This window comes from Bradyrhizobium sp. CCBAU 53421 (assembly GCF_015291625.1).
Classification (GTDB): domain Bacteria; phylum Pseudomonadota; class Alphaproteobacteria; order Rhizobiales; family Xanthobacteraceae; genus Bradyrhizobium.
Window position 1 is genome coordinate 3,856,961 of sequence record NZ_CP030047.1, and the last position, 111,266, is coordinate 3,968,226.

Below are 111,266 nucleotides of genomic sequence, written 5' to 3' on the forward strand. Positions count from 1 at the left end.
CGGGTCCGTGCTCGCGCCGACCGGGCTCTGCGCCGGCGGTGTGGCGGCTTCGGCGTCGATCCGCAGCACGTTCGGATGGAACGAGCTGTTCGACACCAATGCGTTCTCCGTCGGTCCGTTGACAAACATCTCGTTCCTCGTCGGCGCGGACGCTTCGCTCTCGAATATCTTCACCGCATCCAGCAACTACGATGTGCTTGCCGGTCTGCAGTTCGGCTTCAGCCTGCCGTACAAGGGCTATTTCAACATCAGTCCGATGTACTTCCAGCGCATGCAGCACGGCGCTCAGCTCATGCCCCCGGCCTTCGGCGGCCCCGTGTCGATGCCGCCGCCTTATCCGGGCCTTCCCGACGGCGTGATGCATTTCACGCCGACCTGGGGATTGGATTTCAACTACTACATGGACCTCGGCTTCCTGCCCGAGACCCTGCAATATTTCTCGATCAGCGGGCGCGCGGCGATCCGCGGCGCGGACGGCAATGGCGGCTACGGTCCTTATCCGAGAAGCCCGTTCAGCAACCGGACTACCGCCTACGCGCTCGAGCCGGTCCGCCTGACGCTCGACGCCGGCAAGCTGTTCTGGGGCGCGAGCTATGCGCACCTCGTCGACGTCTGGGCCGCCTGGCGATATGAAAAGAACATCAGCGGCTATGCCGAGGCCTATGACACGTCCTGCATCACCAAGGGTGTCTACAATGGCAGTTGTTCGAGCAATGGCATCTACTACGGCATGACCGTGAAGCTGGGCGCGCCGGTGCCGGGAACGCCGGCCCTGTCGCCGTTCGGCACGCCGTTCTTCACCAGCGTCGACAACAGCTTCACCTATGGCGTGCTGCCGAGCGCGACCGCGCCCGGCGAAACCGCAAAGACCGTCAAGCAGGTCTACGCTTTCACCCACACCGACAGCTGGGCATACGGCACCAATCGTCTCTATGCCGAGCTGTTGAAGTCCGATCACCGCGATCCGGCGTCGCCCTGTTCGGCGATCTACAACCATCCGGCCTTTGGCGCCACCGCGCCTTGCTCGGGCAACATGGAGATCAACGCCGCGCTGCGCAGCACGATCGGGTTTAACGAGGTGTTCAACACCACGGCGTTCAGGGCAGGGGCGCTGCGCAACGTGTCCTTCGAAATCGGCGCCGACGGGCGGACGACGCTGGGCTATGCGGCGCCCGCCAAGGAGGCGATCGTCGCCGGTCTTCAGTTTGCGTTCGACTTGCCGTTCAAGAGCTACCTGACAATTGCGCCGCTGTATTATCAGGAGTGGAATCATTCGACCTATGCGGTTCCGAACAACGCGGGCAACAGTCCCTATGGCGTCGGATTATACGGCGTGCCGCCCTACAAGGGTCTGATGCCGGCCGGCTTCACCGGGACGGTCGACGGCAATCTGCATTACGATCCGACGTGGGCACTGGAGATCGATTACGGCAGTGCGCTGGACTTCCTGCCGGAAAGCCTGCGCTACTTCTCCTTGAGCGGACATGTCGGCATCTACGGACCGAAGGGCAACGGCGCCTATGGCGGCTACACGCTTCCGTCGAGCTGGAACACCAGGACGGAGATCAATGCCGAGCCGGTCCGGCTGAGCTTTGACGCCAGCAAGGCGCTTTGGGGCGAGAAATACGCACACTTCGTGGAAGCCTTCGTGGCGTACCGTTACTGGCACAACAAGTTCGGCCTGGACGGCAGCAACCCCGCCAACGGCATCTGCTTCTTCGCCAACGGCACGAGCAACAAGAGCTGCACCGAACAGACGGTCTACACGGGAGTAACGGTGAAGTTCTGAGGGCCCTCGTACAGCTTCCTTCGGCAACGGCGCGTGTTCGCACGTACGGACCGCCCGCTGCCCGGATCATATTTGCACCACCGGTGTGCGCAGTTCGGCACTGAGCCGGCAATGCAGGCGCGCCTACCTGCAAGGTGCCCCGACGATCCGGGCGTGCAAACCAGGGAACTGATATGTCGAGATTGGAAGGCAAGGTCGCCGTGATCAGCGGCGGCAACAGCGGCATCGGGCTCGCTATCGCGCAGCGCTTCGTGAAGGAAGGCGCGGATGTATTCATCTTCGGCCGGCGCCAGGACGCGCTCGACAAGGCGGTGAGGCTCATTGGCGGCGACGTCACTGCAATCCAGGCGGACGCGTCCAGACTTCAAGACCTCGACCGCGTCGCCGGGACCGTTCGAAAAGCCAAGGGCAGGGTGGATGTGGTCGTGTCCAACGCCGGCTTCACCGAGCAGGTACCACTGCGCGAGATCACGGAGGAACACTACGACCGCACGTTCAACCTGATGGCCAAGGGACCGCTGTTCCTGGTGCAGAAGATGCTGCCGATGATGGGCGGCGGAGGATCGATCATCCTGGTGTCGTCGGCGATGCACTATATGGGTCTGGCTAACCACTCGACCTATGCCGCGACCAAGGCGGCGGTGCGGTCGTTCGTCCGGACCTGGGCGGCCGAGTTCAAGGACAGCGGCATCCGCGCAAACCTGCTCAGCCCGGGGCCCGTCGACACGCCGATCATGGACTCCCAGGCGTCGACGCCCGAGGAAGCCGCGGCGATCCGCAAGATGTATTCCAACTACACGCCGATGCTGAGGATCGGGCGTCCCGAGGAGTTGGCGGCGGCAGCCGTCTTCCTCGCGTCGGACGAGAGCTCGTTCATGACCGGCTCGGACATGGTCGTCGACGGCGGCGTCAGCAACGTCTGACCACGACCCCAGACGGATTTTCCTGAAATGCCTTATGGCTTGGTGTTCCGTTGCGCTTCCACCGTGACGGAGCTCTCGACCGGTTCGTAGGTCTCGGTCACGCAATTGTCGTCGGCCTCGACCTGCCGGCGATCGAAGACCGCGCCTTCATTGATGAAGACGCGATAGGTCTGCGTCCCGAGCGGCTTGCCGATCACCGACGTCAGTTCGGCGCGCACGCAGGCGGTCCAGCCGGTGCCGCGCGGGTCGTGCAGCGGAGCGGAGACCCGCACATGGGCCGGCTGCGAGCCGGCGGTGAACACCGAGTCGAGCTTGCCGGCTACCAGCCGCTTGACATCCGGAGGCGTCTCGAGCGGCGCCGGCTCGGTGGCCTTGACCTTCAACGCCTCCGGCCATACCGCGTGGCTGTCCGCCAGCCCGCAGCCGCTCAACATGAAGGCGGCGCCGGCCAGCAGCGCCGCCACTTGTACGTGTCCCTGTCCCATTCGACTGATTTAATGTGCCGCCGCCCACATTGCGCCCCCCTGGGGGTGCTGAATTCGCATCGGGCGGCGCTTTGTCGATCAACAAATGTCGAGCGACAAGCTATCCTTGGGGTAGAGGTGTTGCCGGATGTTTCTACGGCTGCGGGGGAGAGAGACTGACATGAAAAGCTTCACGGTTGCTGCCGTTATTCTGGCGCTGATCGCGACACCGACCCTGGCCCAGGGCCGGCGCGGCGGCGGCGGAGACGACAGGAAAACGGAGAAGAAGCCCCAGATCGACGAGAAAGCCTACAAGGCCGCACTCGATCGGATCCCCGAGCCCAAGGAGAAATACGATCCCTGGGGCGTCACCAAGCCGGCCGCCGATCCGGCCAAGAAGCCGAAATAGCCGGTTCACCTGATCGCTGCGACAATTCGGCGTGAGGACCGGCGCCGGCGGCAGCAGATTGCCGCACGCCATGAACCTTCGGCTGACGGCTCTCGACCCACCTCCGATACCATTGCCGGAGGCCGCCATGCTTCGCCGTTCGCTCCTCAGCCTGATCGTTCCGGCTGCGATCCTGTTCGGTGCCGCACCGGCATTGGCGGAAAGCCGTCTGGCGCTGGTGATCGGGCAGTCCGCCTACAAGTCGGTGCCCGCACTGCCCAATCCGGCCAATGACGCCAGGGCCATGTCGCAGATGCTGACCGATGCCGGCTTTGCCGTGACGACGGCATCGGATCTGTCCCAGGATGAGATGCGCGCGAGGATCAGCGACTTTGCCGGCCAGGTGGCGGCGAAGGGCGCCGACAGCGTGGCGCTGGTGTTCTATGCCGGGCATGGCCTGCAGATCGATGGCGAGAACTATCTGGTGCCGGTCGATGTCGATCCGAAGCGCGAGGCCGACATCCCGATCCAGGCGGTGCGCCTCAACGACATCCTGAACACGTTGACCTCGGTGCCGAGCCGGATGCGCATCGTGCTGCTCGACGCATGCCGCAACAATCCCTTCCCGGAGCTCAGCAAGACCGCCGGGCATGGGCTTGCCATCGTCGATGCCAGGATCGGCGCGCCAGGCACCTTCGTCTCGTTCTCGACGTCACCGGGCGCCGAAGCCGAGGACGGCAGCGGCGCCAACAGCCCCTATACGACCGCGCTGCTGGCTTCGGCGAAGGAGCCGGGGATTCCGATCGAGGACACCTTCAAGCGCGTCCGCCTTGCGGTGAACAAGGCGACCGACGGTCGCCAGACGCCGTGGGACTCCTCGTCGCTCACCGACGACTTCCGCTTCATGGCAGGTCCGTCAGCGTCGTCCGCGGCGACGCCGGCGCCGGCCGCGGCCAAGCGCACCGTCGACGAATGGAAGCGCGAATTGCAGGGCAAGCCGATCGAGGCCGCCAACGAGCTGATGGTGGTCGACGGCACCGATGAAGCCTATGAAGCCTTCGCCGCGATCTTCGCCGGCACGCCGCGCGGCTTGCAGGCGCGCGACTGGCTCGACCGGCATCGCCGCATGGTGGCCTGGAACGACGCCATTCTCGCCAATACCGCGGCGGCCTATCGCGGCTTCCTCGTGCTGTACCCCGACAGCGATCTCACGGCTACCGCGCGCAAGATGATCGAGCGGTTGCGCTATCGTCTCGATCTGACACCGGCCGCAGCGCTCAGCGTGCCCGCGACCAACGTCGCGCTGGCGGCGCCGACCTGTCCCTGCAACGCCGCGCCGCCGCCGGACCAGCAGAAGGCGGCAATCGCGCCAGCGAAGAAACGCGCAGACCCCGATCCGCCGCCGCGCCGCGCCGGCAAGCGCCCGCCGCGCGTCGTGGTCGAGGACGACGTGGTGGTGGTGCGCCGGCCGCCTCCGGCGGTGGTCTACGAGCCGGTCGGGCCGCCGATCGGAATCGGGATTGGCATCGGCGGCGGTGGTTATCGCGGGCATTATGGCGGCGGTTATCGCAGGGGTGGATACTGACGCGCCAATCGCGTAAAGGCTTTCCCGCATGAGATGCGGCGTGTGATGATCGCATCTTGCGGGAGGACGCAATGCGGTCGCCGTTTCGCCTGCTTGCCGCGCTGCTGCTGTGTGTGCAGCCGGCGCTCGCCTGGGAGTATTGGGGCGGCGATCGCGGAGGCACGCGCTTCTCGCCGCTGACAGAGATCACAACAGACAATGTCGGCACGCTGGTGCGCGGTTGGGAATTCCGCACCGGCGATCTCGACGCGCGGCCGCCCGAGGTCATGAAGCGCACCAAGTTCGAGGTGACGCCGCTGTTCGTCGAGGACAGCCTGATCTTCTGCACGCCGTTCAACGAGGTGATCGCGCTCGATCCCGGCACCGGTGCGCAGAAATGGCGGTTCGATCCGAAGATCAGCATGGCGCAGCGGCCGGCCAATCGCTTTGTCTGCCGCGGCGTCGCGCACTGGACCGACGATCGCGCGGCCGAGGGCACAGCCTGCAAGTCACGCATCTTCACCGGCACCAATGACACGCGGCTGATCGCGCTCGACGCCAGGACCGGCAAGCCTTGCGCCGATTTCGGCAACAATGGCGAGATCAAGATCGACGCCGGGATGAAGCTGGAGTGGCCGGGCGAGTTTCAGATCACGTCGGCGCCGGTGACGGGCCGCGGCGTGGTCGTGGTCGGATCCGCGATGGGCGACAACCGGCGGGTCGATGCGCCGGTCGGCGCGGTGCGCGCTTTCGATGCGCGGACCGGTCAGCCGCGCTGGACCTTCGATCCGCTGGTGCATGACGGTGTCGAGGCCGGCCACAGCAATGTCTGGGCGCCGATGTCGGTGGACGAGGAGCGGGGTCTGGTGTTCCTGCCGACGACATCGCCCAGTCCCGATTTCTGGGGCGGCAAGCGTCCCGGCAATGACGAGCACGCCAATTCCGTCGTCGCGCTGCGGATCGAGAGCGGCGAGTTCGCCTGGGCGTTCCAGACCGTGCATCACGACGTCTGGGACTATGATCTGCCGGCACAGCCGACGTTGGCGCGGATCGATACCGGTTCGGGCATGCGCGACGTCGTGATCCAGCCGACCAAGCAGGGTTTTGTGTTCGTGCTCGATCGCGACACCGGCAAGCCGGTGTGGCCGGTCGAGGAGCGCGCAGTGCCGCAGAACGGCGCCGAGGGCGAGAAACTGTCGCCGACGCAGCCGTTCCCGACCCATGTGCCGCCGCTGCTGACGCAGCGGATGACGGCCGATGATGTCGGCGGCCTACTGCCAGGTATCGGGAGCGCGGCGTGCGAGAAGCTGCTCGCGCAATCCCGCAATGACGGACTCTACACGCCGCCATCGACGCAAGGCACGATCATCTATCCGATGACCGGCGGCGGCGTGAACTGGGGCAGCGCGGCGTTCGATCCGGTCAATCAGATCCTGTTCGCCAATGTCAGCCACGCGGCGCATGTCATCACACTGATTCCGCGCGACCAGGCCAAGAGCTTCAATCCGCCGCCCGGCCATGATTTCGGCCAGCAGCAGGGCGCGCCGTTTGCGATGTCGCGGGCGCTGGCGAGTACCGAGGTCGGCTCGCCCTGCAACAAGCCGCCGTGGGGCGAGACGGTGGCGGTCGATCTCAAGGCCGGCAAGATCCTCTGGCACGCGGCGGTCGGCACCAGCGAGGATCTCGCGCCGCTCGGCATCGCGCTCAACACCGGCACGCCGCTGCTCAGCGGCGTCGCGATCACCGCGGGCGGATTGGTGTTCACCGGCGCGATGGACGCCTATCTGCGCGCGTTCGATGTCAAGTCGGGCCGGCAATTGTGGCTCGGCCGGCTTCCGGTGCCGGGCGTCGCCAATCCGATGACCTATCTCTGGAAGGGCGAGCAGTATGTCGCGATCGGCGCCGGCGGCCATTCCGAGGGCGGCACATCGATCGGCGACAGCGTGGTGGCATTTCGCCTGCCGCACCAGGGCGAGGGCGTTTCGCTGTGGACGCGCTTGATCGATCGTCCTGGCGGACGGTTTGCCGCCAAGGCACTCGCGGCCGGCGCGGTGCTGATCGTGCTCGTCGCGCTGCTCTGGCGTTGGCGCAGGAGACGACGCGTCAAGGCGGCGTAGTTCGGCGGCGCGCGTCGCGCCGCTGCATGAAGATCACTGCCTCGATCATGCTTGCCGCCGCGCTCGCGCTGTCATCGGCGGCGGCCGACGCCACCGTGCTCGATCTCTCGACCATGACCTGCAAGCAGTTCGTCGAGGGCGGCGACGACACCATCAAGATGGTGCTGGTCTGGATGGACGGCTGGTACAAGGGCGATTCCGACGAGGCGATCATCGACACCGACGTGTTCACCGAGAACGCCAAGAAGTTCGGTACCTATTGCGGAAAGAATCCGACGATCAGCATCGTCAACGCCGCCGAGGCGGTACTCGGCAAGTAATTACCCGGGCAGCATCGCGAATGCGCTCGACACCATCGCCACCGGCTTGTTGTCGGTGGCGGAGGATAGCGTGACACGGCCGAAGCTCATGGTGCGGCCGAGCCGGACCACGCGGGCGTCGGCCAGCACGTCGGAGGCGGTCGCCGCGCGCATGAAATGCGTGGTCTGGTCGACCGTCGTCATCGGACGATAGCCCTTGTTGGCCGCAAGATTCGCCAGCACCATCGCGGTGTCGGCGAACGCCATCAGCGCCTGGCCGCAGACGATGCCGCCCTGGCGGCACAACCGCTCGGAGAACGGCATGCGCAGGATGGCGCCGGGCTGCCAGTCCGTAGCGCCACCCGGCGGCGGCGCGAAGTCGAACTGCTCCAGCGACAGATTGAGATCCTGCACCCACGGTGCAAAGACGTCGCCGAGCACGCGTTTCGCGTCGTCGATCCCGAATTCACCGGCCTGCTGCATGACGTTCCGTTTCCTTCCCTGATATTCTTGCTCGCTCTTATTGCCTTAGTTCCGCGTGACATGCACGGCCGGTGTCTTGCCGTCATTCCACTTGCCGCCGATCGCCCGTTCGATCTGGGCGGCGAGCTGCAGCAAGAGGCCGTCATCGGCTTGCTTGCCGATCGCCTGGATGCCGAGCGGCAGGCCGTGCTCGTTGGTCGCGAGCGGCAGCGAGATCGCCGGGATGCCGCAGAGATTGGCAAGCGGCGTGAAAGCGAAATTGCGCCAGAGATTGCCGAACCAGTCCAGCACCGACGGGTTGTCGCTGATGGTGAGATATTCGGTGGTGCCGACCTTGGGCGTCGGCAGCGCCGTGATCGGCGTCAGGATGATGTCCCAATCCTCGAAGAAGGCGCCAAAGCCGCGCGCCGTGGTGTTGAACACGGCCTGCATGCGGGCGCGGTCGGCGAAGCTGAAGTCGCGGCCGTGCTCCCAGATGCGGATATTGATCGGCTCGATCAGCTCCGCCGGCGGCCGCTCAAGTCCTCGCGCCGCAAGCATGTTGCCGATCACGACGGCGAAATTGCTGATGTAGCAGGTGGTCTGCGCCGCGAAGGCTTCCCGGTAGTCGATCGACGGCAAGGCGTAGTCGACCTGATGGCCGAGGCCCTCGAGGAAGCGTCCGACCCGCTCGAGCTCGGTTGCGATATGCGGCGTCGCGCGATAGTCGCCCCATGTGTGCGACAGCGCGATTTTCAGACGGCCGGGGTCGCGCGTGACCATCGCCGTATAGGGCTCCGGCGGTGTCCAGAACGGCATGAACTCGCCGGGCGCAGGTCCCCGGCAGCTGTCGACGAAGGCGGCTGTGTCGCGCACCGAGCGCGATTGGCAGCCCTGGATCGAGACGAGGCCAGTGAGATCGGACAGATGCGGTGCGAGCGAGAACACGCCGCGTGACACCTTCAGCCCGATATTGCCGTTGACGCCGGCGGGAATCCGGATCGAGCCGCCGCCGTCGGTGGCGTGCGCGATCGGGACGGCGCCGGCGGCGACCATCGCCGCGCTGCCGGCCGACGAGCCGCAGGTGGTGTAGTCGGTGTTCCAGGGATTGCGCGTGACATAGACCGCGGGGTTCTCGGCCGAGCTGCACACCCCGAACTCCGGCGTGGTGGTGCGGCCGATCAGATTGAGACCGGCCTTGCGCAGCTTTGTCGTCAGGAAGGTGTCGGCTGTGGCGCGGTTGCCGCGCATCATCAGCGAGCCCATCTCCTGCAGCCGGCCCTTCAAGGTGGGCCCGAGATCCTTCATCAGGAAGGGCAGGCCGGCGAACGGGCCGTTGAGATCGGCGCCGTCGCGCGCGGGATCGGCGATCACGTCGTCGAACAGCTCGACCACGGCGGAGAGCGCGGGATCGACCCTGGCTATGGCGGCGGCCGCCTGTGCCGCCAGCTCCCGGGGCGTCAGCTCGCCGTTCCGGACGCGCTCGGCGAGCGCCGTTCCGTCATGCCGCGTCCATTCGTCCCAACTCATCGCCAAAGTCATTTCGTCGATTCCTTTTCTGCTTTGTTGCGCAGTGTAGTTTGGGGGGCCGCCCGGTCAAACCATCGCGCGGGCGCTGCGCTCCGGTGCGCGCGCTGCTGTCCGACGCGCTTGCGCGGCGCTGCAAGCGCCGTGCCCGGCTTGAAAATGCCCCAGTTTCGGCGCCCAATTGCCCCTCGTCAGTGGCGGGGGCGTACATGTTCCGCAGTTTGGTATTGCTGGGCGGCGTGATCGCGATCGGACTTGCGCTCAGCGGTTGCACGCGCTGCGGTCCGATCTGGGACGACTGGATGCAGTCGCCGAAATCCTGCAAGTCAGACCATCTCTAGGGCCGGGGCAGGCGCGCTTGGCGGCGGCTTTCTTGCGGTGATATACCGCTGACGAAAATGCAGGGAGCGTTTCTGATGAGAGTTTTGGGCGCAGTTGCGGTTGCAGTGCTGCTGTCGGCACCGGCCTATGCGCAAATGCCGAACGTCAATCTGATGCCTGAGGTCAAGACCAAGACCCAGGAAGAGAAGGATCGGGATGCGGTCAACGACCGGGCCTACAAGGACTCGCTGAGCAAGATTCCGGACGCCAAGGGATCGGCCGATCCCTGGGGCGCGGTGCGCAGCGATGCGCCGAAGGCGGCGGCCCACCCGCCGGCCAAGCCGAAGACCAAGACCGGGAGCTCCGCACAGCCCGGAAGCTCAGCGCCGCGCAGCCAGTAAGCCCGTTCGGGCCGGTTTCCCGCAGACTCGGATTCTCCCGGCGCAGCCCCTATATTGGGGGCGTCGTCAGTTTGAGCGTTTCGAGCGAAGAGAGCGCTTCCGATTCAATCGAAACGGGGCTCTATTCCGGAGTTGCGGCAATGGTGTTTCGTCCGCGCGATCTCGCCAGCCGGATGGCCGAGCGGCGCAAGCCGGATGACGGCTATCTGCGCGAGACCTTCAGCCTGCCGCGCGATCAGGCCCGCCTGCGGGCGCGCGACTTTCTCAAGCGCTACCCGAAGGCCGCCTATATGAGCGCCGTCGAGAGCTGGCGCGAGCTGCCCGGCGGCGACATCGAGTTCACGATGCGGCGGCTGGCAAGCGCGGACTGAAGCTCGCCGCGGCTCAGTCCCGATCGTTGTGTCCGCGGCTCCGTCCCAGCCCGAGATTGTTCAGCTCGCGGTCGATCCGCAGCTGCACGCGGCGGATCGCCAACAGGTCGAGCTTTGCTTCGGTCTTGCCCGTGAAGACCCGATCGCCGATCTGGAAACGCCATTTCCAGACGCCGGCCATGAGCTGCGTGACGCTGAATTCGACGCCCTTGTGAATCATCTGGAGCGGTTCCGCGAATGAAAGGCGGTCGTCGATATTTAAATCAAAGGTTGTACTAATGATTAACACCCGTCAAAGGATGAATTGAACCGTCGCGCCCGTTCGGACGTCGTTGTGGATCCCAAAGTGGATCCGTTCGCCGGCGACGTCGCCTGATCCCGCGGCGCGCAATCGGTGCGCTGGCCGGACAAGCCAATGTTACGAACACTGGCGGAACCCGAGTCTTCCCGTAAACGCTACGTAGTTTTTTGAAACGTCAGGAGGGGTACCAAGGTAGTATGCAGATTGTGCCAGTCATGATCCGGCATCATCAAATCCTTCGGTAACCCATTGAATGTCCGACGCTGTCGGGACGAAGGCGGAACCTTTTGCGCGCGGAACTTTGTTCTGGCCCGGAGAACTACGGATCGCGCCGAGCGCACGGCTCAAACGCTGCGATGATGACCCCGTCATCCGCCCGGTTTCATTCGAGCCGGTGCCCGACAGCACAACGCCGCCCGCTTGAAATGCTTGCGGACGGCGTTGGCCCTAGCCCCAGGATGGTGTGCAAAATCCTGTAGATGGAAGCCTATACAATCTGTGCCACGGGACATGTCCCAAATTGGCTATCACGGCGATCAATCCGGACCGTGTTGCCGCCGTGCTTCACCGATGGCGCTAATTCGGACACTCGGTCTGCTGGATTAGGACATTTGCCGTTTCTCCGTTTGATGCCAGATGTGTCTGTGGGGCCAGCGCCAATGCGGAGTTCCGGCGACGGCGATTCAAATATGTCGGTTTTGTGGGCGAAGTGCCGACCAAGTGACGCACTGTCCAAGGTCCGGACCTGCTCATCTGCGACATTTGCGTGGACGCCTGCATCGACACGTTAGCAGTCAAGGACCACGGCTGGCGTGAATGCCAGATCGACTATCTTTTGAGGCTTCGGCAGCGAGCACCCACAGCCGGGAATTAGGACACCCCGCGCGTTAAGCATTCGGACGGTTTGTTTACCTTTGCTTAATCAAGTTAATTGACTGGCTCACGCTTTGATCCGATCATCGCCTCACTGGGCAGGGCGGTTTCATTAAGGACAATTTTTTAAGGCCCAGAGGGCCAGCCCGATTACCGATAGCGGCGGCTCGGTGACAGCAATGAGAGCGGCCCCAGCATTGCCCTCCAAGGGTGCTGGGGCCGTTTTTTCGGGAATGAGTGGCAATCCGCGCGGAGACGCACGCAGGTAGGAACGAGGCGTGTCCGCTGGCGGTTATCTCTACGTCTGGCGTTCCCGTCGGGTACGTCGGATGACGTATGTTGACTCGGCCCCGGCTTGTGCCCACTCGCTGGGGCCGTTTCTTTGGGGAAAGAAAAAAGCCCGGCTCGCGCCGGGGAACGCTCGACCTCACCACTCAAGAGCAGGCGGACGAGGTCATCAAGATGCTCAGCGCAATGAAGGTTTTTCTCGAGCCGAAGGATGAGGCCGCCAACTGAGGCGGCCTTACTTGCGCACTAGGTTTTCGTCGGCGCGGGCACGTTCCGCAGCTTGGTCAGCCAGTCGGTCATACTCAACGGCAATGCGCAGCATTCGTTGCCTTGACTCCTCATCCCACATTCGTTCGGCTTTGGTGCGGGTTTCTTCGGCCCGCTCTCGCCAGTGTCTCGGGTCGTTGAGATATGAGTCGCCCATCTTCCTCACTCCCGCTATCGCGTTGATAATCAGGAACGAGGGAGCACGGTTCCCGTCATCACATAGGATGGTTAGGCCAGCGCCGAAAATTCAAACTGAGGCATTACCTAAAAGACACAGGCACTCACCACCGTGACGAGTGCCATCGCGCTAAAGATTGCGACGCCAAGACAGATACGCGCGGCCGTCGAATAGGAATCGATTTGTGGCTGGTTGATCATGGCGCATAGCCTAGATCGGCACCCGCAAACCTGGAGATGTCAGCCATTCCGTGAGGCTGGCCGTTATCTCGTCTTGCCGGGCCTTCCTGAGCACAGCCTCTTTCTTGGCCGACGGGGGAAGTGTCTTGGCCTGCGAGCGCAGGCGCATGGCCTCGTCGGCCAGACGTTCTTCTAGTGATTGCGTGTGCTTGAAACGACGCCGCCGCTGCATGGCGTTGCTCCCTGCTAGTGTTTAGGCGGGAGCGCTTCGTTGCGATCTCACCGATAAATACCCAAGACCGTGCGGTGATGGTCCGTTAACGAATCGAAAGGTGCGCAGTTCCTAGCTCTCACCGGAACTCCGTTCACTCACGGAGAACCCCGGGATTGGATCTAAATCCTTTGATCTAGATCAGGGGCAAGAACAGATGGCGTCCAATGGAATTTGATGGGGCCAGAACATCCGATGATCCTCTCGGTAGTCTTACTGAGAACAGCGGCTGACCCTTGGTTGAGACGGGGTTAAGTTCAAACTAGGCCACTCGAATTTCCAAAGTAGGCCACTGGGGGATGGAAACAGGCCATTACCCCCACGTCGGAAAGAACATATTGCGAACATAGAACAAACGTGGTACGAGTTTCCTATCAACAACGCATTCCTTCCGACCTCATCGCGTTTGTCCCGCTAGCGAATCCCCTCCAAAAGGAGCACATCCCAAATGTCCGCCACTGCACTGCGTATCGTCGAAGGATCCTCCATGGACAAGTCCAAGGCCCTCTCAGCCGCGCTCTCCCAGATCGAGCGCCAGTTCGGCAAGGGCTCGGTGATGAAGCTCGGCAAGAACGACCGTTCGATGGATGTCGAGACGGTGTCGTCGGGGTCGCTCGGGCTCGACATCGCGCTCGGCGTCGGCGGCCTGCCGAAGGGACGCATCGTCGAGATCTACGGGCCGGAATCGTCGGGCAAGACCACGCTGGCGTTGCACACGGTGGCGGAGGGCCAGAAGAAGGGCGGCATCTGCGCCTTCATCGACGCCGAACATGCGCTCGATCCGGTCTATGCGCGCAAGCTCGGCGTCAACATCGACGAGCTCCTGATCTCGCAGCCGGACACCGGCGAGCAGGCGCTGGAAATCTGCGACACGCTGGTGCGCTCCGGTGCGGTCGACGTGCTGGTGGTCGACTCGGTCGCGGCGCTGGTGCCGAAGGCCGAGCTCGAGGGCGAGATGGGCGATGCGCTGCCGGGCCTGCAGGCGCGCCTGATGAGCCAGGCGCTGCGCAAGCTCACCGCCTCGATCAACAAGTCGAACACGATGGTGATCTTCATCAACCAGATCCGCATGAAGATCGGCGTGATGTACGGTTCGCCGGAAACCACCACCGGCGGCAATGCGCTGAAATTCTATGCCTCGGTCCGCCTCGACATCCGCCGTATCGGCGCGATCAAGGAGCGCGACGAGGTGGTCGGCAACACCACCCGCGTCAAGGTGGTGAAGAACAAGCTGGCGCCGCCCTTCAAGCAGGTCGAGTTCGACATCATGTACGGCGAGGGCGTCTCCAAGATGGGCGAGATCCTCGACCTCGGCGTCAAGGCCGGCCTCGTCGAGAAGTCCGGCGCCTGGTTCTCCTATGACAGCCAGCGGCTCGGCCAGGGCCGCGAGAACTCGAAGGCGTTCCTGCGCGCGAACCCGGACATCACCACCAAGATCGAAGCCGCGATCCGGCAGAACTCCGGCCTGATCTCCGAGCAGATCCTTGCCGGCACGCCCGAGCGCGACGCCGAGGGTGAGGAGCCGACGGAAGAGTAGGGCTCAATCATTTCGCTGCAAGCGGGCGCTGAGGACGTTGAGTTGCCGACGTCTTCGGCGCCCGTTTCGTTTTGTAGCCGGAGTTCAGTGAGTTGAAGCGGTGAAGCGCCTGATCTTGGGTAATCCATCCGGGCTCGACCTGAAACGCGCAGGTCTGGGCGACGCGGTGCTTCCGCTTTCATTTCGCTTCGCCTGGGGCGTGCTGCCTTTGCCACAGGAGCTGGCGGCCTATTTCAGCGTGCGAGCGGGCCAGAAGCCGGGCAATCATTGGTCGGATTGGATTTCCCCGTCCGCGAAGCGCGCGACTTGGAAGGACCTCGCGTTCAACGACTATTGCCAGTCGTTCGACATCATCGAATTGTGGTTTGACCCTGATCCAAACGATCAGCTGCAGTTGATCTGGGTGCTCGACCAGTTTCATGCTCAGCCGGACATGTTAGCGAAGCTGAAATTGCGTCTCGTCGGCTTCAGCCTGCTGACGATGGACCCGGCATGGCGCGGTTGGAACGAGGTCCCGCTGGCTAACATCCGACCAGTGGATATCGAGACGGCTAGCATGTGCTGGCAAGCCTACCGGGCAACAACTCCGGAGGCGTGCTTCGATGTGGTGCACCGCGATCTGAGTGCGTTTCCATTGCTGAGGCCGGCTCTGCTGGATCTGCTTCGTGAGCTGCCATGGAGCGAGTCGGGACTTGGTGCGACCGAGATGCGGCTGCTCGAGCTGGTCGCGGCAGGATTCCTAGGAACCAGCGCGCTGTTCTACCTCCGCGGCTTTCGCCAGGGTGGCGTCTTCAACGACATGGAAATCGGCAGGCTGCTCGAAGGGCTTGCGCATGGACCGCGGCCGGCGATCGCCGGGCTCGATGATGGCTTGCGTGTCATCGAACCCGAGAATGCACGGGCGCGTCTTGCGGCCTTCCAGCGAAGCCGGTTGTCGGTGACGGAGTTTGGCAAGACGGTGCTCGCCCACAGGGAGGATTTCACCGATCACAATCCCATCGATCGCTGGTGGGGCGGCACGCGCCTGACCAACGACAACCTCTGGCGCTGGAATCCGGCGCTGAGCAGGACGTAGCGTGTAGCCGGAGCTTCGGGCGCCATGACAAGTCTGATCCTCGCGACGAGCGACCTTGCCGGCACGATGCTCCAGCGGGCGGGACGAGCGGACGTCGTCATTGGACTCACGCCGCGCTTTGTTTGCGGAGCCTTGCCGTCTCAAGCCGAGCTCGTGAGCTTGCTGGAACAGCGTTCCGCCAAACGACGCAGCCGCGGCGCGCATTGGCTCGGTCACGTCCAATCGAAATACATTGCCCCAGTGGGCGACAATTCGCTCGGCTTGCTCGAATTCTGTGAGCGCTGCGACAGCATCGAGCTCTGGGCCGATCCTCGGCCGAACGACCAGCTGGTCCTGGCCTGGCTGCTCGACGTCTTGCGTCCACACCGGCATATCCTGTCGAAGCTCGTGGTGGTCCAGACGGACGCCGAGGCCGCCGCACACGGGAGTGCAAGCCTGGCACAATGGCGATTGCCGAAACTCACGGTGACGGATGAGCGTCTGACGCTGGCGAGCCGCGCTTGGCATGCCTACCGCGCGTCCACGCCCGAGTCTTGCTTCGACCTTCTCATGCAGGATCTGTCGGCCATACCGCAGCTCCGTGCGGCCCTCATCGCGCTGCTCGAGGAGCTTCCGGGGCGAGACACCGGTCTCGGCGCGACCGAGCTGCGGATGCTGGATCTCGTCGCCGAAGGCGAGACAAGGCCGAGGGTCCTTTCAAACGAGCTGGACAGGGAGCGCGGCGTGTTCGATTTTCAGGAAACAGAGTTGATCCTGGATGGGCTCGTCTATTGTCGATCGCCGGTTCTGGCCGGATTCCCCGCGGAGATCGAGGTGCCCGACGATCTGAAAGCCCGGGACAGCCGACACCGGGACAGTCGGCTGTCGCTCACCGATTTTGGCCAGGACGTGTCGGATCGCGAGCTCGACTTCAGCCAGTACAACCCGATCCATCGGTGGTGGGGCGGCACCGAATTGACCAATGACCGGCTGTGGCGCTGGGACGCTGAGAGCCGCGCCTTGGTCGCGCCATAGATTTATTCACCGAATTGAAGCCGGAGGCTCGCGAAGTCTCGTTCAGCAAGTTCGATCGATCAATTCCCGTGACCTCGGAATGACCTGTTATGACCCGGCTTATCCTCACATTCACTGATAGCGGCGCTGGCGGCCTGAAGGCCGCGCGGCTTGCTGATTGCGTGATCGGCGTCGAGCTGCGGTTCGCTTGCGGAAGATTGCCGGCGTCAAGCGAGCTCGATGCATTCCTCTCGCCGCGTTCGGTTTCGCACGGGACCGCGGGCCACTGGCTGGACAATCTCACCGGCAGATCGCTTGGGGATGCGCAGCGTCAGGGTCTTGGATTGATCGAATTTTGCGAGCGCTTCGACGCCATCGATCTTTGGGTCGATCCCGATGCGAACTCACAATTGCAATTGATCTGGCTGCTGGATCACTTGCGCCGGTACACGAACGTCACGTCCAGGCTTGCGATACTGCAGACGGATCGCTTGATCGGCGAGCAGCAGCCGGCCGAATTGGCCGCGTGGCAACTGCACCTTGCCCCTGTCCGTGACCATCATCTCCAGACCGCCGGCGACGCGTGGAGGGCTTGGGGCGCATCAACGCCGGAAGCATGGTTCAATCTGTTGAAGCAGGATCTCCGCGCGTTTCCGCAATTGCGGAATTCAGCTATCGCGCTGCTGGAAGAGCTCCCCTCGCGTGGCTCGGGGCTCGGCGCAACGGAAATGCGAATGCTGGAACTGCTGTCAGCGGGGCAGGTCCATCCGTACGATCTGTTTCCCGGGCACGAGAAACCTAACCGTCGACGGACGTTCGGTTATTGGGAGACGGGAGCCCTGCTGGACGGGCTGGCTCACTGTCCGGTGCCTGCCATATCCGGCCTCGAGGAGCGGCCGTTCGATCTCGACATGCACGAAGATCCCGACCGTCACCAACGCTACAGGCGAAGCCGGCTCGCGTTGACCGACCTCGGCCAGGCAATCGTCGCCGGCGCCGGTGACTTCCGCCAGTACAATCCGATCCATCGCTGGTGGGGCGGCACGGAGTTGACCAACGAGACGCTGTGGCGCTGGGACGCCGAGCACCGCGCCCTGGTCACCCCGTAAGGCGTATATCTACGCCAGCGCCTTTTCCCGGCTCGCAATCAGCGCGCGCAAATCTTCCGTCACCGCGACCGATTGATGCGTCTTCTGGTCGGTCGCGACCCAGATGATCTCGCCGGTGGCGCGCAGGTCGTCGGAGCCCTTGGCGAAGATTGCCAGCGCAAGCACGATCGAGGAGCGGCCGATCCGTGCGACCCGCACGCAGACCTCGATGTCCTCGTCGAACCGGATCGGCGCCTTGTATTCGACCACCGACTTCACGGTGTGAAAGTCGATGCCGGTCCGCGCCACCTCGCCGAGATAGTCGTAGCCGAGCGCGCGGAAATACTCTGTTATCGCGGTGTCGAAGTAGGTCAGATAGTGGGCGTTGAACACCACGGCCTGCGCGTCGACCTCGGAATAGCGAACGCGAAACGGGAAATGAAACCAGAATTCCTCGCGCATGAATCCTCCTGCCGCGGCCCTGCTGGCCGTCGCTCACCCGCGGCCAGTGCGGACCATATGATAGCCGGATCCTAGATCGTAGGATGGGTAGAGCGGAGCGAAACCCATCTTTCTCGCGCGTGAGTGGCAGTGATGGGTTTCGCTACGCTCTACCCATCTTACAACCACTCATCCTACGACAATGGTGCTACTCCGCCGCCTGCGCGTAATCCTCGATCGGCGGGCACGAGCACACCAGGTTGCGATCGCCATAGACGTTGTCGACGCGCCCGACCGGGCTCCAGTATTTGTCGGAGCGTGACACGCCCGCCGGGAAGCAGCCCTCGGCGCGGGTATAGGCCCGGTTCCAGGCATCGTCGGCGATGTCGTGCACGGTGTGCGGCGCGTGGCGCAGCGGCGAGGCCTCGATCTTCCAGCGGCCCTTCTCGACCTCGGCGATCTCGTTGCGGATTGCGATCATCGCGTCGCAGAAGCGGTCGATCTCGAACTTCGATTCCGATTCCGTCGGCTCGATCATCAGCGTGCCCGCCACCGGGAAGCTCATGGTCGGCGCGTGGAAGCCGTAGTCGATCAGCCGCTTGGCGATGTCGTCGACGGTAACGCCGCTGGTCGCCTTCAGCGCCCGCGGATCGACGATGCATTCATGCGCGACGCGGCCGCGCTCGTTGCGATACAGCACCGGGAAATGCGGCTGCAGCCGCGCGGCGATGTAGTTGGCATTGAGGATCGCAACTTCAGTGGCGCGCGTCAGCCCTTCGCCGCCCATCATCAGGATATAGATGTAGGAGATGGTCAGGATCGACGCCGAGCCGAACGGCGCGGCCGACACCGGGCCGATGGCGTGTGCCGTCGTCCCGTCGGTTGCGGGATGGCGATTCTCAGGATGACTTGGCAGATAGGGCGCAAGATGCGCTTTCACGCCGATCGGGCCCATGCCGGGGCCGCCGCCGCCATGCGGAATGCAGAAGGTCTTGTGCAGGTTGAGATGGCTGACATCGGCGCCGTAGTCGCCGGGCCGCGACAACCCGACCTGCGCGTTCATGTTGGCGCCGTCGAGATAGACCTGGCCGCCATGCGCATGCACGATGTCGCAGATCTCGCGGATGTGCTCCTCGAACACGCCGTGGGTCGACGGATAGGTGATCATGACCGCGGCGAGATTGGCGGAGTGCTTCTCGGCCTTGGCGCGCAGATCATTGACGTCGACGTCGCCGCGCGCATCGCACGCCACCACCACGACCTCCATGCCGACCATCGCGGCCGAGGCCGGATTGGTGCCGTGCGCGGAGGAGGGGATCAGGCAGACCTTGCGGTGCGGCTCGCCGCGCGCGAGGTGATAGCCGCGGATCGCAAGCAGCCCGGCATATTCGCCCTGCGCGCCCGAATTCGGCTGCAGCGACACCGCATCATAGCCGGTGATGTCGCACAGCCACTGCTCCAGCCGTTTGAACAGCAAGTGATAGCCCTTGGCCTGATCTGAGGGCGCGAACGGATGCAGATTGCCGAACGCCGGCCAGGTCAGCGGGATCATCTCGGTGGTGGCGTTGAGCTTCATCGTGCAGGAGCCGAGCGGGATCATCGCGCGGTCGAGCGCGAGGTCGCGGTCGCTGAGCTTGCGCATGTAGCGCAGCAGCTCGGTCTCCGAGCGATGGGTGTTGAACACCGGATGGGTGAGGAACGCGCTGGTGCGCCGCAGCTCCTTCGGCAGCGCCTCGCGCGCGGCCGCCTCGATCTCGGCAAAGCTGAGCTTGCCGCCGAACACGCGCCAGACCGCTTCGACGGTCTCCGGCGTCGTGGTCTCGTCGAGCGCGATGCCGAGCGTGCCGGCGCCGATGCGCAGATTGATCCGCTCCGCCTGCGCGCGGGAGACGATCTCGATCTGCTTTGCTCCGGCCTTGACAGTCACGGTGTCGAAGAACGCCTCACTGGTCGGCGCAAAACCGAGCTTGCGCAGGCCTGCCGCGAGCACGGTGGCGCGGCGATGCACGCCGCGTGCGATATGGGTCAGGCCCTCGGGTCCGTGATAGACCGCATACATCGAGGCGATCACGGCGAGCAGCACCTGCGCGGTGCAGATGTTGGAGGTCGCCTTCTCGCGGCGGATGTGTTGCTCGCGGGTCTGCAGCGCCAGCCGATAGGCCGGTGCCCCACGCGAATCCACCGACAGGCCGACGATGCGGCCGGGCAGCGAGCGCTTCAGCGTGTCGCGCACCGCCATGTAGGCGGCATGCGGTCCGCCATAGCCCATCGGCACACCGAACCGCTGCGCCGAGCCGATCGCGATGTCGGCGCCGAGCTCGCCGGGCGAGGTCAGCAGCGCAAGCGACAGCAGGTCCGCGGCGACGACCGCCAGCGCGCCCTTGGCGCGCAGCGCTGCGATCGCCGGCCGGAGGTCGCGCACCGCGCCCGACGTCCCGGGATATTGCAAGAGCGCGCCGAGCACGTCGGCGTTGTCGAGCTCGGTCAGGGGATCGCCGACCAGCAGCGCCCAGCCGAGCGGCGCGGCGCGCGTGCGCATCACCGCCAGCGTCTGCGGATGCACTTCCTTGTCGACGAAGAACACCTTCGCCTTCACCTGCGAGTGCCGCTCGGCGAGCGCCATCGCCTCGGCCGCCGCGGTCGCCTCGTCGAGCAGCGAGGCGTTGGCGATGTCGAGCCCGGTGAGGTCGCAGATCATGGTCTGGAAGTTGAACAGGGCTTCGAGCCGGCCCTGGCTGATCTCCGGCTGGTACGGCGTATAGGCGGTGTACCAGGCCGGGTTCTCCAGGATGTTGCGCTGGATCACCGCGGGCAGGATGGTGCCGGAATAGCCTTGGCCGATCAGCGAGGTGAAGGTCTGGTTCTGCGCGGCGAGCTCGCTCATATGCGCGAGCGCCTCGGTTTCGCTCAGCGCGCGGCCGAGATCGAGCGGCGCCTTCTGGTGGATCGACGCCGGCAGCGTCTCGTTCATCAGCGCCTGCAGGCTCGCGGCGCCGACCGTCTCCAGCATCGCGTTGATGTCGCGCGGCGACGGACCGATATGGCGGCGGACGAAATCGGTGGCGGCTTCGTTGATCGGCTTGAAGGGCGCGTTCATGACGTGGTCCTCGTTGTCAGCCGTCATACCCCGCGAAAGCGGGGTATCCAGTACGCCGGGACATCAGTGATTGAGCTGAAGAGCCGCGGCGTACTGGATCGCCCGGTCAGGCCGGGCGATGACAGTGAGTGTGTGGTCGCTATCTGCTTCATTCTCTCAGGCGGTGTGCGCGGTGTAGGCGGCCTCGTCCATCAGGCCGCCGAGTTCGCCCTTGTCGGCAATCTTCAGCTTGAAGAACCAGGCCTTGCCGCCGGCATCCGAATTGACCAGCGCGGGCTCGGCGGCGAGCGCCTCGTTGACCTCGATCACCTCGCCGGTGATCGGCGCGTAGACGTCGGAGGCGGCCTTGACGGATTCGACGACCGCGGCGGCCTCGGCCTTCTTCAGGCTGCGGCCGACCTTGGGCAGTTCGACGAACACGACGTCGCCGAGTTGGGACTGCGCGTAATCGGTGATGCCGATCGTGGCGACGTCGCCTTCGATGCGGAGCCATTCGTGGTCGGACGTGTACAGCGTCGTCATGGGATCGATCCTTCAGCGTTTAGCGTTTGTAGGTATTGGGGACGAAGGGCGTCGCGGCGACCTTGAGCGGCAGCCGCTGGCCGCGCACTTCGGCGAAAACGGTGGTGTCGAGCGCGGAAAGGGATGTCGGCAGATAGCCCATCGCAACCGGCGCATTGAGGCTCGGGCCGAAGCCGCCCGAGGTCACCTTGCCGATTGGCTCGGTCGAGGTCGGGTCGGCGAACAACAAGGCGCCTTCGCGCACCGGTGCGCGGCCCTCCGGCCTGAGGCCGACGCGGCGGCGCGACGCGCCTTGTGCGAATTGGGTGAGGATATTGTTCGCCCCCGGAAAACCGCCGGCGCGGGCGCCGCCGCTGCGGCGGACCTTCTGCACAGACCATTCCAGCGCGCCTTCGACCGGCGTCGTCGTGGTGTCGATATCGTGGCCATAGAGGCAAAGCCCGGCTTCGAGCCGCAGGCTGTCGCGCGCGCCGAGCCCGATCGGCAGGACATCTGGATTGTCCAGCAGCGCGGTGACCAGGGCTTCCGCCTTGTCCGCGGGCACTGAAATCTCGAAGCCGTCCTCGCCGGTATAGCCGGAGCGCGAGACGAAGCAGTCGATGTCGGCGACGCGGCGCGGGCCGGCGTCCATGAATTTCATCGAACCGACATCTGGACAAAGTTTCGCCAACGCCGATTCGGCCTTCGGCCCCTGCAGCGCGATTAGCGCGCGGTCGGCCAGCGACACGATCTCGCAGCTGTCGGAGAGATGCGCGCGCAGATGCGCCTCGTCCTCTTCCTTGCAGGCGGCGTTGGCCACCAGGAACAGGTGGTCGCCGAAATTCGCCACCATCAGGTCGTCGAGCAGGCCGCCCTCGTCGTTGGTGAATTGCGCGTAGCGCTGCCGTCCCGGCGCGATGCCGACGATGTCCTGCGGCACCAGTTTTTCCAGCGCGAGCGCTGCGTCGCCGACCTTGCCCGATTTGGCCTTCAGCACGAGCTGTCCCATGTGGGACACGTCGAACAGGCCGGCGTCCTTGCGGGTGTGCAGGTGCTCCTTCAGCACGCCGGCGGTGTATTGCACCGGCATGTCATAGCCGGCGAAGGGCACCATCTTGGCCCCGCGCGCCAGGTGCAGCGCGTGCAGCGGGGTCTGTTTCAGCGGGGAAGTTTCGTGCGCAAGCATCACAGGGCCCTCGCGGTTCCCGCCGGGGACCTATTTCCCCTTGAGAAACCTGCAGAAAGCCCCATCTGTCGCTGTGCCTGAGAGTATTATCCCGTCGGCGGACGCATCGGGGAGAACCCCAGCGCCTCTTTCCAGATGTCAGACGTCACGCGGTCCTTTTGCCTGAGAGTTTCCGGGGCGGTTGCTCCTTCGGCGCCGGCGATAAGGCCGGTCTCTCCCGACGTGACGGGGTAACAGGTAGGTAGAAAACACGGCGCCGCCAAGACTGTCAACGCAGCTCTCGCCGCTATCCAATGGGCATTGTGCTGCCGCGGCAAGCCCATGATCCGCCTGCACAGTTTCTGGACACCGCAGCTGGCAATGTCTAAAAGCGTTCGGCCGGAAAATGACGCCTTTTTGCGGCTGGCCGGCCCCTTTTTCCGATTGGATGAACATGAGCAGCGTCAACGACATCAGGTCGACATTTCTGAACTTCTTCAAGGAGAACGGCCACGAGATCGTGGCCTCGTCGCCGCTGGTCCCGCGCAACGACCCGACCCTGATGTTCACCAATGCCGGCATGGTGCAGTTCAAGAACGTCTTCACCGGCGTCGAGAAGCGCTCCTATCAGCGCGCCACGACGTCGCAGAAGTGCGTGCGGGCGGGCGGCAAGCATAACGACCTCGACAATGTCGGCTACACCGCGCGCCATCTCACCTTCTTCGAGATGCTCGGCAACTTCTCGTTCGGCGACTACTTCAAGGAGCGCGCGATCGAGCTCGCCTGGAATCTGATCACCAAGGATTTCGGGCTGAAGAAGGACAAGCTGCTCGTCACCGTCTACCACACCGACGACGAGGCGGCCGGTTACTGGAAGAAGATCGCGGGCTTCTCGGACGACCGCATCATCCGGATCCCGACCTCGGACAATTTCTGGGCGATGGGCGATACCGGCCCGTGCGGTCCGTGCTCCGAGATTTTCATCGACCGCGGCGAGCACATCTGGGGCGGACCTCCGGGCAGCCCGGAGGAAGACGGCGATCGCTTCCTCGAGTTCTGGAATCTGGTGTTCATGCAGTACGAGCAGGTGACGAAGGAGGAGCGCGTGGCGCTGCCGCGTCCCTCGATCGACACCGGCATGGGGCTGGAGCGCATGGCGGCCATCCTGCAGGGCGTCGAGAGCGTGTTCGAGACCGATCTGTTCCGCCATCTGATCGATGTGGCTTCGTCGGCGCTCGGTCATGGGCCGAATGCGCAGAACGTGGCGTCGTACCGGGTGATCGCCGACCATCTGCGCTCCTCGGCGTTCCTGATCGCCGACGGCGTGCTGCCCTCGAACGAGGGCCGCGGCTACGTGCTGCGCCGGATCATGCGCCGCGCGATGCGCCACGCGCAGCTGCTCGGCGCCAGCGAGCCGCTGATGCATCGGCTGGTCTGGGCGCTGGTCCGCGAGATGGGCCAGGCCTATCCGGACCTGGTGCGTGCGGAGAAGCTGATCGAGGAGACGCTGCAGCTGGAAGAGACCCGCTTCCGCAAGACGCTGGTGCGGGGACTATCGATCCTCGACGAGAAGAGCGCCGGCCTCAAGAAGGGCGATATGTTCGACGGCGACACTGCCTTCACGCTGTACGACACCTATGGCTTCCCGCTCGACCTGACGCAGGACGCGCTGAAGTCGCGTGGCATCAGCGTCGACCAGGCCGCGTTCACCGATGCGATGGAGCGGCAGCGCGAGAAGGCGCGCGCCTCCTGGGCCGGCTCCGGCGAGGCGGCGACCGAGACCATCTGGTTCCCGCTGCGCGAGAAGCTCGGCGCGACGGAGTTTTTGGGTTACGAGACCGAGAGCGCGGAAGGCGTGGTGACGGCACTGGTCAAGGACGGCGCCGAAGTCGGCGCACTCAAGGCCGGCGAGACCGGTTCGATCGTGCTGAACCAGACGCCGTTCTATGCCGAGTCCGGTGGTCAGGTCGGCGACGTCGGCGTCCTCACGGGCGAGGGCGTCAAGTTCCGCGTCACCGACATGCAGAAGAAGGCCGGCGACGTGTTCGTGCATGTCGGAACGGTGGAGCAGGGCACCTTGAGCGTCGGCACCGCGCTGCAGCTCGAGGTCGACCACGCAAGACGTTCGTCGATCCGCGCCAACCACTCGGCGACGCATCTGCTGCACGAGGCGCTGCGCCAGGTGCTCGGCGATCACATCGCGCAGCGCGGCTCGCTGGTCGCGCCCGACCGCCTGCGCTTCGATTTCGTGCATCCGAAGCCGATCACGCCGGAAGAGCTCGCCCGGGTCGAGGACATTGCCAACGACGTCGTGCTCGAGAATGACGAGGTGACGACCCGCATCATGGGTGTCGACGACGCCCGCGAGGCCGGTGCCCGCGCATTGTTCGGCGAGAAATACGGCGACGAGGTTCGCGTCGTCTCGATGGGCAAGAGCGCCCGCGAGTACGGACAGAACGCACTCGGCTGGTCGGTCGAGCTCTGCGGCGGCACCCATGTCCGCCGCACCGGCGACATCGGCCTGATTTCGGTGACCAGCGAGAGCGCGGTCGCCTCCGGCGTTCGCCGCATCGAGGCGCTGACCGGCAATCACGCGCGCAAGCACGCCAACGACACGATGGCACTGGCGAAGACCGCGGCGCTGGAGCTGCGCACCACGATCGAGGACGTCCCGGCGCGCATCGCAGCCCTGATGGAGGAGCGCAAGAAGCTCGAGCGTGACCTGTCGGATGCCAGGAAGAAGCTCGCGATGGGCGGTGGCGGAGCGTCGTCGAATGGCGCCGCCTCCGGCGTCCGCGAAGTCGGCAACGTCAAGCTGCTCGCGCGCGCGGTCGAGGGCGTCGAGACCAAGGATCTGAAGAGCCTGGTCGACGACGGCAAGAAGCAGATCGGCTCGGGCGTGGTTGCGATCGTCGGCGTCACCGAGGACGGCAAGGCCGGCATCGTGGTCGGCGTCACCGCCGACCTGACCTCGCGCTTCAACGCGGTCGAGCTGGTGCGCAAGGGCTCCGAGGTGCTCGGCGGCAAGGGCGGCGGCGGCCGGCCCGACATGGCGCAGGCCGGCGGCCCCGACGGCGCCAAGGCCGACGCCGCGCTGTCGGCGATCGAGCAGGCAATGGCCGGCGCCTGACGGAGAGGCTGATCGTGGCGACGGCTCCGCTCAAGCCCACGATCAGCGATCCCGGGCTGCGCGATCGTCTCTACGAGCTGCTCGAACGCGATGATCTGCCGCATTCGGGTGGCTCGCGGTTTGCTGCGGTCATCGTCGCCATCATCGCCGTCGACGTGCTGGCGGCGATCCTGGCCTCCGTGCCCGAGATCGACGCGCAGTTCGGCTGGCCGCTGACGGCGATCGAGATCGCGGCGGTGGCCGCCTTCGCACTGGAATACGCCGCGCGGCTCTGGAGCGTGGTCGGCCACTCCCTGCGCGACATGACGCCGCTGCAGGCGCGGCTGGAATATGCCTTTTCGGCGCTCGGCGTGATCGACCTGCTCGCGTTCCTGCCGTCGGCGATTGCGCTTGCGATCGGTGACAAGACCGCGCTGGTGCTGTTCGGCATGCTGCCGTTCCTGAAGCTGGTACGCTATTCGACCGCGATGCGCTCGCTGCTGGCGGCGCTGCATGCCGAGCGGCGTACGCTGTTCGGCTGCGTCGTGATCCTGACCGGCGCGGTGCTGCTGTTCGCGGCGCTGCTCTATGCCATCGAGCACAAGGTGCAGCCGGACAAGTTCGGCACCATGCCGCAGGCGATGTGGTGGGCGATCGTGACGCTCGGCACCGTCGGCTACGGCGACGTCGTCCCGGTGACGCCGCTCGGGCGGATCGTCACCGTGGTTGCGATCGTGGTCGGCTTTGCGATGATCGCGCTGCCGGTCGCGATCATCTCGACCGCGTTCGCCGACGAGGTCCGGCGCCGCGACTTCGTCGTGACCTGGGGCATGCTGGCGCGGGTGCCGCTGTTCTCGCATCTCAACGCTGCCGACATCGCCGACATCATGCGGCTGTTGCGGTCGCAGACCATCGAGGCCGGCGAGGTGCTGGTGCGGCGCGGCGATGCGGCGTCGTCGATGTATTTCATCACCGCCGGCGAGGTCGAGATCGACCTGCCGAGCCAGCGCGTGCGGCTTGCCGACGGCACATTCTTCGGCGAGATCGCGCTGCTCAGGCGGACCAGCCGCTCCGGCACGGTGACGGCGATGCGGAAGACCAAGCTCTTGCTGCTCGATGCGCAGGACTTCCATGCCCTGATCGAGCGGATGCCGGCGCTCGCCGCGCATGTCCGGGAGACCGCGGAGGCGCGGCTTGCCGATCCGCTCACGGCCGGCGGCGACCTTGCCGCCGCGGAGATCGCCCAGGCGCCGCACGAGACCGACGGCGGCATCCGCGATTAGTTCTTTTGACGCGTTTTCTTAGCGCGAACCGGGATCCACTTCGCTCGAAAACGCTCTAGTCGCGGCGCAGGAACACGTAGTCCGCCGAGTACGCCGCGCCCTTCAGCGCGCCTGATTTGTCGCAGGCGCCGCTGAGCTCGCCGCCGGAGGTATTGATCCGCTGCACGGTGGCGACGCTGGAGAAGAGGCCGTTGCCGCGGTGGGAGATCACCTCGAGCTTCAGCCAAGGAATATCCGCAGGGGTCGCGCCCGGTGCGCTGCCGGCGGTGCGGGCAGTGACGGCGCTGCCGTCGACATGCTCCCAGTTCGGGCCGGCATAGTGGCGGCCGACGGTGCGGCCATCGGCGATCAGGGTGGCGACCGGTTCGCGGAACGACCAGGCGAGCTTGCCGTCGGTGACCGGCTTGCATTCGTAGACCTGAACGCCCTCGGCATGGACGGTGAGAACCGGGGATTCGGCCGGCGCCGCGACGGCGTCGGGCAGGGGATCGGCGGCGAGGGCCGCCGACCCGGTGAGCAGGAAAGATGCGAGCGCAACGGCTCTGACAACGGCCATGATGAACGCTCGCACCTGTCGTCCGGAGACGGCGGCCTCAGGCCGCCATCGCCTTTCCGAGATTCTCGGCAACCTTGTCGAGGAAGCCGGTGGTCGAGAGCCAGCGCTGATCGGCGCCGACCAGGAGCGCGAGGTCCTTGGTCATGTAGCCCTCTTCGACGGTCGCGACGCAGACCTTCTCCAGCGTGGTGGCGAACTTCGCCAGCGCCTCGTTGTTGTCGAGCTTGGCGCGGTGGGCGAGGCCACGGGTCCAGGCGAAGATCGACGCGATCGAGTTGGTCGAGGTCTCCTTGCCCTTCTGGTGCTCGCGGTAGTGCCGGGTCACGGTGCCGTGGGCGGCTTCGGCTTCCACCGTCTTGCCGTCCGGGGTGAGCAGCACCGAGGTCATCAGGCCGAGCGAGCCGTAACCCTGGGCCACGGTGTCGGACTGCACGTCGCCGTCATAGTTCTTGCAGGCCCAGACATAGCCGCCGGACCATTTCAGCGCCGAGGCCACCATATCGTCGATCAGGCGGTGCTCGTAGGTCAGGCCCTTGGCCTCGAATTCCTTCTTGAACTCGCGGTCGTAGATGTCCTGGAAGATGTCCTTGAAGCGGCCGTCATAGACCTTGAGGATGGTGTTCTTGGTCGAGAGGTAGACCGGGTAGTTGCGCAGCAGGCCGTAGTTGAGCGAGGCGCGGGCGAAATCGATGATGGAGTCGTCGAGATTGTACATCTCCATCGCGACGCCGGCGCCGGGCGCCTTGAACACCTCCCGCTCGATCACGGTGCCGTCCTCGCCGACGAACTTCAGCGACAGCGTGCCCTTGCCGGGGAACTTGATGTCGGTGGCGCGGTACTGGTCGCCATAGGCGTGGCGGCCGATGATGATCGGCTTGGTCCAGCCGGGAACCAGGCGCGGCACGTTCTTGCAGATGATCGGCTCGCGGAAGATCACGCCGCCGAGGATGTTGCGGATGGTGCCGTTCGGCGACTTCCACATCTGCTTCAGGCCGAACTCCTTCACCCGGGCCTCGTCGGGGGTGATGGTGGCGCATTTGACGCCGACGCCGACCTTCTTGATGGCTTCGGCGGCGTCGATGGTCACCTGGTCATTGGTCTCATCCCGGTATTCCATGCCGAGATCGAAATACAGCAGTTCGACATCCAGGAACGGGTTGATCAGCTTGTCCTTGATGTACTGCCAGATGATCCGGGTCATCTCGTCGCCATCGAGCTCGACGACGGGGTTGGATACCTTGATTTTTGCCATGACGGAGAGGCCCTCTTGGGAACGGCGCGCTTTTGACGGCGGGGATGGAAAATACGCCTGCGCTATAGCACCGCCCGGGGACCGGCGGAAGCGCACCGGTTATGCACTTTCAGCCCATCTTTTCACCGAGAGCCGCCATTCTGATTGGATCAGAATGCCGCCCCCCGGTCGTTGTTTTTGACGGGTTTTCTTCACACGAACCGGTACCCACTTCGCTCGAAAACCCTCCTAAAATGCGACCTGGGTCGCGGTCCCGGCCACGATGTACCAAGTCACGAACAGCCCCGCGATCAGGGCCCCCGGCAGGCTCGATCCGGTCCGCCGCCAGGTGAAGGTCGCGATCACGGCGACGATCGCCAAGAGCGGCACGAACTGGATCGCGACGATAGTCGAGAGCGGCACGAAACCGGGGTCCGGGACCGGGTTGAACAGCTTTCCGGTCAGCCACAGCGTTCCGTATTGCAGCACCAGCAACACGATGAAACCGAATGTCAGCGCCAGGATGTTGGTGAGGTACAGCGCCCCGCGTGGCGCATCCATGGTCGAGAAATTCCGGTGCAGCACGTGCAGCGCCACTACGAAAAACGCCGTGAACGGAATCAGATAGATCAGGAAGATGAGGAATTGCTTCGCGCTCATCAATTTGAGTGCGACGATCCAGAACCTGAAGTCGATCTTGAAGGCGAGGTCGGCGAGCCAAAGCGCGGCGTAGCCCACCGCAACCGACGCCAGCGCGATCACGACGGATTGACCGACGAGGCCGGCCCGGCTGGCCCGCTTCGGGGCGAACGACATCAGGGCCAGCGTGATCAGGCCGTTGATGATGGCCCAGACCAGGATCTGGTTGGTGATGCCCTGCGGCAGGAACGCGCTCGGCGTGACGAAGGTGCCGCCCAGCGCGAAGGCCGGGTAGTAGGTCAGCGCCGGGATGAAGGCGGAGAGGATGAACGCCGTGGTCCAGCGCCGGCCGCTGGCGGCCTGATGCGCCGGCATGGTGCCGTCGGCGACCGCCGGCAGCCGCAGGCGGGAGAACATCGGTGCCTCCAGCAGCCCGTCGAACGTCCCGATCATGAGCGCCACGAAGCCGATCAGCGCGATCAGCGTGCCGATCTCCTTGCGGAACCAGATCTGGTCGTCGACCGGACGCGGGGTGCCGCCCTTCAACGTCTTGGCGAACCAGTCGAGGCTGTAGCCGATCGCCTCATGCGAAATGTGCTCGGCCGGATGGGTCATCGCCGGGATGTACAGCACCCGCGCGGTGCCGTTGGCCGGATCGCCGTAGATCTTGCCCGGCTCGACCGCGCCTTGCGTTCCGAACAGCGCCCAGAGTTTCGGGCTCGTGGTGACGTCGCGCGCCATCTGGACGCCCCACATCAGGTCGGGAAATTCCTCGTACTGGGCGAACACCAGCGCGGTGTTGCGCGGCCAGCTCGCGGTGCCCTCGGCGGCGAACGGCTTGCCGGTGGACGAGCCCTCCAGCACCATCGACTTGTAGTCGTTGGGCATCGCTGCGGCGGCCGCGAGCACGGTCCAGCCGCCCATCGAATGGCCTTCGAGCCCGATGTTCTCCTTGTCGACGAAGGGCAGGCTGCGGAGATAGGCGAGGCCGTCAGGTCCGCCAAAGCCGTTGGCGAAGGAAGGCGGGTCGCTGTAGCCGTGGCCGGTCTGGTCGAGCGCCAGCACGACGTAGCCGCGGCGGGCGAACTCGATGGCGAAGCCGTCCTGGGTCTCGCGCGAATTGATATAGCCGTGCACCGCGAGGATGCCGGGCGCCGGGATCTGGGGCGTCGCGTTCGGCGGGATGTAGAGCAGGGCGCTCATGGTGTTGCCCTTGGCGCCCTTGAACCTGACATCCTCGATCCGGATGCCGCCCGCGGTCTGCGTGAGGTGGGCGAGCAGGCCCCCCGCCACGATCAAGATCAGGCCCAAAATGGCCAGCGTCCATCTGCCTCGCATCGTCGTCCCCCCAAAGTGCTTCGACCAAATGCCTCGCCGTTCAACCGGCGTCTCAAGCGTGCCTTTACAGCTTCGCTTTGGTTGTGGTTGATAGCCTATCCGAAGGCCAAGCGCGCGCAAGCGGCAGGCCTCGCTCCGTGCGTTCGGGATTCCGATTGAGGATTCGCAAACGCCGCTAACCCTGTTATCTCCTTGGAGAAAATGGCCCCGCGCAAAACCGGTGCAAAGCTGGTCGATGCTGCCTCTTGGGGCACCACATGAGAGTTTGAATCAGCCGCTTCGGAAGCTGATTCAAAATCTTCAGACCTTGAATCAGAAAGTGAAGTGAGATGTCCGGCACCGACAAGACCAAGGCAGGGCACGACCTTGCCGGTCCCGTCGTCATCCTGGTCGAGCCGCAGCTTGGCGAGAACATCGGCATGGCCGCGCGCGCGATGGGCAACTTCGCGCTGACGAGGATGCGCATCGTCAACCCGCGCGACGGCTGGCCGAACATCGCGGCCCAGCGCGCCGCCGCCGGCGCCGATCACATCATCGGTTCCGTCGAGCTGTTCGACACGGTCGAGCAGGCGATCGCCGATCTCACGCTGGTGTTCGCGACCACCGCGCGCGCCCACGACCAGGCCAAGCCGGTGGTCGGGCCGGAAGGCGCGGCGCGGGAGATCGTTGGTCATGTCGCATCCGGCGGCGGGGCCGGCGTCCTGTTCGGGCGGGAGCGCTCCGGCCTGACCAACGACGAGGTCGCGCTCGCCAACCGCATCATCACCTTTCCGGTCAACCCGGGCTTCGCTTCGCTCAATCTGGCGCAGGCGGTGCTGCTGATGGGGTATGAATGGTTCAAGCTCTCGACCGCGGGTGCGCTGCCGTTTGCGATGCCGGAGCGGTCCGAGCCGGCCTCCCAGCACCAGATGCAGGCGTTCTTCGACAACCTCGTGGCCGAGCTCGACAAGGTCGAGTTCCTGCGTCCGGCCGAGAAGCGCGACACCATGCTGGTGAACCTGCGCAACATCTTCACCCGGATGGATCCGACCAAGCAGGACATGCACACGCTGCACGGGGTGGTGATGGCGATCGCCGAGGGCCGCAAGGGCCCGGCCAAGGGCGGGGTGCTCGACGGCGCCCAGGCGACGCGCCTGCGGGCGCTGCTCGCCGAGCAGGGGCAAGGCGGTGCCGCCGCCGACAACTCCAGCACGGTGCGTGGGCTCGCCCGGCTGCTCCGCCGCAACCCGACCGACGCCGAGCGGATCCTGTGGCAGGCGCTGACCCGGGACCGCCGCTTCGCCGGCCAATTCAAGCGCCAGACCCCGGTCGGCCGCCACATCCCCGACTTCGTCTCCTTCGTGCACCGGCTCGCGATCGAGCTGGTCAATGCCGGCGAGAGCGATGCCATCGGCACCGACCGCGCCAAGCGCAGAGCCTGGCTCGAGGCGCGCGATTATCGCGTCGTCGACATGCAGGTGGCCGATGTCGAGCGCGACCTCGACGGCGAGCTGGCGCGGCTGGAGGGGAGCTTGCGGGAGGGGCGGTGAGTCCTGGCCGTTGTTCTGCTGCGCGGCAAGAGTGAGTTCGAAGCACGATTCCTCTCCACGCGTCGTCCTGGCTTTCGCCAGGACGACGAGGGCCCAACAGCTTGTTCGGTGTCATCACCCGCGGACGCCGGGCGATGACAGCGCTGTTGATCCCGACAGCCGGTGCCTCGCATTTCGGCGTGGTCACGCTGCCTTCTCAATCGCCTGAAATCTGCTAGATTTTGTTTAGCCACCTCTCAGGCAATCGGGTGTGCCCAAGAGAGGGGCGGCGATCGTACCATCGACCCGCGCGCAGCTTTTCTTGCGCGCCAGCTACGTAGTTTTGCACATTGCCTTCGCACCGTTGAACACCGGTGCGCACATTTCACTGACGTACGTTTTTGAAGCCAGAATCGATCTGAGCTCTATCGCCATACTTAATTGATTGGAGGCGTCGTCATGATCCGTATCGGATCGGTAGCGTTCGTTATCGGCGTGGTATTGACCAGCCCGGTCAGCGCAGAATCGGAATTGGTCGCGCGCGGTGATTACCTCGTCAATGGCATCCTGACCTGCGGCAATTGCCATACTCCGAAGGGACCGTCAGGAGAGATCAGCGACAAGGCGTTTTCCGGCGGCCTGTCATGGGATGAGCCACCGTTCAAGGTCACAGCCCCGAACATCACGCAAGACAAGGAAACCGGCATCGGCAATTACACCGACGCCGAACTCAGGCAATTGCTGCGCAAGGGCGTCAAGCGCAACGGCGCGCGGGTCGCCATGATCATGCCGAGTGGCTACTACGAGATCATGACCGATCGCGATCTCGATGCGGTGATCGCTTATCTGCACACGATCAAGCCGATCAGCAATGCGGTGCCGGAGCCGGTCTACAAGATGGCACAGCGACATCCTGTTCCGCCGGGCGGTGAGAGCCCGTACACCGAAGCGATGTTGGGCGACAAGGTGCAGCAAGGATTCTACCTCGTCACGATCGCGCACTGCATGGAGTGCCACACCCCGATGGGGCCGCAAGGGCGAGAATTCGCCACCAGCATGGCCGCCGGCGGCGGCAAGTTTTCGGGACCCTGGGGCGTCTCGGTCTCGCGGAACATCAGCTCCAGCAAGACCAAAGGCATTGGCGGCTGGACCGACGACGAGATCAAACGCGCGATCACGCAGGGCGTCAGCAAGGACGGCGGCAAGCTCAATCCGCCGATGGGCTTCCATTATTACGCCACCGTGTCGGCTGCCGATCTCGACGCCATCGTCGCCTATCTGCGCACGGTGCCGGCAAAGGAATAGCCTGGCTGAAGCGTACCTCAGGCGGCGCTGTAGCCGCCGTCGACCACCTGCGATGCGCCGGTCATGAACGACGCCTTGTCCGAGCACATCCAGACCACGGCCTCCGCGATTTCCTCGGGCACGCCGAGGCGGCGTGCGGGCACCTTGGCGATGATCTCGTCGTAACGCTCGTCCATCGTCTCCTTGGTCATCGGCGTCTTGATGTATCCGGGATTGACGCAATTCACGCGGATGCCGTCCTGGGCATATTCGATCGCAGCAGACTTGGTCAGCCCGACGACGCCGTGCTTGGTCGCGACGTAGTGGCCTGACGTCGCAAGGCCGATCAGCCCGGCGATCGAGGCCGTGTTGACGATGGCGCCGCCACCGCCCTGCCTCAGCATTTGCGCGATCTCGTATTTCAGGCACAGGAACACGCCCATCAGGTTCACCGAGAACATCTTCGCCACCGAAGCCTGGGTGAGTTCATGAATGCGCTGGCCGGGCGGGCCGACGGAGCGTCCGGCCACGCCGGCATTGTTGAACGCACAATCGATGCGGCCAAACGCCGAGACCATGCGAGCCACCATGTTGGCGACACCGGCCTCGTCGGTGACGTCGCCCTGGATCGCGATCGACTGGCCGCCGGCGGCATTAATCAAGGCGACCGTCTCGTCGATTCCATCCTTCGAGAGGTCGGACACCGCCACGCGCGCGCCTTCACGCGCCATGGCAATCGCCGTTGCCCGGCCGATGCCGGAGCCACCGCCCGTCACCAATGCAGCCTTGCCGTCCAGAATGCCTGCCATGAGAAACTCCTCCAGCTTTTTATTTGAGCATGATCTACGCGCAAACGCGTTCCGCGTTTGTCGCGAGGGAAAACCGCTGCGCACTTTTCCGGATCATGCTCTAGCGCTTTCCTTCGATTGAGATCTCGACGAGGTACGGCCGCCGGGCTGCGACAGCCTTTGCGACTGCACCGGCAATGTCGTCGGCCTTCTCGACCCTGATCGCCTCGACGCCCATGCCGGCCGCGAGATGTACGAAGTCGAGCGCGGGACCGGTGATATCCATGTTCTGATAGGGATGCTGGGTGCCGGCTTCGAAATTCTGTCGCCAGACGTCCACATTGTGCTTGAGTATGCGGTACTCGCGGTTCGCGAGCACCACGAACACGATCGCGAGCTTGTGGTGCGCGGCGGTCCACAGCGCCTGGATCGCATACATGGCCGAGCCGTCGCCGGAGATCGCGACAACCGGACGGTCCGGCATTGCGACCTTGACGCCGATCGCGCCGGCGAGGCCCTGGCCGATGCCGCCGCCACGTCCGCCGAAATAGTCGCCGAAGCCGCGATAGTCGAAGGCGCGCGCGAGATCGAGGCTCGCCGTGATGCTTTCATCGACGATGACCACGTCATCAGGCAGGCCGCGACGAAGTTCCGCGGTGACGCGCGGCATCGAACTCGGCTCGCGGTTCCAGCCCTTCTCTACGCGCGCGCGATAGGCTTCCTTCTCCTTGGCCTGCAGTGCGGCCAGTGCGGCATTGCGGTTCTGCGCGGCCTGCCTGAAGTGCGCGCTTGCCTTGGTGCGCAGCGTGTCCGTCAATGCACTGATGCTGACGGCGATGTCGCCGACGATGCCGGCGTCGAGCCGGTTGTTGAGCGCAAGACGCTCGGCCGAGGCTTCGATCTGGAGCACGGACGCGCCGTCGGGAATGTGGCCATCAGGCGCAAACCAGATGTCCTCGAAGAACGGACCGCCAATGAGGAGAACGAGATCGGTGTCGCCGAGCGCCTTGCGCACCTGCCGGGCGTCGCCGGGGAGCGACTGCCGATAGCTCGGATGACTGGTCGGGAACGGCGCGTGATGCCGCAGCCCTTCGAACCACACGGTGGCGCCGATCGCCTCCGTCAGTGCAACCAGCGCCTGCTCGCCGCCCGATCGCGCCACGTCGTCGCCGGCGATGATGGCCGGATTGTTCGCCTTCAGAAGCAGCGCGACCAGGGCCTCGATGCCTGCCGGATCGGGGCGTGTCGACCGCCACAGCTTGTCCGGCGTCGATGCATCGACCGCGGTCTCCTGTTCCAGGACGTCGATCGGGAGCGATACGAACACCGGCCCCTGCGGCGCATCGGTCGCCACCTTGAACGCGCGGCGCATGATCGGCGCGATCTCGTCTGCGCGCTCGATCTGCACGCTCCACTTCGTCACCGGGGCTGCTATCGCAACGAGGTCATGGCCGAGCAGCGGATTGTTGAGCCGCATGCGCGTGTCCTGCTGACCCGCCGTCACGACCACCGGCGAATTTGCTTTCAGCGCGCCATAGAGCGAGCCGATGCCGTTGCCAAGGCCGGGAGCGACGTGCAGGTTGGCGACGGTGACGCGTCCCGATGCCTGCGCATAGAAGCTGGCGGCGCTGACGGCGACACCTTCATGCAACGCCATGATGTATTCGAGCTGCGGAAACGCCGGCAGGCTGTCGAGCAGCGGCGTTTCCGTCGTGCCGGGATTGCCGAAAATATGACGCACGCCGTGCGACACGAAAGATTCCATCAGCACACGGCGTCCACGCATTCACATCCTCCCGGTTGGTTCTGGTCCGTTTTGCGTATCATCGGCCGGTGAGTGGCCGATGGCAACTGCAAGACGGTTCGCGTCGGCGGCGCCGATGCAGCCGGCGCGGACGATCACGCCTTCGAGATGCCGCCGTCGATGACGGGGCCCAGCGGCTCGTAGCGTTCGCCGCTGAAGCGCGTCAGCTGCAATTGTTCGAGCGGATAGTAGTCGGTCGGCGAGGTGTTGATCTTGATGCCGGGCAGCAGCATGTCGGATTCGACATCCTTCAAATTCGCCGCTTGCTTGATGATGCTCTCGGACGACACGTCGTCGCCGCACTGCTTGAGCACCTGAACCAGGATCTGGCTGGTGAGATAGCCGGTGACGGCGTAGATGTCGTTCTTGGCCGCCGCCGGATCGTATTTGTCGAGGAAGGCGCGCCATTTCTGAATGGCGGGATCGCTGTCCCAGGCAGCGTCGACGGGATCCTTCAGATAGGCGCTCGAAATGATCCCCTTGGACTCGCCGAAGCCCGCGGCCTTCAGTGTCGAGCCGGCGGAGGAGGCGTTGTTGCCGACGTAGTGCGCCGGCTGCCAGCCGAGCTCGGCGATCTTCTTGATCCCTTGCGCCGCGAATTTCGGCGTGGTCATGCTCATGAACACGTTGGCGCCGGCGGATTTGCAGCGGACCACCTGGCTGTCGATGGTCGGGTCCGCGGTTTCGTACGACAGCTCGGCCACGATTGCGGAGGTCTTGGCGCCAAGTCCGTCCTTGAAACCCTTCAGCACGTCGCGTCCGAAATCGTCGTTCTGGTAGACGATGCCGATCTTGGGATCGCTCTGCGTCGCCAGCACGTGCTGCGCGAAAGCGCGGCCCTCGATCTGGTAGCAGGGCTGGAAACCCATCGTGTACGGGAAATTCTTGTAGTCGCCGAACTTGGTCGCGCCCGAGGCGATGAAGAGGTGCGGCACCTTCTTCTGGTTCATGTATTTCATGATCGCCGCATTGGTGGGCGCACCAAGCGGCGCAAACAGCACGTCGATCTCGTCGCCTTCGACGAGCTTGCGCGCCTGCTCGACGGTCTTGGCCGGGCTGTAGGCGTCGTCATAGGTGATGTACTTGATCATGCGGCCGTTGATGCCGCCTTGCTCGTTGATCATCTTGAAATAGCCGCCAGGCGTGCGGCCGATCGACGAATAGACCGCAGCCGGTCCCGAATAGGCGTCGATGTTGCCGATCACGATCTCGGTCTTGCCCTTGGCAATGGCGGGCTTGCCGAGCAGCAGCGTGGCTGACGTGGCAGCAGTGCCCTTGATGAGATCACGGCGGGTGAGCTGGGGTGAGCGGTTCCTTGGCATTGTCGTCCTCCGTTTCTTGTTGTTGGCCGTTTGGCATTATTGGCCGGTTGGCAGCCTCTGACGGGCATGTCGACTTGAAGCATTTCACAGCCTCCGAGCCGGATCAAACCAGTCTAGGAGTGGTGTGCGGCGGAACTTGTGTGCAGTCGCTATTGCCGGAAATATTCGCGCGGTGTCAGGGTCCGGCGCGGCAGATCGCATGATCCACCGCGCCGGGCGCCGAGATTGATCAGGCCGCCAGGGCCCGGCTCGCCGTGCCATCGTGCGTGCGGAGCGCGCGCAGCGGAAACACGCGATCGTACGCGAGGTTGAAGACGAACGCGTAGACCAGATAGAACGCGACGATCGAGATATCCATCATCAGCGCAGCCCACAGCGAGATGCCGAGATACCAGGCGACGAATGGGATCAGCAGCACGATCAGGCCGGCCTCGAACAGCATCGCGTGCGCGACGCGGATCGGCATCGTCTTGGCGACACGGCCGGTGACGCGGACCAGCGCGTGGTCGAAGCCGAGATTGAACAGCAAGTTCCAGATCGTCGCCACCGTCGCCGAGACGACGCCGATGACGCCCATATGGGCGACCGGCTGATTGAACAGCCAGGCGGCTGCCGGCGTGAAGATGGCGATACCGATCAGTTCGAACAGGACTGCGTGCCTGATCCGGTCGGAGAAGGAACGCATGGACATTTTGAAACCCTTTCTTGGTTCTTGTTTGACGCGTTTTCTTCACGCGAACCGGTATCCACTTCGCTTGAAAACGCTCTTGTCGTTGTGACCGGATTTCTATCTGATATTGTGGGATAACAAAGTTAGGTAATATCTGGAAAAGAGATAGATGACCGTTTCCATGGATCAACTCGAATCCTTCGTGGCGGCGGCCGAGCAGGGCTCGTTTTCCGGCGCGGCGCGGCTGCTGAAGAAAGCGCAATCGGCCGTCAGCACCCACGTCGCCAATCTGGAGACAGACCTCGGGATTGCGCTGTTCGACCGGGCCGGTCGCAATCCGGTGCTGACCGAAGCGGGCGCGCGGCTGTTGCCGGAAGCAAAACTGATCCTCGATCGCCGCGAGCATCTGATCGGCGTTGCGAGCAGCTTCGAGGCCCATGTCGAGAAGCGCCTGGTGGTGGCGATTGACGAGCTCTATCCGGAGAGTGCGGTCGGGGAGCTGTTCGCGGAATTCGCCGGGCGCTTTCCGCATGTCGAGCTGGAGCTGCTGTTTCCGATCATGGAGGACGTCAGCCGGCTCGTGCTCGACGGCAAGGCCGATGTCGGCGTGATGTGGCGGCAGGAGCAGCTGCCGCCCGAGCTCGGCTTCAAGACCATCGGCTGGGTGCCGCTGCAGCTGGTCTGCGGCAAGAACCATCCGCTGGCGCATGGGCGGGTGGATTGGGAGGAGCTGAAGCGGCACCGCCAGATCATGGTCACGGTGCGCAACGAAGGCACCGAGCGCCACCGGCTGCGTGTCGCAGCGGAGGTGTGGTGGGTCGAGAGCCATTGGGTGATCCTGCAAATCCTCAAGCAGGGCGTCGGCTGGGCGCTGATCCCGGCCCACATCATGGCGAGCTCGCAGATTGCCGAAGAGCTTGCGGTTCCCGAACTGGAATTCGACGAGGGCGCACATCCGGTCGCGCTCGAAGTGGTCTGGCACAAGCAGCGGCCGGCGGGGCCGGCGGCAAAATGGCTGCGCCGCCGCTTCGCCACGCGACCGCCGATGCTGCGCATGTGATGCGACGAGCGCGCCGCCGCCCATCGCACGGGAGCTGACATCGCGGCTCCGATGTGTTGCCATGCGTGCCGCACTGACCTGACAGGATGAAGACGATGGCGAAGCAATTGGAAGGCAAGGTCGCGGCCGTGACCGGAGCGGCGTCAGGTATTGGACTTGCGAGCAGCGAGGCGATGCTGGCGGCGGGCGCGCGCGTGGTGATGGTCGACCGCGACACGGCCGCGCTCGAGGCGCTCGCCGGCAGGCACGGCGATGCGGTGATCCCGCTGGTCATCGACCTGCTCGACCCCAACGCCTGCGCACGTCTGTTGCCGCAGGTGCTCGAGAAGGCCGGCCAGCTCGACATTCTGCACGCCAATGCGGGGATCTATGTCGGCGGCGATCTCGTCGATGCCGACAGCAGCGCGATCGACCGGATGCTGAACCTCAACGTCAACGTCGTGATGAAGAACGTGCACGACGTGCTGCCGCACATGATCGCGCGGGCGACCGGCGACATCATCGTCACGAGCTCGCTCGCCGCGCATTTTCCGACGCCGTGGGAGCCGGTCTATGCGTCGTCGAAATGGGCGATCAACTGCTTCGTGCAGACGGTGCGGCGCCAGGTGTTCAAGCACGGCATCCGCGTCGGAGCGATCTCGCCCGGGCCCGTGATCAGCGCGCTGCTGGCCGACTGGCCGGCGGAGAAGCTCGCAGAGGCCAAGGCGGCGGGCAGCCTGCTGGAGGCCAGCGATGTCGCCGAGGTCGTGATGTTCATGCTGACCAGGCCGCGCGGCATGACCATCCGCGACGTCGTGATGCTGCCGACGAATTTCGATCTGTAGGCGGCGTCACGCGATGCCGCGTGGGGCCCGTCACGACCTCGCGGGTTGTCCCGCGAGGCAACGAAAGGTTGTGTTGCGTGCGCGAGCTTTGCTAAAAGCCTCCGGTGGGCGCGGGGGACGACGTGACGAAATCATTGGTGTGTGTATTCGCCATCAAGGCGTTGACGATGGCGTTTGGCGTGTTGTTGGCCACGATTCCAACCGCCCGCGCGCAACTTTCGCCGGCTGCGAAGTGCAACACGACTGTAAATATCAGTGTGGATGATCGTATCGCCGGCTGTACCGCCGTGATTGAAGCCACGCCTGCCAATCTGCAAGGGACGATCTTTGCGTACTTTCGGCGGGCTATGTTCCTTCTTCAAAAGGGCGAGGTAGATCGGGCGATCGCAGACTACAACCACGTCATCGAGCACGATCCGAAGAATCAGATCGCCTTTCTGCGCAGGGCATGGGCGCACAAAGGGAAAGGCGAAGTCGATGAAGCCATCGCCGACTACGACAGGGCAGTCGAACTCAATCCAAAGGATGCCTACGCGTATCTGGGACGGGCCGGCGCCTATGTCATGAAACGAGACGCCGACCGCGCGATCGCCGACTATGGCCAGGTGATTCTGATCCATCCGGACAATGTCGCCGCATATCTCGGCCGTGCGGAGGCCTCCGTCCTCAAGAGCGAACCGGACCGTGCCATTGCCGACTGCAATCGCGCGATCGAAATCAGCCCGGAGCGGGGCGCCGGCGCCGGGCTCATCTGCCGCGCCCGCGTGCGTATCACCAATGGCGACTTTTCAACTGGGTTGGCCGACCTCAACCAGGCCATCCAGTTCAATCCAAAAGACGCGGGCGCGTACCTGACGCGCGCCGCCGCCTACATGATGAGGCGGGATATCGATAGCGCGATCGCCGACTACAGCGAGGTCATTGCAGTTCATCAGGACAATGTCGACGCGTATGTCGGTCGCGGGCGGGCCTACGACTTCAAGGACGAGCCGGACCGTGCCATGGCCGACTGCGATCGGGCGATCGCGATCGGCGGGCAGCGCGGGGCGACTGCTGGGCTGCTCTGCCGTGGCCACACGCACGTCGCCAAGGGAGATCTTGAGCTTGCCTCGGCCGACTTTGATCAGGCTATCCAGCTTAGTCCGAACGCCCCCGGACTTTATGAGAGCCGTGCCGCCGTCTTTCTCGCGCGTGGTGACCGCGAACGCGCGCTATCCGATATCAAGCAGGGGCTCCAGCTGGCTCCGGATGCACCTGGTCTCTACCGTGTGGCCGCGGTCGTTCGCTTCCAGGACGGCCTTTTGTCGGAGGCACGCGACGATCTCGTTCACGCAAGCGAGCTCGACCGGAAGAATCCTTACACGCAGCTATGGCTCGACCTCGTCCGCCACAAATCCGGCCAACCGAGCGGCCTTGACGAGGCCTCCGGGCGGCTCGACATGTCAGAATGGCCGGCGCCGATCGTTCGCCTGTTCCTCGGCGCCATGACGCTGGAGGCTGTCGTGAAGGCCGCCGACGATGCCAATCCGGTCAAGATGAAAGGGCAGCTCTGCGAAGCGCATTTCTATGCCGGTGAGCTGGCGCTGGCGAAAGGTGCGACGGACGAGGCCGTGCGGCTGCTTCGCCTGGCCGCGGACGGATGCCCGAAGACCTACATCGAATGGGCTCCCGCCAATGCCGAGCTTCGCAAGCTCGATACCAGGCACTGATGTCTCAGGCGGCGCCGCGATCTAGGGCCGGCGCGGGGTCCTTCTTCGTCAGCCGGCGCAGCGCCGCGACATTGGTTGCGACGGAGGCCAGGCGGCACTGCGCCTTGCCGTCGGATTTGGCCTCATAGAGCGCGGCATCGGCAACGGCCAGAAGTTCCTCGGCCTCGGTGCCGTGCTCAGGTGAAACGGCGACGCCGACACTGACGCCGACCTTTGCCAAGGTGCCGTCGGCGAGCCGGTAGGGCATCGTGACGGCCTGGATGATGCGATGGCCGACCGCGAGTGCCTGCTCGGCAGTGACGCCGTTCGCCAGCACCACGAATTCATCACCGCCGAGCCGGGCGATCACCGCGGTCTCCGGCAGAACACGCCGCAGCCGCTCGGCGGCCAGCATCAGCACCTGGTCGCCGGCCGCATGACCATAGGTGTCGTTGACCGGCTTGAAATTGTCGAGGTCGAGGAACAGCAGCGCGAACGGCCCGCTATCTCCGGCCGGGGCCGCGAGCGTCGCGTTGAGCGCCGCGACGAAGCCGGCGCGATTGCGCAGGCCGGTCAGGGTGTCGTGATGGGCAAGATGGCCGTTCTCGCGCTCGGCCCGCATGGTCGCGATCAGCATCTTGTTGAGGCGGAAGGCCGCGACCGTCATCGCCGCGAGATACATCGGCACTTGCAGGAACACGATGAACAGCAGCGGCTCGCCGGCCAGCGCCGCCCCGGGCACGATCGGGCCGAGGCTGAGCAGGATCATGGTGCCGGCAAGGCGCGGAGCGCTGAAGTTGCGGAAGCAGATGCCGCCGACCATCGCCGCCGCCGACAGCGAGGCCAGCATCGCAACCACCCAGTCGCCGCTTGCGAGGCTGATCAGGATGCCGAAGCCGACGCTGGTGCTCCAGGCCACCGCGAGGACGAGGTGCAGATCGGTCGGCGTCGGCCGCCGCTCGCGCGCCGCGCGATGCGCAACCACCAGTACCGCCAGTCGCGAGAGGCAGATGACGAGTTCGAGGACGACCCAGGTGATGAACGGCGCGGTCGGCTCGCGGATCGCAATCACGGCCGCGACGGCGACCGTATTGACCGCGCCGGCCGCGAACACCGGCAGCGAGCCGTAGAGATCCCCGATCAGCGCCGCGCGGATGTCATCGGGCACGCCGGGGCCGGCGTCGGCGAGCCAGCGCGTCACGCCCCAGCGCGGCTGGCTGTATCGTCCTTTTTCGGACTGCATTGTCCTTGCCTCGTACTTTCACCTCGCAACTGACCCGGCCGGACCTAACAGGCGTTTAAGGCCGCGACGGATCGCGCGGCGTGATTGACGACGGGTAAACCCGGCGGGCGATCGCGCCGCAGAAATACCGGCGCCGGACGCCGCGCTGCGGGCGTTGGTCGCGACGATCCCTCCGGCCGGGAGGTAATTTTCGCGCGGCGGCGGGATTAATCGGCGCCGGCAAGGGTTCAAGAAGGTCGCACAACAACAGTCTTCAGGGAGGATTCCTCATGCATCGTGTCAGTCTGGCTTTCATCGCATCCGCAACCATCCTCGCCGCCGCGCCCGCGCTGGCGCAGGCCCCGCTGGTCGAGAAGAACGTCTCGATGGCGATGTCGCTCGCGATCATGCAGGCGGCGCTCGATCAGTGCACCAGGGATGGCTACAAGGTGTCGGTCGTGATCGTCGACAAGGGCGGCAATGTCGCGGCCTCGGTGCGCGGCGACGGCACCGGTCCGCACACCATGGAGTTCGCGCGGATGAAGGCCTACACGGCGCGCACCCGCAGCCAGACCTCGCTCGCCACGATGAAGCAGATGGAAGATCCGGCCAACGCCTTCCTGAAGCAGATCCCCAATGTCGTCGGCGTCGGCGGCGGCGTGCCGATCAAGGCGGGCAACGAGGTGCTCGGCGGTGTCGGTGTCTCCGGCGCGCCCGGCGGCGAGAAGGATGAGGTCTGCGCCAATGCCGGCCTTGCGAAGGTGGCGGACGCGCTGAAATAGCGCGGACACTGCGCCTTCAGCCGAGAACATGTGGCGAGAGCAGGGGGCGCCGCCGGTTGCGGCGTCCTCGGCATTACATGGCGAGAAGCTGTTGCTCCGCCTCGCGGCCCGCGCGCTTCGCCTTCTTGACCCTGGCCGGCGCGAACAGATTGCTTGCGGCAAGGCCCGCGGTGTCGGCGACCGTGGGGTCACACGACACCATCGCGGCGACGATGGCGCCGTCGATCAGCAGCGCGAGCTGGTGCGCGAGCACGGCCGGCTCGGCCGCGCCCATCTCGCCGGCGAGTTTCTCGATATGCGCCAGCACCACCTTCTTGTGCTTCAGCGCGATGTTGCGGAACTGTTTGGCGTCCTTGTCGTGCTCGGCGACCGCGTTGATGAAGGGACAGCCGTAGAAGCGTTCCTCGGCGAACCAGCTCTTCAGGGCAGGGAAGATCCGCGACAGCTTGGTCTGCGGATCGCCGCCGCCGGCCTCGATCGCGCCGATGAACCATTCGCGCCACTGCTTGCCTTCGCTCTCAAGCACCGCATGCACGAGGTTGGTCTTCGAGCCGAACAATTTGTAGAGCGTGGTCTTGGCGGTTCCGGCCTCGTCGATGATCGCATCGATGCCGGTGGCGTTGATGCCGTTCTTGCAGAACAGATGCGTCGCCGCATTGAGCAGGCGCCCGCGCGCCGATTCATCGTCGCCGGCGGCGAACGCCGCGGCAGGTTTTTTCTTCGCAAGCGATTTGGCCATGCGCGGCAGTAAATCGGAGCGCGGCGAAATCATCAAGCCGCATCTTCACGGGGGCGGGCATGTGCGCCGTCCTGCGCTGAAAATAATCGCGGCGGCGCGGCAGATGCACCGCGTTTGAGCAGCCGCGCCTTGATCAATCCGTAGGCAGGCGAAGCTAACCGCCTGCGGGATTTCGCCTTTTGATTTGCAGCGGGACTGGCACGCTTCGTGCAGGAAACAGACCGTTCGGTATCCTGACCAATCCATCGCTCCCAGGGAGAAAACTGATGACCGCTGTCGCTCAAAAAACCGCTCTGACCGGCTGCCTCGCGCCGATCGACAAAGGCGGGCTCGAGCAGCTGATTGCCAACGGCAAGGCCAACCCGAAGGTGATCAAGACCTTGAAGTGCAAGACGGTGGCCGAGGGCAAGTTCCGTCACGCCAACTACATCCGCAACCTCGCGCCCTACATCGTCGACGAGCCGCCGGGCCTGCTCGGCGACGACACCGCACCCAATCCCTCCGAGGCCTCGCTCGCCGCGCTCGGCTCCTGCCTCGCCGTCGGCCTGCACGCCAATGCCGTGCATCGCGGCTGGATCGTCAACAAGCTCGAGCTCGAGCTCGAGGGCGATCTCAACATCACCGCGGTGTGGGGCACCGGCGACGTCAGCGAGAAGCCGGTCGGCTTCACTGACGTGCGCGTCAAGGTCGACATGGAATGCGAGGGCGTCTCGCAGGGCGAGATCGACGCGCTGGTGGCGCATGTGAAGAAGTGGTCGCCGGTCGCCAACACCTTCACCCGCCCCGTCAATCTCGAGGTCAGCGCGTAAGGCGCCTATCGGCAATTCAAGGTGCGGAGATCATCCATGGGTTCACTGGCTTTATCGCGGGTCGCAGCTCAAGATCCCGCACCGACCATCACGGACGAGGTCGCGCGCCTCGCCCGCCAGGAGCTGGCACCGCTCGCATCCGCGATCGATGCCGGCTCGGTCTATCCCGGCGAATTCCTGCGCCGGCTCGGCAAGGTCGGCGCGTGGAGCAGCCACGTGCCGCAGGAGGGGCCCGCCGACCTGCGCTGGGCGATCCAGTCGATGGCCGCGCTCGGCGAGGTTTGCGGCGCCACCGCCTTCATGGCCTGGTGCCAGAACACGCTGGTCTGGTACGTCGCCAACTCCACCAACATGAAGCTCGCGGCGCGCTTCGGCAATTGCTTCTCCAGCGGGCGCGCGCTCGGCGGCACCGGGCTCTCCAACCCGATGAAGAGCTTCTTCGGCATCGAGCGGCTGAAGCTGAAGGGCCGCAGGGTCGATGGCGGCTATATCGTGCGCGGCGCGCTGCCCTGGGTGTCGAATCTCGGCTCCGACCACTACTTCGGCACGATCTTCGAGCGCGAGGACGAGGGCACCAAGGGCGAGCCGGGCGGCACGGTCATGTTCCTCGCCGACTGCGCCGACCCCGCCATCACGCTGACGCCGTGCAAGCCGTTCCTGGCGATGGACGGCACCGGCACCTACGGCGTCCAGTTCCGCGACGTGTTCGTGCCTGACGAACTGATCCTGGCCGAGCCGGCCGCGCCGTTCGTGAAGAAAATTCGTGCGGGCTTCATCCTGCTGCAGGCCGGCATGGGCCTCGGACTGATGAAGGACTGCATCAACATCATGGACGAGGTCCATGCCCCGCTCGGTCACGTCAACCGCTATCTGCCGCAGCAGCCGCTGCAATTCCGCGAGCTCTATGCCGAGCTCGAGAAGGAGGCGATGACGCTGGCAAGCGATCCCTACAATGCCGACGACAGCTACTGGCGCCGCGTCGTCGCGCTGCGCCTGCGCATCGGCGACGCCAGCGTCGCGGTCGCGCATGGCGCGATGCTCCATTGCGGCGCGCGCGGCTACCTGATGAGCCATCGCGCCCAGCGCAGGCTACGCGAGGCCTATTTCGTCGCCATCGTCACGCCGGCCACCAAGCAGCTGCGCAAGATGCTGGCGGACGGCTGAAGCATGATCCGGGAAAGTGGAAACCGGTTTTCCGAAAAAGATCATGCTCAGACGGGTTCGGGACCACCACAACTGCAACCATGAAACAGGAGAGAGCCATGACGGACGTTCTGATCACCTCCGGCGAACTTGCCGAGCTCGTCAAGAAAGAGCCGTGTGTCATCATCGACACGCGCAATCCGGATGCCTATGCGGCCGGCCATTTGCCCGGTGCCGTCAATGTGCATGACGTCTTCACGTTCCTTGCGACCTCGACACCGGAAGGCATCCATGAGCTGAAGACCAAGTTTGCCGACGCGTTCGGCGCCGCCGGTCTCTCCGGCAAGGAGACCGCCGTGATCTACGAGCAGTCGATGAATTCCGGCTTCGGCCAGTCCTGCCGCGGCTACTACCTGCTGACGATGCTGGGCTACCCCAAGGTGAAGGTGCTGCATGGCGGCTTCGATGCCTGGAAGGCGGCCGATCTGCCGGTCACCACCGACGTTGCGGTGCCGCCGAAGGCCTCCTTTGCGATCGTGCCCGAGGCCGGCGACATCATGATCGACGCCAAGGCGATGCTGGCCGCGGTCGGCAAGCCCGGCGTCGCGATCCTCGACGTTCGCGACGTCGACGAATGGATCGGCGAAAGCTCCTCGCCCTACGGCAAGGATTTCTGCCCGCGCAAGGGCCGCATTCCCGGCGCCGTGTGGCTCGAATGGTACCGCATGATGAAGCCGACCGCCGAAGGTCCGCGCTTCAAGTCGAAGGACGAGATCCTGGCGGAGTGCGCCACCGTCGGCATCTCGCAGACCACGCCGGTCTACCTCTATTGCTTCAAGGGGGCGCGGGCCTCGAACACCTTCCTGGCGCTGAAGAACGCCGGCGTGAAGGACGTGCGGATGTACTTCGGCTCCTGGAACGAGTGGTCGCGCGACCCGGCGCTGCCGATCGACGAGGGCTTGCCCACCGCCGCCGTCGTTACAGGCAAGGCGGCATAGAACCTGCATGTTTGTCGGCGTCCGGCGGCGCAAAACGCGGCCGGACGCCGATCAATGAACCGGATCGCGCAGCTCTCTGTGGTTCGGTGCGACAATGGGGCGCAGCATGTCCACCTTTGACGATCCCTTCGACGCCGATCGCGCGCTGACGCGGTCGGGTTGCGCCTGCGGCCAGCATGGCTCGACGGCCGAGCACGATCAGGCCGCACGTGCGCTGCGCTGCGAACCGGTGGCCGGCGTCAGCGAAGAGAAGCGTTACGAGGGCATCGTCGCGTCGGCGGTGATGCGGGCGGTGTTTCCGCAGGATGTCGCGCGGCGCGCCTTCCTGAAATCGGTCGGCGCCGCGACAGCGCTCGCCGCGCTGTCGGAGTTCTTCCCGCTGAAGATGGCGACGGAGGCGTTCGCCGACGCCGGACCGCCGGAGAAGAAGGATTTGAAGGTCGGCTTCATCCCGATCACCTGCGCCACTCCGATCATCATGGCGGCGCCGCTCGGCTTCTATGCCAAGCAGGGCCTCAACGTCGAGGTGGTGAAGACCGCCGGCTGGGCCGTCATTCGCGACAAGACCATCAACAAGGAATACGCCGCCGCCCACATGCTGGCGCCGATGCCGATCGCGATCTCGCTCGGCCTTGGCGCCAACGCGATTCCGTTCACGGTCCCTGCGATCGAGAACATCAACGGGCAGGGCATCACGCTTGCGATGAAGCACAAGGACAAGCGCGATCCGAAAGACTGGAAGGGCATGAAGTTCGCCATTCCGTTCGACTACTCGATGCACAATTATCTGCTGCGCTATTATCTCGCCGAACACGGGCTCGATCCGGATACCGACGTGCAGCTCCGCTCGGTGCCGCCGCCGGAAATGGTCGCCAATCTGCGCGCCGACAACATCGACGGCTTCCTCGCACCAGACAATATCTGCCAGCGCGCGATCTATGACGGCGTCGGCTTCCTGCACATCCTGTCCAAGGAGATCTGGGACGGCCATCCCTGCTGCAGCTTTGCGGCCAGCCGCGAATTCATCACGACGGCGCCGAATTCCTTCGCGGCGCTGACCCGCGCGATCGTGGACGCGACCGGTTATGCGGCGAAGGCCGAGAATCGCAAGCAGATCGCCGAGGCGATCGCGCCGGCCAACTACATCAACGCGCCGGTGACGGTGCTCGAACAAGTGCTGACCGGCACCTATGCCGACGGCCTCGGCGGCGTGAAGACCGATCCGAAGCGCGTCGACTTCGATCCGTTCCCCTGGCAGTCCTTCGCGGTGTGGATGTTGACGCAGATGAAGCGGTGGGGCCAGATCAAGGGCGACGTCGACTACAAGGCGGTCGCCGAACAGGTCTATCTCGCGACCGACACGACCAGGGTGATGGCTGAGATGGGCCTCAAACCGCCGGCCACCTCGTACAAATCGTTCTCGGTGATGGGCAAAACCTTCGATCCGGCCAAGCCCGACGATTATCTGGCGAGCTTCAAGATCAGGAAGTCGTCGTGAGGCGAGACGCTTTTTCCATGGCGTCGTCCCGGCGAAGGCCGGGACCCATAACCCCAACAGCCAGTGATTCGGCACGGCGTCTCCCCGCGTGCCTTATCGCGACGGCACGGCGTATGGGTCCCGGCTCTCGCCGGGACGACGGGTTGAAAGAGTGGGCGCGATGACGCTGTCCCTCCGCCTTCGCGCCGCGATCGTCTCGCTTGCTCTGCTCGCGGCCTTCCTCGGCGCCTGGCACCTTGCCACCCGCAGCAGCGGCCCAACGGCGGCCATGAGCCCCGAATACGCAAAACTGATGGGACTGACTGCGACCCAGGGCAAGTCGGCGATGCCCGGGCCGATCGATGTCGGCGCAAAACTGTGGGAGCATCTGAAGCGGCCGTTCTATGACAACGGGCCGAACGACAAGGGGCTCGGCATCCAGCTCGCCTATTCGATCGGGCGCGTCGGGCTCGGCTATCTCATCGCGGTCATCGTCGCGATCCCGCTCGGCTTCATGATCGGGATGTCGCCCTTGATCAGCAAGGCGCTCGATCCGTTCATCCAGGTCTTGAAGCCGATCTCGCCGTTGGCCTGGATGCCGCTTGCGCTCTACACCATCAAGGATTCCTCGATCTCGGCGATCTTCGTCATCTTCATCTGCTCGGTGTGGCCGATGCTGCTCAACACCGCGTTCGGCGTCGCCAGCGTGCGCAAGGAGTGGATCAACGTCGCGCGCACGCTCGAGGTCGGCACCGTCAGGCGCGCCTTCACCGTGATCCTGCCGGCGGCGGCGCCGACGATCCTGACGGGCATGCGGATCTCGATCGGGATCGCCTGGCTCGTGATCGTCGCCGCCGAGATGCTGGTCGGCGGCACCGGCATCGGTTACTTCGTCTGGAACGAGTGGAATAATCTGTCGATCACCAACGTGATCATCGCGATCCTCTTGATCGGCCTCGTCGGCATGCTGCTCGACCAGGTGCTGGCGCGGTTCACGCGCATGGTGACGTTTCCGGAGTAGCGATGACTGACAGGTTCATCTCCATCGAGGGCATCGCCCGCCGTTATCCCGGCGCGGGCGGCGGCACCACCACGGTGTTCGAGAACTTCTGGCTGTCGATGGCGCGCGGCGAGTTCGGCTGCGTGATCGGCCATTCCGGCTGCGGCAAGACCACGGTGCTGAACATCCTCGCCGGGCTCGACGAGCCGAGCGAAGGGACTGTCATCGTCGACGGGCAGGGGATCGAAGGCACCAGCCTCGACCGCGCCGTGATCTTCCAGAGCCATGCGCTGCTGCCGTGGCGCACGGTGCTCGGCAACGTCGCCTATGCCGTCAGCTCGAAATGGCGCAAATGGGATCGCGCGCGGGTGAAGGCGCATGCGCAGAAGTTCATCGATCTTGTCGGGCTGACCGGCTCGGAACACAAGCATCCGTCCGAACTGTCCGGCGGCATGAAGCAGCGCGTCGGCATTGCGCGTGCGCTGTCGATAACGCCGAAGATCATGCTGATGGACGAGCCGTTCTCGGCGCTGGACGCGCTGACCCGCGGCACCTTGCAGGACGAGGTGCGGCGCATCTGCCTGGAGACCGGGCAGACCACCTTCATGATCACCCACGACGTGGATGAAGCGATCTTCCTCGCCGACAAGATCTTCCTGATGACAAACGGCCCCGGTGCCGTGCTTGCCGAGATCGTCGAGAACCCGCTGCCGAAGGAGCGCGGCCGCATCGACCTGCACCGCCATCCCTACTACTATGCGCTGCGCAACCATATCGTCGATTTCCTGGTCAGCCGCAGCAAGAGCTTTGCTGCCGAGGTGACCGGCCACGATCCGCGCCACGTGCCGACGGTGCGGCCCGGCGTCGGCGAGCCCACCATCGTCTCGCCGCCGCGTGTCGTCGAACCCAATCCTGCGCAGAGCATTGCGCGCTGAAGCCTGAGGAGGAACCCCATGAAACGCGAAGACCTCACCGAGAAGCTGCTCGACATCAAGCGCGAGAAAGGCTGGAGCTGGAAGCACATCTGCGAGAAGATCGGCGGCTATTCCGAAGTGCTGATCGTCGGCGCCATCCTCGGCCAGATGAAGCTGACAAAACCGCAGGCGGCCAATGCCGGCGAGCTGTTCGGGCTGTCGAAGGCCGAGACCGCGATGCTCAACGAGGTGCCGATGCGCGGCACCGGCACGCCGATGCCGCCGACCGATCCGCTGATCTACCGCTTCTACGAGATGGTGATGGTGAACGGCCCGGCGTGGAAGGCGCTGATCGAGGAGGAATTCGGCGACGGCATCATGTCGGCGATCGACTTCGACATGGCGATGGAGCGTGTCGCCAACCCGAAGGGCGACCGGGTCAAGATCACCATGAGCGGCAAGTTCCTGCCGTACAAATATTACGGCGCCAGCGGCAACGTGCCGGAATATGGCTTCAAGGAAGGCTGAGCGAGCGGATTGGTGAGTAGCGAATAGTGCCCTCTATTCGCTACTCACCACTCATTGTTCGCTTCTAGAGCTCGCGGCGAAGCCGCCTATCGTACCGCATATGCGAACGATGGATGCTTCGTCGCCTTAGCGCAAACCTGCTCGCAATGACGGCTTGCCGCTAGATTATCGGCGGCTGGCAGCGAACATGTCGCGCACCTCCTTCACCGGCGCCATGTCGCGCACGAAGCTGAACGCACCCTGATCCTTCATCTCGCGGGCAGCACGCAGGAATGCGGCCAGCGCGTGGCGCTGCATCGCGCCGCCGACGCTGATGCGCTTGACGCCGGCGGCCGCGATCTGCTCGACGGTCAGGGTCGGATCGGCAAAACCCGTCACGAGGTTGAACGGCCGCTTCACGGCCGACACCACGGTCTTGATGGTGCCGATGTCGTAAAGGCCAGGCGAATACAGCACGTCGGCGCCGGCCGCCTCGAATGCCTGCAGCCGCCTGATCGTGTCGTCGAGATCCTTGCGGCCGTGCAGGAAGTTCTCGGCACGCGCGGTCAACGTGAACGGGAACGGCAGCGCGCGTGCCGCCTCGACGGCGGCCTGAACCCGCTCGACCGCGAGCGAGAAGTCGTAGATCGGACGCTGCGGATTGCCGGTCGAATCCTCGATCGAGCCGCCGACCACGCCGGCTTCCGCCGCGCGGGTGATCGCCCTTGCCGCGGTCTTCGGATCGTCGGCGCCGCAATTTTCCAGATCGGCGTTGACGGGCAGGTCGGTGGCATCAGTGATCACCCGGCAGTTCTCGATGATGGCATCGAGGCTGACGGTTGCGCTGCCGAGCGTGTTGGCGAGCCCGAGGCTCGTGGTCGCGAGCGCCTCGAAGCCCATCGCGGCGAGCAGCTTCGCCGTGCCGGCATCCCACGGATTCGGGATGATGAAGGCGCCGGGGCGCTGATGCAGGTCGCGAAACCGTGCTGCCTTGTCTGCCTGGGTGCGCATGTGAACTCCTGCTGGTTGGAAAAAGCGACTGGCAGCAGCGATAGGGCGGTTTCAGCCATCAGACAAATTTGTTATTTCTCTCGATATGATCAGTTTTTTGCATGAGGTCAGGGATGGACAGCGACGCGCTCAACACGTTTCTGGTGGTGCACCGCCGCGGCGGAATCTCGAATGCCGCGAAAGCGCTGCATCGCTCGCAGCCTGCGATCTCGCGGCGCATCGCGCTGCTCGAGCAGGGGCTCGGCGTGCCGTTGTTCGAGCGCATTGCAGGCAAGACGAGATTGAGCGATGCGGGGCGGGTGATGGTGCCCTATGCCGAACGGGCGGTCGCGGCGGCGCAGGATGCCGAGAACGCGGTGCGCGCGCTGCTGTGCGACAATTCCGGTCCGGTGGCGCTGGCGGTGACCGGCACACTTGCGGGCGAGCGTCTCTCGAAAGTGCTGAAGCGTTTTGCCCGCCGGCATCCGGATGTCGCGCTGACGCTGCGCACCGCGACCAGTGCCGAGGTCAGCGATCTGATCCGGCGCGGCGAGGCGACGATCGGGCTGCGCTACGATCGCGACCGCTCAGGCGACCTCGATTGCGAGGTGCTGTTCGCCGAGCCGCTCGGCGTGGTCTGCGCGCCGGACCATCCGTTGGCGGGACGCCGGGTTGGCAGGCTCGCTGAGCTCAGGGACGAGCGCTGGATCGCATTTCCCGAAGTACCGGGGCGGCGCGAGATCACCGCCTCGCATGTGTTCGCCCTGTTCCTGACCCAGGGGCTCGGCGAGGTCGCCTGGACGCCGGTCGACAGCCTCACGGCGCAGAAGCGGCTGGTCGAAGCCGGGCTCGGGATCGCACTGCTGTCGCAGAGCAACGCAGCGGAAGAGCTGCGCACCGGGTCGATCGCGACGATCCGCGTCGGCAATCTCACCGCAAGTCATGATGTCGTCGCGGTGACGCGGCATGGCGGCTTTCTCAGCGCCGCCTCGCGCCGCCTGCTCGATATCATCAGGGCCGATTTCACCAGGGCGAGGGGCACAAACGCGTCGCGCCGGAACGGTGTCCGGCGCGTTTAGAAAGTCGAATTGGAGCCGAGGTGGCGCCTGAACTCAGGTTCCTGCCTTCACCTGCGCTGCCGCCACCGCCAGCAGCTCGTCCATCTTGGCGCGAACATCGCGCTCGGTGGTGGCCTGGCCCTTGGCGGTGAGGTCCCTCAGGACCTTGTGCAGCACGTCATTGTCGCCGGCTTCCTCGAAATCGGCGGCGACCACCTCCTTGGCATAGGCGTTGGCGGCGTCGCCGGTGATGCCGAGCTTCTCGGCGGCCCACAGGCCGAGCAGCTTGTTCCGGCGCGCTTCGGCCTTGAACTTCTGCTCCTCGTCGAGGGCGAACTTCTTCTCGAAACCTTCCTCGCGCTTGTCGAATTCGTTCATGCCGAAGTTCCAATTCCCTGCTGATTGGCGGGCCGATGCTCGTTGCGGCAGCCCCGGTGCCTGCCTAGATAAGTTGGAGGAATCGGCAAGACAACGAGCCGTTAAGCCGCAGGCAAAACAGGCGGAATCGGGCCTTTTTGATAGGGCGGTATAAGTGCCCTGAAGGGGGCACTATCGATTGTGCTGGATGGGCCAATCGGATAGGTTGCCAACAGGCATGGTTCTTGTTCTGTTTCCAGTTGGATTGCCCAGGTTCCAGGCCTCCGCGGCAGCTCCGTCGTGGGTCGTAACCCCAAGTCATCCGGAGCACCCAAATCCATGGATTTCAACAAAACACGGTACATCCCAATGAGCCGTCGACGCCGTATTTATGAAGGCAAGGCCAAGGTGCTTTACGAAGGCCCCGAGCCGGGAACCCTGATCCAGCACTTCAAGGACGACGCGACCGCGTTCAACGCCAAGAAACACCAGGTGATCGAGGGCAAGGGCGTCCTCAACAACCGAATCTCGGAGTACCTGTTTCAGCACCTCAACGACATCGGGGTGCCGACCCACTTCATCCGCCGCCTCAACATGCGCGAGCAGCTGATTCGCGAGGTCGAGATCGTGCCGCTCGAGGTGGTGGTGCGGAACGTCGCCGCCGGTTCGCTGTCGCAGCGGCTCGGGATCGAGGAGGGCACCCAGCTGCCGCGCTCGATCATCGAGTTCTACTACAAGAACGACCAGCTCAACGACCCCATGGTGTCGGAAGAGCACATCACCGCGTTCGGCTGGGCCACGCCGCAGGAGATCGACGACATCATGGCGCTCGCGATCCGCGTCAACGACTTCCTGACCGGCCTCTTCCTCGGCATCGGCATCCGCCTCGTCGACTTCAAGATGGAGTGCGGGCGGCTGTTCGAGAACGAGATGATGCGGATCATCGTCGCCGACGAGATCTCGCCGGACTCCTGCCGGCTGTGGGACATCAAGTCGAACGAGAAGCTGGACAAGGACCGATTCCGCCGCGATCTCGGCGGCCTGCTCGAGGCCTACACCGAAGTCGCCAAGCGCCTCGGCATCCTGATCGAAAATGAACGGCCGGCCGGAAGCGGGCCTGTGCTGGTGAAGAGCTAAGAGGCAATCGTGAAGGCACGTGTGACTGTGACATTGAAGTCGGGCATCCTCGATCCGCAGGGCAAGGCGATCGAGGGCGCGCTGAAATCGCTCGGCGTCGATGGCGTCGCCAGCGTTCGCCAGGGCAAGGTGTTCGACATCGAGCTCGCCGCGACCGACAAGGCCAAGGCGGAGGCGGCGCTGAAGGCCGCGGCCGACAAGCTGCTGGCGAACACCGTCATCGAGAACTACCGGGTCGAGGTTCTGGGCTGACCGGGCGCGCCAAATGATGACAGCCGCTCCCGCCTGTTTTCGCAGTGACCGAATCTTTATCCGTGCGCTGTTGGCCGGCTTGCTGACGGCAGCCGGAATCGGCGGGGCTTCGGCCCAACCGGCGCCGGCAGCGCCGGCTGCGACGACGCAGGCGCCGCCGTTCTCGATCAGCGGATGGAGCTACGAGCGCCGCGGCTCCGATATGCATACGTTCCGCTGCGCGCAAGCGTCCTGCGGCGCGGGCTCCAAGGTGAGCTATCGGTATTACACCGGCGGAAAGCAGATGACGCTCGACCAGTTCCGTGCGGGGCAGGAGCAGATCATCAAGGCGCTGGAGCAGCGGACGCCCGGACAGCGCATCACGCTGCTCGGCGTCGACGGCGACAAGGGCACGGCGATGCCGCGCATGTTCAAGGCACGGCGCCTGACCGTGACCGCCGATGGTGCAAGCGAGTATCAAGTCAGCGGCTTGCTGATTGGCGGACAAGGCTCCGCCAGCCTGATCAGTTCGGCGCGTGACGAAAAAGCCAGCAACGACAATTATGCCAAGTTTGCCGCCGCAGCGAAGCTCGTGCTGGCGCCCAAAACCAGGTGATGGAATGAAATCAGCGGTCCTCGTCTTCCCCGGCATCAATCGCGAGCGCGACATGGCGCGCGCGCTCAAGCTCGCATCCGGCAATGAGACCGCGATGGTCTGGCACGCCGAGACCGCGCTGCCCAAGGGCACCGACCTCGTGGTGGTGCCCGGTGGCTTCTCCTACGGCGACTATCTGCGCTGCGGCGCGATCGCGGCCCGTGCGCCCGTGATGGACGCGGTGCGCGACTTCGCAGCCAAGGGCGGCCTCGTGCTCGGCGTCTGCAACGGCTTCCAGATCCTCTGCGAGTCCGGGCTGTTGCCGGGCGTCTTGATGCGCAATGCCGGGCTGAAATTCGTCTGCCGCGACGTGCACATGAAGGTCGAGCGCTCCGACACCCCGTTCACCCGCGGCTACAATGCTGGCCAGGTGATCCGCGTTCCGGTGGCGCATGGCGAGGGCAATTACGAGGCGGACGAGGAGACGCTGAAGCGGCTCGAGGGCGACGGGCGGGTGCTCTACCGCTATTGCTCTGCCGATGGTGTGGTCGACGAGACCTCGAACTTCAACGGCGCCGCGCATTCGATCGCCGGCATCGTCAACGAGCGCGGCAACGTGCTCGGTATGATGCCGCATCCGGAGAACCACGTCGAAGAGATCATGGGCTGCACCGACGGTCGCGGCCTGTTCGCAGGGCTGGTCCAGCAGTTCGAAAAGGCGGCCTAACCATCATGTTTGAAAGGTGCCTTGCCGCAGCAGCAGCTGCATTCGTGCTGCTTGCGACTGCCGCGCACGCCCAGGACACCTCAAAGCTGGACTTCCCGAAGCGTCCGATCACGATGATCGTACCGTTCACGGCGGGTGGCACCTCGGACGTCATCGCCCGCGCGGTCGCCGACCAGATGAGCGCGGCGCTTGGCCAGAGCATCATCATCGAGAATGTCGGCGGCGCCGGCGGCTCGACCGCGCTAACCCGCGCGGCACGCGCCGAGCCGGACGGCTATACCATCGCGATCGGCAATGCCGGCACCAATGCCGCGACCTACACGATCTATCCGAAGCTGGCGTTTACGCCCGACTCCTTCGCGCCGATCGCCGTGGTCGCAAAGACCTTCGGCATCGTCGCGCTACGCAAGGATTTTCCGGCCAAGGACCTCAAGGAATTCATCAACTACGCGAAGAAGAATCCGGGCAAGGTCAATCTCGGCCATGCCGGCGTCGGCTCCTCGAATTACCTGATCTGCAAGAGCTTCGTGCATGCCGCCGGGATCGACGTGCAGCTGGTCGGCTATCGCGGCGCGGCGCTCGCGCTGACGGATGCGATCGGCAGCCAGATCGACGGCGTCTGCGATGCCGCAGCCTCGGTGTCGCAGGCGATCGACGACAAGCTCGTAAAGGCGGTCGTGGTCGGCTCGACCGTGCGGCTCGCCTCGCTGCCGGACTTGCCGACCTCGGCCGAGGCCGGGCTGGCCGAGTTCGAGGCGCAAGGCTGGAACGGCCTGTTCGCGCCGAAGGGCACCCCGCCCGAGATCATCGCCAAGCTCAACGCCGCGGCGCGCAGCGCGGTCGCGAGCGAGGCGGTGAAGAAGCGCTTCGTCGATCTGTCGACCGTTGCCCCCGATGCCGACGAGCTCGCGCCCGCGGCGCTGCAGCAGCTCGTGACGCGCGACGTCGCGAAGTACCGCGCGCTGCTGGCGGACGACAAGAAGTAGCCGGAACGCCTATCGTCGCGACCGGCGCAGCCAGCGCTTGACGGCTTCGGCCGGCACCGTCATCGCGGCGACGCCGGCCATGACAAGCACGAGGCCGAGCACGAGGTTCGACGGCACGGATTCCCCGAGCAGGATCACCGACAGCGCGACGCCGATCGGAATCCGAAGATAGCCCTGCGCATTCGTCGTGAGCGTGCCGAGCCGCGTCAGGCACATGTAGAACAGCATCAGGCCGAACGCGCTGGAGAAGATGCCCATCACGACGGTGGCGACCAGCGCCTGCGGCGTCGGATGCAGCGTCCAGGGGTGGTCGGCGATCAGGGCGACCGGCAGCAGCACGGTGCCGCCGAACAGCAGCGAGCCGGCGGCCACCACCATGGGGTCATAGTCGGAGAGACGAAGCCCGAAGATCGTGGCGCAGGCGAACGAGACGGTGGCGAGCAGGATCGCGATCTCGGCGACAATCTCCTTGCCGAAGCCCGACAGCGCGTCGAGGCCGATGATCGCAACCGTGCCGGCGAGGCCGAGGATCGCGCCGACCAGCTTGAGCAGCGAGGCCGGCTCGTGCCGCGTGATCGCCCAGGTGATCAGGAAGGCGAAGATCGGCGTCGTCGAGGCCAGCACCACGGTGTTGGAAGCCGGTACATAGAGCTGCGCCCAGGTGATCACCAGGAACGGGATCGTGGAGTTGATGGTCTGCTGGAAGGCGAACAGTTTCCAGGCCTTGATGTCGGTCGGGATGCGGATGCCGCGGATCCACAGCACCACGAGCAGGAATAGGGCGGCGACCAGCGAGCGCGCGGAGATGAAGGTGACCGGCGGGATCGAGCCGAGCCCGATCTTGGTCAGCGGATAGGTCGAGCTCCAGCAGCAGGCCAGCGCCAGCAGCAGCGCATAGTCGCGCCAGCCGCGCGCGCCCGGCACCGACGCCGTGATCCCGGGAGCCGTTACGCCACTCGCTTTCGCTCCTTGTTTGAGCACGTTCCGGGTCATGCTCTGGCTGTGCTCTTCGGCACTTCGACTGGCTCCCCGCGCATTGGCGCGCAGCAAAACTGATACTTCGGGAGCTGACCCGAGGCCAGCGCAAGTTTAACGACCCTTCGTGCCGTTCAATCCCGCGAGACGGTATTTGGAAGGGCCGGCTCGGCATCCGCGGAGCCGGACTGTGCTCCGGCATCCGACGTCGTTTCCCACCAGTCGCCGAGCGCATCGATCAGCGGCACCAGCCGGTGGCCGGCTGGCGTGAGCTGGTATTCGACGCGCAGCGGGTAGCCGTCGAATTCGGTGCGCTCGACGATGCCGGCGTCCTCCAGCTTGCGCAGCTCAAGCGTCAGCATCTTGTGCGAGATGGTCGGGTTGTCGCGGCGCAGGTCGCTGAAGCGTTTGGTGCCCTGCTTCAGATAGTAGATCAGCAGGGTCGGCCAGCGACCGCTCAGGATCTGCATCACTTCCTCGATCGGGCAGCGGGAGACGAGAGATTTCATGGCGGCTCGTGGTTACAAAAAGGTGCGTAATTTACTTCACGGATGTGGCGAATAGGGTCCGGCTCCGCTGCGCAGCGTGATCGTCTGACATACCGGAGACCACATCATGGAACCTATCCTCATCTATGGCTTCCCGCTCGGAAGCTCCATGGGGCTCGTCGCAGCCCTCGAATGGCTGCGCAAGCCCTACCGCCTTTGCCGCGTCGACATGCTCGGCGAAATGCGCGATCCCTCCTATGCCCGGATCAATCCGCGGCATGAGACGCCGGCCTTCGTCACCGACCAGGGCAGATTGCTCACCGAGAACATGGCGATCGCAAGCTGGCTGGCGGAACGCGATACCGAGCGCCGCATCAGCTTCGAGCCGTTGTCGCCGCAGGCCGACCGGATGCGTCAGCTGATGGCCTTCGTGAACACCGGCTTCACCGCGGCGTTCAGTCCGCTATGGGCCGCGCTGGAAATGCAGACGCCGAATCCCGCAATGCAGTCTGTGCTGCGGCAGTGGGGGCAGGGCAATGTCGTGCAGCGGCACGACAGGCTCGAGGAGCTGATCGGCGATGCGCCGTTCCTGCTCGGCGACCACCCGACATTGGCGGATGGGCTGCTGATCGGAGTCGCGCGCTGGCTCGACTTCCACGCCGTCGCCGACCGCAATCGCTGGCCGAAACTGTCCGCACTTCGCACGCGCCTCGAGGCCGATCCGGCCGTGATCTACGCGACGGCGCTGGAGAGCGGTGAGAGCAGCCCCGCGGGGTCAGGCGCCTGCGCCGGTCACGTTGCGCTCGCCGAGGTGATCGAGCGGTTCGGCACGCCGCGCGCGTGAGGATTCCAGGCCGTGATTGCGAGGCGGTGGACGCCGGTTTGGCGTCCACCGCCTGGAATTTGCCGAAGGATGCTAGCGCAGGACCTCGCTCAGCACCTCGCCATCGACCTGGTGCGGTGTGGTGCCGAGGATCCGCATGATGGTCGGCGCCACGTCGATATTGCGCATGTGCCGCACCACGGTGTCCTTGCGGATCTGCGGCCCCGCGGCGATGAACGTCGCGCTCATCACCGGAAGCTCGGGATCGTGACCGTGGGCGCCGTAGAAGTTCGGCATCGACAGCGCGGTGGTGGCCGAATTGAACGGCGCGTCACCCTGGCGCGCGACGCCGGGGTTCTGGATGCCGTCGAAATTGTAGCCGGGCGCCATCAGCGCGAACACGTCGCCATAGTCCTGGCCGACGGTCTTGCTGGTGCACTGTCCGGTACCGGCGTCGCATTGCAGCGGCCGGGTCTCGACGACGGTGAAGATACGCTGATCCCTGAGCGAGTAGTTGAAGCGCGCGTTGGGATCGACCGCGTTCTTTACCGCATCGGTGATCTGCGCCACCAAGTTGCGGTAAGTCGCAAGATCGACGGTGCCGCCGAGCTCGCGGTTCTGCAGGTTGACGTAGATGTCGGCGGCAGGACCCGAGGTGCGGATCCCGACCTTGCTGGTGTCGATGCCGGCATTGCGCAGGATGTTGGCGAGATTGACCGAGGTGTGGAACGGCGCGAAGCCGTGATCCGACACCACGACGACGTTGCTGTCACGGCCCGCCGCATCGGCGATCTGCTTCACCGCCTTGTCGGCGGTCTGGTAGGCGAAGCGGATGTACGACGCGTAGCGCTTGACCTTGGCCGGATCCTGGTTGGCGCCGATCGAATTCGGATCGGTCGGGCTGGTGCCCTGGCGCGGATCGGTCAGCAGGAACTGATGCTCGGAGCCGTCGGGCTGCTCGATATACACCATGACGAGATCGGCATCCGGATGGGTCTTGATCGCGCGCTCGCCGATATTGGCCTGGTAGCGCACGAAGGTCTTCACCATGTCCTCGTACATCGTCTCGATCTCGACGTCGGGGAAATTGGTGAACCCCGGGCTCAGGCGCTCCGGAATGCGGAAGTCGGCCTGCGGACGCCAGAACCCGATATTGTCGTTGATGTCGTCGACATCGGCGAGGACAGGCGTGTTGCGCGGGATGAAGTTGGCGCCGTAGCGGGCGAAGCGCACGACTGAAAGATCGGGTGACAGCGCCGAGACGAAATAGGCGGCACCGACCTTGGCGCCGCTGCCTTCGAAGAAGAACGGCGCATTCTCGCCGCCGAACTTGACATAGGCCGGCCCGGTCGACGGCGCGTGGAACGGTCCCGCGGTGATGCCGCGGTTTTCGTCGAAGAACACCAGCGTGTCGTAGTTCACCTTGCGGTCATTGGTGGTGTCGATCGCGGCGACGCGAATCGAATATTTGACGTCGAGCGTCGCGGCGTTGGTGCAGGTTGCGGTCGCCGCGGTGGAACACGAGAACGTCTCGATCGGCGCCGAAGTCACCAGCACCGGGCTGAACGAGAAATGGCCGGCGGCCTGCAGCGCCGCGACGATGCCCGGATCGGCCGTGAAGTCGCTGCGCGACAGCGAGAAGCCCTGGGCTCCGATGCCGCCGAACGCGCCGAACGGCACTGTGAAGTCGGTCACGCGGGTGGGCTGGGCCGGCTGCACCACGGTCTTGTTGATGGAGATGTCGGCGCCGTCGCCGCCGGGCCACGTCGCGGTGACGACCTTCTTGCCCTGCTGGCGCAGCTGCACCCACAGGGGCTGCGCCGTCGGGTTCGTCGACGGCCCGAGCGGGCTCTCGTTGTAGCCGCCGATCGGCGCTGCGAAGCCGCTGATGCTGCTGGAGATCGGGCCGACGATCGGCTGGAACGTGTTGGAGGGGATGTCGTTATGCACCGCCGTCGAACCGGTCGCGATCGCGATATGCGAGACAGCGGTGAGCGACGGTGACGCCGTCACGTTCTGCAGCGCCACTGCGCCGCGCCGGCTGAGCCGGGCGAGGCCGCCATCGCGCGGCAGCACGCCTTCCTCGATGAATTTCTGGATGAAATCGGGTTTGGCGCCGTCGAGCGAGATCATCACCGCGCGCGGCTTGCGGCCATGATGACCGCCGTCATGGTCTTGATCCTGGTCCTGATCGTGACCGCGGGACTCGCCGATGCCGCGATCGCCATTGTCGCCGTCCTGGCCGGCACGCGCCGGAGTTGCAACGCACGCCAGCGATGCGACAAGCGACATCGCGGACGTCACGGAAACAAACGTCTTCAATTTCATGAGAATGCCCCAACTTCACTGCGCGAATGCACAAACGGAAACCGTTCAGCAATCTTCGGGGGCTTGGCTGACGCGCATGTGACGCGCGCGCGACGACGCAACGACAGTGCGTCGTCGTGTCACAACTGGTGTCTGCATTGCTTCACGCGAAGAACGCGCGCGAACACAACACGCTAGGGCCGATCGACATTCATTGCATCCAGATCATTGCGGCTGCGAGATGGATGAAGCCAGTAAAGTTGCCAGATCGCCTGTCATAACGGGTTGCCAAGCGTCGGAAGTGTTTGAGCTGGCAAAAGCAGCGCTCGATGCGGTTGCGCTGTTTGTAGGCGTCGGCGTCGTGCGGAATGATGATCCTGCGGGTGCGGTTTGACGGGATCACCGCCGTTGCGCCGATTTCCGCGATGATCGCACGCAAGGCGTTGCTGTCATAGGCCTTGTCGGCGAGCACGGCATCGCCGCTCTGGCCGTGGAGCAGTGCGGGCGCCTGGGTGATGTCATTAACTTGCCCAGCCGTGACGATGAAGCGGAGCGGACGGCCGAGCGCATCAGCCAGCATGTGGATCTTGGTGGTCAGTCCGCCTCGGGAACGCCCCAGCGCCTGATCTTTGGCCCCCCTTTTCCGCTCGTCGCCTGCTGGTGGGCGCGAACGATGGTGCTGTCGATCATCAGATACCGGTTGTCGCGATCGGCGGTCAGAGCAGCGAACACGCGCTCCCAGACGCCGGCATGGCACCAGCGGCTGAAGCGCTGATGCACCGTTTTCCACTTGCCGTACCGTTCCGGCAGGTCGCTCCAGTGTGCGCCCGATCGCAAGACCCACAAACATCCGTTGACGAACAGTCGATTGTCCGCAGCCGTCCGTCCCGGGTCGCCAGCTTTCCCCGGCAGCAGTGGCGCAACCCTCGCCCATTGCGCCTCCGTCAGCTCATATCGTTTCGCCGCCACCATCTGCTCCGTGTCTCGAATCACGGAACTCTATGAATCAGCGATCAAACCGCTTGGGAATCCTGAATGTCGATCGGTCCTAGTGCGGTGTCTTCGATTCAACGTGGTGATGTAACGGCTGCATGACGGCCTGCCTCCACAGTCTCGTGGGGCGTGTTCATTCCGATTACGCTGTCTTCTCCGCCGGCGCCTTGCGCTTGGTCCGCTTGATGGTGCCGGAGAAGCTGAACAGCGGCCGCTCGGCCGATGTCAGCATGCCGCGCACGAAGATCAGCGAGCCGCCGGCGCGGGTGACCTCGCCGGTGCATTCGATCAGGTCACCCTCGCGGGCCGCGTCGAGGAATTCGGAGGCGAACGAGACCGTGACGCCGGGGCCCTGGAGCACCGGGGCCGACAGCGCGAACAGGCAGTAATCCGCGAAGGTCATCAGGCAGCCGCCATGGACGTTGCCGGAGCCGTTGAGGTGCTTCGGGCCGACCCGGAACGCGCAGGCGATGCGGCCGTTCTCGTCCATGCGATGGTAGAAGGGGCCGGTATGGGTCTCGAAATTGTCCCGGGTCCAGGTCCGCCAGCCGGCGAATTCGCCCTCGGTTTCGACGTGCAGGTCGGGGCGGCGGTTGAACGCCGTATTGAGTGCGGTCTTGGCGAGTTCGTTCACGAAATCTGGCCTTCAATTATCGGGTTCGGGACCTTAAATCCGATCCATCCCCATTGTGCAAATCCCAGGTGCAAATCCGGGCTGCAAATCCCGGGCCGCGCCCAACCGCCGCAAAGCTCTGGACAGGCCGGAAATGGGCCGTAAAAGGCCTTTTCGCCCCCGTTCGATCTACCTATTAAGGGTCCCATGACCGCGCCCAAGAACGACCCCAAGAACGAGCCTCAAATCACCCCCGAACTCGTCGCCGCCCACGGGCTGAAGCCGGACGAGTACGAGCGCATCCTGAAGCTGATCGGGCGGGTTCCGACCTTCACCGAGCTCGGCATCTTCTCGGCGATGTGGAACGAGCATTGCTCGTACAAGTCGTCCCGGATCCATCTGCGCGGGCTGCCCACCAAGGCGCCCTGGGTGATCCAGGGTCCCGGCGAGAATGCCGGCGTGATCGATATCGGGGACGGCCAGGCCGTGGTCTTCAAGATGGAGAGCCACAACCACCCGAGCTACATCGAGCCCTACCAGGGTGCGACCACCGGCGTCGGCGGCATCCTGCGCGACGTCTTCACCATGGGCGCGCGCCCGATCGCCTGCTTGAACGCGCTGAGCTTCGGCGCGCCCGAGCACCCCAAGACCCGGCATCTGGTGTCCGGCGTGGTCGCGGGCGTCGGCGGCTACGGCAATTCGTTCGGCGTGCCGACGGTCGGCGGCCAAGTGCGCTTCCACACCCGTTATGACGGCAACATCCTGGTCAACGCGATGGCGGTCGGCCTCGCCGATGCCGACAAGATCTTCTACGCGGCGGCTTCCGGCGTGAACATGCCGATCGTCTATCTCGGCTCCAAGACCGGCCGCGACGGCATCCACGGCGCCTCGATGGCCTCGGCCGAATTCGACGACGCCTCCGAGGAGAAGCGTCCGACCGTGCAGGTCGGCGATCCCTTCGCCGAGAAGCTGCTTTTGGAAGCTTGCCTCGAGATCATGGAAAAGGGTTGCGTGATCGCGATCCAGGACATGGGTGCGGCCGGTCTGACCTGCTCGGCGGTCGAGATGGGTGCCAAGGGCGACCTCGGCGTCGAGCTCGACCTCAGCGCGGTGCCGACCCGCGAGACCGGCATGAGCGCCTACGAGATGATGCTCTCGGAGAGCCAGGAGCGCATGCTCATGGTGCTCAAGCCCGAGAAGGAGAAAGAGGCCGAGGCGATCTTCCGCAAATGGGGGCTCGATTTCGCCATCGTCGGCTACACCACGCCGACCAAGCGCTTCGTCGTCAAGCATGGCGGCGACGTGATGGCGGACCTGCCGATCAAGGAGCTCGGCGACGAGGCGCCGGTCTATGACCGTCCGCATGTCGCCTCGAATGCGCTGCCGGTGATCCGAGGCCAGGACGTCAAGCCGCCGCTCGGCATCGCGGAGGCGCTGACCAGGCTGATCGGCACGCCCGAACTGTGCTCGAAGCGCTGGGTCTGGGAGCAGTACGACCACGTCATTCTCGGCAATACCATGCAGCGTCCCGGCGGCGATGCCGCCGTGGTCCGCATCGAGGACGGGCCGAAGGGGCTTGCGCTCACCGTCGACGTCACGCCGCGCTATTGCGAGGCCGATCCGTTCGAGGGCGGCAAGCAGGCGGTCGCCGAAGCCTGGCGCAACATCACCGCGGTCGGCGGCCGGCCGCTCGCGATCACCGACAATCTCAACTTCGGCAATCCGGAGCGGCCCGAGATCATGGGCCAGTTCGTCGGCTGCCTGAAGGGCATTTCAGAAGCCTGCCGCGCGCTGGATTTCCCGGTCGTGTCCGGCAACGTCTCGCTCTACAACGAGACCAACGGCCGCGGCATCCTGCCGACGCCCTCGATCGGCGGCGTCGGCCTGCTCGACGACTTCACCAAGTCAGCGACGCTGGCGTTCAAGGCGGCCGGCGAGGCGATCCTGCTGGTCGGCGACACTCATGGCTGGCTTGGCCAGTCGGTCTACCTGCGTGATGTCTGCGGCCGCGAGGAGGGCGCTCCGCCGCCGGTCGATCTCGCCACCGAGAAGCGCAACGGCGACGTCGTGCGCGGCATGATCCGCGCGGGCACCGCGACCGCGGTGCATGACGTCTCTGACGGCGGGCTCTTGATCGCGCTCGCCGAGATGGCGATCGCAAGCGGCATCGGCGCGCAGCTGCTGGCGGCGCCGTCCTCGATCGTGCCGCATGCCTACTGGTTCGGCGAGGATCAGGCCCGCTACATCGTCACCGTGCCCGCGGCCGAGGCGGGCCTCGTGCTGGCCAAGATGAAGGGCGCCGGCGTGCCCTGCGCGCGCATCGGCACCACCGGCGGGGAGGCGATTGCGGTCGCCGGAGAGCCGCCTGTGACGATCGAAAGCCTGTCCCGCGCCTTCGAGCACTGGCTGCCGAACTACATGCACGGCGCTGCCGCCTGATCCGGATGGATCAGGCACTGCGACGCCGAGCGAACGAAATCTCAATAGAGCGATGAACCCATCATCGCGCTATTTTCTTTTGTCCAGGCGCGATCCCTTAGGATCAAGCGTTAGGTGGCGCCGCGGATCGCGCGCCAGGCAAAGATGATAATCACTGCGCCGATGAAGCCGGCGATGAGATAGCTGAGCCATCCGCCACCGAGCGATACGCCGAGCAGACCCAACAGCCAGTTCGCCAGCGCGGCGCCGACGATGCCGAGGATGATGTTCATGAAGATGCCGGTTCCGGTCTTCATGAACATCTCGGCGAGCCAGCCGGCCAATCCGCCGACGATGATGGCGGCGATCCATCCAACTTGAGGGTCGTTCATGTCAGGACTCCCTGGGGGTCAAGCAGTCCGGCCAGCATAACCGAGAATCACCCGGCGGCATGTGACCAATGGCAGGTTGTGCGCAACTTGCCGGTCGCGACTTGCCGTCAAGCCCGCCGCTTGCGCCGCTGTCGGCGTTCGGCCGCGGTGATCAGGATGCGCGGGCCCGGCGGCGATGGTCGCGGGCCTCGCGCCGTTGCTCTATGCCGACGGCGCCGGCGCGGCCAGCCGCTTCGCCATCGGCATCGTCGTGGTGATGGGGATGCTGATCGGCACGCTGTTCACGCTGTTCGTGTTGCCGACCTTCTACATCCTGATCGCCCGCGACCACCGCGCCGCGGCCGCCCGACGGCTCGAAAGCGTGGCGGCGCCGGGCGAGATCGCGGCATGATTAGAGCACGTATCTTGAGCCGGGAATCTTGCGCAGCACGGCGGTGGCGGCCCAGCTCAGCGCCACGGTGGCGAAGAACGCGATCGCGGCCTTGGCGATCGCCGGCAAATCCATGTCGAACAGCCAGTATTGCAGCCACAGCACGATCGGATAGTGCACCAGGAACATGCCGTAGGCGTCACCCTGCATGCGGTCGAGCAGCGTCGGTCCCGCCGCCTTCGATTGCAGGAAGTAGGCCAGGATCGCGAACAGGATCGAGGCGCTAAACAGCACGTAGAAGGTGCCGTAGGACGCGAGATACCAGCCCGGCAGCGGGTCGGGGTTATCGATGATCCCGCGCTTGATGTAGATCATCACCCACATCAGGCAGTAGGGGACCAGCGTGACGCCGGTCCAGAACCAGCGCCGCTCGGTCAGCCGTCCGTGCGCGCTGAGCAGGCCGTTCTCGAAGTTGGCCGAGCCGATCCCCGCGCCGATGAAGAAATAGGACGCATACAGCAGCACCCGGCTCGCCTGCACCGAGAACGGTCCGAGCTCGAACCAGTAGTTTTGGCCGTAATGGACCAGCATCGGCAGATAGAAGGCGGCACTGACGACGACGAGGAACAGCCAGAACTTCGAGGGACGTTCAAATCCCTTGACCGACAGGCGGTTGATCGGTTCGAGCAGGCGCGACGACACCCGGTACAGCACGCTCGCCGTCAGGTCGAAGGTCATCAGAACCCAGACGAACCAGATCGGGCCGCTCGGCCAGGGCCCGTAGATCATGGTCCTCCGCCAGAATTCGGAGAAGGTCAGCTCCGGCGTCGCACGCAGCGCGATCGCGTAATAGGCGATCGGAATCACGGTGAACGCGCAGATCACGAAGGGCAGGCCAAGCCGCAGCAGCCGGTCGCGCAAGAAGATCAGCCACGGCTTGTTGCCGAGCCCGGGCCACACGAACAGGCCCGACAGGAAGAAGAACATCGCCATGAAGAAGCTGTCGGTGGCGAGCACGATGCAGTCGAAGCCGATCCAGGACGTCGGGTCGGTGTGCCCGAAATAGGTGTAGGGGATCACCGCGTGATGCAGCAGCACGACCAGCGTCAGGAAGGTGCGGGCACGGTCCAGGGCGACATTGCGCTTGTGGAGCTTCGGTGCTGCCTGGACGTCGACGGCCGGAGCCGCGTGAGCAATCGATTTCATGGTGCCCCCAGCCGAGTCTGCACCCGGATGTTGCAATCGGGAACTCGATTCAGCAAGGCCCAATCGTCCCGATTCCGTGGTGTCGAGGTCGGTCATCTCAGTGGATCTGTTTCGTTCTGGAACCGGGGTCGGTAGCTGGCGTTATCGGCGGACGCGCAAGGCGCGCGCGGTTTGTGGAGCAAGCAATGACACTGCTGAAATGGGCGTTGATCTTCCTGGTCGTCTCGATCATCGCGGGCCTGCTCGGCTTCACCGGCATTTCCGCCGCCTCCGCCGACATTGCGCGCTTCCTGTTCTACGTGTTCGTCGTGATCTTCCTGGTGCTGCTGATCCTCGGGCTCACGATATTCAGGGTCTAGCGCCGGTCCGGCCGAACACTCCCGTCGAAATGCCCGGGCCTTGCCCGGGCATTTTCCGTCTTCAGGCTGGTCAGCACGCAATGAAGCGCCGGGCGAGGCCCGGCGCTTGCGGCAGGCGAGACGGTCTAGGCGACTTCCTCGATCTTCACCTTGTCCGGGTAGAAGGCGAGGTGGCCGGCGATCTCGGTCATCGCCGGGAAGGGCTCCTCATAGGTCCAGATCGCGTTGTCCAGCGTCTTGCCATTGGCCTTGATGCTGAAATAGCTCGCATCTCCCTTGTAGGGGCAATGCGTGGTCCGCTCGGTGCGGGTCAACAGCTCCATGTTGGCGTCCTGCCGGGGCACGTATTGCACCGCCGGATAGCTCGCTTCCTTCAGGGTCAGCGCATGGGTGGTGTCGGCGATGACGACGCCGTCGGCGGTGACGCGGATACGCTTGGCGTTGGGCGTGATCGTGATCGGATGGTCGGGGCCGGGGAGCTTCATGATTCTGCGCCTCTTCTGGTCATTTCGGCGTGATGGCTTGTGACCGATTGATGCAGGTTTAAATCGCTGGGAATGGGAATATAGTGTGCCTCGGGATGACCTAGAAGACCTCAGGGGCTGGGTTTTATCTTGGGTTTTGCCCTGGGTTTTATCCTAGATTTCCTTGGCCGAACCGGCCCTGATTCGAATGACCTGACGGAGGTGGACTGGGATGCCGATGGACGCCCGTGATATCGAATCGATGATCAAGGCAGCGATCCCTGATGCCGAGGTGACGATCCGTGATCTGGCCGGCGACGGCGACCACTATGCGGCCACTGTCGTTTCCGAGTCATTCCGCGGCAAGTCCCGCGTCCAGCAGCATCAGATCGTCTACCAATCGCTGAAGGGCCAGATGGGCGGCGTGCTGCACGCGCTGGCCCTGCAGACCGGCGTGCCGGAAGGCTAGTCCCCGGCAACCGGGCGGGGCCCCAAGCGATGGCAGATAATCCGCGCGGCGCGATGTTTCGCGTCATCGTGCCGAACCAGCACAGCCGCGTCACCAATGCCGAGCTGTTCTTCGACCTCGTCTTCGTCTTCGCCGTCACGCAGCTGTCGCATACGCTGCTGCACCACTTCACCCCGATGGGCGCGGTGCAGGTCACGGTGCTCTTCCTCGCGGTGTGGTGGGTGTGGGTCTACACCACCTGGGTCACCAACTGGCTCAATCCCGATCTGACGCCGGTCCGCCTGCTGCTGTTCGTCCTGATGCTGGGCGGGCTGCTGCTGTCGACCTCGATCCCGACCGCCTTCGAGGGCCGCGGGCTGTGGTTTGCCGGGACCTATGCCGCGATGCAGGTCGGCCGCACGGCATTCTGGCTGCTGGCGACGCCGCGGCGCCGGACCGCTGTGCGCCACAACGCCATCCGTATCCTGACCTGGCTGTGCGGCTCGGCCGTGCTCTGGATTCTCGGCGGCTTTGCCGAGCACGAGACGCGGATGTGGCTCTGGATCGCGGCGCTGGCGATCGAATACGTCGCGCCGGCCGTGCGCTTCTGGACCCCAGGACTCGGCTTTTCCTCGATGGAGGCCTGGTCGGTCGAGGGCGGCCACATGGCCGAGCGCTGCGCCGGCTTCATCATCATCGCGCTCGGCGAGGCCATCGTGGTCGACGGTGCGACCTTTGCCGAGCTGACCTGGACGCCGGAGAACGTCGCAGCGTTCATCTCGGCGCTGGTCGGCAGCATCGCGATGTGGTGGATCTATTTCCACAAGGGCGCCGAAGCCGGCTCGGACATGATCTCCAGGTCGGAGGAATCCGGCCGGGTGGCGCGGATCGCCTACACCTATCTGCACATGCCGATCGTCGGCGGCATCATCCTCACCGCGGTCGCCGACGAGCTGGTGCTGAAGCATCCGACCGGCCATTCCGATCTCAAGACGATCGTGAGCTCGGTCGGCGGCCCTGCGCTGTTCCTGGTCGGGACCATCCTGTTCAAATACGTGATCCGCAACTTCCTGCAGCTGTCGCACGGCGTCGGCATCATAGCGCTCGCGATCACGGCTTATTTCGCCGGCGAGATGTCGCCGCTCATGCTCTCGATCGTTACCACTGTGATCATGATCGTGGTCGCAGCGTGGGAATCGATCTCGCTGCGGTCGAGCGGAGAGGAAGAATAGCGCGGCCGCTACCTGCGACCAGCCGTGGCCACGCGGTGCTGCCAATAGACGAATAGGGGTGCGCCGACCACTTCGAGCGCGGTGAAGCCCACGAAGGGCAGCGGCGGGAGGCCGACCATCACCATCGACAGCAGCCTGCCGATGCCGCCGAGGAAGATGCCGCCCCAAACCACCCGAAACAGCACGCCCTCGCTTTCGATCCGCGGCACCAGCCAAAGCAAAGCGAGGCCGAGGCCGAGCCAGACCCCGCCGAAGAAGCGCAGATTGCTGTCGAGTGCCGGCAGCGCCGGAACGCCCGACGAGGCGTAGAGCGGGTCGCTCACGCCGAGCATGGTGATGATGCCGGTCAGGACAGGGACGAGGGCGAGCACCACTGTTGCGATCTGCAGCGCACGCCGGCCCATGATCGTTGCCCCATCCTGGTTAGGCGCTAACTAGTCCGCGACCAGCGCGTGCACCGAGAACATGGTGTTGGCGTCGGTCCAGCTGTCGCGCACCGTCCAGCCCGCGCTGCGGGCCAGCGCGGTGAAGCGCTCGAGGCTGTATTTATAGCTGTTCTCGGTGTGAATGCTCTCGCCGGGGCGGAATGCGAAGGTGTTGCCGAGGATGCGCACGGTCTGTGCCTTGCGGCTGATCAGGTGCATCTCGATGCGGTGGCGATCGCGGTTGTAGATCGAGCGGTGGGTGAAGCCCGACAGGTCGAAATTGCCGCCGAGCTCGCGGTTGATACGGACCAGCACATTGAGGTTGAAGCGCGCGGTGACGCCGGCCGCATCGTTATAGGCGTCGTACAGCACGCGCTCGTCCTTTTCGAGGTCGACGCCGATGATCATCTGCGCGCCGTGGCCGAGGATCTTGCGCGCGCTGCGCAGGAAAGCCAGGGCCTCGCTCGGCTCGAAATTGCCGAGCGTCGAGCCCGGGAAGAAGCCGACCTTCGGCATGTCAGCGACCGCCTCGGGCAGCACGAACGGCGTGGTGAAATCGGCCGCGACCGGATAGATGCCGAGACCCGGGAAATCCCGGCGCAACCCGTCGGCCTGGGCCTTGAGGAAATCGCCGGAAATGTCGACCGGCACATAGGCGGCGAATTCGCTGGTTTCTAGCAGCAGGCGCACCTTGGTGGTCGCGCCGGCGCCGAACTCGACCAGCGCCGCGCCGTCCGGAATGATCGCGGCGATCTCGCTGCCGCGGTCGCGCAGGATGCCGAGCTCGGTGCGCGTCGGATAATATTCCGGCAGCACCGTGATCTGCTCGAACAGCTCCGAGCCGGTGGCGTCGTAGAAATATTTCGGCGACAGCCGTTTCGGGTGACGGGCGAGATCGCCGATCACGTCGCCGGCAAACGCCGAGGTCGCTTCGTCGAACGGATACGCTTTGGCCAAAGCGGCGGCATGCACATTCATGATACTCTCCCGAACGCGCTTACCGACGCGTCATCGATGTCGACTGGACTCAATCAGGCATAGTCGGCGAGGCGTAACCCCGTGAATTGCCAGCGATGGTGTGGATAGAAGAAGTTGCGGTAGGTGACGCGGCTGTGACCGGAAGGGGTCGCCAGCGACGAGCCGCGCAGCACGAGCTGGTTGACCATGAACTTGCCGTTGTATTCTCCGAGCGCGCCTTCGATCGCGCGGTAGCCCGGGTAGGGCGAATAGGCGCTGCGGGTCCACTGCCAGACGATGCCATAGGCGTCGTTGAGCAGTCCGGCGCGCGCCGCGACCTCCCATTCCATCTCGGTCGGCAGATGCTTGCCGGCCCAGCGGGCGAAGGCGTCGGCTTCGTAGTAGCTGACATGGCAAACCGGAGCCTGCGGATCGATCGGCTGCAGGCCGCCGAGCGTCATGATCTTCCATTCACCGTCGATCTCGCGCCAGTGGCCGGGCGCCTGCCAGCCCTCGTTGTTCACGGTGCCGAAGCCGTCCATCAGCCACAGCGTGGCGGTGGAGTAGCCGCCGTCCTTGATGAACGCGAGCCAGTCGGCGTTGCTGACGAGGTTCTTCGCGAGCTTGACCGGGCCGACCAGCGCGCGATGCGCGGGCTTCTCATTGTCGAAATGGAAGCTGTCTTCGCCATGGCCGACGGTGTGGATGCCCTCGTTGAGCGTCACCCATTCCTCAGGCCCGCGCTGCGATGCCGGGAAGCGCCATGCCGGATCGTAGGCCGGCGGGATCGGGTTCTGTGCGAAGGCATGCAGGATGTCGGTGTACATGAGCTCCTGATGCTGCTGCTCGTGATTGAGGCCGACCTCGACCAGCGGCACCAGTGCCTCGAGCTTGTCCGTTGCGGCGGTCTGGAAGAATTTCACCACCTCGGCGTCGACATGGCGGCGGTAGGCGGTGACTTCGTCTGATGTCGGGCGGGTCAGATGGCCGCGCTGGTGGCGGGCATGGCGGGGGCCGGCGCTGACGTAGTAGGAATTGAACAGATAGGCGTAGTCCGGGTGGAAGGGCGTGTAGCCCTTGACGTGCTCGCCGAGCAGAAACTGCTCGAAGAACCAGGTGGTATGGGCGCGGTGCCACTTGGCGGGGCTCGCATCCGGCATCGACTGGATCAGCTGATCCTCCGCCGACAGCGGTGCGGCCCGGCGCTCGGTCTCGTCGCGGACCGCGCGATAGGCGTCCACCAGACGCTGCGCGAGCGACCCGGATTCGGAGGACAGTGACGGGGTGGCGGCGGTCCTGGCGGCCGCGGCAGAGGCTGGTTTCGTCACATGGGTCTCCGATTCGAGGGAGAGAACGTTGCTTCGGCAATCTGGTTCCAGACGGACAGTTCGTCCTAGATAGGGGCTCCGTTACGGGAAAAAAGCCTCCCCCCGCGATGATATTGGGCCCATCAGATAATCCCGGCGCTTTTTGCGGTGCCGTCCGGCCCCCGCCGCATGCCAGATTTCCGCCATTTTGCTTTGGATGCACAATGGTTTGAGCTACATATATAGTCAGTCACGGGTTAGAAGGGCGGGCCGGCCCGTTAAGGCCTGAGAGCGCCGCCCCCGAAGGAAGCGAAAATGAGCATCGAGCAATTCATCGACAACGAAGTGAAGTCGAACGACGTGGTGCTGTTCATGAAGGGCACGCCGCAATTCCCGCAGTGCGGGTTTTCCGGTCAGGTCGTGCAGATCCTCGACCACATCGGTGTCGGCTACAAAGGCCTCAACGTTCTGGAATCGGCCGAGCTGCGCAACGGCATCAAGGTCTATTCGAACTGGCCGACGATTCCGCAGCTCTATGTGAAGGGCGAGTTCGTCGGCGGTTGCGACATCATCCGCGAGATGTTCCAGGCCGGTGAATTGCAGCAGCTGTTTGCCGACAAGGGCATCCCGGTCGACGTGGCTGCCTGACCTTGACCGCGCGCCAGATCGGTAAGGCGCGGCTCGAAGTCATCGTTACCGACATCACGACCCTGCGCGTTGACGCTATCGTCAACGCGGCCAATTCATCGCTGCTCGGGGGCGGCGGCGTCGATGGCGCGATCCATCGCGCCGCGGGTCCGGACCTCGTCGCCGAGTGCCGTATGCTTCACGGCTGCAAGACAGGCCAAGCCAAGATCACCAAGGGTTATCGGCTGCCCGCCAAACACGTCATCCATACGGTTGGCCCGGTATGGAATGGTGGCAAGCTCGACGAGGACGAACTCCTGGCATCCTGCTATCGGCGCTCGATGGAGCTCTGCGAGAAGCATGGCCTTGCCTCGGTCGCTTTCCCGGCAATCTCGACCGGCATTTATCGTTTTCCTGCGGATCGGGCAGCCCAGATAGCCGTAAAAACTGTCGTCGATACACTTGCCATTGCCCCCCGCGTCGAGCGCGTGATCTTCTGCTGCTTCTCCGCCCCCAGTGCCGGATTGCACGAGGCCGCTTTGGCCTCCTTTGGGAGCCCTTGTGCCTGACGACGCGGCCGCTACACTTCCCCGTGATATCCGGGGAGGGATAAATCAAATGCATTCATTTCGTTCGACGTGTGCCGCAGCCGCTGCCGCGGTGGTGCTGGCAGCGCCGGCGTTCTCGCACACCGAAGGCACCTATGAGATTCCGGCGGGCGCGCATTTCAACCCCGACAAGCTCGCCAGGATCAGCGAGTTCTTCAAGAACGAGGTCGCGACCGGAAAGATTCCCGGCGCCGTCGTGCTGATCCAGCAGCACGGCAAGCCGGTCTATCACGAGGCCTTCGGCGTGCAGGACGTGGTCAACAAGGTGCCGATCACGGACAAGACCATCTTCCGCCTCGCTTCGATGTCCAAGTCGATCACCGCAGTGGTCTCGATGCAGCTGCTGGAGGAGGGCAAGTACAAGCTGGACGATCCCGTCTCGAAATACATTCCATCCTTCGCCAACATGAAGGTCGGGGTCGAGAAGAAGGCCGAGGACGGCACCAAGACGCTCGAGCTGGTGCCGCTGAAGCGGCCGATCACCATCCTCGATCTGATGACGCATACGTCGGGTATCACCTACGGCTTCTACGGCGATAGCCTGGTCCGCAAGACCTACAAGGAAGCCAATATCTACGGTGGCGATTTCGATCTCGCCGAATTCGCCGAGCGGATTGCCAAGCTGCCGCTGCACAACCAGCCCGGCGCGCTCTGGCAATACGGCCATTCCACCGACATTCTGGCGCGCGTGATGGAGATCACCACCGGCGAGAAGCTCTCGACGATCGAGCGCGAAAGGCTGCTCGACCCGCTCGGGATGAAAGACACCGGCTTCTTCGTCACCGATCCCGAGAAGCAGATGCTGATGGCCGAGCCGATGCCGAACGACAGCGATTTCCGGGTCGGCCGGGTCAACGATCCGACCAAGGTCAAGAAATGGGAGTCCGCCAGCGGCGGCATGGTCTCGACCATGGCGGATTATGCGCGCTTCGCGCAGATGCTGCTCAATGGCGGCACCCTCGACGGCAAGACCATCATGAAGCCCGAGACGTTCAAGGAGCTGACGACCGACCGTGTCGGGCCGGGCTCGGGCGTCGAGCGCGACTTTTTCTACTTCCCCGGCGACGGCTTCGGCTTCGGGCTTGGGATCGCGGTGCGCACCGATCCCGGCACTGCCAAGCCGCCGCCGCCCGGCGATCTCGGCGAACTGAAATGGGATGGCGCCAGCGGCTGCTATTACATCATCGACCGCAAGCAGGACTTCTTCTTCGTCCTGCTGGAGCAGACGCCGACCGAGCGCCAGCGCATCCAGCGGACGCTGAAGCAGCTGGTCTATGAAGCCATGGAAAACTAGAGCGCTTTCGAACGAAGTGGATATCGGTTCGCGTGGAGAAAACGCGTCAAGAGAAAGTATGAGAGCATGATCCAATTCAATCGGATCGGAGCATGCTCTTATATGCGTGGGTGCCGTGCGCTCATCGCGGCGCTCGCGCTCGTCCTCGTTGCAACGGTTGCCAAGGCCGGCGCGCCGGGGGCGGCCGCGCACCGCTTCTCGGCGGAAGGCCTCGCCGGGGTCTCCGACTATGTCAAGAACGAGATCGCGACCGGAAAGATTCCCGGCGCGATCCTGCTGCTGCAGCAGCACGGCAAGCCGGTCTACTACGAGAATTTCGGGGTTCGCGACGTCGCAACCGAGCTCTCGATGAGCGCGGATACCATCTTCCGCCTCTATTCGATGTCGAAGCCGATCACGACCGTCATTGCGATGATGCTGGTTGAGGAAGGCAAGCTCGCGCTCAGCGATCCTGTGTCGAAGTACATTCCGGCCTTTGCCGACATGAAGGTCGGTGTTGAAAAGCGCGGCGACGAGAGCAAGGCGACGATGACGCTGGAGCCGCTCAAGCGTCCTGTGACCATCGAAGACCTGATGCGCCACACGGCAGGTCTGCCCTACGGCTATTATGGCGGCGGTGTCGTCAACAAGACCTACGCCGATGCCGGTCTGTTCGACAACAATCCCGACAATGCCGAATTCGTGGCGCGGCTCACGGCGCTGCCGCTTGCCGAGCAACCCGGCACGCAATGGGATTACGGCCATTCCACCGACGTGCTCGGCCGCGTCATCGAGGTGATAACAGGAAAATCCCTGTTTCAGGTCGAGAAGGAGCGGCTGCTCGGTCCGCTCGGGATGAACGAGACCGCGTTCTATGTCGCCGACCGGGCGAAATGGCCGCTGATCGCCGAGCCGATGCCGAAGGATCGCGTCATCAGTCCGGTCGCCGAGGTCAGCGACCCGCGCCAGCCGCTTCGACGGGAGTCCGGCGGTGGCGGCATGGTCGGCACCGTCGGTGACTATGCGCGCTTCTCGCAGATGCTGTTGAACGGCGGCAGCTATGGCGGGAAGCGCTATTTGAAACCGGAAACCATTGCGCTGATGGCGTCCGACCACATCGGTCCCGAAACCGGTGTCGTGCGCGACAAGAACTACTACCCGGGGCCGAATTCCGGCTTCGGCCTCGGCTTCGCGGTCCGCACCTCGGTGCCGGAGAACACGTCCTGGCCGCTCGGCGAATATCGCTGGGACGGGGTCGGCGGCACGTTCTTCTTCATCGATCCCGCCGACGATCTGTTCGGGATCTTCATGGTGCAGACGCCGACCCAGCGCGGCCGGATCCAGCAGGAGCTGAAGACGCTGATCTACCGGGCGATGGGGCGGTAATCTGAGACAAGACTGTCCTCGTCATTGCGAGCGAAGCGAAGCAATCCATCTCGCCACTTGCCGAGAGATGGATTGCTTCGTCGCTACCGCTCCTCGCAATGACGGTGTGCGAACTATGCCCCGCGCACGATGTCCCTGACGTGGCCGATTGCTTCCTCGATCATCGCAGCCGTGACGTCGAGATGCGTGCAGGCCCTGATCCGGCCGTCCATCATTGCGAGCGTCACGCCGCGTTTGCGCAATTCGGCGACCATCTTGTCCCCGGAGACCCCGGCGCCGTCGGGCTTGAAGAACACGAGGTTGGTCTCCGGCGCCTGCACCGCGATGCCGTTGATCTGCGACAGTCCGCGCGCCAGCGCCCGCGCATTGGCGTGATCGTCGGCGAGACGGTCGACATGATGATCGAGCGCGTGGATGCAGGCGGCGGCGCAGACGCCGGATTGCCGCATCGAGCCGCCGAGCCGCTGCTTCCAGCGCCAGACGTCGTCGATGAACGCTCTGGTGCCGGCGATCACGCCGCCGGTCGGCGCGCCGAGGCCTTTCGAGAAATCGATCCAGGCGGAATCCCAGCCCGCCGTCATGTCGCGCGGTGAGATGCCCGACGCGACGGTCGCGTTCAGCAAGCGTGCCCCGTCCATGTGGGTGACCAGCCCATGGTCCTTGGCGATGCGCACGACTTCGTCGAGCGCCGCCTTCTTCCAGATCGTGCCGCCGCCGATATTGGCAGTCTGCTCGACGCTGACCAGCACCTGCGGCGGCTGGTAACGGGTGCGCGGATGCAGCGCGGCGCGGAAGGTGTCCGGCGTGAACTGGCCGTCATCGCCAGGCAGCTGCGTGATCTGGAAGCCGCCGAGCGCGGCATGCGCACCGCCCTCGCGTGCGACGATGTGCGCGGTCGCGTGCGCCAGGATCTCGTCGCCGGGGCGGCAATAGGCCAAGGTCGCCGCGACGTTGCACATCGTGCCCGACGGCATGAAGACGGCGGCCTCCTTGCCCAGCAGATCGGCGACGCGGGCGTTGAGTTCATTGGTGGTCGGATCGTCACCGACCTGCTCGTCGCCGACCTCCGCCATCGCCATCGCCTCGCGCATCGCCGGCGTCGGCTTCGTCTGTGTGTCCGACAACAAATTGATGCGGACGGCGGGCGCCTTCGGATCGGGCCGGGCAGGGGTGTAGTGCATGGCTATTCCTCATCGCTCCGCATTGGGGTTGCGGATTTGCCGCTAGCGTATAGGCCTCCGGGCAGCGTGACGAAACCGCATAATGATAATCTCGGTCGGCGTCACACGATAGTCGATCAGGTAGGGATATGGCGTGGCCGAAAGCCGGCGGACGCCTGGACGGCTCGTCACGCGCCCCGCACGAGGCTGCTCTTGCAGCAGCGTGATGAGCGCAAGGATGCGGTCGCGAACATGGGCCGCCCTTGAGGCGATCGTGCTTCGACATAGGAGAGCGCTCGATCAAGTTGAGCAAGCGCGTTTCGCGTATAACGGACGTTCACAGTCCGTGCTTCGTCCACATCGCATGAACTTCGTCCGTCGTCGCCAACTCGCCGCGTGCAATCTCGGCGTCAGCTTCGGCCAGATCGGCGTCTTCTTCCGGCGTGAGCTGGAGCGGTGGTTGGTCGACACCGGCAAGCTGCAGCATGATATGCGCGAGTTCGTCCTGCTCCGTGTCGGACAAATTTGAGACCGTGTCGAACGCCTGTTTAAGTAACCTGGTCATCCGCGAGAACCTCCACGGGCAGCCATGTGCCAAGCCGAGAATATAAGAGTAATCGTCTTGCGGCCAAACAAAAGGCCCCGGCAAAACCGGGGCCTTTCGGATCTCGCATGCGTGCTGTGATCAGCGCGAATAGAATTCGACGATCAGATGCGGCTCCATCTGCACCGGGAACGGCACGTCGCCGAGCGCCGGGATGCGGACGAACTTCGCGGTCATCTTGCCGTGATCGACCTCGAGGAAGTCGGGCAGGTCGCGCTCGGGCAGCTGGGCGGCTTCCAGCACCGGGGTCAGCTGCTTGGAGGATTCCTTGACCTCGATGGTGTCGCCGACCTTCAGCTTGTAGCTGCCGATGTTGACCTTGCGGCCGTTCACCTTGACGTGGCCGTGGTTGATGAACTGGCGCGCGGCGAACATCGTGGCGACGAACTTGGCGCGATAGACCACGGTGTCGAGACGGCGCTCGAGCAGGCCGATCAGGTTCTCGCCGGTGTCGCCCTTCAGGCGGCTGGCTTCGACGTAGATGCCGTGGAACTGGCGCTCGGAAATGTTGGCGTAGTAGCCCTTGAGCTTCTGCTTGGCGCGGAGCTGCACGCCGAAGTCGGAGAGCTTGCCCTTGCGGCGCTGGCCGTGCTGGCCGGGGCCGTATTCGCGGCGGTTCACGGGGCTCTTCGGGCGGCCCCAGATATTCTGGCCCATGCGGCGATCGATCTTGTACTTCGCCTCACTGCGCTTTGTCATCGCGTCCTCTTTGTGTAGCCGTCGCCATCCAGCGCCCGGCGTTTTGTCAGTCTAGGGTTTGAGGAGACGCGCCCTCCTGTGTACCGGCCAAAAGGCCCGTACCGACAGGTCCGCCTCGAAAGCTCGGGGAGAACCACGGGTCGCGAAACGCATCGCGGGCCGAAACCGGCCCGCGAGCAAGGGTGGTCTTAAGGAGAAAGTCCGGCCCTGTCAAACAAAACACGGGACGATTTGGGTCGAATCGGCGCCAAAACCGGCCGGTTTCGCCGCTCAGAGCCGGGTTCCGGCCGCCCGGACCGGCCGGGCCTCGGCTTGCGGCCGGATCGCACCCAGTTCCGCGGCGATTTCGCCGCCGAGCACCTGTTCGAGTCGGGTCAGGGTCCGGGCGATCAGGGCGGCGTCGCAAACCAGATGGTCCCAGCGCAGCACCACATCGACGGTGTGATCCGGCTTGATCACGCCATAGCTCAGCAGGAATGGCCCCGGGCTCAGCGCGTGCAACTCGCCCGGGCCATAGGCCGCGACCGAGGTCACGCCGAAGCTGCCGCAGAAATTGGCGCGCTGCCGGCCGCAATTCATCCCGATCGCCCATGCCAGGCGGCGCAGCGGAAACGGCAGGCGCGTCACACAGAGGATCTTGCGGAACGAGGGGATCTCATGCAGCGGCGCGGTCTTGGCGCGCCGGATCAGCGCGTCGACGTCGCCAAGCGCCATCTCGTCGGCCGCGCAGACGCGCTCGAACAGCACGCAATCCTCGCCCTTCTCGACGCGCGCAATGGCCACCATGCCGACGCTGCGCGGCAACTCGTAGAGGCAGGGCCACGGCCATTTGGCGTGCAGCGTACGCAGGGTGGGCTCGGTCTTGGCGATGAGCGCGAATGCCTTGACGAAGATGGCGGCCCAGCCCGGCGCCTGCGCCGCGCGTGCGCGGGCTTCGACCACCGCGCGAACGTTCAGCGAGCGCGTCAAGGAGACGAACGGCACGCCCGACGATGCGTACATCAGATCGGCGACGAGACGGCGCGGCAATGAAATCCGACGAAATTTACCGCGCATCTGTCCAGTTCATATCCCTGCAATCAGGCAAAAAATCCAACGCCCGGCGAGCCCGAATTGTTGCTCGCCGCACCTGAAGCCAGCATGAACCAACTGATCTGACGCCAACGGGTTCGGCTCACGGTGCCGGCTTGGCCAGGGGCTCGCCGGCCTTGACCACATAGACCCCCAGCACCCTGAGCGGCTTGTCGCCGGACGTCTTGGCGTCGTGCACCGCACCTTCCGGAATCTGGTAGGAATCGCCAGCTTTCAGCTTCAACGGCGGCTTGCCGTCGATCAGAAGCTCCAGCTCGCCTTCGAGCACATAGCCGGTTTCGGCGCCCGGATGGGTGTGACGACCCGACGCACCCCCGGCTGGAACCTCGGCAATCGCCGTCACCGTGTTGTAGCCCGCCGGGAAATCGACCTTCTGCAGCGGCGTCCGCTTGATGCCGCTCTGCTGCGCAAAGGCAGCGCCGGCACCGGCAAAGGCAATCACGGTGAGACCAAGCAGCAATTTCCTGAACATGCATTTTCCTCCCAAGGCGCGAAACTCTAGCAGCGCGGAATCGCGGCGGAAAGCGGGCGAAGTGTGATGTGGGCTTGCGACGTTCGGATAAGTCCGTTCGTCTAACAGCGCAGGCTTGCGTCGTTGGCGCGGCAGAGGTTACGCCAGGCTGACACGTTGTTTAGCCAAGGCCTGGGCCCAAAGCGGACATTAGCCCGCGTCGCGTCACCCGTCGATGCGCCGATGCTGCGCGCCATAGAGAAGAACACCGAAGGGTTCGATCTCATGGACCAGCGCCGTCTCTACCACTTCGCGAGAGGAGCTTCGAGGTGTGCACCCGTCCATGTCTCGCTTGATAGATAACCCCGACCGCGCGCCTGTCAGTATCGACGCACTCCAACGGCTCCTCTGCGGTATCCATACCGGCCAACTCCAACCGCCGCACATCCCCGTGGCCCGCAGCGAGCTGCAGCGCAACCTCTTGGCCCACATCCCGCAGCGCCTGCTCTATAGTACGCCTCACTCCGACCTCCGCCAAAGGTGACGAGACCGAGAATTACGGTGAGACTTAAAGCCAGGACACGAATAATCAGTGACATTTTCTTCTCCGGCGCTGTCCATACTGTCGCCCTAGATTGTACTGATCAGGCTTGACATGATTATCAGAAGCCTCGTGGCATCGACTATGCAAAATCGGACAGTGATTGATAGTCTCGGCGTGTTGCGCGTCGTTATCCGCTCATCGTAAGCGACGCTTTTCTCCCATTTGATTGAAGGGTTTCCGCTCGGGTACGGATGCCGTCGCCGACGACGAACGAGCGTGTCAATGCGTTTGCGCTGCCGCCCTCACGCTCAGCGCCTGATCCCCGCGAATGCCGTTGCGATGCCGCGCTGGAACAGCGACCAGTCGAAGCCGAGCGCCAGCGCGAGGTAGCCGCGATCGATCATCGCATTGGCCTGCTCGGCGGTGCGCGCGACGCCGCCGATCGGCACGCCGCTCTTCATGATGCCGTCCTCGGCGCGCTGCATCAGCGCGACCACTTCGGGATCGTCCGGCAGGCCACGTTTGTTGATCGAGGTGGCGAGATCACCGGGGCCGATCACCGCGAGGTCGATGCCTGGGGTCGCCATGATCTCGTCGATCCGGTTGACGGCATCGACATGCTCGATCGTGATCATGCAGATCATGTCGTCGTCGGCGGTCGCCATGTAGTCGTTCATCGAGACACCCCAGCGGAACGGTGCATGGAACGGGCCCCAGAGCCGGTCGCCCTTCGGCGGATAGCGCACGCTGCGCACCGCCTTCTCGGCGTCGCCGCGATTGCAGATCATCGGAAAATTGATGCCGAGCGCGCCGATGTCCATCGGCGCCTTGGCGAGGTGCGGCTCGTTGGCGGCGATCCGCACCATCGGCACGCACGGCGTGCCGGATGTCGCCACGATCATCGCATGCGCGGTGCCGAGATCGATCGGGCCGTGCTCAAGGTCGATAATGATCCAGTCCAGCGACTGCGCCATGATCTGCACGGTCTGGATGCTCGGAATGGTCGCGATCGCGCCGAAGGTCGGGCGCTTGTCGCGCCACGCCTTGCGCAGGCGGTTGAGCGGCGTCAGCGGAGCTGTGGTCAATTGCGGTCCTCCCTCGAACGAGAGCAGAGGCTAGCAGCGCGCTGTGACGGCGAAAAGGATCAGGCCGGGACGCGTCCGCCGAAGAACGGCGTCAGCGCCGCGGTCAGCTCGTGCGGGCGCTTCGAGGTGAAGATCATCTCGGCGCCGGCCTTGTCGCTTTCGGCGCCGGCAGGGCCGAGCAGGTCGGCGACGCGGCGGGCGATCGCCGGCGCCGGATCGATCCAGTCGACCGGCCAGGGCGCGAGCCGGATCAGGCGTTCCAGCAGCAGCGGATAATGCGTGCAGGCGAGCACGACGGTATCGGTGCGGGCCGGGTCATTGGCGCCGTCGCCGACGAAGCAGGGCGCGAGCTCGGCGGCGATCTCCTCGTCGCGCACCCGCTCGCCGCTGAGGGCGGCTTCCGCCAGCGAGGCAAGCTCGCCGGAGCCGACCAGCGTCACCTCGCAGCCCTGGGCGAAATCGGAGATCAGCTTGCGGGTATATTCGCGCTTCACGGTCCCCCTCGTGCCGAGCACCGAGACGCGCCTTGTCTTCGACGAGGCGCAGGCCGGCTTGATCGCGGGCACGGTGCCGACGAAGGGCAGCCGGTACGCGTCCCGCAGGTGCGACATCACCAGGGTGGATGCCGTGTTGCAGGCGATCACGACAAGGTCGGGCGCGTGGGCCGCGATCTGCTCGCCGACCAGCGGCACCACGCGGGCGATGATCTCGTCCTCGGTGTGGTGGCCATAGGGGAAGAAGGCATCGTCGGCGACATAGACATAGTGCGCGTCGGGCCGGGCGCGGACTACCTCGCGCAGCACGGTGAGGCCGCCGAGGCCGGAATCGAAGACGAGGATGGTCGGAGGAGTGGACACGATGAAAAGTCTATCCGAGGCAGGGTTACCATTCAGTTGTTTTGGCTATCCGGCCACTGGGGCCGACAAAAGGCGGTGAAGATAGAGCGTTTTCGAGCGAAGTGGGTACCGGTTCGCGTGAAGAAAACGCGTCAAAACAAGAGTCTAGAGCCCCGTTCCGAATTTATCGGAACGGAAGAGGCTCCAGGGAATTTCATATGGCCTTGGCCAATACCTGCAAGTATCACGGCAAGCTATTGCTGCGACGTGCGAAATCCAAACGGGGCCGTTCGACCATGATCCGCAATACCACCGCGAGCTGGGGCTCGCTCGCCCGCGCGTTCCACTGGGGGCTGGGCATCGCCATCATCGGCATGCTGGCCTATGGCTGGTGGATGAACCACATCCCGGCCCGGGCGGACAAGTTCTTCTACCGGTCGATCCATGCCGACATCGGCTATCTGGTGCTGCTGCTGACCGTGCTGCGGCTGGTCTGGCGCGGCGTCAACCCGACGCCGGCGCTGCCGGGCGACATGCCCTCCTGGCAGCGGATCGCCGCCCGGGTCAGCCATGGCGCGCTCTATGCCGTCACCATCCTGGTGGCGATGCTGGGCTGGGCGCATTCAGGGTCCCGCGCCCAGGACTATTCGAGCTTCTTCGGCCTGTTCCACGTTCCCCAGATCACCTCGCCCGACAAGGCGGCGGCGGATGCCTATGAGGATCGCCACATCTTCTTCGCCTATGTCTTGCTGGCGCTGATCGTGCTGCATCTCGCCGCGGTCGCCTTCCATCATTTCGTCAGGCGCGACCGGGTCGCCGCGCGGATGGTGGGGGCGGGCGATCTCGACAACGCCCCTGAGGCTGCGCCGGCGGCTACGCCCAGGGCGAGCGGATGATTGCCTAATCGTGGCATCGCACCGCCGGCGGCGCTAATCTGGCGTTGAACCCGGGAGGGCCATCGCGGCCGGAACGCTCGTGGACGATCTTGCGCGGGACACTACGAACTGGCGGATGCCGGACGAGGGCGCGCCGCATGCCGCCACCTGGATGGCCTTCGGCGCCAGCGCCGCGATCTGGGGCGGCAAGCTGCTTCCGGTCGCGCGGGAAAATCTCGCCACCATCGCCAAGGCGATCGCGGCCTATGAACGCGTCAACATGCTGGTGCGCGAGGAGGACCGCGAGATTGCCGCGCGGCTCTGCGGCCCCTCGGTCAGCCTCGTGGTTCAAGCGGTCGACGACGTTTGGATGCGCGACACCGGACCGGTGTTCGTGAGGGATCCGTCGGGGCAGCTCGGCGCCATCGGCTTCAACTTCAACGGCTGGGGCAACAAGCAACGCCATGCGCTCGATGCCGAGGTGGCCGCGCATGTCGCCCGTGCGGCGAAGGCTGCGTTCGTCAAGGCGGTCCTCGTTCTGGAAGGCGGCGGCATCGAAGTCGACGGTGAGGGGACGGCCATCATCACCGAGAGCTGCGTCCTCAACCCAAATCGCAATCCCGGCGTGTCAAAGCAAAAATGCGAGGCCGAATTGTCTCGCCTGCTCGGGCTGGACAAGATCATCTGGCTGCCCGGCATCGCCGGCAAGGACATCACCGACGGACATACCGACTTCTACGCGCGATTTGCCGGTCCCGGCGTTGTCGTGGCCGGCCTCGAGCCGGACTCGTCGTCGTTCGATCACGCGGTGACCAAACGGCACCTCGATATCCTGCGCGGCGCCATCGATGCGAAGGGCCGGCGTCTGGACGTCGTGGTGTTGCAGGCCCCGTCGACGGTGCGTCCAAAGCACGGCAGCAAGGACTTCGCTGCCGGCTACATCAATTTCTACGTCTGCAACGGCGCCGTGATCGCGCCCGAGTTCGGCGACGCGACCGCGGACCGCAACACGCGCGATATCCTTCGGGAACTGTTTGCGGACCGGGAGATCATCCAGCTCAACATCGACGGCATCGCCGCCGGCGGTGGCGGCATTCACTGCACCACACAGCAGCAGCCGCGTTCGTGATGTGAAAGGCCCGGCCGCGACGGATCGCGGCCGGCCTGTTGGCCGTTCATCGGTTGTGCAAGCGGCGCTAGCCCGCCGGCATCTGCTTCTCGACCAGGCGCACCCAGTAGGACGCGCCGTGGCCGAGGATGTTGTCGTTGAACTTGTAGGCCGGGTGGTGGCACATCGGGCCGTCGCCCATGCCGAGGAAGACGAACGCGCCGGGGCGCGCTTCCAGCATGAAGGCGAAATCCTCGGCGCCCATCACCGGCACCAGATTGTCGTTGACGCGGTCGGCGCCGGCCACATCGCGCGCGACCTCGGCGGCGATGCTGGCCTCGCGCGCGTGATTCAGCGTCACCGGATACATCCGTCCATAATCCGTCTCGGCCGAGCCGCCATAGGCCTTGGCGATGTTGGAGGCGACCTCGCCGATCCGGCGCTCGACCAGGTCGCGCACGCCGGGATCCAGCGTGCGCACGGTGCCGCCGAGCGTCACGGTCTCCGGGATCACGTTGAATGCGCTGCCGGCTTCGAACATGGTGATCGAGATCACCGCCGACTTCAGCGGATCGACATTGCGCGACACGATCGATTGCAGCGCATTGATGATCTGGGCGCCGATCAGCACGCTGTCGACCGCCTCGTGCGGCGCCGCGCCGGCGTGGCCGCCCTTGCCGCGGACGACGATCTTCAAGGTGTCCGACGAGGCCAGCATCGGGCCGGGCGTGGTTGCGAAATAGCCTTCGGGCAGGCCGGGCATGTTGTGCAGGCCATAGACCTCCTGGATGCCCCAGCGGGTCATCAGCCCGTCGTCGACCATCGCCTTGCCGCCGGCGCCGCCTTCCTCGGCGGGCTGGAAGATCACCACCGCGGTGCCGTCGAAATTGCGGGTCTCGGTGAGGTATTTCGCAGCGCCGAGCAGCATCGCGGTGTGGCCGTCATGGCCGCAGGCGTGCATCTTGCCGGGGATCTTCGAGGCGTAGGCGACACCCGAAGCCTCCGCGATCGGCAACGCGTCCATGTCGGCGCGCAGCCCGATGGTCTTGCCCGAGGCGGACTTGCGGCCGCGGATCACGCCGACCACGCCGGTGCGCCCGATCCCCGTCACCACCTCGTCGCAGCCGAACTCGCGCAGCTTGTCGGCGACGATGCCGGCGGTGCGATGCACCTCGTAGAGCAGTTCGGGATTCTCGTGGAAGTCATGGCGCCAAGCGGCCATTTCATCCGAGAGGGCGGCAACGCGATTGACGATGGGCATGGGCAGCGTCCGTTTCTTGTGAGCTTGTAGTGAACCGTGGTGGGCGGGTCAGCGTAGCGTAACCCGCCGGCTTGTCACGCCGAAAGCGACCGTCATTACGGGACGATTCGAACGCCGCTTCGCAAGTGCGAACTGTGGCATCCAGAGGTTGCGGAGCGAAATTCCGGAATCACGCGCGGTGCGCAGGCCCCGGAGTGACGGACGTCACGCTTCGCCGAACACCCGCTTGAAGATCGTGTCGACGTGCTTGAGGTGGTAGCCGAGGTCGAACTTCTCCTCGATCTCGGCATCCGTCATGTACTTCTTCACGTCGGGGTCGTTCTTCAGCAGCGTCTTGAAATCGCCTTCGCCGCGCCACACCGGCATCGCGTTGCGCTGCACGAATTTGTAGGCGTCCTCGCGGCTCGCGCCTTTCTGGGTCAGCGCGATCAAGACACGTTGCGAATGCACGAGGCCGCCGAGCCGGTCGAGGTTCTTCTGCATGTTCTGCGGATAGACCAGCAGCTTCTCGATCAGGCCGGCGAGGCGGACCAGCGCGAAGTCGAGCGTGACGGTGGCGTCGGGACCCATCATGCGCTCGGCCGAGGAGTGCGAGATGTCGCGCTCATGCCACAGCGCGACGTTCTCCAGCGCCGGCGTCACATAGGCGCGCACCATGCGTGACAGGCCGGAGAGATTCTCCGACAGCACCGGGTTGCGCTTGTGCGGCATCGCCGACGAGCCCTTCTGGCCCTCGGAGAAGAACTCCTCCGCTTCCAGCACCTCGGTGCGCTGCAAATGGCGCACCTCGACCGCAAGCCGCTCCACGGAGGCTGCGATCACGCCGAGCGTGGCGAAATACATCGCGTGGCGGTCGCGCGGGATAACTTGCGTCGAGACCGGTTCCGGGCGCAGGCCCATCGCCTTCGCGACGTGCTCTTCGACGCGCGGGTCGATCTGGGCGAAGGTGCCGACCGCGCCCGAAATCGCGCAGGTGGAGATCTCGTCGCGCGCTGCGACCAGACGGGCGCGGGCGCGTGCGAACTCGGCATGGGCATAGGCGAGTTTGAGGCCGAAGGTGACCGGCTCGGCATGGATGCCGTGGGAGCGGCCGATGGTCGGCGTCATCTTGTGCTCGAAGGCGCGCGTCTTCAGCGCCGCCAGCACCCGGTCGAGATCGGCAATCAAGAGGTCGGCGGCCCGCTTGAGCTGGACGTTGAGGCAGGTGTCGAGCACGTCGGAGGAGGTCATGCCCTGGTGCACGAAGCGCGCTTCGGGGCCGACGATCTCGGCGAGATGGGTCAGGAAGGCGATGACGTCGTGCTTGGTCTCACGCTCGATCTCGTCGATCCGCGCCACGTCGAAGGTGGCGTCCTTGCCCTTGGCCCAGATCGTCCTGGCGGCTTCCTTGGGGATTACGCCGAGCTCGGCCAGCGCGTCGGCGGCATGCGCCTCGATCTCGAACCAGATCTTGAAACGCGTCTGCGGCTCCCAGATGGAGGCCATTTCCGGGCGGGTATAACGGGGGATCATCGAGAACTCCGAATCGAGCGGGGCGGGGCGCGCAAAACCGCGCTCCGGCCAATTTGTTTTTACGCTGCGCTTTAGCAAATCGGGCCGGGCGAGGCCACCCATCCGGGGCATTTGGAGGGGAAAACCGCGGTTTTTGGAGGAGGGAAACCCGTTGGACCGGCTTCACCTCGCCCCGCGTGCGGGGAGAGGTCGGAACGCATTGTCAGATGCGTTCCGGGTGAGGGGGAGCCTCCGCGAGGTCGACTGTCACCGTGAACGCGGCGCCGGCCCCTCACCCCCGCCCTCTCCCCGTAAGAACGGGGAGAGGGGGCTCAGTCCGCTACAAATTCGCCAGCCCGCATTCGACGGCCAGGCGGACCAGCTGGGCGTCGGTCCGCATCCCGGTCTTGGCCTTGATCAGGTAGTGGTAGTTCTGCACGGTCTTGGTGCTGAGGTTGAGGTTGGCGGCGATCTGTTCCTTGGTGCTGCCGGCCGCGAACTGCCGGAGGATCTCGATCTCCCGCTCGCCGAGCTGGTCGAGGGCCGATTTGGCCGGCACCAGGCTGTCCAAGGCGAGCACCCGGGCGACGTCGTCGCTCATCGCATGCTCGCCGCGCGCCACCTGGCGGATCGCCGCGATCAGCTCGGCCGGCTCGCTGCCCTTGGTGACGAAGCCGGAGGCGCCGGCGCCAAATGCCGCCTTCACCTGGGCGGCCTCGCTGTGCATGCTGAAGACCAGGATGCGGGCGTCGGCATCGCGCGCGCGGATGTTGCGGATCGCTTCCAGCCCGCTGGCGCCGGGCATCGAGATGTCCATCACCACCACATCGGGCTGATGCGACTTGAAGGCGCGGTAGGCATTGGCGGCGTTGTCGGCCTCCGCGACCACGCTGAAATCGTCCTGATGCTCGAGCACGCGCCGATAGCCCTGGCGGACGACGGGATGATCGTCGACCAGCAGGATCGAGATGCCCCGGACCTTCGCCGTTGTCGTCGTCACGGTCGTCATCTCAGGCGGCAAGCGGGATCGTGGCGGCGACCGAGAGGCCGCGGCTGGCACGCGCGATCGACAGCGAACCACCGAGGGCTGCGACGCGCTCGCTGACGCCGGTGAGGCCGAAGCCCGCCGACTGCGCCACCTTGGCGGCATCGCCGCCGCCGTCGTCCTCGACCCGCACCAAGAGCGCGTTCTCGGTTCCGGTGCGCCGCTCGATCCGCAGCACGATCTCGCGCGCTGAGCTGTGACGCAGCGCATTGGTCAGGCACTCCTGCGCGACGCGATAGGCGGTGGCTGCGACCGTACCGCTGATGTCGGCGAGGTCACCCTGCAGATCGAGCTGGATCATCGGCTGCGTGGTGCGCGAGCGCCAGCTGTCGACGAGATCGACCAGGCTTGCCTCCAGCCCGAGCTCCTCGGCCGGGGGATGGCGCAGGCGATTCAACGTATCGCGTAGGCAGGCGATGATCCGGCGCGTGGCCTGCGAGATCATCCGCGCGTCCTGGGCGATTTCGGTACCAGCAGCGTACTTGTCGCCCGCGCTCGCCTCGATCGTGTTGGCGAAGGCCAGGATCGCGGTGAGGTTCTGGCCGAACTCGTCGTGCAGCTCGCGAGCCAGCGCACGGCGTTCGTCGTTGCGGATTTCGAGCAGCCGCCGTGTCAGCACGGTGCGTTCTTCCTCGGCCTGCGCAAGGCGGTCGCCGAGATCGCCGACGGCGCGTCCGATCATCGCAAGCTCCATCGAGCGGACCCGCGGCAGCGGCGTGCGGTACTCGCCGTCGGCCATGCGCCGCAGCGCCGACACGATCGAATGGGCGGGCGCCAGCGTGTGCGCGATCGCGAGCGAGGCGAGCAGCGCGATGGCGAGCGCCATCAGGAGCGCGACATGGATGTTGTCCAGGATGTGCTGCCAGGCGAGTGCGATCGCAGCGTCCGGATCGGCGATGGCGCCGACGGTTCCCGCGGTCGCGGCGCGGGCGCTGATCGGCCGCTCGACGGTCGCGTGTTCGCCGAGCACCGCCTGCACGGTGGCCGCGAACCAGCGCGGCGGCGCCTTGCCGATCCCCTTGCTCTGGCCGCAGAGCGGCTTCTCGAAGGCGCCGGCCGGTTCGAACTGCACGCAGATCCCCGGGGCGATCAGGCCCATGGTTTCGATCGTGCGCCAGTCCGGCGCCGGCAGCAATTGCTCGCGCATCCGGTTGCTGCGCAGCAACAATTCGCGCCAGTACAGTGCCTCGAGCGCCTGCGAGACCCGCTCGGCCGACGCCTGTGTGGCGCGATCGACGCTGCGATAGGCGTCGATCGTGGCCCAGACCGTGGCCGCGCCGAGGCACAGCGCGACGATGACGAGCAGGCGGGCGACCAATTGAAGCACGAGGCGCATGCGATCACTCCACGGCCGGAGCATGATCCGGAAAGGCGCAAAGCCCACGCGACAAACGCGGAACGCGTTTGCGCGGAGATCATGCTCAAACGAGAGGAGCGGAGCGTAACAGCAACCTCGCTGCGGGCAAGTGCGGGCGCGGGTCGCCATGCAGGTCGGGAAATTTGCCCGACGTAATTTGGGCAGATGTCTTTGGACGGCGCCCGCCGGCTCTGCTCTAACTGCAGGCGAGGCCCGCGCGGAGCCTCATGGAACTGTCGTCACAGGGAGCTCACGCAGCATGAATGCCAAGGTCGGCGCTGCGGCCGCATCGGCCGGCACGGATGCGGCGGAGCGCAGCGTGCTGCTGCTCTGGATGATCTTCACCGGCCTCTCGGTGTTCGCCGCCTTCCTGCTGTGGCGCTACGGGCTGATCCGCTTGATGGTGAGTTCCGACCGCACCTACATTTCCAGCGTCATCGCCGTGCTCTACATCGTCACCTGCATCCATTGCTTCTGGCGGACGCGGGCGATTGCGCGGGAAGGCGAGGTGGCGCGTTCCTGTCGCGCGATCCTCGCCGCGCCCGATGGCGCCAAGGCGCTCGCATCAGATGCGCGCGGCCTGCCTGGTGGCCTCGTCACCGATCACATCAGGAGCCTGGTGCAGAAAGCGGAGGCGCAAGCCAAAGGCCGCATCGACCAGACCCTGCTGCTGCGGACGCTGGCCGACCGCCTGCGCGGCTCGAACGGTTTCGGCGCCTTCGTTTCCGACACGCTGATGAAGCTCGGCCTGCTCGGCACCATCATCGGCTTCATCATCATGCTGGCGCCGATCGCCTCGCTCGATGCCGCCGACAAGGTCGCGATGAAATCGTCGATGGGCCTGATGAGCGACGGCATGGCGGTCGCGATGTACACGACGCTGGCCGGGCTGATCGGATCGATCCTGGTGCGGATCCAGTACTACATGCTGGATAGCGCGACCCAACGGGTGTTCTCCGACGCGGTCGTGCTGACCGAGACGCACGTCACCCCGGCGCTGGAACGCCGCCTTGGTACGCCCCTTGGAACGCCGCCATGATGGACGAGTTCGGGCTCTATCCGCGCGAGGAGCCGTTCGATCCGCTCGGCGTCATGCTGTTCAAGGCGCTGCAGGTGATCGCCTTCCTGTTCTTCCTGGCGCTGCTCGCGGTGTCGCCGGACTCCAAGGAAGGCAAGATCGAATCCAAGGCGGAGTTCATCATCACGATGGACTGGCCGGACAACCACCCTGACGATCTCGACCTGTTCGTGCAGGACCCCGCGGGCAACATCGCCTGGTACCGGCATCGCGAGGCCGGCTTCCTGACGCTTGATCGCGACGATCGCGGCGGCGCCAACGACTTCATCGTGGTCAACGGCAAGAAGATCGCATCCCCGATCCGCGAGGAGATCGTCACCCTGCGCGGCGTCGTCGCCGGCGAATACACCGTCAACGTCTCGCATTTCCAGGCGACCACCGGCGAGCCGGTGCAGGCCAATGTGAAGGTACAGAAGCTCAATCCGACGGCGCAGGTGATCTTCGACGACAAGCTGACCGTCGATCACACCGGCGACGAGAAGACCGCGGTGCGGTTTCGTCTCGACGTCGAGGGCAAGGTGATCAACGTCGACCGGCGGCCGAAATCGCTGCTCGAGACCTTCCGCAGCAACTGGCGCAACGGCGCCGACCTCGATCCGAACACCGGCGTTCCGAGATCCGGCGTGAGGGTGCTCCGCCGTGATTAGCCTGCAATCAGTGATCCTCACCATTGCGGTGGCCTATGCGGTGGTCGGCGCGCTGCTCTTGATCGTGCTGGTCTATGCGCGGCTGCATTGGTCGCTGAAGGCGGTCGTCATCGTCGTGACCAGCGCCTTCTATTTCGTCAGCTTCGGTGGCATGCGCGGCCTGCTCGGCTGGGCATCCGCTGAAAAGCTGCCGGTGAACTTCAAGCTGCTGTCGACGCGGATCGTCGAGCCGCATACGCTGGAGGGCGATCCGGGCTCGATCTATCTCTGGGTCGAGGAGCTCGACGAGGACAACCGGCCAAGCGCCGTGCCGCGTGCCTTCCGCATTCCCTACAGCGACGCGTTGGCCGAGCAGACCCACACCGCCGACAACGAGATCAAGGCGGGGCATCCGCAGGGCGGGCGGGCAGCCGATTTCGGCGGCGGCGACGGCACCATCATGGATTTCGTCAGGGAGTACATCACGCCGAAGACGATCGTGGAGACCACCGGCGGCGATTCCACCACCGGGACCTTCGTGGCCCCGCCGGCGGGCGCACAAGGATCGGTCTTCACACCGCTGCCACCGCCCCGGATGCCGCCCAAGGACGAGCAGCAGTAGGAAGGGTGCACCACCGCGCGGATGGCATAAAAATAGGGATCGCCAATAATCAGTCAGCCGGGTGGACAGTAGTCATCCGGAATCCCGCCAACCGTCAGCTGGGTGTAATCTAACTCCTAACCGGGGCTAGATTTTATCCCGAAGCCATTTTCCCGGCAAAGGGGCCGCTGCGTGAAGCGGCCCCTTTCGATTCCGGCGCGCATTTCCGTGTCGTGGGCCTCAGAGCACCGTCAGGAAGGCGATTGCGAGAACCATCAGCCACCCGACGATGACCAGCGACACCACCGCGCCGGCGGTGATCTTGGCGATCTCCTTGAAGGTCATCGGCCGGTCCATGCAAACCTCTCCCGGGGTAGCCGTAGCGAGAGATAGGCAGGGACCGACAAATCGCCCGGCCGCTCACGGAACGTTGTAGGCGCCATGCGGCCGAGCGGGTTCCCCGGCGGCCCCGCCGGAGCGCATAGCTGTCATCTTGCAAAGTTTGGCTGACAGATATTGAAATCTGTCAGCGAGATGGTGTATGTACTCACCATGCCCAAGGGAGGAGGGCGCCCAGTGGCTGTTCCGGCGTTTGGCCGGGGAAGCCGTACTTAATTTGACTACCTCGAAGGACTACCTCCATGACGATAGAAATCTTTCAATTGACCGCCCAGATTCAACAGTGGCTCAATCTTCGCGTCGCCCGCCACTTGGCCGCCCAGGCCGCCAAGTTCACCCGCGGCCAGGACAGCGATAACCAGACGGTAAACGCATGAACGAGGCGGTGGTTTTGACTCCCGAACGTATCCTCGAGGCAACTGAGGATGTCTTGAGACGTTTCGGGCTGACCAAGGCCACCGTAGTCGACGTGGCCCGTGCGCTGGATGTCAGCCACGGCAGCGTCTACCGTCATTTCCCCAGCAAAGCCTCGCTCCGCGACGCGGTCGCCAAACGCTGGCTCGACCGTGCCAACGAGCCGCTGTGCAAGCTCGCGGCAAGCGATGGCCCGGCGCCGGAACGGTTGGAGAAATGGCTGCGCACCGCCTTTTCGATCAAGCAAAAGAAGGTCTGCGACGATCCCGAGATGTTTGCGACCTACCTCGCGCTGGCGCAGGGCGCGCGCGAGGTGGTGGAAGCCTACAAGGACAAGCAGGTCGATCTGATCGCGAAAATCCTGTCCGATGGCGTCGCGCAGGGCGTGTTCGAGGTCGACGATGTCAAGGCGACCGCGCGCGCCGTGTTCGATGCGACCGTCCGCTACCATCACCCGGCGCATGCCGAGGAATGGGCCAAGCCCGAATGCCCGTCGCGGATAGACGCGCTGATCGCCCTGCTGCTGCGGGGCGTGCGGGTGTGCAAGCCCTGATCGATCCTTCTTCCGACATCATCTGAACCACCCGCCACCCGCGGCCCGATTGCGGGCCCGGGTCCGCGTGTGCTTGATATCGGGCAGGGATCATTCACGCGGACCACCATGCGGCTTGCACTCTTTGCCGATATCCATGCCAACCGGCAGGCCTTGGCCGCTTGCCTCGACGCCGCGCGTGCGCGCGGCGCCGAGCGGCTGATCTGCCTCGGCGATATCGTCGGCTACGGCGCCGATCCCGAATGGGCCGTCGACACGGTGATGGACCTCGTCGCCAAGGGCGCGATCGCGGTGCGCGGCAACCATGACAATGCGATCGGCACCCCGAGCGACAGCATGAATGCCGACGCGCAGGCCGCCATCGACTGGACCCGCGGCCGGCTCAGCGGCGGGCAGAAGCAGTTCCTCGCCGAGCTTCCGATGTCGCGGGAAGAGGACAACCGGCTCTACGTGCATTCCGAGGCATCCGACCCCGCGAAGTGGCGCTACGTCCGCGACACTTCGGATGCCGCGCGCAGCATGATGGCAACCGAATTGCAGATCACGTTCTGCGGCCACATCCATCGTCCCGGCCTCTACTCGATGTCCTCGACCGCGAAGATGACGAGCTTCGTTCCGACCGCGGGCGTTGCGGTGCAGTTGCTGACCGGCCGGCGCTGGCTCGCCGTGCTCGGCTCGGTCGGCCAGCCGCGCGACGGCGATCCCGCCGCATCGTTCGCGATGTTCGACACGATGAGCCGCGAGATCACCTATCACCGCGTGCCCTACGACGTCGCGACCGCCGCGGCGCGGATCAAGGCCAGCGGCCTGCCGCTCTGGCTCGCCGACCGCCTCGCTGTCGGCAGGTGACGCCGGTGGCGGCGCTGACGATGCAGCCGGGCGCCGAGATCGATGGCTTCACCATCGGCGAGCGCGTGCACCGCGGCGGCATGGCGACGCTGTGGACGGTCACCCATCCCGGAATCAATGTGCCGCTTTTGATGAAGGTGCCGCTCACTTCGGAGGGCGAGGATCCGGCGGCGATCGTCAGCTTCGAGATGGAGCAGATGATCCTGCCGCGGCTGTCGGGGCCGCACGTGCCGACCTGTTTCGGCAGCGGCGATTTCGAGCGCCAGGCCTATGTGGTGATGGAGCGCATCCCCGGGCAGACGCTCTACAAGCGGCTCGACGCGCTGCCGCTGCCGTATGAGGAGGTGAGGGTGATCGGCGGCAAGGTCGCCACCGCGCTCGCCAGCCTGCACCGGCAGAACGTGATCCATCACGACATCAAGCCGAGCAGCATCATGTTCCGCGAGCGCGGCGAGGCGGTGCTGATCGATTTCGGCCTCTCGCATCACCAGCATCTGCCCGATCTGCTGCAGGAGGAGTTTCGGCTGCCTTACGGCACCGCGCCCTACATGGCGCCGGAGCGCCTGCTCGGCGTGCGCGACGATCCGCGCAGCGACCTGTTTTCGCTCGGCGTGCTGCTGTATTTCTTCACCACCGGCGTCCGCCCGTTCGGCGAGACCGAGAGCCTGCGCGGCATGCGCCGGCGGCTGTGGCGCGATCCGTATCCTCCGCGCAGGCTGCGATCCGACTATCCGCCGTGGTTGCAGGAGATCGTGCTGCGGTGCCTGGAGATCGATCCGGCCGCGCGCTATCCGACCGCGGCGCAGCTCGCCTTCGATCTCGGCCATCCCGAGCAGGTGAAGCTGACGGCGCGGGCGCAGCGGCTCGATCGCGATCCGCTCGGCACAGTCTGGCGTCGCCGCTTCAATCTCGGCGCGGCGCCGCCGCAACCGAAGTCCAATGTCGCGGCCCAGCTCGCATCGAGCCCGATCGTTGCCGTCGCGCTCGATCTCGGCGAAGAGGCCGAGGCGCTGAACGAGACCATCCGCGTCACCGCCGAGCAGGTGCTGTCGACGTCGCCGTCGGCGCGGCTCGCCTGTGTCAACGTGCTGAAGCTCAATCTCCTGGCGATCGACCGCACCCATGACGAGCAGGGCCAGAACAAGCATGTCGACCGCCTGGTGGCGCTCCAGCACTGGGCGCGGCCGTTCAAGCTCGAGGAGGCGCGGCTGACCGTGCATGTGCTGGAGGCGATCGATCCGGCCGCCGCGATCCTGGAGTTCGCCGCGGTCAACCTGGTCGACCACATCATCATCGGCGCGCGACAGAACTCGATGCGGCGCGCGCTGCTCGGCAGCGTCTCCGCCAAGGTCGCAGGGGAAGCGCCGTGCACCGTGACCGTGGTGCGGCCGTCGCGGCTGACGCCGGCGACGGAGGCCGAAGACGGCGACGGCGCGGCGGATGCCGCGGCGCCGCCGCCCGCGTTGTTTTGAACGGCTAACCGGTCAGATCGCCTCGCCGCGCGCCTCGGCCGCTGCATTGCGGATCGCGGCGATGTTGGTCTTGTAGGCCTCGACGGTGCCGCCCTTGAACACGGCGGAGCCTGCGACAAAGGCATTGGCACCGGCGGCGGCGAGCTGGCCCGCGACGTCGGGCGCGACGCCGCCGTCGACCTCGATGTCGATCGGCCGGCCCGCAGTCATTGCCCGGACATCGCTGATTTTGCCGATCGCCGAGCGGATGAAGGCCTGGCCGCCGAAGCCGGGATTGACCGACATCACAAGCACGAGATCGATCAGGTCGAGCACATATTCGATCGCGCTCGGCGGCGTCGCCGGATTGATCGAGACGCCGGCCTTCTTGCCGAGCGCGCGGATCGCCTGCAGCGAGCGATGCAAATGCGGGCCGGCCTCGGCATGCACCGTGATGTGGTCGCAGCCCGCCTTGGCGAACGCCTCGAGATAGGGGTCGCAGGGCGAGATCATCAGATGGGCGTCGAAGATCTTCTTGGTGTGCGGCCGCATCGCCTTGATGACGTCGGGGCCGTAGGAAATGTTCGGCACAAAATGTCCGTCCATCACGTCGAGGTGGATCCAGTCGGCGCCGGCCTGGTCGACGGCGCGGACCTCCTCGCCGAGCTTCGAGAAATCCGACGCCAGGATCGACGGGGCGATAACGAGGGGACGCGGGGTGAATGACTGAGTCATAGCGCAGTTCCGAAAGACTTCAGGGGGCGACGGGTGATCCCGCCTAACATGCGGACGCGTGGCGGGCAATGCGAGCGGACGGCAGCGCACAGAGGGAAATTTCTGCCGTCGGCGGCAGCTCTTGCCGGGTGCGCGGAACCCGCATTGATGCACCAAGCCCTGGTTTTATTGGGTTTTTGCCATGGCACGCCGATTGCTGCGCCTTCGCCAAGCGTTTGAGCCGCCAGGCGCGGCCTTGTTGGAGTATTGCCATGTTATTTGCCATTGGCGCTGCGTCATCCGCCATCGATCTCTTGAGCTCGCTGATGTCGTCGAAGTCGACGACCCAGACCGGCAGCGCCACGCAGGGAAATCAGTCGACCGGGCTGTTCTCGGCCTCGACCGGCACCTCGACGTCGATCTCGGGCAGCACGGGTACAAGCTCGGGCAGCAGCAGCTCCACGCAGATTTCGCCGCTGACGATGAGCGCGCTGCTCGACGCGCAGAGCCAGTCGCAGACCACGGCATCGACCAGCGCGACCCCGACCGGCCGGTCGGATGCGCTGAAGGACCTGTTCTCGCAGATCGACGCCGACGGCAACGGCCAGATCACCAAGACCGAATTCGAGAATGCGCTCGGCGCCGGCGGCACCAACCTCGCGCAGGCCGACGACGTGTTCTCCAAGCTCGATACCAATGGCGACGGCAGCGTCAGCCTCGACGAGATGTCGCAGGCCTTGCAGGGCCACAAGGGCGGCGGCCATCATCACCATCACATGCAGAGCGGCTCGGCCGACGGCTCCGGCTCCAGCAGCGGCTCGGGCGGATCGAACTCCGATCCGCTGATGCAGGCGCTGAACGGCGCGACCTCGACCTCGGTGACCAACAGCGACGGCTCGACCACGACGACCACGACCTACGCCGACGGCTCCAAGGTGTCGATGACGACGCCGGCGACGGCGTCAACTACCGGCAGCACGAATTCGTCCTCCGCCGGCAACAACGCCACCTCGTCCTACAATTTCATCGAGCAGTTGATCCAGCGCCAGTCGCAGGCGATCTCCGCCCAGGCCTCGTCGTCGCTGTCGGTCAGCGCCTAAGGCGCGATGAAATCAAACTGAACGCGCGCTCACGGCAAACTCGCTGCACCTCCCCCGCAAGCGGGAGAGGAAGCACAGTCCCATCGCGGTCCTAGCCGAACCTGTCCCGCCAGCTCGGCAGCGCGCCGGGGAAGGGCAAGGCGGTCGCTGAATGGACGCCGCGGGCAATCGCACGCGCCACCGTGTTGGCGGCGACCCCGCCGAGCTTGGTCAGCCCGAACAGCGGATCGACCGGCTTTGCGCCGGTCGCCGCGGCAAACACCACATCGCCGTCGAGCGGAGCGTGCACCGGATAGATCGCGCGCGCCATGCCGGTCTGCGCGATCATCGCAAGCCGCCGCGCCTGCGGTTTTGTCAATTGCGCATCGGTCACGACAACAACCAGCGTGGTGTTCTCGGCCGCCGTTGCGTCCGCGCCGCCCTTCAGCCGCATCTTCAGCATGTCCGGCGTGAAGGCGGGCGGCAGGCCGCGTCCGCCGAACTCGCCATCGACCTCGAACGGCGCCGCCCAGAACCAGGGGCCGCTGCCGACCGTGACGCTGCCGACCGCGTTGACCACCGCGAGCGCCGCGACCTTGATGCCGTCGTCGGTCACAGCGGACGCCGAGCCGAGGCCGCCCTTGAGGTTGGCGGTGGTCGCGCCCAGGCCGGCGCCGACGCTGCCGAGCTGGAAGCTATCGGAGGCGGCATTCGCCGCCGCGTAGCCGAGATCGCGATAGGGAGGAAAGCGTCCCCACGCCTTGTTGCCGCCGTTGAACAGATCGAAGCAGATCGCGCCCGGCACGATCGGGATCACCGCGTCGCGGATGCGAAAGCCGCGGCCGCGCTCGGCGAGCCAGGCCTGCACGCCGCCGGCGGCGTCAAGTCCGAGCGCCGAGCCGCCCGACAGCGTGATGGCGTCGATCGCCTCGACGACGTTGTGCGGCGACAGCAGCGCGTCCTCGCGGGTGCCGGGACCGCCACCGCGGACATCGATCGAGGCGACCGCCGGCCGCTCGAACAGGATGGCGGTGACGCCCGAGGCGATCACCGCGTCGTCGGCGTGGCCGACGCTGACGCCGGCAATATCGGTGAGAAGGTTTTTCACGATGCGTCTATCCGCCTGCTGTCCGATCGATCCGGTATAGCAGCCGCGGCGGATAAGCAAAACGCCCCGGCTGGACCGGGGCGTTTCGTGTCTCAGATGGGATCGGACGCGAGAGGCTCAGGAGCCCTTCGGGTTGATCTCGGTGTAGTTGCCCTTGGCGTCCCACTTGTAGACGACGTAGTCGATCGCCTTGATGTCGCCCTTGGCGTCGAAGGCCATCTTGCCGAGCACGGTGTCCCACTCGCCGGCCTTGATGGTGTCCATCACCTTCTTGGCGTCGGTGGTGCCGGCCTTGGCGACGGCCTGCGTCCACACCTGCATCGCGGCGTAGGTGTAGAGCGTGTAGCCTTCGGGGTCGATGTTCTTGCTCTTGAACTTCTCGACGATCGCCTTCGCGGTCGGCTTGTTGCGCGGATCGGGGCCGAAGGTGAACAGCGTGCCTTCGGCGGCGGGGCCGGTGATCGAGGCGAATTCCTTGTCGTTCATGGCGTCGCCCGCCATCAGCACGGTCTGCAGGCCCTGGTCACGCATCTGGCGCAGGATCAGGCCGGCTTCCTGATGGTAGCCGCCGACATAGACCAGATCGATATTGTCACGCTTCAGGCGCGAGACGATCGAGTTGAAGTCCTTGTCGCCCTTGTTGTAGGACTCGAACATCTTCTCCTGGAAGCCGGCCTTGTTCAGCGCCTTCTTGGTCTCGTCGGCGAGGCCTTTGCCGTAGGTGGTCTTGTCGTTCAGGATCGCGACGTTCTTGCCCTTGTAGTTCTTCATGATGTAGTCGGCGGCGACCAGGCCCTGCTGGTCGTCGCGGCCGCAGACGCGCGCCACGTTCCAGAGCTTGCGCTCGGTGAACAGCGGGTTGGTCGAGGCCGGGGTGATCTGCAGCACGTTGGCGTCGGCATAGGCCTCGGAGGCCGGGATCGACGACGACGAGCAGAAATGGCCGGCCACGAACGGGATCTTCGAGGAGCCGATCTTTTCCGCGATCGAACGCGCCTGCTTCGGATCGCAAGCATCGTCGTCGGCTTCCAGCGCGAGCTTCTTGCCGAGCACGCCGCCGGCGGCGTTGATATCGGCGACTGCCTGCTCGGCGCCGTTCTTCATCTGCCGGCCAAAAGCGGATTCGGAGCCCGTCATCGGGCCCGCGACTGCGATGGTGATGTCTTGCGCGAACGCGCTCGCCGATAATGCGAACGACGCGCCCAGTGCCAGGCCGATCAGCTTCAGTGATTTCATGAGACGTCCCTCGTGGTCGTTGCCTCTTGCGGAAGGGCCCGGCACGCCGGGCCCCAAAACCGCGGGCATTCTCGGCTGATTTCGCGGCGAAGTCACCGGCAATTTTCAGGCAAATCGACGCTGGATCAGCCGCATCCTGCTGCAAGGGCGGCGCAAAATGGTGAGCTAGCCGCGGCGGCCGCCTTCCAGATAGGCGGCGCGGATTTCCGGGCGCTGCAGCAATTCGGCGCCGGTTCCGGCCAGCGTGATCAGGCCGTTGACCATGACATAGCCGCGATGGGCGAGCTTCAGCGCATGGTTGGCGTTCTGCTCGACGATCAGCACGGTGAGGCCGTCCTGCCGGTTCAGCGTGCGGATGGCGTCGAAGATCTGGCGCGCGATCAGCGGCGCAAGGCCGAGCGAGGGCTCGTCCAGCATCAACAGGCGCGGCCGGCTCATCAGGGCGCGGCCGATCGCGAGCATCTGCTGCTCGCCGCCCGACAGCGTGCCGCCGCGTTGTGCGACGCGCTCCTTCAGCCGCGGAAACAGCGCGAACACACGCTCCAGCCCGGCTTCGCGTTCGGCCTCGCTGCACTCGGTGGCGTCGGCGCCCATCTGCAGGTTCTCCGCGACGCTCATGCGCGGGAAGATCCGCCGGCCCTCGGGCGATTGCGCGATGCGTAGCCGCGCGATCTCGTGGGTCGCAACGCCGGTGATGTCACGGCCGTCGAATTCGATGGCGCCGGCGCGGGCGCGCGGCCTGCCGAAGATCGTCATCATCAGTGTCGACTTGCCGGCGCCGTTGGCGCCGATCAGGGCGACGATCTCGCCTCGATTGATCTCGATGTCGACGCCCTTCAGCGCCTCGATCTTGCCATACGCCGCACGCACGCCGCGCACCGCGAGCAGGGGTGTGGTGGCCGCTGCCGCGCTCACGTGCCGCTCTCCATCACGGCGATTGCCTCTTCCTCGTCGGCGCCGAGATAGGCGGCGATCACCTTGGGGTCGTCGCGCACGACTTGCGGCGTGCCTTCGGCGATCTTGACGCCGTAGTCCATGACCACGACGTGATCGGAGATCTCCATCACGACCGACATGTCATGCTCGATCAAAAGGATCGAGGTGCCCTGTTCGTTGCGGATCGACAGCAAGAGCTCGTTGAGCCCGCCGCTCTCGCGCGCGTTCAGTCCGGCCGCCGGCTCGTCGAGACAGAGCAGCGCGGGTTCGGTGCACATCGCGCGCGCGATCTCGAGCCTGCGCTGGTCGCCATAGGGCAGATTGCCGGCGGCGTCGTCGGCGCGCTCGAGCAGGCCGACGCGGTTGAGCCAGGTCCGCGCCAGCTCGATGGCGCGCTGCTCGGCCTCGCGCCAGGACGGCAGGCCGAGCAGGCCGAGCACGGTCAGGCCCGAAGCGCGCATCAGCGCGTTGTGCTGGGCGACCATCAGGTTTTCCAGCGCGGTCATGCCGGGAAACAGCCGGATGTTCTGGAAGGTGCGCGCCACCTTGGCCTGCTTGGAGATGCGGAAATCGTTCAGCCGCTCGAGCTGGATGGTGCGGCCGTCGTCATGGGCGAGGCGGATGGCGCCGCCGCTCGGCCGGTAGAAGCCGGTGATGCAGTTGAACACCGTGGTCTTGCCGGCGCCGTTCGGCCCGATCAGGGCGGTGATCTTGCGCCGCTCGGCGGCGAAGGAGAGCTCGTTGACCGCGACGATGCCGCCGAAGCGCATCATCAGGCGGTCGACGGTGAGGATGGGATCGCCGCTCATCCGTGGCCCTCCTTGACGAGGTCGGACGAGATCGCCTGGTTGCGTTCCAGGAACACGGTCGGCGCGCGATGGCCGATCAGCCCGCGCGGCCGCCAGATCATCAGCAGCACCATCGCGATGCCGAACACCAGCATGCGGTATTGATCGAGGCCGCGGAACAGCTCGAAGCCGCCGATCATGGTGAGCGCGGCCAGCGCGACGCCGAGCTGCGAGCCCATGCCGCCGAGCACGACGATCGCCAGCACCAGCGCCGATTCCTGGAAGGTGAAGGATTCCGGGCTGATGAAGCCCTGCCGGGTGGCGAAGAACGCGCCGGCGAAGCCGCCGAACATCGCGCCGGTCGCGAACGCAGTCAGCTTGGTGGTCGTGGTGTTGATGCCGAGCGCGCGGCAGGCGACCTCGTCCTCGCGCAGCGCCTCCCAGGCGCGGCCGATCGGCAGCCGCCGCAGCCGGATCGTCACCCAGTTGGTGAGCAGCGCCATCGCCAGGATCAGATAGAACAGGAAGACGAGGCGGTGGGTCGGCGAGAACTCGATGCCGAGCTTGGCGGCGAGCCCGTCGTCACCCGGCGTCAGCGGAATGCCGAACATGGTCGGACGGGGAATCCCCGAGACGCCGTTGGGACCGCCGGTCAGGCTTTGCCAGTTGATGATGACGAGGCGGATGATCTCGCCGAAGGCGAGCGTCACGATCGCCAGATAATCGCCGCGCAGCCGCAGCACCGGGAAGCCGAGCAGCACGCCCCAAAATGCCGCCAGGATGCCGGCGAGCGGCAGGCAGACCCAGAACGACAATCCGAAATTGGTCGCAAGCAGCGCGTAGGAATAGGCGCCGACCGCATAGAACGCGACATAGCCGAGGTCGAGCAGGCCGGCGAGGCCGACCACGACGTTCAGGCCCCACCCCAGCATCACATAGGTCAGCACCAGGATCGACAAATCGAGAATGTAGCGCTGATTGTAGAAGATCACCGGCACGAGGAAGGTGAACACCAGCAGCGCGGGCGCCAGCCAGCGGCCGGCGAACGACATCGCCGATTGCACCGGCTTCGGCACGATGCGGTCCTTGTCGACCGGACCCCACCATTGCCGCAGCAGCTCGATGATGATGCTGCCGCCGAACACGGTGCCGACGAGGGCGGCGAGGTCGCCGAACCGCGTCCAGTAGATCAGGCCGCCCTGCGGCCCGGCCTCGGTGCGAATGCCGATCATCAGCGAGAACAGCACCAGCGCGACCAACGCGCTGATCAGGGCTTTCTTGAGAATGAAGGCGCTGCCCGAAGGCTGCGCGGCGGGCGATGGGCGGGCTGAGGTCGCGCTCACGAAGTGCCTGTCAGACTTTTTCGACTTCGGGACGGCCAAGCAGGCCGGTCGGCATGAAGATCAGCACCACGATCAGGATCGAGAACGCGGCGACGTCCTTGTATTCCACCGAGAAATAGGCCGACCAGAACGTCTCGATCAGGCCGATTGCAAGCCCGCCGAGCATTGCGCCCGGCAGCGAGCCGATGCCGCCAAGCACAGCTGCGGTGAACGCCTTGATGCCGGCGACGAAGCCCATGAAGAAATCGACCAGACCGTAATACAGCAGGTACATCATGCCGGCGACGGCGGCGAGCGCGGCGCCGATCACGAAGGTCATCGAGATGGTGCGGTCGACGTCGACGCCGAGCAGTGCGGCCATGGTCTGGTCCTGCTCGCAGGCGCGCATGTCGCGGCCGAGCCGGGTGCGCGACACCAGCCAGGTGAACAGCGCCAGCAGCACGATGGTGGCGAGCACGACCATGATCTGGATGTTGGAGAGCTGCACGGCGAAGCCCTGCGAGCCTTCATGCAGCGTGTAGCCGCCGGTGATGATCGGCGGCACCGGCTTGACGCGCGCGCCCTGCGACACCTGCGAGAAGTTGGTCAGCACGAACGACATGCCGATCGCCGACAGCATCGGCGCGAGGCGGAACGAATGCCTTAGAGGTCGATAGGCGATGCGCTCGATGGTCCAGCCATAGAGCGCGGTGATCGCCATCGAAACCAAAAGCACGATCAGCAGGATGAGGGGGATCGCGGTGAGGCCGAGCGACACCAGCACCAGGAACGAGATCAGCGCGATGAAGCCGCCGATCATGAAGATGTCGCCATGGGCGAAGTTGATCATGCCGACGATGCCGTAGACCATCGTGTAGCCGATGGCGATCAGGCCGTAGATCGAACCGAGCACGAGGCCGTTGATCAGTTGCTGGGCGAAATAATCCATGCGCTGCCGTCAGAACCTGTTCGGTTGAGAACCGAACGGGCTCTCGGTTTGATTTGGACGCGTTTTCTGCACGCGAACCGGTCTCCACTTCGCTCGAAAACGCTACGTCGCGGGTGACGCGGCGAGGGCCCCGGCAGCCTGGTCCGTCGCGTCGCGGTATTTTCTAACAGCGGAACCCCGGCGGCGGCAACAGCGTGGCAGCAGCAGAAAGGGCTTGTACATAACTACTTTGGCGGGTGCGGTTCCGATGTCACAGGGTCGACACGTCATTGCCTTGCAATGATCACGCTGGAACCCGTGTTGGCCGAGCCATGGCGGTGGTCAGAAGCCCCGGGGAGCAGCAGAGCCCGGCTGGCAGGTCGGAAGCCGGATCCGGAGCGCTAATTCCGGGCAATTGAGCAGATGCAACAAAAAGGTCTCGCCGAACGACGAGGCCCTTTTGTCAGCTCATTTGTTTCTGTTTTCTGTTCAGGCCAACTGATCGGCGAAGCGGCCGCGGAAGGCGTACGAACCGAAATGCGTGAGCTCGCTTCGCAGGTCGAGCCAGATTTCGCCGCCGAGGTCGATCCAGCGCCGGCAGAATGCATAGTCTTCGGACAGATACTCGCCGGTCTTCTTGTCGATCATGCATTCAAACAGCGAAACACGGTCGAGGTCGGCGCGAACCAGATCGCCGGTGTTCAAGTCGTTGGTCTTGTGGTTCGCCCGATATTTCAGTTCGGGGTGGGCGTCGCACAGCCTGACGAGGGCGGATCGTTTCATCATCAGGAAGCCGGTTCCGGCATATCGGACCTTGGCGAAGCCGTCGCCGCGAGCCGTGATCTGATCACCTTCCCATGTGACGACATAGTCCAGCGAGGATGACGCGAGGTTGTTGCGCTTGGCGTCCGCGGCCCGCTGCACCTTTTCCCAATCGATGTGCTTGAGCGGGTAGGCCGCGGCCGAAACCTCGGCGCCGCAATCCAATAGCCGGAACACGGACTCGGGTTCGAACCCGATATCGGCATCGATGAACAGGAGATGGCTGGCGCCGGATGCAAGGAACTGGTGGGCCAGCTCGTTCCGGGCCCGGACGATCAGCGATTCGTTGCCGATCAAATAGAACTGGACATCGATGCCCCGGGCAGTGGCCACAGCCTGCAACTTCAGGGCGGACAACACATAGGCCATCTTCAGATCGCCGCCGAAGCAGGGCGTTGCGACGAAAATGCGGGTTCTTTCGGTCATTTTACCCCCTTTGTCCCGGCCGGCGCAGGTGCTGGCCTGGCCCGGTCGCGTCAATCCGGAACCATCGCACCGCGCTTAACCTTAACAAAGGGTTTAAATTGCTGCCGGCAATTGATCGGCGTTACCTGGCAGGCCGAACCGTCGCCGCTCCAAATGGCGCGGGGAAACACGGGAAGCGGCAATGTCGAACAACTGGCGGATCAGCTCCTTCAACGGCGCGCTGCTTGCGGCCTATTTCATTCCGGTCTGGGCCATCATTGCGCTCAGCATCATGGTGTCGCCGATCCACGGCCTCTATGAGCGGCCGAGCGTGTCGATCGCGCTCTATGCCAGCGACTATCTCCACCTCGGCAAGATGGCGACGGTGCGGCTGGCATGGCTGCTGGCACTGGCCCGGATCACCGTGGTGGCGTTCTTCGCGGTCTTCCTTGCGATGGCCGCGTTCTCGCCGCTCCGCAAGACCAGCAGCGGCGCCGACGAGGCGCTGGCGGTGGCGCTCTGCCTCGGCAGCGTGCTGAGCTTCGCCAGCATGATGATGGCGTCCAGGGTCGGCGAGATCGAAGCGTTGCGCATGCATGCGGCCGAGCTCCTGATGCTGCTCGGCACCGCGATCGTGATGCTGTTCGAGACCGCGCCGAAGCGAGCCGCCGAGTCGTCCGCCGCCAAGGCACCTGCCGCCGAGACGGGCGGCGCGGCAAGCGGACTATCCCTTCAGCAGCCCTAGCTCGGCGATAATCGCGCCGGCTTCCTTGACGGCGTGATTGGCCGCGGGCACGCCGCAATAGATCGCCTGCTGCAGCAGGATCTCCTTGATGTCCTCGGGCGTGAAGCCGCCTTCGCTGAGGGCCGCGCGCACGTGCAGGCGGAATTCATCCCACTGGCCGAGCGCGACCATGGTGCCGATCACGAGCACGCGGCGCGTGCGGTGGTCGAAATGCGGCCGGGTCCAGATGTCGCCCCACGCGTAGCGCGTGATCAGGTCCTGGAAGTCGGTGTTGAACGCGTTGCGGTTCTTGATCGACTTGTCGACCCATTCATTGCCGAGCACCTTGCGGCGCTGCGTCATGCCGTCGTCACGGCGCTGATTGTCGTCCATTGATGTCTCCTCCCGTCATTGCGAGCAAAGCGAAGCAATCCATTTCACCGCTTGCGGAGGCATGGATTGCTTCGTCGCTGTGCTCCTCGCAATGACGCGCGTGGTTGTGGATTAACGTTGCGTCAGGAAGCCGACCACGGCTTCGGTGAAGGCGTGCGATTGCTCGACATTGGAGATGTGCGCGGCATCGAGCAGGGTCATGCTGGCGCCGGGAATGCCGCTGCGGATCATTTCGCCCGCCGACACCGGCGTCGCCATGTCCTGCTTTCCTGCGATCACAAGGGTCGGGCTCTTGATTCGGGGCAGCAGCGCGCGCTGGTCGAGCGTCGACAGCGCTTCGCAGCAGGCGAGATAGCCCTCGACCGGCGAGGCCAGCAGCATCGCCTTCATGCGTGCTGCGGTCTCCGGCTCGCGCTCGCGGAAGTCGGCGGTCAGCCAGCCCGCGATCACGGTATCGGCGACCGCTGCGATGCCGCCTTGCTTCACCGCCTTGATGCGGTTCAGCCAGTTGGTCGGATCGGGATAGTAGCAGGCGGTGTTGGCGAGGATGATCTTGCCGAATCTTTCCGGGGCATTCGCTCCCAGCCACTGTCCGACCATGCCGCCCATCGACAGGCCACACCAATGCACCTTCTCGATGTTGAGGTCGTCGAGGATCGCGAGCACATCGCGGCCGAAGCGCTCCATCGAGTAGGGGCCGGCCGGCACGCCGGACTTGCCGTGGCCGCGACGGTCGTAGCGGATGACGCGGAACAGCTGCGTCAGCGACCGCATCTGCGGCTCCCACATCTGCAAGGTGCAGCCGAGCGAGTTCGACAGCATCAGGGTCGGTCCGCCGTCGCGACCGTCCACCTGGACGTTGAGCAGGCATCCGTCGGCGTTGATCATCGGCATCGTCTTGTCCCTCTCGTCATCCCGCTACTTGTCATCCAGTGAAGCCAGCAAACGGTCGATCAGCGCCTGCGACGCGCCCTGATAGGCCATCGGCTCGAACAGCTCGGCGATCTTGTTGGCGTCGAGATGCGCGGTGACCTTTGCGTCCGCCGACAGCACGTCGCGCAGATGCTTCTTCTCCGCGACGGCTTTCTTGCTGGCGGCTTCGATCAGATGATGGGCATCGCTCTTGCCGATTGTTTCGGCCAGCGCAAAGGTGATGGCCTCCGCCATGATCAACCCATGTGTCGCATCGAGATTGACGCGCATCCGTGCCGCATCGACCTCGAGCCCCTCGGCGAGATCGACTGTTGCGGCAAGCGCGCCCGAGGTCACCAGCATCAGGCCCGGCAAGGTCGGCCATTCGGCATGCCATGGACCGGCGCTGCGCTCATGGTCCTGCACCTGCGCGGCGAAGATCGTCGCAGCGAGGTTCGGCGCCATGGTCGCAGCCCCCAGCGCGCTCGCGGCGGCGACGGGGTTGCGCTTGTGCGGCATGGTCGAGGAGCCGCCGCGGCCGGCGCCCGCGGGCTCGAAGGCTTCGCCGACATCGGTCTGCATCATCAATGAAACGTCACGCGCGATCTTGCCGCAGCTGCCGGCGAGGATCGCGAACGCGGAAGCGGCCTCCGCGATGCGGTCGCGGTGGGTGTGCCAGGGCGCCTCCGGCAGCGGCAGGTCCAGCTCTTTCGCGAGTGCCTCCGCGACCGCGAGGCCCTTGTCGCCGAGCGCGGCGAGCGTGCCGGCGGCGCCGCCGAATTGCAGGGCCAGCGTCCCGTGGCGCAGGCGCAGCAAGCGCTTGCGGGAGCGGTGCAGGGCCGCGGCATATTCGGCGAGCTTCAGGCCGAACGGCATCGGCAGCGCGTGCTGCAGCCAGGTCCGCGCCACCACCGCGGTGTCGCGATGGGCGCGGGCAAGGCCGGCAAAGCCGGCGACGGCGCGGTCGAGGTCGGCCAGCAGCGCATCGATGCCGGCGCGCAACGACAGCATGGTCGCGGTGTCGATGACGTCCTGGCTGGTCGCGCCCCAATGCACATAGCGCGCCGCCTCGGCATCCTTTTTGGCGACATTGGCGGTCAGGGTCCTCACCAGCGGGATCGCCAGATTGCCCGATCGCGTCGCGGCATCGGCCAGCGCGGCGAGGTCGAATGATTCGGCTTTGCAGGCAGCGGCAATCGGTCCCGCGCTGGCGGCGGGAACGACGCCGCAGGCCACCTCGGCGCGGGCCAGCGCGGCCTCGAAATCCAGCATGTTTTGCAGGGTGGCGGCGTCGTCGCACACCGCGCGCATCGCGGCGCTCGACAGCATCGGCGCAAGCAGGGGTGAGAGGGCTGTGCTCATGGCGCGCGACCTAACCACTCCTGCGCGTCGCTGCCAATGCCCTGCGTTGCCGTCATATTCAGCAAGCGGATTGCGCGATTTCGTGAACAGCGGACACGTCTTGCTGCGCTGCGAATATGCATCGCTCATCCTCCGAAGGTGCCCTTTCCTTTGCGCGCCGGCTGCTTTACTTGGGGGAAAAGGTTTCTTGCGACCAAAGGAGGTCCACCATGGCCATGACGATGACCGGCGAAGTCCAGCTTGCGGCGCCGCGCCAGGCTGTGTGGGACAAGCTCAACGATCCCGAGGTGCTCAAGGCCTGCATCCCCGGCTGCGAAGAGCTGGAGAAGACCGACGAGGGTGGCTTCCGCGCCACCGCCAAGATGAAGGTCGGCCCGGTCTCCGCCCGCTTCAAGGGCAAGGTCATGTTGAGCGATCTCGACCCGCCGAACGGCTACAAGATCTCGGGCGAAGGCGAGGGTGGCGTGGCCGGCTTTGCCAAGGGCGGCGCCACCGTGGGCCTCGCCGACAAGGATGGCGGCACGCTTCTGAGCTACAATGTGGAGGCGCAGATCGGCGGCAAGCTCGCCCAGCTCGGCCAGCGCCTGATCAACGGCGCCGCCAAGAAGCTGGCCGATGAATTCTTTGCAAATTTCGCCAAGGCGGTGCAGGGTTAGAGCGTTTTCGAGCGAAGTGGACACCCGGTTCGCGTGAAGAAAACGCGTCAAAACTAAAGTCTATCCTGCTGACGGGCCGGATCACTTCAGGCCCGCCGTGCCTTGCCGTTATGTCATGGATGGGTGGCTCGAAAGGTTGCCCATCGCGGGGCGCGCCCATAATATGCCGTCTGGAATGATTTTAAACCGCCTGCTTCGCCGATATGCGGTGGGGCAGATAAGAGAGTGCTGATGGCCAAGATTTCAATGATCGTGAACGGCAACCCCGTTAACGCGAACGTCGACCCCCGTACCCTTCTGGTCCAGTTTCTGCGCGAAAACCTGCGGCTGACGGGTACCCATGTCGGCTGCGACACCTCGCAGTGCGGCGCCTGCGTCGTGCACCTGGACGGCAAGGCGGTGAAGTCCTGCACGACGCTTGCGGTGATGGCCGACGGTCATGAGGTCAAGACCATCGAGGGGTTGGCGGCCGATGGCGCGCCGCTGCATCCGATGCAGGAGGCCTTCCGCGAGCATCACGGCCTGCAGTGCGGCTTCTGCACGCCGGGCATGATCATGACCGCGGTCGACCTGGTCCATCGCAAGGGCCACGACCTCTCCGACGAGGTGATCCGCGAGGAGCTGGAAGGCAATCTGTGCCGCTGCACCGGCTACCAGAACATCGTCGCTTCGATCGCCGCCGGCGCCAAGGCGATGGCCAAATCGGATCTGGCTTAACAAGCCGGACCTCGCCTAGTCAGCAATTCATCGCGACAAGCGATCAGGACATTCCAATGTACGAATTCAAATATCATCGTCCCGGCACCGTGCGGCAGGCCGCCAACCTGCTGGTGAAGAACGAGGACGCCAAGCTGATCGCCGGCGGTCACACGCTGGTGCCGGTCATGAAGCAGCGGCTCGCGAGCCCGCCGCATCTGGTCGACCTCTCCCATATCGAAGGTCTCGACGCGATCGAGATGAAGGGCCGCTCGCTGG

General features: G+C 65.0%; 113 protein-coding genes, 1 pseudogene and 1 riboswitch (2 of these 115 running past the window's edge). Of the genes and pseudogenes, 59 read left to right on the forward strand and 55 right to left on the reverse strand.

Annotated features, from left to right (window positions below; translation table 11 throughout):
• A protein-coding gene (locus XH92_RS18185; RefSeq protein ID WP_194460430.1) for a hypothetical protein crosses the window boundary here: on the forward strand, nt 1-1,789 show its 3' portion. Its footprint begins 335 nt before the window's first position; the window shows 1,789 of its 2,124 coding nt (coding positions 336-2,124); the start codon falls outside the window, past its left edge; the stop codon is at nt 1,787-1,789.
• A gap of 173 nt (nt 1,790-1,962) precedes the next feature.
• The gene (locus XH92_RS18190; RefSeq protein ID WP_194460431.1) at nt 1,963-2,712 is read left to right on the forward strand and encodes an SDR family NAD(P)-dependent oxidoreductase; all 750 of its coding nucleotides are present in this window, start codon (nt 1,963-1,965) and stop codon (nt 2,710-2,712) included.
• 32 nt (nt 2,713-2,744) lie between these two features.
• Here XH92_RS18190 and XH92_RS18195 read toward each other — a convergent pair whose 3' ends face one another.
• Nucleotides 2,745-3,176 (reverse strand): hypothetical protein, encoded by a 432-nt coding sequence (locus XH92_RS18195; protein WP_246788476.1) that lies wholly within the window; start codon nt 3,174-3,176, stop codon nt 2,745-2,747.
• A 181-nt stretch (nt 3,177-3,357) separates the two neighbouring features.
• Between XH92_RS18195 and XH92_RS18200 the strand changes: the two genes are divergently transcribed.
• The 4 genes from XH92_RS18200 to XH92_RS18215 all read left to right on the forward strand — a co-directional run bounded on the left by XH92_RS18200 (nt 3,358) and on the right by XH92_RS18215 (nt 7,565).
• On the forward strand, nt 3,358-3,585 hold the full coding sequence (locus XH92_RS18200; RefSeq protein ID WP_097676049.1) for a hypothetical protein: 228 nt from the start codon (nt 3,358-3,360) through the stop codon (nt 3,583-3,585).
• A 127-nt stretch (nt 3,586-3,712) separates the two neighbouring features.
• On the forward strand, nt 3,713-5,149 hold the full coding sequence (locus XH92_RS18205; RefSeq protein WP_194460433.1) for a caspase family protein: 1,437 nt from the start codon (nt 3,713-3,715) through the stop codon (nt 5,147-5,149).
• A 71-nt stretch (nt 5,150-5,220) separates the two neighbouring features.
• On the forward strand, nt 5,221-7,245 hold the full coding sequence (locus XH92_RS18210; RefSeq protein ID WP_194460434.1) for a pyrroloquinoline quinone-dependent dehydrogenase: 2,025 nt from the start codon (nt 5,221-5,223) through the stop codon (nt 7,243-7,245).
• A 26-nt stretch (nt 7,246-7,271) separates the two neighbouring features.
• Entirely contained in the window at nt 7,272-7,565 is a 294-nt protein-coding gene (locus XH92_RS18215) for an HdeA/HdeB family chaperone (protein WP_194460435.1), read from the forward strand.
• On the opposite strand, the gene XH92_RS18220 is transcribed toward XH92_RS18215, so the two are convergent.
• Both XH92_RS18220 and XH92_RS18225 read right to left on the reverse strand, forming a co-directional pair.
• The gene (locus XH92_RS18220) at nt 7,566-8,027 is read right to left on the reverse strand and encodes a PaaI family thioesterase (RefSeq protein WP_194460436.1); all 462 of its coding nucleotides are present in this window, start codon (nt 8,025-8,027) and stop codon (nt 7,566-7,568) included.
• Between the two features lie 45 nt (nt 8,028-8,072).
• Nucleotides 8,073-9,548 carry an amidase gene (locus XH92_RS18225; RefSeq protein WP_194460437.1) on the reverse strand — a complete coding sequence of 492 codons (1,476 nt, stop codon included), beginning with the start codon at nt 9,546-9,548 and terminating at the stop codon, nt 8,073-8,075.
• A gap of 194 nt (nt 9,549-9,742) precedes the next feature.
• Here XH92_RS18225 and XH92_RS18230 point away from each other — a divergent pair, with 194 nt between their 5' ends.
• The 3 genes from XH92_RS18230 (at nt 9,743) to XH92_RS18240 (ending at nt 10,626) form a co-directional block, all read left to right on the forward strand.
• Nucleotides 9,743-9,874 (forward strand): peptidylprolyl isomerase, encoded by a 132-nt coding sequence (locus XH92_RS18230; RefSeq protein ID WP_194460438.1) that lies wholly within the window; start codon nt 9,743-9,745, stop codon nt 9,872-9,874.
• A 75-nt stretch (nt 9,875-9,949) separates the two neighbouring features.
• Nucleotides 9,950-10,255 (forward strand): hypothetical protein, encoded by a 306-nt coding sequence (locus XH92_RS18235; protein WP_194460439.1) that lies wholly within the window; start codon nt 9,950-9,952, stop codon nt 10,253-10,255.
• 140 nt (nt 10,256-10,395) lie between these two features.
• The gene (locus XH92_RS18240) at nt 10,396-10,626 is read left to right on the forward strand and encodes a hypothetical protein (protein WP_166207085.1); all 231 of its coding nucleotides are present in this window, start codon (nt 10,396-10,398) and stop codon (nt 10,624-10,626) included.
• A 13-nt stretch (nt 10,627-10,639) separates the two neighbouring features.
• On the opposite strand, the gene XH92_RS18245 is transcribed toward XH92_RS18240, so the two are convergent.
• Entirely contained in the window at nt 10,640-10,846 is a 207-nt protein-coding gene (locus XH92_RS18245; protein WP_194460440.1) for a hypothetical protein, read from the reverse strand.
• Nucleotides 10,847-12,136: 1,290 nt separating this feature from the next.
• On the opposite strand from XH92_RS18245, the gene XH92_RS18250 reads away from it, so the two are divergent.
• Nucleotides 12,137-12,316, forward strand: a complete 180-nt coding sequence (locus XH92_RS18250) for a hypothetical protein (protein WP_194460441.1) — start codon at nt 12,137-12,139, stop codon at nt 12,314-12,316.
• Between the two features lie 7 nt (nt 12,317-12,323).
• Here XH92_RS18250 and XH92_RS18255 read toward each other — a convergent pair whose 3' ends face one another.
• Nucleotides 12,324-12,512 carry a hypothetical protein gene (locus XH92_RS18255; protein WP_194460442.1) on the reverse strand — a complete coding sequence of 63 codons (189 nt, stop codon included), beginning with the start codon at nt 12,510-12,512 and terminating at the stop codon, nt 12,324-12,326.
• 231 nt (nt 12,513-12,743) lie between these two features.
• Nucleotides 12,744-12,944, reverse strand: coding sequence for a hypothetical protein (locus tag XH92_RS18260; RefSeq protein ID WP_194460443.1), 201 nt, complete (start codon nt 12,942-12,944; stop codon nt 12,744-12,746).
• A gap of 487 nt (nt 12,945-13,431) precedes the next feature.
• On the opposite strand from XH92_RS18260, the gene recA reads away from it, so the two are divergent.
• From recA to XH92_RS18280, 4 genes are all read left to right on the forward strand, one after another.
• Nucleotides 13,432-14,520 carry a recombinase RecA gene (gene recA, locus XH92_RS18265; protein ID WP_194460444.1) on the forward strand — a complete coding sequence of 363 codons (1,089 nt, stop codon included), beginning with the start codon at nt 13,432-13,434 and terminating at the stop codon, nt 14,518-14,520.
• Between the two features lie 100 nt (nt 14,521-14,620).
• Nucleotides 14,621-15,595, forward strand: coding sequence for a hypothetical protein (locus tag XH92_RS18270; protein ID WP_246788477.1), 975 nt, complete (start codon nt 14,621-14,623; stop codon nt 15,593-15,595).
• 24 nt (nt 15,596-15,619) lie between these two features.
• The gene (locus XH92_RS18275; protein WP_194460445.1) at nt 15,620-16,609 is read left to right on the forward strand and encodes a hypothetical protein; all 990 of its coding nucleotides are present in this window, start codon (nt 15,620-15,622) and stop codon (nt 16,607-16,609) included.
• Between the two features lie 161 nt (nt 16,610-16,770).
• The gene (locus tag XH92_RS18280) at nt 16,771-17,697 is read left to right on the forward strand and encodes a hypothetical protein (RefSeq protein ID WP_246788478.1); all 927 of its coding nucleotides are present in this window, start codon (nt 16,771-16,773) and stop codon (nt 17,695-17,697) included.
• 9 nt (nt 17,698-17,706) lie between these two features.
• On the opposite strand, the gene XH92_RS18285 is transcribed toward XH92_RS18280, so the two are convergent.
• From XH92_RS18285 to gcvT, 4 genes are all read right to left on the reverse strand, one after another.
• Nucleotides 17,707-18,138: a thioesterase family protein gene (locus XH92_RS18285; protein ID WP_194460447.1), complete on the reverse strand. Its 432-nt coding sequence runs from the start codon at nt 18,136-18,138 to the stop codon at nt 17,707-17,709.
• Between the two features lie 187 nt (nt 18,139-18,325).
• A complete protein-coding gene (gene gcvP / locus XH92_RS18290; RefSeq protein WP_194460448.1) occupies nt 18,326-21,214 on the reverse strand; it encodes an aminomethyl-transferring glycine dehydrogenase in 2,889 nt (962 codons plus the stop codon).
• Between the two features lie 156 nt (nt 21,215-21,370).
• Nucleotides 21,371-21,736 carry a glycine cleavage system protein GcvH gene (gene gcvH / locus XH92_RS18295; RefSeq protein ID WP_194460449.1) on the reverse strand — a complete coding sequence of 122 codons (366 nt, stop codon included), beginning with the start codon at nt 21,734-21,736 and terminating at the stop codon, nt 21,371-21,373.
• A gap of 19 nt (nt 21,737-21,755) precedes the next feature.
• Entirely contained in the window at nt 21,756-22,901 is a 1,146-nt protein-coding gene (gene gcvT, locus XH92_RS18300; protein WP_194460450.1) for a glycine cleavage system aminomethyltransferase GcvT, read from the reverse strand.
• 140 nt (nt 22,902-23,041) lie between these two features.
• Nucleotides 23,042-23,132, reverse strand: a riboswitch (glycine riboswitch).
• Between the two features lie 202 nt (nt 23,133-23,334).
• On the opposite strand from gcvT, the gene alaS reads away from it, so the two are divergent.
• Both alaS and XH92_RS18310 read left to right on the forward strand, forming a co-directional pair.
• Nucleotides 23,335-26,010 (forward strand): alanine--tRNA ligase, encoded by a 2,676-nt coding sequence (gene alaS, locus XH92_RS18305; protein ID WP_194460451.1) that lies wholly within the window; start codon nt 23,335-23,337, stop codon nt 26,008-26,010.
• An 11-nt stretch (nt 26,011-26,021) separates the two neighbouring features.
• Nucleotides 26,022-27,272 (forward strand): cyclic nucleotide-gated ion channel, encoded by a 1,251-nt coding sequence (locus XH92_RS18310; RefSeq protein ID WP_194461313.1) that lies wholly within the window; start codon nt 26,022-26,024, stop codon nt 27,270-27,272.
• Nucleotides 27,273-27,327: 55 nt separating this feature from the next.
• On the opposite strand, the gene XH92_RS18315 is transcribed toward XH92_RS18310, so the two are convergent.
• The 3 genes from XH92_RS18315 to XH92_RS18325 form a co-directional block, all read right to left on the reverse strand.
• Nucleotides 27,328-27,828, reverse strand: coding sequence for a DUF3455 domain-containing protein (locus XH92_RS18315; protein WP_194460452.1), 501 nt, complete (start codon nt 27,826-27,828; stop codon nt 27,328-27,330).
• A gap of 37 nt (nt 27,829-27,865) precedes the next feature.
• Nucleotides 27,866-29,080, reverse strand: coding sequence for an NADP-dependent isocitrate dehydrogenase (locus XH92_RS18320; protein WP_194460453.1), 1,215 nt, complete (start codon nt 29,078-29,080; stop codon nt 27,866-27,868).
• A gap of 228 nt (nt 29,081-29,308) precedes the next feature.
• Complete coding sequence (locus XH92_RS18325) at nt 29,309-31,036, reverse strand: S9 family peptidase (RefSeq protein WP_246788479.1); 1,728 nt, start codon at nt 31,034-31,036, stop codon at nt 29,309-29,311.
• A gap of 329 nt (nt 31,037-31,365) precedes the next feature.
• On the opposite strand from XH92_RS18325, the gene XH92_RS18330 reads away from it, so the two are divergent.
• Nucleotides 31,366-32,565: a TrmJ/YjtD family RNA methyltransferase gene (locus XH92_RS18330; RefSeq protein WP_194460454.1), complete on the forward strand. Its 1,200-nt coding sequence runs from the start codon at nt 31,366-31,368 to the stop codon at nt 32,563-32,565.
• A gap of 438 nt (nt 32,566-33,003) precedes the next feature.
• Nucleotides 33,004-33,849: a c-type cytochrome gene (locus tag XH92_RS18335; protein ID WP_246788480.1), complete on the forward strand. Its 846-nt coding sequence runs from the start codon at nt 33,004-33,006 to the stop codon at nt 33,847-33,849.
• 17 nt (nt 33,850-33,866) lie between these two features.
• Here the strand turns inward: XH92_RS18335 and XH92_RS18340 are convergent, their stop codons facing one another.
• The 4 genes from XH92_RS18340 to XH92_RS18355 form a co-directional block, all read right to left on the reverse strand.
• Complete coding sequence (locus XH92_RS18340) at nt 33,867-34,637, reverse strand: SDR family NAD(P)-dependent oxidoreductase (RefSeq protein ID WP_194460455.1); 771 nt, start codon at nt 34,635-34,637, stop codon at nt 33,867-33,869.
• Nucleotides 34,638-34,737: 100 nt separating this feature from the next.
• The gene (locus XH92_RS18345; protein ID WP_194460456.1) at nt 34,738-36,402 is read right to left on the reverse strand and encodes a thiamine pyrophosphate-binding protein; all 1,665 of its coding nucleotides are present in this window, start codon (nt 36,400-36,402) and stop codon (nt 34,738-34,740) included.
• 113 nt (nt 36,403-36,515) lie between these two features.
• Complete coding sequence (locus XH92_RS18350) at nt 36,516-37,742, reverse strand: ABC transporter substrate-binding protein (RefSeq protein ID WP_194460457.1); 1,227 nt, start codon at nt 37,740-37,742, stop codon at nt 36,516-36,518.
• Nucleotides 37,743-37,971: 229 nt separating this feature from the next.
• A complete protein-coding gene (locus XH92_RS18355) occupies nt 37,972-38,433 on the reverse strand; it encodes a PACE efflux transporter (RefSeq protein WP_194460458.1) in 462 nt (153 codons plus the stop codon).
• 148 nt (nt 38,434-38,581) lie between these two features.
• On the opposite strand from XH92_RS18355, the gene XH92_RS18360 reads away from it, so the two are divergent.
• From XH92_RS18360 to XH92_RS18370, 3 genes are all read left to right on the forward strand, one after another.
• A complete protein-coding gene (locus XH92_RS18360; protein ID WP_194460459.1) occupies nt 38,582-39,472 on the forward strand; it encodes a LysR family transcriptional regulator in 891 nt (296 codons plus the stop codon).
• Nucleotides 39,473-39,567: 95 nt separating this feature from the next.
• Entirely contained in the window at nt 39,568-40,296 is a 729-nt protein-coding gene (locus tag XH92_RS18365; RefSeq protein WP_194460460.1) for an SDR family oxidoreductase, read from the forward strand.
• A 122-nt stretch (nt 40,297-40,418) separates the two neighbouring features.
• On the forward strand, nt 40,419-42,005 hold the full coding sequence (locus XH92_RS18370; protein WP_194460461.1) for a tetratricopeptide repeat protein: 1,587 nt from the start codon (nt 40,419-40,421) through the stop codon (nt 42,003-42,005).
• Nucleotides 42,006-42,009: 4 nt separating this feature from the next.
• On the opposite strand, the gene XH92_RS18375 is transcribed toward XH92_RS18370, so the two are convergent.
• Entirely contained in the window at nt 42,010-43,227 is a 1,218-nt protein-coding gene (locus tag XH92_RS18375) for a GGDEF domain-containing protein (protein ID WP_194460462.1), read from the reverse strand.
• Between the two features lie 269 nt (nt 43,228-43,496).
• Here XH92_RS18375 and XH92_RS18380 point away from each other — a divergent pair, with 269 nt between their 5' ends.
• Entirely contained in the window at nt 43,497-43,988 is a 492-nt protein-coding gene (locus tag XH92_RS18380; RefSeq protein ID WP_194460463.1) for a heme-binding protein, read from the forward strand.
• Nucleotides 43,989-44,061: 73 nt separating this feature from the next.
• Here XH92_RS18380 and XH92_RS18385 read toward each other — a convergent pair whose 3' ends face one another.
• Entirely contained in the window at nt 44,062-44,727 is a 666-nt protein-coding gene (locus XH92_RS18385; protein ID WP_194461316.1) for a TetR/AcrR family transcriptional regulator, read from the reverse strand.
• Nucleotides 44,728-44,993: 266 nt separating this feature from the next.
• Here XH92_RS18385 and XH92_RS18390 point away from each other — a divergent pair, with 266 nt between their 5' ends.
• From XH92_RS18390 to cynS, 7 genes are all read left to right on the forward strand, one after another.
• Nucleotides 44,994-45,536, forward strand: a complete 543-nt coding sequence (locus XH92_RS18390) for an OsmC family protein (RefSeq protein ID WP_163160222.1) — start codon at nt 44,994-44,996, stop codon at nt 45,534-45,536.
• A gap of 36 nt (nt 45,537-45,572) precedes the next feature.
• Complete coding sequence (locus XH92_RS18395) at nt 45,573-46,700, forward strand: acyl-CoA dehydrogenase family protein (protein WP_194460464.1); 1,128 nt, start codon at nt 45,573-45,575, stop codon at nt 46,698-46,700.
• Between the two features lie 98 nt (nt 46,701-46,798).
• Nucleotides 46,799-47,677: a sulfurtransferase gene (locus XH92_RS18400; RefSeq protein ID WP_194460465.1), complete on the forward strand. Its 879-nt coding sequence runs from the start codon at nt 46,799-46,801 to the stop codon at nt 47,675-47,677.
• Nucleotides 47,678-47,783: 106 nt separating this feature from the next.
• A complete protein-coding gene (locus tag XH92_RS18405) occupies nt 47,784-49,175 on the forward strand; it encodes a CmpA/NrtA family ABC transporter substrate-binding protein (RefSeq protein ID WP_194460466.1) in 1,392 nt (463 codons plus the stop codon).
• Nucleotides 49,176-49,335: 160 nt separating this feature from the next.
• Nucleotides 49,336-50,175 carry a nitrate ABC transporter permease gene (gene ntrB / locus XH92_RS18410; RefSeq protein WP_194460467.1) on the forward strand — a complete coding sequence of 280 codons (840 nt, stop codon included), beginning with the start codon at nt 49,336-49,338 and terminating at the stop codon, nt 50,173-50,175.
• Nucleotides 50,176-50,177: 2 nt separating this feature from the next.
• The gene (locus XH92_RS18415) at nt 50,178-51,089 is read left to right on the forward strand and encodes an ABC transporter ATP-binding protein (RefSeq protein ID WP_194460468.1); all 912 of its coding nucleotides are present in this window, start codon (nt 50,178-50,180) and stop codon (nt 51,087-51,089) included.
• Between the two features lie 18 nt (nt 51,090-51,107).
• The gene (gene cynS, locus XH92_RS18420; protein WP_050629156.1) at nt 51,108-51,596 is read left to right on the forward strand and encodes a cyanase; all 489 of its coding nucleotides are present in this window, start codon (nt 51,108-51,110) and stop codon (nt 51,594-51,596) included.
• 165 nt (nt 51,597-51,761) lie between these two features.
• On the opposite strand, the gene XH92_RS18425 is transcribed toward cynS, so the two are convergent.
• Nucleotides 51,762-52,586, reverse strand: coding sequence for an oxaloacetate decarboxylase (locus XH92_RS18425; RefSeq protein ID WP_194460469.1), 825 nt, complete (start codon nt 52,584-52,586; stop codon nt 51,762-51,764).
• A gap of 113 nt (nt 52,587-52,699) precedes the next feature.
• On the opposite strand from XH92_RS18425, the gene XH92_RS18430 reads away from it, so the two are divergent.
• Entirely contained in the window at nt 52,700-53,644 is a 945-nt protein-coding gene (locus XH92_RS18430; protein ID WP_194460470.1) for a LysR family transcriptional regulator, read from the forward strand.
• A 33-nt stretch (nt 53,645-53,677) separates the two neighbouring features.
• Here the strand turns inward: XH92_RS18430 and XH92_RS18435 are convergent, their stop codons facing one another.
• Nucleotides 53,678-54,001 carry a DUF1476 domain-containing protein gene (locus XH92_RS18435; protein ID WP_194460471.1) on the reverse strand — a complete coding sequence of 108 codons (324 nt, stop codon included), beginning with the start codon at nt 53,999-54,001 and terminating at the stop codon, nt 53,678-53,680.
• A 348-nt stretch (nt 54,002-54,349) separates the two neighbouring features.
• On the opposite strand from XH92_RS18435, the gene purC reads away from it, so the two are divergent.
• The 5 genes from purC to XH92_RS18460 are packed head-to-tail and all read left to right on the forward strand — an operon-like array spanning nt 54,350 to nt 57,656.
• Nucleotides 54,350-55,117, forward strand: coding sequence for a phosphoribosylaminoimidazolesuccinocarboxamide synthase (gene purC, locus XH92_RS18440; protein ID WP_016843454.1), 768 nt, complete (start codon nt 54,350-54,352; stop codon nt 55,115-55,117).
• 9 nt (nt 55,118-55,126) lie between these two features.
• On the forward strand, nt 55,127-55,369 hold the full coding sequence (gene purS / locus XH92_RS18445; RefSeq protein WP_194460472.1) for a phosphoribosylformylglycinamidine synthase subunit PurS: 243 nt from the start codon (nt 55,127-55,129) through the stop codon (nt 55,367-55,369).
• Nucleotides 55,370-55,382: 13 nt separating this feature from the next.
• Nucleotides 55,383-55,964 (forward strand): hypothetical protein, encoded by a 582-nt coding sequence (locus XH92_RS18450; RefSeq protein ID WP_246788481.1) that lies wholly within the window; start codon nt 55,383-55,385, stop codon nt 55,962-55,964.
• A gap of 4 nt (nt 55,965-55,968) precedes the next feature.
• The gene (gene purQ / locus XH92_RS18455) at nt 55,969-56,670 is read left to right on the forward strand and encodes a phosphoribosylformylglycinamidine synthase subunit PurQ (protein WP_194460473.1); all 702 of its coding nucleotides are present in this window, start codon (nt 55,969-55,971) and stop codon (nt 56,668-56,670) included.
• A gap of 5 nt (nt 56,671-56,675) precedes the next feature.
• Nucleotides 56,676-57,656 (forward strand): tripartite tricarboxylate transporter substrate-binding protein, encoded by a 981-nt coding sequence (locus XH92_RS18460; protein ID WP_194460474.1) that lies wholly within the window; start codon nt 56,676-56,678, stop codon nt 57,654-57,656.
• Between the two features lie 9 nt (nt 57,657-57,665).
• Here the strand turns inward: XH92_RS18460 and XH92_RS18465 are convergent, their stop codons facing one another.
• Together XH92_RS18465 and XH92_RS18470 are read right to left on the reverse strand one after the other, a co-directional pair.
• Nucleotides 57,666-58,649, reverse strand: a complete 984-nt coding sequence (locus XH92_RS18465) for a DMT family transporter (RefSeq protein ID WP_246788482.1) — start codon at nt 58,647-58,649, stop codon at nt 57,666-57,668.
• Nucleotides 58,650-58,765: 116 nt separating this feature from the next.
• Complete coding sequence (locus XH92_RS18470; protein WP_194460475.1) at nt 58,766-59,140, reverse strand: helix-turn-helix domain-containing protein; 375 nt, start codon at nt 59,138-59,140, stop codon at nt 58,766-58,768.
• Between the two features lie 106 nt (nt 59,141-59,246).
• On the opposite strand from XH92_RS18470, the gene XH92_RS18475 reads away from it, so the two are divergent.
• Nucleotides 59,247-59,963: a glutathione S-transferase family protein gene (locus XH92_RS18475; RefSeq protein ID WP_194460476.1), complete on the forward strand. Its 717-nt coding sequence runs from the start codon at nt 59,247-59,249 to the stop codon at nt 59,961-59,963.
• Between the two features lie 72 nt (nt 59,964-60,035).
• Here XH92_RS18475 and XH92_RS18480 read toward each other — a convergent pair whose 3' ends face one another.
• From XH92_RS18480 to XH92_RS18490, 3 genes are all read right to left on the reverse strand, one after another.
• The gene (locus XH92_RS18480) at nt 60,036-62,270 is read right to left on the reverse strand and encodes an alkaline phosphatase family protein (protein ID WP_194460477.1); all 2,235 of its coding nucleotides are present in this window, start codon (nt 62,268-62,270) and stop codon (nt 60,036-60,038) included.
• Nucleotides 62,271-62,460: 190 nt separating this feature from the next.
• Nucleotides 62,461-63,221, reverse strand: a protein-coding gene (locus XH92_RS18485) for an IS5 family transposase (protein WP_210345589.1) whose coding sequence is annotated in 2 segments (ribosomal slippage) — nt 62,461-62,876 and nt 62,876-63,221 — 762 coding nt in all. Because the reading frame shifts where the segments join, the coding sequence is not laid out codon by codon here.
• A 163-nt stretch (nt 63,222-63,384) separates the two neighbouring features.
• Nucleotides 63,385-63,876 (reverse strand): PaaI family thioesterase, encoded by a 492-nt coding sequence (locus XH92_RS18490; RefSeq protein WP_194460478.1) that lies wholly within the window; start codon nt 63,874-63,876, stop codon nt 63,385-63,387.
• 186 nt (nt 63,877-64,062) lie between these two features.
• On the opposite strand from XH92_RS18490, the gene purL reads away from it, so the two are divergent.
• Nucleotides 64,063-66,294: a phosphoribosylformylglycinamidine synthase subunit PurL gene (gene purL, locus XH92_RS18495; protein WP_194460479.1), complete on the forward strand. Its 2,232-nt coding sequence runs from the start codon at nt 64,063-64,065 to the stop codon at nt 66,292-66,294.
• 110 nt (nt 66,295-66,404) lie between these two features.
• On the opposite strand, the gene XH92_RS18500 is transcribed toward purL, so the two are convergent.
• Nucleotides 66,405-66,665 (reverse strand): GlsB/YeaQ/YmgE family stress response membrane protein, encoded by a 261-nt coding sequence (locus XH92_RS18500; RefSeq protein ID WP_194460480.1) that lies wholly within the window; start codon nt 66,663-66,665, stop codon nt 66,405-66,407.
• Nucleotides 66,666-66,834: 169 nt separating this feature from the next.
• Here XH92_RS18500 and XH92_RS18505 point away from each other — a divergent pair.
• A pseudogene (locus XH92_RS18505) lies at nt 66,835-67,056 on the forward strand (efflux RND transporter permease subunit); the annotation flags it as partial.
• Here the strand turns inward: XH92_RS18505 and XH92_RS18510 are convergent.
• Nucleotides 67,057-68,241: an acyltransferase gene (locus XH92_RS18510; RefSeq protein ID WP_194460481.1), complete on the reverse strand. Its 1,185-nt coding sequence runs from the start codon at nt 68,239-68,241 to the stop codon at nt 67,057-67,059.
• Between the two features lie 185 nt (nt 68,242-68,426).
• On the opposite strand from XH92_RS18510, the gene XH92_RS18515 reads away from it, so the two are divergent.
• A complete protein-coding gene (locus XH92_RS18515) occupies nt 68,427-68,600 on the forward strand; it encodes a DUF1328 domain-containing protein (RefSeq protein WP_074128140.1) in 174 nt (57 codons plus the stop codon).
• 125 nt (nt 68,601-68,725) lie between these two features.
• On the opposite strand, the gene XH92_RS18520 is transcribed toward XH92_RS18515, so the two are convergent.
• Nucleotides 68,726-69,085 carry a DUF427 domain-containing protein gene (locus XH92_RS18520; protein ID WP_194460482.1) on the reverse strand — a complete coding sequence of 120 codons (360 nt, stop codon included), beginning with the start codon at nt 69,083-69,085 and terminating at the stop codon, nt 68,726-68,728.
• Nucleotides 69,086-69,296: 211 nt separating this feature from the next.
• Between XH92_RS18520 and XH92_RS18525 the strand changes: the two genes are divergently transcribed.
• Both XH92_RS18525 and XH92_RS18530 read left to right on the forward strand, forming a co-directional pair.
• Nucleotides 69,297-69,533 (forward strand): BolA family protein, encoded by a 237-nt coding sequence (locus XH92_RS18525; RefSeq protein ID WP_021077843.1) that lies wholly within the window; start codon nt 69,297-69,299, stop codon nt 69,531-69,533.
• Nucleotides 69,534-69,562: 29 nt separating this feature from the next.
• Entirely contained in the window at nt 69,563-70,744 is a 1,182-nt protein-coding gene (locus tag XH92_RS18530; protein ID WP_194460483.1) for a low temperature requirement protein A, read from the forward strand.
• Between the two features lie 8 nt (nt 70,745-70,752).
• Here the strand turns inward: XH92_RS18530 and XH92_RS18535 are convergent, their stop codons facing one another.
• From XH92_RS18535 to egtB, 3 genes are read right to left on the reverse strand one after another with little or no spacing between them, the layout of a single operon-like run.
• Nucleotides 70,753-71,148: a DUF4345 domain-containing protein gene (locus XH92_RS18535; RefSeq protein ID WP_194460484.1), complete on the reverse strand. Its 396-nt coding sequence runs from the start codon at nt 71,146-71,148 to the stop codon at nt 70,753-70,755.
• Between the two features lie 30 nt (nt 71,149-71,178).
• Nucleotides 71,179-72,147 (reverse strand): L-histidine N(alpha)-methyltransferase, encoded by a 969-nt coding sequence (gene egtD, locus XH92_RS18540; RefSeq protein ID WP_194460485.1) that lies wholly within the window; start codon nt 72,145-72,147, stop codon nt 71,179-71,181.
• Between the two features lie 53 nt (nt 72,148-72,200).
• The gene (egtB, locus tag XH92_RS18545; protein ID WP_246788483.1) at nt 72,201-73,454 is read right to left on the reverse strand and encodes an ergothioneine biosynthesis protein EgtB; all 1,254 of its coding nucleotides are present in this window, start codon (nt 73,452-73,454) and stop codon (nt 72,201-72,203) included.
• A gap of 294 nt (nt 73,455-73,748) precedes the next feature.
• On the opposite strand from egtB, the gene grxD reads away from it, so the two are divergent.
• From grxD to XH92_RS18565, 4 genes are all read left to right on the forward strand, one after another.
• Nucleotides 73,749-74,081, forward strand: coding sequence for a Grx4 family monothiol glutaredoxin (gene grxD, locus XH92_RS18550; RefSeq protein ID WP_016843475.1), 333 nt, complete (start codon nt 73,749-73,751; stop codon nt 74,079-74,081).
• Nucleotides 74,082-74,083: 2 nt separating this feature from the next.
• The gene (locus XH92_RS18555) at nt 74,084-74,629 is read left to right on the forward strand and encodes an O-acetyl-ADP-ribose deacetylase (RefSeq protein WP_371818049.1); all 546 of its coding nucleotides are present in this window, start codon (nt 74,084-74,086) and stop codon (nt 74,627-74,629) included.
• 49 nt (nt 74,630-74,678) lie between these two features.
• Nucleotides 74,679-75,962: a serine hydrolase gene (locus XH92_RS18560; RefSeq protein WP_194460486.1), complete on the forward strand. Its 1,284-nt coding sequence runs from the start codon at nt 74,679-74,681 to the stop codon at nt 75,960-75,962.
• A gap of 102 nt (nt 75,963-76,064) precedes the next feature.
• Nucleotides 76,065-77,327, forward strand: a complete 1,263-nt coding sequence (locus tag XH92_RS18565; protein ID WP_194460487.1) for a serine hydrolase — start codon at nt 76,065-76,067, stop codon at nt 77,325-77,327.
• Nucleotides 77,328-77,440: 113 nt separating this feature from the next.
• On the opposite strand, the gene XH92_RS18570 is transcribed toward XH92_RS18565, so the two are convergent.
• The 8 genes from XH92_RS18570 to murI all read right to left on the reverse strand — a co-directional run bounded on the left by XH92_RS18570 (nt 77,441) and on the right by murI (nt 83,819).
• On the reverse strand, nt 77,441-78,508 hold the full coding sequence (locus tag XH92_RS18570) for a low specificity L-threonine aldolase (RefSeq protein ID WP_194460488.1): 1,068 nt from the start codon (nt 78,506-78,508) through the stop codon (nt 77,441-77,443).
• Between the two features lie 42 nt (nt 78,509-78,550).
• Nucleotides 78,551-78,760, reverse strand: a complete 210-nt coding sequence (locus XH92_RS18575; RefSeq protein WP_371818084.1) for a type II toxin-antitoxin system RelE/ParE family toxin — start codon at nt 78,758-78,760, stop codon at nt 78,551-78,553.
• A 64-nt stretch (nt 78,761-78,824) separates the two neighbouring features.
• Complete coding sequence (locus XH92_RS18580; protein WP_194460489.1) at nt 78,825-79,052, reverse strand: hypothetical protein; 228 nt, start codon at nt 79,050-79,052, stop codon at nt 78,825-78,827.
• Nucleotides 79,053-79,172: 120 nt separating this feature from the next.
• Entirely contained in the window at nt 79,173-79,790 is a 618-nt protein-coding gene (rpsD, locus tag XH92_RS18585; protein ID WP_176530327.1) for a 30S ribosomal protein S4, read from the reverse strand.
• Between the two features lie 270 nt (nt 79,791-80,060).
• Entirely contained in the window at nt 80,061-80,846 is a 786-nt protein-coding gene (locus tag XH92_RS18590; protein ID WP_194460490.1) for an acyltransferase, read from the reverse strand.
• Between the two features lie 118 nt (nt 80,847-80,964).
• Nucleotides 80,965-81,354, reverse strand: a complete 390-nt coding sequence (locus XH92_RS18595) for a cupin domain-containing protein (RefSeq protein WP_194460491.1) — start codon at nt 81,352-81,354, stop codon at nt 80,965-80,967.
• Nucleotides 81,355-82,185: 831 nt separating this feature from the next.
• Entirely contained in the window at nt 82,186-82,962 is a 777-nt protein-coding gene (locus XH92_RS18600; protein ID WP_194460492.1) for an HpcH/HpaI aldolase/citrate lyase family protein, read from the reverse strand.
• A gap of 59 nt (nt 82,963-83,021) precedes the next feature.
• Nucleotides 83,022-83,819, reverse strand: coding sequence for a glutamate racemase (murI, locus tag XH92_RS18605; RefSeq protein ID WP_194460493.1), 798 nt, complete (start codon nt 83,817-83,819; stop codon nt 83,022-83,024).
• 275 nt (nt 83,820-84,094) lie between these two features.
• Between murI and XH92_RS18610 the strand changes: the two genes are divergently transcribed.
• Nucleotides 84,095-84,694 (forward strand): cytochrome b, encoded by a 600-nt coding sequence (locus XH92_RS18610; RefSeq protein ID WP_194461321.1) that lies wholly within the window; start codon nt 84,095-84,097, stop codon nt 84,692-84,694.
• A 79-nt stretch (nt 84,695-84,773) separates the two neighbouring features.
• The gene (locus XH92_RS18615) at nt 84,774-85,802 is read left to right on the forward strand and encodes an agmatine/peptidylarginine deiminase (protein WP_246788484.1); all 1,029 of its coding nucleotides are present in this window, start codon (nt 84,774-84,776) and stop codon (nt 85,800-85,802) included.
• Between the two features lie 67 nt (nt 85,803-85,869).
• On the opposite strand, the gene XH92_RS18620 is transcribed toward XH92_RS18615, so the two are convergent.
• The 4 genes from XH92_RS18620 to XH92_RS18635 form a co-directional block, all read right to left on the reverse strand.
• Nucleotides 85,870-87,042 carry a M20 aminoacylase family protein gene (locus XH92_RS18620; RefSeq protein ID WP_194460494.1) on the reverse strand — a complete coding sequence of 391 codons (1,173 nt, stop codon included), beginning with the start codon at nt 87,040-87,042 and terminating at the stop codon, nt 85,870-85,872.
• Nucleotides 87,043-87,246: 204 nt separating this feature from the next.
• Entirely contained in the window at nt 87,247-88,554 is a 1,308-nt protein-coding gene (gene purB / locus XH92_RS18625; RefSeq protein ID WP_194460495.1) for an adenylosuccinate lyase, read from the reverse strand.
• 319 nt (nt 88,555-88,873) lie between these two features.
• Nucleotides 88,874-89,542, reverse strand: coding sequence for a response regulator transcription factor (locus XH92_RS18630; RefSeq protein ID WP_194460496.1), 669 nt, complete (start codon nt 89,540-89,542; stop codon nt 88,874-88,876).
• Nucleotide 89,543: 1 nt separating this feature from the next.
• Nucleotides 89,544-90,914 carry a sensor histidine kinase gene (locus XH92_RS18635; protein ID WP_194460497.1) on the reverse strand — a complete coding sequence of 457 codons (1,371 nt, stop codon included), beginning with the start codon at nt 90,912-90,914 and terminating at the stop codon, nt 89,544-89,546.
• A 280-nt stretch (nt 90,915-91,194) separates the two neighbouring features.
• Here XH92_RS18635 and XH92_RS18640 point away from each other — a divergent pair, with 280 nt between their 5' ends.
• The 7 genes from XH92_RS18640 (at nt 91,195) to XH92_RS18665 (ending at nt 96,927) form a co-directional block, all read left to right on the forward strand.
• Entirely contained in the window at nt 91,195-91,974 is a 780-nt protein-coding gene (locus XH92_RS18640; RefSeq protein WP_194460498.1) for a MotA/TolQ/ExbB proton channel family protein, read from the forward strand.
• Nucleotides 91,971-92,660 carry a hypothetical protein gene (locus tag XH92_RS18645; RefSeq protein ID WP_194460499.1) on the forward strand — a complete coding sequence of 230 codons (690 nt, stop codon included), beginning with the start codon at nt 91,971-91,973 and terminating at the stop codon, nt 92,658-92,660. The genes XH92_RS18640 and XH92_RS18645 overlap by 4 nt, the downstream gene beginning before the upstream one ends.
• The gene (locus XH92_RS18650; RefSeq protein WP_194460500.1) at nt 92,653-93,261 is read left to right on the forward strand and encodes a hypothetical protein; all 609 of its coding nucleotides are present in this window, start codon (nt 92,653-92,655) and stop codon (nt 93,259-93,261) included. The genes XH92_RS18645 and XH92_RS18650 overlap by 8 nt, the downstream gene beginning before the upstream one ends.
• Before the next feature lie 620 nt (nt 93,262-93,881).
• A complete protein-coding gene (locus tag XH92_RS43620; protein ID WP_016843141.1) occupies nt 93,882-94,016 on the forward strand; it encodes a hypothetical protein in 135 nt (44 codons plus the stop codon).
• Nucleotides 94,013-94,606, forward strand: a complete 594-nt coding sequence (locus XH92_RS18655) for a TetR family transcriptional regulator (RefSeq protein ID WP_194460501.1) — start codon at nt 94,013-94,015, stop codon at nt 94,604-94,606. The genes XH92_RS43620 and XH92_RS18655 overlap by 4 nt, the downstream gene beginning before the upstream one ends.
• A gap of 108 nt (nt 94,607-94,714) precedes the next feature.
• Nucleotides 94,715-95,455 (forward strand): metallophosphoesterase, encoded by a 741-nt coding sequence (locus XH92_RS18660; RefSeq protein WP_194460502.1) that lies wholly within the window; start codon nt 94,715-94,717, stop codon nt 95,453-95,455.
• 20 nt (nt 95,456-95,475) lie between these two features.
• A complete protein-coding gene (locus XH92_RS18665) occupies nt 95,476-96,927 on the forward strand; it encodes a bifunctional serine/threonine-protein kinase/universal stress protein (protein WP_194461323.1) in 1,452 nt (483 codons plus the stop codon).
• 12 nt (nt 96,928-96,939) lie between these two features.
• On the opposite strand, the gene rpe is transcribed toward XH92_RS18665, so the two are convergent.
• Complete coding sequence (gene rpe / locus XH92_RS18670) at nt 96,940-97,641, reverse strand: ribulose-phosphate 3-epimerase (protein WP_194460503.1); 702 nt, start codon at nt 97,639-97,641, stop codon at nt 96,940-96,942.
• A 251-nt stretch (nt 97,642-97,892) separates the two neighbouring features.
• On the opposite strand from rpe, the gene XH92_RS18675 reads away from it, so the two are divergent.
• The gene (locus XH92_RS18675; protein WP_194460504.1) at nt 97,893-98,720 is read left to right on the forward strand and encodes an EF-hand domain-containing protein; all 828 of its coding nucleotides are present in this window, start codon (nt 97,893-97,895) and stop codon (nt 98,718-98,720) included.
• 91 nt (nt 98,721-98,811) lie between these two features.
• Here XH92_RS18675 and XH92_RS18680 read toward each other — a convergent pair whose 3' ends face one another.
• The 7 genes from XH92_RS18680 to XH92_RS18710 form a co-directional block, all read right to left on the reverse strand.
• Nucleotides 98,812-99,807, reverse strand: coding sequence for a P1 family peptidase (locus tag XH92_RS18680; RefSeq protein WP_194460505.1), 996 nt, complete (start codon nt 99,805-99,807; stop codon nt 98,812-98,814).
• A gap of 117 nt (nt 99,808-99,924) precedes the next feature.
• Nucleotides 99,925-101,043: a branched-chain amino acid ABC transporter substrate-binding protein gene (locus tag XH92_RS18685; protein ID WP_163163300.1), complete on the reverse strand. Its 1,119-nt coding sequence runs from the start codon at nt 101,041-101,043 to the stop codon at nt 99,925-99,927.
• Nucleotides 101,044-101,208: 165 nt separating this feature from the next.
• Nucleotides 101,209-101,958 (reverse strand): ABC transporter ATP-binding protein, encoded by a 750-nt coding sequence (locus tag XH92_RS18690; RefSeq protein ID WP_194460506.1) that lies wholly within the window; start codon nt 101,956-101,958, stop codon nt 101,209-101,211.
• Nucleotides 101,955-102,788 carry an ABC transporter ATP-binding protein gene (locus XH92_RS18695; RefSeq protein ID WP_194460507.1) on the reverse strand — a complete coding sequence of 278 codons (834 nt, stop codon included), beginning with the start codon at nt 102,786-102,788 and terminating at the stop codon, nt 101,955-101,957. The genes XH92_RS18690 and XH92_RS18695 overlap by 4 nt, the downstream gene beginning before the upstream one ends.
• Nucleotides 102,785-104,110: a high-affinity branched-chain amino acid ABC transporter permease LivM gene (gene livM, locus XH92_RS18700; RefSeq protein WP_305825874.1), complete on the reverse strand. Its 1,326-nt coding sequence runs from the start codon at nt 104,108-104,110 to the stop codon at nt 102,785-102,787. Before livM ends, XH92_RS18695 begins: the two co-directional genes overlap by 4 nt.
• Nucleotides 104,111-104,120: 10 nt before the next feature.
• Nucleotides 104,121-105,038, reverse strand: a complete 918-nt coding sequence (locus XH92_RS18705; RefSeq protein WP_194460508.1) for a branched-chain amino acid ABC transporter permease LivH — start codon at nt 105,036-105,038, stop codon at nt 104,121-104,123.
• A 468-nt stretch (nt 105,039-105,506) separates the two neighbouring features.
• The gene (locus XH92_RS18710) at nt 105,507-106,265 is read right to left on the reverse strand and encodes a hypothetical protein (protein ID WP_194460509.1); all 759 of its coding nucleotides are present in this window, start codon (nt 106,263-106,265) and stop codon (nt 105,507-105,509) included.
• A 181-nt stretch (nt 106,266-106,446) separates the two neighbouring features.
• On the opposite strand from XH92_RS18710, the gene XH92_RS18715 reads away from it, so the two are divergent.
• A complete protein-coding gene (locus XH92_RS18715; RefSeq protein ID WP_194460510.1) occupies nt 106,447-106,989 on the forward strand; it encodes a hypothetical protein in 543 nt (180 codons plus the stop codon).
• Here XH92_RS18715 and XH92_RS18720 read toward each other — a convergent pair.
• The 3 genes from XH92_RS18720 to XH92_RS18730 form a co-directional block, all read right to left on the reverse strand.
• Nucleotides 106,969-107,361 (reverse strand): carboxymuconolactone decarboxylase family protein, encoded by a 393-nt coding sequence (locus XH92_RS18720; RefSeq protein ID WP_173637433.1) that lies wholly within the window; start codon nt 107,359-107,361, stop codon nt 106,969-106,971. The genes XH92_RS18715 and XH92_RS18720 overlap by 21 nt on opposite strands.
• A 111-nt stretch (nt 107,362-107,472) precedes the next feature.
• On the reverse strand, nt 107,473-108,255 hold the full coding sequence (pcaD, locus tag XH92_RS18725; RefSeq protein WP_194460511.1) for a 3-oxoadipate enol-lactonase: 783 nt from the start codon (nt 108,253-108,255) through the stop codon (nt 107,473-107,475).
• Nucleotides 108,256-108,279: 24 nt separating this feature from the next.
• Nucleotides 108,280-109,635 (reverse strand): 3-carboxy-cis,cis-muconate cycloisomerase, encoded by a 1,356-nt coding sequence (locus XH92_RS18730; RefSeq protein ID WP_194460512.1) that lies wholly within the window; start codon nt 109,633-109,635, stop codon nt 108,280-108,282.
• Nucleotides 109,636-109,844: 209 nt separating this feature from the next.
• On the opposite strand from XH92_RS18730, the gene XH92_RS18735 reads away from it, so the two are divergent.
• The 3 genes from XH92_RS18735 to XH92_RS18745 form a co-directional block, all read left to right on the forward strand.
• The gene (locus XH92_RS18735; protein WP_021077805.1) at nt 109,845-110,291 is read left to right on the forward strand and encodes a carbon monoxide dehydrogenase subunit G; all 447 of its coding nucleotides are present in this window, start codon (nt 109,845-109,847) and stop codon (nt 110,289-110,291) included.
• Between the two features lie 231 nt (nt 110,292-110,522).
• Nucleotides 110,523-111,008 (forward strand): (2Fe-2S)-binding protein, encoded by a 486-nt coding sequence (locus XH92_RS18740; protein WP_021077804.1) that lies wholly within the window; start codon nt 110,523-110,525, stop codon nt 111,006-111,008.
• A gap of 56 nt (nt 111,009-111,064) precedes the next feature.
• Nucleotides 111,065-111,266, forward strand: the 5' end (the start) of a protein-coding gene (locus XH92_RS18745; RefSeq protein ID WP_194460513.1) for a xanthine dehydrogenase family protein subunit M. 605 nt of this gene lie beyond the right edge of the window; the window shows 202 of its 807 coding nt (coding positions 1-202); its start codon is at nt 111,065-111,067; its stop codon lies off the right edge, out of view.

What these genes read in the sequence shown, in the direction of transcription:
- XH92_RS18190 (WP_194460431.1), top strand. Translation starts at nt 1,963, where the DNA reads ATGTCGAGATTGGAAGGCAAGGTCGCCGTGATCAGCGGCGGCAACAGC.
- XH92_RS18200 (WP_097676049.1), top strand. Translation starts at nt 3,358, where the DNA reads ATGAAAAGCTTCACGGTTGCTGCCGTTATTCTGGCGCTGATCGCGACA.
- XH92_RS18205 (WP_194460433.1), top strand. Translation starts at nt 3,713, where the DNA reads ATGCTTCGCCGTTCGCTCCTCAGCCTGATCGTTCCGGCTGCGATCCTG.
- XH92_RS18210 (WP_194460434.1), top strand. Translation starts at nt 5,221, where the DNA reads ATGCGGTCGCCGTTTCGCCTGCTTGCCGCGCTGCTGCTGTGTGTGCAG.
- XH92_RS18215 (WP_194460435.1), top strand. Translation starts at nt 7,272, where the DNA reads ATGAAGATCACTGCCTCGATCATGCTTGCCGCCGCGCTCGCGCTGTCA.
- XH92_RS18220 (WP_194460436.1), bottom strand. Translation starts at nt 8,027, where the DNA reads ATGCAGCAGGCCGGTGAATTCGGGATCGACGACGCGAAACGCGTGCTC.
- XH92_RS18225 (WP_194460437.1), bottom strand. Translation starts at nt 9,548, where the DNA reads ATGACTTTGGCGATGAGTTGGGACGAATGGACGCGGCATGACGGAACG.
- XH92_RS18230 (WP_194460438.1), top strand. Translation starts at nt 9,743, where the DNA reads ATGTTCCGCAGTTTGGTATTGCTGGGCGGCGTGATCGCGATCGGACTT.
- XH92_RS18235 (WP_194460439.1), top strand. Translation starts at nt 9,950, where the DNA reads ATGAGAGTTTTGGGCGCAGTTGCGGTTGCAGTGCTGCTGTCGGCACCG.
- XH92_RS18240 (WP_166207085.1), top strand. Translation starts at nt 10,396, where the DNA reads ATGGTGTTTCGTCCGCGCGATCTCGCCAGCCGGATGGCCGAGCGGCGC.
- XH92_RS18245 (WP_194460440.1), bottom strand. Translation starts at nt 10,846, where the DNA reads ATGATTCACAAGGGCGTCGAATTCAGCGTCACGCAGCTCATGGCCGGC.
- XH92_RS18250 (WP_194460441.1), top strand. Translation starts at nt 12,137, where the DNA reads ATGTTGACTCGGCCCCGGCTTGTGCCCACTCGCTGGGGCCGTTTCTTT.
- XH92_RS18255 (WP_194460442.1), bottom strand. Translation starts at nt 12,512, where the DNA reads ATGGGCGACTCATATCTCAACGACCCGAGACACTGGCGAGAGCGGGCC.
- XH92_RS18260 (WP_194460443.1), bottom strand. Translation starts at nt 12,944, where the DNA reads ATGCAGCGGCGGCGTCGTTTCAAGCACACGCAATCACTAGAAGAACGT.
- recA (WP_194460444.1), top strand. Translation starts at nt 13,432, where the DNA reads ATGTCCGCCACTGCACTGCGTATCGTCGAAGGATCCTCCATGGACAAG.
- XH92_RS18275 (WP_194460445.1), top strand. Translation starts at nt 15,620, where the DNA reads ATGACAAGTCTGATCCTCGCGACGAGCGACCTTGCCGGCACGATGCTC.
- XH92_RS18285 (WP_194460447.1), bottom strand. Translation starts at nt 18,138, where the DNA reads ATGCGCGAGGAATTCTGGTTTCATTTCCCGTTTCGCGTTCGCTATTCC.
- gcvP (WP_194460448.1), bottom strand. Translation starts at nt 21,214, where the DNA reads ATGAACGCGCCCTTCAAGCCGATCAACGAAGCCGCCACCGATTTCGTC.
- gcvH (WP_194460449.1), bottom strand. Translation starts at nt 21,736, where the DNA reads ATGACGACGCTGTACACGTCCGACCACGAATGGCTCCGCATCGAAGGC.
- gcvT (WP_194460450.1), bottom strand. Translation starts at nt 22,901, where the DNA reads ATGCTTGCGCACGAAACTTCCCCGCTGAAACAGACCCCGCTGCACGCG.
- alaS (WP_194460451.1), top strand. Translation starts at nt 23,335, where the DNA reads ATGAGCAGCGTCAACGACATCAGGTCGACATTTCTGAACTTCTTCAAG.
- XH92_RS18315 (WP_194460452.1), bottom strand. Translation starts at nt 27,828, where the DNA reads ATGGCCGTTGTCAGAGCCGTTGCGCTCGCATCTTTCCTGCTCACCGGG.
- XH92_RS18320 (WP_194460453.1), bottom strand. Translation starts at nt 29,080, where the DNA reads ATGGCAAAAATCAAGGTATCCAACCCCGTCGTCGAGCTCGATGGCGAC.
- XH92_RS18325 (WP_246788479.1), bottom strand. Translation starts at nt 31,036, where the DNA reads ATGCGAGGCAGATGGACGCTGGCCATTTTGGGCCTGATCTTGATCGTG.
- XH92_RS18330 (WP_194460454.1), top strand. Translation starts at nt 31,366, where the DNA reads ATGTCCGGCACCGACAAGACCAAGGCAGGGCACGACCTTGCCGGTCCC.
- XH92_RS18335 (WP_246788480.1), top strand. Translation starts at nt 33,004, where the DNA reads ATGATCCGTATCGGATCGGTAGCGTTCGTTATCGGCGTGGTATTGACC.
- XH92_RS18340 (WP_194460455.1), bottom strand. Translation starts at nt 34,637, where the DNA reads ATGGCAGGCATTCTGGACGGCAAGGCTGCATTGGTGACGGGCGGTGGC.
- XH92_RS18345 (WP_194460456.1), bottom strand. Translation starts at nt 36,402, where the DNA reads ATGCGTGGACGCCGTGTGCTGATGGAATCTTTCGTGTCGCACGGCGTG.
- XH92_RS18350 (WP_194460457.1), bottom strand. Translation starts at nt 37,742, where the DNA reads ATGCCAAGGAACCGCTCACCCCAGCTCACCCGCCGTGATCTCATCAAG.
- XH92_RS18355 (WP_194460458.1), bottom strand. Translation starts at nt 38,433, where the DNA reads ATGTCCATGCGTTCCTTCTCCGACCGGATCAGGCACGCAGTCCTGTTC.
- XH92_RS18360 (WP_194460459.1), top strand. Translation starts at nt 38,582, where the DNA reads ATGACCGTTTCCATGGATCAACTCGAATCCTTCGTGGCGGCGGCCGAG.
- XH92_RS18365 (WP_194460460.1), top strand. Translation starts at nt 39,568, where the DNA reads ATGGCGAAGCAATTGGAAGGCAAGGTCGCGGCCGTGACCGGAGCGGCG.
- XH92_RS18375 (WP_194460462.1), bottom strand. Translation starts at nt 43,227, where the DNA reads ATGCAGTCCGAAAAAGGACGATACAGCCAGCCGCGCTGGGGCGTGACG.
- XH92_RS18380 (WP_194460463.1), top strand. Translation starts at nt 43,497, where the DNA reads ATGCATCGTGTCAGTCTGGCTTTCATCGCATCCGCAACCATCCTCGCC.
- XH92_RS18385 (WP_194461316.1), bottom strand. Translation starts at nt 44,727, where the DNA reads ATGGCCAAATCGCTTGCGAAGAAAAAACCTGCCGCGGCGTTCGCCGCC.
- XH92_RS18390 (WP_163160222.1), top strand. Translation starts at nt 44,994, where the DNA reads ATGACCGCTGTCGCTCAAAAAACCGCTCTGACCGGCTGCCTCGCGCCG.
- XH92_RS18395 (WP_194460464.1), top strand. Translation starts at nt 45,573, where the DNA reads ATGGGTTCACTGGCTTTATCGCGGGTCGCAGCTCAAGATCCCGCACCG.
- XH92_RS18400 (WP_194460465.1), top strand. Translation starts at nt 46,799, where the DNA reads ATGACGGACGTTCTGATCACCTCCGGCGAACTTGCCGAGCTCGTCAAG.
- XH92_RS18405 (WP_194460466.1), top strand. Translation starts at nt 47,784, where the DNA reads ATGTCCACCTTTGACGATCCCTTCGACGCCGATCGCGCGCTGACGCGG.
- ntrB (WP_194460467.1), top strand. Translation starts at nt 49,336, where the DNA reads ATGACGCTGTCCCTCCGCCTTCGCGCCGCGATCGTCTCGCTTGCTCTG.
- XH92_RS18415 (WP_194460468.1), top strand. Translation starts at nt 50,178, where the DNA reads ATGACTGACAGGTTCATCTCCATCGAGGGCATCGCCCGCCGTTATCCC.
- cynS (WP_050629156.1), top strand. Translation starts at nt 51,108, where the DNA reads ATGAAACGCGAAGACCTCACCGAGAAGCTGCTCGACATCAAGCGCGAG.
- XH92_RS18425 (WP_194460469.1), bottom strand. Translation starts at nt 52,586, where the DNA reads ATGCGCACCCAGGCAGACAAGGCAGCACGGTTTCGCGACCTGCATCAG.
- XH92_RS18430 (WP_194460470.1), top strand. Translation starts at nt 52,700, where the DNA reads ATGGACAGCGACGCGCTCAACACGTTTCTGGTGGTGCACCGCCGCGGC.
- XH92_RS18435 (WP_194460471.1), bottom strand. Translation starts at nt 54,001, where the DNA reads ATGAACGAATTCGACAAGCGCGAGGAAGGTTTCGAGAAGAAGTTCGCC.
- purC (WP_016843454.1), top strand. Translation starts at nt 54,350, where the DNA reads ATGAGCCGTCGACGCCGTATTTATGAAGGCAAGGCCAAGGTGCTTTAC.
- XH92_RS18450 (WP_246788481.1), top strand. Translation starts at nt 55,383, where the DNA reads ATGATGACAGCCGCTCCCGCCTGTTTTCGCAGTGACCGAATCTTTATC.
- purQ (WP_194460473.1), top strand. Translation starts at nt 55,969, where the DNA reads ATGAAATCAGCGGTCCTCGTCTTCCCCGGCATCAATCGCGAGCGCGAC.
- XH92_RS18460 (WP_194460474.1), top strand. Translation starts at nt 56,676, where the DNA reads ATGTTTGAAAGGTGCCTTGCCGCAGCAGCAGCTGCATTCGTGCTGCTT.
- XH92_RS18465 (WP_246788482.1), bottom strand. Translation starts at nt 58,649, where the DNA reads ATGACCCGGAACGTGCTCAAACAAGGAGCGAAAGCGAGTGGCGTAACG.
- XH92_RS18470 (WP_194460475.1), bottom strand. Translation starts at nt 59,140, where the DNA reads ATGAAATCTCTCGTCTCCCGCTGCCCGATCGAGGAAGTGATGCAGATC.
- XH92_RS18475 (WP_194460476.1), top strand. Translation starts at nt 59,247, where the DNA reads ATGGAACCTATCCTCATCTATGGCTTCCCGCTCGGAAGCTCCATGGGG.
- XH92_RS18480 (WP_194460477.1), bottom strand. Translation starts at nt 62,270, where the DNA reads ATGAAATTGAAGACGTTTGTTTCCGTGACGTCCGCGATGTCGCTTGTC.
- purL (WP_194460479.1), top strand. Translation starts at nt 64,063, where the DNA reads ATGACCGCGCCCAAGAACGACCCCAAGAACGAGCCTCAAATCACCCCC.
- XH92_RS18500 (WP_194460480.1), bottom strand. Translation starts at nt 66,665, where the DNA reads ATGAACGACCCTCAAGTTGGATGGATCGCCGCCATCATCGTCGGCGGA.
- XH92_RS18510 (WP_194460481.1), bottom strand. Translation starts at nt 68,241, where the DNA reads ATGAAATCGATTGCTCACGCGGCTCCGGCCGTCGACGTCCAGGCAGCA.
- XH92_RS18515 (WP_074128140.1), top strand. Translation starts at nt 68,427, where the DNA reads ATGACACTGCTGAAATGGGCGTTGATCTTCCTGGTCGTCTCGATCATC.
- XH92_RS18520 (WP_194460482.1), bottom strand. Translation starts at nt 69,085, where the DNA reads ATGAAGCTCCCCGGCCCCGACCATCCGATCACGATCACGCCCAACGCC.
- XH92_RS18525 (WP_021077843.1), top strand. Translation starts at nt 69,297, where the DNA reads ATGCCGATGGACGCCCGTGATATCGAATCGATGATCAAGGCAGCGATC.
- XH92_RS18530 (WP_194460483.1), top strand. Translation starts at nt 69,563, where the DNA reads ATGGCAGATAATCCGCGCGGCGCGATGTTTCGCGTCATCGTGCCGAAC.
- XH92_RS18535 (WP_194460484.1), bottom strand. Translation starts at nt 71,148, where the DNA reads ATGGGCCGGCGTGCGCTGCAGATCGCAACAGTGGTGCTCGCCCTCGTC.
- egtD (WP_194460485.1), bottom strand. Translation starts at nt 72,147, where the DNA reads ATGAATGTGCATGCCGCCGCTTTGGCCAAAGCGTATCCGTTCGACGAA.
- grxD (WP_016843475.1), top strand. Translation starts at nt 73,749, where the DNA reads ATGAGCATCGAGCAATTCATCGACAACGAAGTGAAGTCGAACGACGTG.
- XH92_RS18560 (WP_194460486.1), top strand. Translation starts at nt 74,679, where the DNA reads ATGCATTCATTTCGTTCGACGTGTGCCGCAGCCGCTGCCGCGGTGGTG.
- XH92_RS18565 (WP_194460487.1), top strand. Translation starts at nt 76,065, where the DNA reads ATGCGTGGGTGCCGTGCGCTCATCGCGGCGCTCGCGCTCGTCCTCGTT.
- XH92_RS18570 (WP_194460488.1), bottom strand. Translation starts at nt 78,508, where the DNA reads ATGCACTACACCCCTGCCCGGCCCGATCCGAAGGCGCCCGCCGTCCGC.
- XH92_RS18580 (WP_194460489.1), bottom strand. Translation starts at nt 79,052, where the DNA reads ATGACCAGGTTACTTAAACAGGCGTTCGACACGGTCTCAAATTTGTCC.
- rpsD (WP_176530327.1), bottom strand. Translation starts at nt 79,790, where the DNA reads ATGACAAAGCGCAGTGAGGCGAAGTACAAGATCGATCGCCGCATGGGC.
- XH92_RS18590 (WP_194460490.1), bottom strand. Translation starts at nt 80,846, where the DNA reads ATGCGCGGTAAATTTCGTCGGATTTCATTGCCGCGCCGTCTCGTCGCC.
- XH92_RS18595 (WP_194460491.1), bottom strand. Translation starts at nt 81,354, where the DNA reads ATGTTCAGGAAATTGCTGCTTGGTCTCACCGTGATTGCCTTTGCCGGT.
- XH92_RS18610 (WP_194461321.1), top strand. Translation starts at nt 84,095, where the DNA reads ATGATCCGCAATACCACCGCGAGCTGGGGCTCGCTCGCCCGCGCGTTC.
- XH92_RS18620 (WP_194460494.1), bottom strand. Translation starts at nt 87,042, where the DNA reads ATGCCCATCGTCAATCGCGTTGCCGCCCTCTCGGATGAAATGGCCGCT.
- purB (WP_194460495.1), bottom strand. Translation starts at nt 88,554, where the DNA reads ATGATCCCCCGTTATACCCGCCCGGAAATGGCCTCCATCTGGGAGCCG.
- XH92_RS18630 (WP_194460496.1), bottom strand. Translation starts at nt 89,542, where the DNA reads ATGACGACCGTGACGACGACAACGGCGAAGGTCCGGGGCATCTCGATC.
- XH92_RS18635 (WP_194460497.1), bottom strand. Translation starts at nt 90,914, where the DNA reads ATGCGCCTCGTGCTTCAATTGGTCGCCCGCCTGCTCGTCATCGTCGCG.
- XH92_RS18640 (WP_194460498.1), top strand. Translation starts at nt 91,195, where the DNA reads ATGAATGCCAAGGTCGGCGCTGCGGCCGCATCGGCCGGCACGGATGCG.
- XH92_RS18645 (WP_194460499.1), top strand. Translation starts at nt 91,971, where the DNA reads ATGATGGACGAGTTCGGGCTCTATCCGCGCGAGGAGCCGTTCGATCCG.
- XH92_RS43620 (WP_016843141.1), top strand. Translation starts at nt 93,882, where the DNA reads ATGACGATAGAAATCTTTCAATTGACCGCCCAGATTCAACAGTGGCTC.
- XH92_RS18655 (WP_194460501.1), top strand. Translation starts at nt 94,013, where the DNA reads ATGAACGAGGCGGTGGTTTTGACTCCCGAACGTATCCTCGAGGCAACT.
- XH92_RS18660 (WP_194460502.1), top strand. Translation starts at nt 94,715, where the DNA reads ATGCGGCTTGCACTCTTTGCCGATATCCATGCCAACCGGCAGGCCTTG.
- XH92_RS18665 (WP_194461323.1), top strand. Translation starts at nt 95,476, where the DNA reads ATGCAGCCGGGCGCCGAGATCGATGGCTTCACCATCGGCGAGCGCGTG.
- rpe (WP_194460503.1), bottom strand. Translation starts at nt 97,641, where the DNA reads ATGACTCAGTCATTCACCCCGCGTCCCCTCGTTATCGCCCCGTCGATC.
- XH92_RS18675 (WP_194460504.1), top strand. Translation starts at nt 97,893, where the DNA reads ATGTTATTTGCCATTGGCGCTGCGTCATCCGCCATCGATCTCTTGAGC.
- XH92_RS18685 (WP_163163300.1), bottom strand. Translation starts at nt 101,043, where the DNA reads ATGAAATCACTGAAGCTGATCGGCCTGGCACTGGGCGCGTCGTTCGCA.
- XH92_RS18695 (WP_194460507.1), bottom strand. Translation starts at nt 102,788, where the DNA reads ATGAGCGGCGATCCCATCCTCACCGTCGACCGCCTGATGATGCGCTTC.
- XH92_RS18705 (WP_194460508.1), bottom strand. Translation starts at nt 105,038, where the DNA reads ATGGATTATTTCGCCCAGCAACTGATCAACGGCCTCGTGCTCGGTTCG.
- XH92_RS18710 (WP_194460509.1), bottom strand. Translation starts at nt 106,265, where the DNA reads ATGACCGAAAGAACCCGCATTTTCGTCGCAACGCCCTGCTTCGGCGGC.
- XH92_RS18715 (WP_194460510.1), top strand. Translation starts at nt 106,447, where the DNA reads ATGTCGAACAACTGGCGGATCAGCTCCTTCAACGGCGCGCTGCTTGCG.
- XH92_RS18720 (WP_173637433.1), bottom strand. Translation starts at nt 107,361, where the DNA reads ATGGACGACAATCAGCGCCGTGACGACGGCATGACGCAGCGCCGCAAG.
- pcaD (WP_194460511.1), bottom strand. Translation starts at nt 108,255, where the DNA reads ATGCCGATGATCAACGCCGACGGATGCCTGCTCAACGTCCAGGTGGAC.
- XH92_RS18730 (WP_194460512.1), bottom strand. Translation starts at nt 109,635, where the DNA reads ATGAGCACAGCCCTCTCACCCCTGCTTGCGCCGATGCTGTCGAGCGCC.
- XH92_RS18735 (WP_021077805.1), top strand. Translation starts at nt 109,845, where the DNA reads ATGGCCATGACGATGACCGGCGAAGTCCAGCTTGCGGCGCCGCGCCAG.
- XH92_RS18740 (WP_021077804.1), top strand. Translation starts at nt 110,523, where the DNA reads ATGGCCAAGATTTCAATGATCGTGAACGGCAACCCCGTTAACGCGAAC.